This window comes from Micromonospora olivasterospora, assembly GCF_007830265.1.
Lineage (GTDB): Bacteria > Actinomycetota > Actinomycetes > Mycobacteriales > Micromonosporaceae > Micromonospora > Micromonospora olivasterospora.
The window spans coordinates 5,847,500-5,962,842 of sequence record NZ_VLKE01000001.1; the positions used below are offsets into that span (position 1 = coordinate 5,847,500).

At 72.7% G+C, this 115,343-nt stretch carries 87 protein-coding genes and 9 pseudogenes (2 of these 96 running past the window's edge); 55 read left to right on the top strand and 41 right to left on the bottom strand.

All coding sequences use genetic code 11. From position 1 onward, the window contains the following. Positions 1–2,741, top strand: partial view of a hypothetical protein gene (locus tag JD77_RS26845; RefSeq protein ID WP_145776694.1) — the end only. 3,238 nt of this gene lie to the left of the window's left edge; the window shows 2,741 of its 5,979 coding nt (coding positions 3,239–5,979); the start codon falls outside the window, past its left edge; it ends in the stop codon at positions 2,739–2,741. Between the two features lie 28 nt (positions 2,742–2,769). Here the strand turns inward: JD77_RS26845 and JD77_RS35685 are convergent. Beyond that, positions 2,770–3,079 (bottom strand): annotated as a pseudogene (locus JD77_RS35685) (IS1634 family transposase); the annotation flags it as partial. Between the two features lie 353 nt (positions 3,080–3,432). Here JD77_RS35685 and JD77_RS26855 point away from each other — a divergent pair. Then, the gene (locus tag JD77_RS26855; RefSeq protein WP_145776696.1) at positions 3,433–3,855 is read left to right on the top strand and encodes a hypothetical protein; all 423 of its coding nucleotides are present in this window, start codon (positions 3,433–3,435) and stop codon (positions 3,853–3,855) included. 105 nt (positions 3,856–3,960) lie between these two features. On the opposite strand, the gene JD77_RS26860 is transcribed toward JD77_RS26855, so the two are convergent. Beyond that, complete coding sequence (locus JD77_RS26860) at positions 3,961–6,516, bottom strand: 3-keto-alpha-glucoside-1,2-lyase-like domain-containing protein (RefSeq protein WP_246140977.1); 2,556 nt, start codon at positions 6,514–6,516, stop codon at positions 3,961–3,963. 148 nt (positions 6,517–6,664) lie between these two features. Continuing rightward, complete coding sequence (locus JD77_RS26865; protein WP_145773799.1) at positions 6,665–7,987, bottom strand: IS110 family RNA-guided transposase; 1,323 nt, start codon at positions 7,985–7,987, stop codon at positions 6,665–6,667. 464 nt (positions 7,988–8,451) lie between these two features. Between JD77_RS26865 and JD77_RS34855 the strand changes: the two genes are divergently transcribed. The 4 genes and pseudogenes from JD77_RS34855 (at position 8,452) to JD77_RS26885 (ending at position 13,211) form a co-directional block, all read left to right on the top strand. Next, positions 8,452–8,574 carry a hypothetical protein gene (locus tag JD77_RS34855; RefSeq protein ID WP_281292129.1) on the top strand — a complete coding sequence of 41 codons (123 nt, stop codon included), beginning with the start codon at positions 8,452–8,454 and terminating at the stop codon, positions 8,572–8,574. Next, positions 8,568–9,713 carry a cyanophycinase gene (locus JD77_RS26875; protein ID WP_145776698.1) on the top strand — a complete coding sequence of 382 codons (1,146 nt, stop codon included), beginning with the start codon at positions 8,568–8,570 and terminating at the stop codon, positions 9,711–9,713. Before JD77_RS34855 ends, JD77_RS26875 begins: the two co-directional genes overlap by 7 nt. Before the next feature lie 146 nt (positions 9,714–9,859). Beyond that, positions 9,860–11,155: pseudogene (locus JD77_RS26880) on the top strand (ABC transporter transmembrane domain-containing protein); the annotation flags it as partial. Positions 11,156–11,477: 322 nt separating this feature from the next. After that, entirely contained in the window at positions 11,478–13,211 is a 1,734-nt protein-coding gene (locus JD77_RS26885; protein WP_145776699.1) for an ABC transporter ATP-binding protein, read from the top strand. Between the two features lie 76 nt (positions 13,212–13,287). Here JD77_RS26885 and JD77_RS26890 read toward each other — a convergent pair whose 3' ends face one another. Further along, a complete protein-coding gene (locus JD77_RS26890; RefSeq protein ID WP_145777800.1) occupies positions 13,288–14,331 on the bottom strand; it encodes a nitronate monooxygenase in 1,044 nt (347 codons plus the stop codon). 211 nt (positions 14,332–14,542) lie between these two features. Here JD77_RS26890 and JD77_RS26895 point away from each other — a divergent pair, with 211 nt between their 5' ends. The 6 genes from JD77_RS26895 to JD77_RS26920 all read left to right on the top strand — a co-directional run bounded on the left by JD77_RS26895 (position 14,543) and on the right by JD77_RS26920 (position 21,057). Beyond that, complete coding sequence (locus JD77_RS26895) at positions 14,543–15,541, top strand: hypothetical protein (RefSeq protein WP_145776700.1); 999 nt, start codon at positions 14,543–14,545, stop codon at positions 15,539–15,541. A gap of 329 nt (positions 15,542–15,870) precedes the next feature. Beyond that, positions 15,871–16,584, top strand: coding sequence for a hypothetical protein (locus tag JD77_RS26900; protein WP_145776701.1), 714 nt, complete (start codon positions 15,871–15,873; stop codon positions 16,582–16,584). A gap of 325 nt (positions 16,585–16,909) precedes the next feature. Then, positions 16,910–17,356, top strand: a complete 447-nt coding sequence (locus JD77_RS26905; protein ID WP_145776702.1) for a hypothetical protein — start codon at positions 16,910–16,912, stop codon at positions 17,354–17,356. Next, positions 17,353–17,796, top strand: coding sequence for a hypothetical protein (locus JD77_RS26910; protein WP_211372686.1), 444 nt, complete (start codon positions 17,353–17,355; stop codon positions 17,794–17,796). Before JD77_RS26905 ends, JD77_RS26910 begins: the two co-directional genes overlap by 4 nt. A 464-nt stretch (positions 17,797–18,260) precedes the next feature. Further along, the gene (locus tag JD77_RS26915; RefSeq protein ID WP_145776703.1) at positions 18,261–19,460 is read left to right on the top strand and encodes a cytochrome P450; all 1,200 of its coding nucleotides are present in this window, start codon (positions 18,261–18,263) and stop codon (positions 19,458–19,460) included. A 100-nt stretch (positions 19,461–19,560) separates the two neighbouring features. Continuing rightward, positions 19,561–21,057 carry a M28 family peptidase gene (locus JD77_RS26920; protein WP_211372687.1) on the top strand — a complete coding sequence of 499 codons (1,497 nt, stop codon included), beginning with the start codon at positions 19,561–19,563 and terminating at the stop codon, positions 21,055–21,057. Between the two features lie 57 nt (positions 21,058–21,114). Here the strand turns inward: JD77_RS26920 and JD77_RS26925 are convergent, their stop codons facing one another. Beyond that, a complete protein-coding gene (locus tag JD77_RS26925; protein ID WP_246140979.1) occupies positions 21,115–22,068 on the bottom strand; it encodes a family 43 glycosylhydrolase in 954 nt (317 codons plus the stop codon). Positions 22,069–22,230: 162 nt separating this feature from the next. On the opposite strand from JD77_RS26925, the gene JD77_RS26930 reads away from it, so the two are divergent. The 6 genes from JD77_RS26930 to JD77_RS26955 all read left to right on the top strand — a co-directional run bounded on the left by JD77_RS26930 (position 22,231) and on the right by JD77_RS26955 (position 26,585). Further along, a complete protein-coding gene (locus JD77_RS26930) occupies positions 22,231–23,001 on the top strand; it encodes an FkbM family methyltransferase (RefSeq protein WP_246140980.1) in 771 nt (256 codons plus the stop codon). 19 nt (positions 23,002–23,020) lie between these two features. Then, positions 23,021–24,127, top strand: coding sequence for a hypothetical protein (locus JD77_RS26935; protein ID WP_211372688.1), 1,107 nt, complete (start codon positions 23,021–23,023; stop codon positions 24,125–24,127). 121 nt (positions 24,128–24,248) lie between these two features. Further along, the gene (locus JD77_RS26940; protein ID WP_145776704.1) at positions 24,249–24,680 is read left to right on the top strand and encodes a hypothetical protein; all 432 of its coding nucleotides are present in this window, start codon (positions 24,249–24,251) and stop codon (positions 24,678–24,680) included. A gap of 22 nt (positions 24,681–24,702) precedes the next feature. Next, on the top strand, positions 24,703–25,935 hold the full coding sequence (locus JD77_RS26945) for an NRAMP family divalent metal transporter (RefSeq protein WP_145776705.1): 1,233 nt from the start codon (positions 24,703–24,705) through the stop codon (positions 25,933–25,935). A gap of 1 nt (position 25,936) precedes the next feature. Then, on the top strand, positions 25,937–26,308 hold the full coding sequence (locus JD77_RS26950; RefSeq protein ID WP_145777804.1) for a hypothetical protein: 372 nt from the start codon (positions 25,937–25,939) through the stop codon (positions 26,306–26,308). Further along, positions 26,298–26,585: a PRC-barrel domain-containing protein gene (locus tag JD77_RS26955; protein ID WP_145776706.1), complete on the top strand. Its 288-nt coding sequence runs from the start codon at positions 26,298–26,300 to the stop codon at positions 26,583–26,585. The genes JD77_RS26950 and JD77_RS26955 overlap by 11 nt, the downstream gene beginning before the upstream one ends. A gap of 3 nt (positions 26,586–26,588) precedes the next feature. Here the strand turns inward: JD77_RS26955 and JD77_RS26960 are convergent. From JD77_RS26960 to JD77_RS26970, 3 genes and pseudogenes are all read right to left on the bottom strand, one after another. Then, positions 26,589–27,160 (bottom strand): annotated as a pseudogene (locus tag JD77_RS26960) (NUDIX hydrolase). Positions 27,161–27,231: 71 nt separating this feature from the next. Continuing rightward, on the bottom strand, positions 27,232–28,011 hold the full coding sequence (locus tag JD77_RS26965) for an SAM-dependent methyltransferase (RefSeq protein WP_246141354.1): 780 nt from the start codon (positions 28,009–28,011) through the stop codon (positions 27,232–27,234). A 136-nt stretch (positions 28,012–28,147) separates the two neighbouring features. Next, positions 28,148–28,459 carry a hypothetical protein gene (locus JD77_RS26970; RefSeq protein WP_145776708.1) on the bottom strand — a complete coding sequence of 104 codons (312 nt, stop codon included), beginning with the start codon at positions 28,457–28,459 and terminating at the stop codon, positions 28,148–28,150. Positions 28,460–28,510: 51 nt separating this feature from the next. On the opposite strand from JD77_RS26970, the gene JD77_RS26975 reads away from it, so the two are divergent. Then, positions 28,511–29,467 carry an NADP-dependent oxidoreductase gene (locus tag JD77_RS26975; protein ID WP_145776709.1) on the top strand — a complete coding sequence of 319 codons (957 nt, stop codon included), beginning with the start codon at positions 28,511–28,513 and terminating at the stop codon, positions 29,465–29,467. Positions 29,468–29,639: 172 nt separating this feature from the next. Here the strand turns inward: JD77_RS26975 and JD77_RS26980 are convergent, their stop codons facing one another. From JD77_RS26980 to JD77_RS35690, 3 genes and pseudogenes are all read right to left on the bottom strand, one after another. After that, on the bottom strand, positions 29,640–30,137 hold the full coding sequence (locus tag JD77_RS26980; RefSeq protein WP_145776710.1) for a hypothetical protein: 498 nt from the start codon (positions 30,135–30,137) through the stop codon (positions 29,640–29,642). 2 nt (positions 30,138–30,139) lie between these two features. Beyond that, positions 30,140–30,592, bottom strand: a complete 453-nt coding sequence (locus tag JD77_RS34230; protein ID WP_246140983.1) for an MBL fold metallo-hydrolase — start codon at positions 30,590–30,592, stop codon at positions 30,140–30,142. Positions 30,593–30,692: 100 nt separating this feature from the next. Continuing rightward, a pseudogene (locus tag JD77_RS35690) lies at positions 30,693–30,824 on the bottom strand (FHA domain-containing protein); the annotation flags it as partial. Positions 30,825–31,068: 244 nt separating this feature from the next. On the opposite strand from JD77_RS35690, the gene JD77_RS26990 reads away from it, so the two are divergent. From JD77_RS26990 to JD77_RS34235, 8 genes and pseudogenes are all read left to right on the top strand, one after another. Continuing rightward, positions 31,069–32,421 carry an IS110 family RNA-guided transposase gene (locus tag JD77_RS26990; RefSeq protein WP_145777805.1) on the top strand — a complete coding sequence of 451 codons (1,353 nt, stop codon included), beginning with the start codon at positions 31,069–31,071 and terminating at the stop codon, positions 32,419–32,421. A 240-nt stretch (positions 32,422–32,661) separates the two neighbouring features. Then, positions 32,662–33,891, top strand: a complete 1,230-nt coding sequence (locus tag JD77_RS26995) for an IS110 family RNA-guided transposase (protein WP_145776712.1) — start codon at positions 32,662–32,664, stop codon at positions 33,889–33,891. A 563-nt stretch (positions 33,892–34,454) separates the two neighbouring features. Further along, on the top strand, positions 34,455–43,979 hold the full coding sequence (locus JD77_RS27000) for a hypothetical protein (protein ID WP_145776713.1): 9,525 nt from the start codon (positions 34,455–34,457) through the stop codon (positions 43,977–43,979). After that, complete coding sequence (locus JD77_RS27005) at positions 43,976–45,364, top strand: MarR family transcriptional regulator (protein ID WP_145776714.1); 1,389 nt, start codon at positions 43,976–43,978, stop codon at positions 45,362–45,364. Before JD77_RS27000 ends, JD77_RS27005 begins: the two co-directional genes overlap by 4 nt. A 1,261-nt stretch (positions 45,365–46,625) precedes the next feature. Next, positions 46,626–48,848, top strand: a complete 2,223-nt coding sequence (locus JD77_RS27010; RefSeq protein ID WP_170286556.1) for a helix-turn-helix domain-containing protein — start codon at positions 46,626–46,628, stop codon at positions 48,846–48,848. Between the two features lie 59 nt (positions 48,849–48,907). Next, complete coding sequence (locus JD77_RS27015) at positions 48,908–49,183, top strand: MarR family transcriptional regulator (protein WP_145776716.1); 276 nt, start codon at positions 48,908–48,910, stop codon at positions 49,181–49,183. Next, a complete protein-coding gene (locus JD77_RS27020; RefSeq protein ID WP_145776717.1) occupies positions 49,153–49,809 on the top strand; it encodes a hypothetical protein in 657 nt (218 codons plus the stop codon). Before JD77_RS27015 ends, JD77_RS27020 begins: the two co-directional genes overlap by 31 nt. 166 nt (positions 49,810–49,975) lie before the next feature. After that, positions 49,976–50,254 (top strand): annotated as a pseudogene (locus JD77_RS34235) (M23 family metallopeptidase); the annotation flags it as partial. A gap of 307 nt (positions 50,255–50,561) precedes the next feature. Here the strand turns inward: JD77_RS34235 and JD77_RS27030 are convergent. The 5 genes from JD77_RS27030 to JD77_RS27050 all read right to left on the bottom strand — a co-directional run bounded on the left by JD77_RS27030 (position 50,562) and on the right by JD77_RS27050 (position 59,753). Further along, positions 50,562–51,857, bottom strand: coding sequence for a phosphotransferase family protein (locus JD77_RS27030; RefSeq protein ID WP_145776718.1), 1,296 nt, complete (start codon positions 51,855–51,857; stop codon positions 50,562–50,564). Then, the gene (locus JD77_RS27035; protein WP_145776719.1) at positions 51,854–54,892 is read right to left on the bottom strand and encodes an MFS transporter; all 3,039 of its coding nucleotides are present in this window, start codon (positions 54,890–54,892) and stop codon (positions 51,854–51,856) included. Before JD77_RS27035 ends, JD77_RS27030 begins: the two co-directional genes overlap by 4 nt. A 182-nt stretch (positions 54,893–55,074) precedes the next feature. Beyond that, positions 55,075–56,184 (bottom strand): glycoside hydrolase family 26 protein, encoded by a 1,110-nt coding sequence (locus JD77_RS27040; RefSeq protein ID WP_145776720.1) that lies wholly within the window; start codon positions 56,182–56,184, stop codon positions 55,075–55,077. Further along, positions 56,181–58,025 carry a glycosyltransferase family 2 protein gene (locus JD77_RS27045; protein ID WP_145776721.1) on the bottom strand — a complete coding sequence of 615 codons (1,845 nt, stop codon included), beginning with the start codon at positions 58,023–58,025 and terminating at the stop codon, positions 56,181–56,183. The genes JD77_RS27040 and JD77_RS27045 overlap by 4 nt, the downstream gene beginning before the upstream one ends. 186 nt (positions 58,026–58,211) lie before the next feature. Continuing rightward, positions 58,212–59,753: a glycosyltransferase family 39 protein gene (locus JD77_RS27050; RefSeq protein ID WP_246140986.1), complete on the bottom strand. Its 1,542-nt coding sequence runs from the start codon at positions 59,751–59,753 to the stop codon at positions 58,212–58,214. A gap of 290 nt (positions 59,754–60,043) precedes the next feature. On the opposite strand from JD77_RS27050, the gene JD77_RS27055 reads away from it, so the two are divergent. Next, entirely contained in the window at positions 60,044–60,667 is a 624-nt protein-coding gene (locus JD77_RS27055; protein ID WP_145776722.1) for a CG0192-related protein, read from the top strand. A 75-nt stretch (positions 60,668–60,742) separates the two neighbouring features. On the opposite strand, the gene JD77_RS27060 is transcribed toward JD77_RS27055, so the two are convergent. Then, positions 60,743–61,003, bottom strand: a complete 261-nt coding sequence (locus JD77_RS27060; RefSeq protein ID WP_145776723.1) for a hypothetical protein — start codon at positions 61,001–61,003, stop codon at positions 60,743–60,745. Positions 61,004–61,220: 217 nt separating this feature from the next. Between JD77_RS27060 and JD77_RS27065 the strand changes: the two genes are divergently transcribed. Then, positions 61,221–61,547 carry a hypothetical protein gene (locus JD77_RS27065; protein ID WP_145776724.1) on the top strand — a complete coding sequence of 109 codons (327 nt, stop codon included), beginning with the start codon at positions 61,221–61,223 and terminating at the stop codon, positions 61,545–61,547. A 129-nt stretch (positions 61,548–61,676) separates the two neighbouring features. Here the strand turns inward: JD77_RS27065 and JD77_RS27070 are convergent, their stop codons facing one another. The 5 genes and pseudogenes from JD77_RS27070 to JD77_RS35695 form a co-directional block, all read right to left on the bottom strand. After that, positions 61,677–61,973, bottom strand: a complete 297-nt coding sequence (locus JD77_RS27070; RefSeq protein ID WP_145776725.1) for a MoaD/ThiS family protein — start codon at positions 61,971–61,973, stop codon at positions 61,677–61,679. After that, positions 61,970–63,085, bottom strand: a complete 1,116-nt coding sequence (locus JD77_RS27075; protein ID WP_145776726.1) for a WD40/YVTN/BNR-like repeat-containing protein — start codon at positions 63,083–63,085, stop codon at positions 61,970–61,972. The genes JD77_RS27070 and JD77_RS27075 overlap by 4 nt, the downstream gene beginning before the upstream one ends. Before the next feature lie 139 nt (positions 63,086–63,224). After that, positions 63,225–63,842, bottom strand: coding sequence for a dihydrofolate reductase family protein (locus tag JD77_RS27080; protein WP_145776727.1), 618 nt, complete (start codon positions 63,840–63,842; stop codon positions 63,225–63,227). 184 nt (positions 63,843–64,026) lie between these two features. Then, entirely contained in the window at positions 64,027–65,124 is a 1,098-nt protein-coding gene (locus tag JD77_RS27085) for an alkaline phosphatase D family protein (protein ID WP_211372689.1), read from the bottom strand. After that, positions 65,124–65,417, bottom strand: a pseudogene (locus JD77_RS35695) (PhoD-like phosphatase N-terminal domain-containing protein); the annotation flags it as partial. The gene JD77_RS27085 and the pseudogene JD77_RS35695, both read right to left, overlap by 1 nt. Before the next feature lie 235 nt (positions 65,418–65,652). Between JD77_RS35695 and JD77_RS27090 the strand changes: the two are divergent. The 11 genes and pseudogenes from JD77_RS27090 (at position 65,653) to JD77_RS27140 (ending at position 79,960) form a co-directional block, all read left to right on the top strand. Next, entirely contained in the window at positions 65,653–65,853 is a 201-nt protein-coding gene (locus JD77_RS27090) for a helix-turn-helix transcriptional regulator (protein WP_145776728.1), read from the top strand. Between the two features lie 527 nt (positions 65,854–66,380). Beyond that, the gene (locus tag JD77_RS27100; protein WP_145776729.1) at positions 66,381–66,716 is read left to right on the top strand and encodes a nucleotide pyrophosphohydrolase; all 336 of its coding nucleotides are present in this window, start codon (positions 66,381–66,383) and stop codon (positions 66,714–66,716) included. Between the two features lie 143 nt (positions 66,717–66,859). After that, a complete protein-coding gene (locus tag JD77_RS27105) occupies positions 66,860–68,758 on the top strand; it encodes a DUF2075 domain-containing protein (RefSeq protein WP_145776730.1) in 1,899 nt (632 codons plus the stop codon). A gap of 291 nt (positions 68,759–69,049) precedes the next feature. Next, positions 69,050–69,889: a hypothetical protein gene (locus tag JD77_RS27110; protein WP_145776731.1), complete on the top strand. Its 840-nt coding sequence runs from the start codon at positions 69,050–69,052 to the stop codon at positions 69,887–69,889. Next, positions 69,870–70,142 carry a hypothetical protein gene (locus JD77_RS27115; RefSeq protein ID WP_145776732.1) on the top strand — a complete coding sequence of 91 codons (273 nt, stop codon included), beginning with the start codon at positions 69,870–69,872 and terminating at the stop codon, positions 70,140–70,142. The genes JD77_RS27110 and JD77_RS27115 overlap by 20 nt, the downstream gene beginning before the upstream one ends. Before the next feature lie 63 nt (positions 70,143–70,205). Further along, positions 70,206–71,840 carry a TIGR02677 family protein gene (locus JD77_RS27120; protein WP_145776733.1) on the top strand — a complete coding sequence of 545 codons (1,635 nt, stop codon included), beginning with the start codon at positions 70,206–70,208 and terminating at the stop codon, positions 71,838–71,840. Further along, positions 71,837–72,199 (top strand): annotated as a pseudogene (locus JD77_RS35885) (DUF2398 family protein); the annotation flags it as partial. The gene JD77_RS27120 and the pseudogene JD77_RS35885, both read left to right, overlap by 4 nt. 56 nt (positions 72,200–72,255) lie before the next feature. Further along, entirely contained in the window at positions 72,256–73,083 is an 828-nt protein-coding gene (locus JD77_RS27125) for a TIGR02678 family protein (RefSeq protein WP_484213898.1), read from the top strand. Beyond that, a complete protein-coding gene (locus JD77_RS27130; RefSeq protein ID WP_145776734.1) occupies positions 73,080–77,216 on the top strand; it encodes a TIGR02680 family protein in 4,137 nt (1,378 codons plus the stop codon). Before JD77_RS27125 ends, JD77_RS27130 begins: the two co-directional genes overlap by 4 nt. Continuing rightward, complete coding sequence (locus JD77_RS27135) at positions 77,213–78,481, top strand: TIGR02679 family protein (RefSeq protein WP_211372691.1); 1,269 nt, start codon at positions 77,213–77,215, stop codon at positions 78,479–78,481. Before JD77_RS27130 ends, JD77_RS27135 begins: the two co-directional genes overlap by 4 nt. Before the next feature lie 114 nt (positions 78,482–78,595). Further along, a complete protein-coding gene (locus JD77_RS27140; RefSeq protein WP_145776736.1) occupies positions 78,596–79,960 on the top strand; it encodes a serine hydrolase domain-containing protein in 1,365 nt (454 codons plus the stop codon). A gap of 40 nt (positions 79,961–80,000) precedes the next feature. Here JD77_RS27140 and JD77_RS27145 read toward each other — a convergent pair whose 3' ends face one another. Next, complete coding sequence (locus JD77_RS27145; RefSeq protein WP_342799666.1) at positions 80,001–81,629, bottom strand: CoA-acylating methylmalonate-semialdehyde dehydrogenase; 1,629 nt, start codon at positions 81,627–81,629, stop codon at positions 80,001–80,003. Between the two features lie 127 nt (positions 81,630–81,756). Here JD77_RS27145 and JD77_RS27150 point away from each other — a divergent pair, with 127 nt between their 5' ends. From JD77_RS27150 to JD77_RS32530, 6 genes are all read left to right on the top strand, one after another. After that, entirely contained in the window at positions 81,757–82,749 is a 993-nt protein-coding gene (locus JD77_RS27150; protein ID WP_145776737.1) for a PucR family transcriptional regulator ligand-binding domain-containing protein, read from the top strand. A 248-nt stretch (positions 82,750–82,997) separates the two neighbouring features. Next, positions 82,998–83,252, top strand: a complete 255-nt coding sequence (locus JD77_RS34245) for a hypothetical protein (protein WP_246140988.1) — start codon at positions 82,998–83,000, stop codon at positions 83,250–83,252. Further along, on the top strand, positions 83,218–83,568 hold the full coding sequence (locus JD77_RS34250; protein ID WP_246140990.1) for an amidohydrolase family protein: 351 nt from the start codon (positions 83,218–83,220) through the stop codon (positions 83,566–83,568). The genes JD77_RS34245 and JD77_RS34250 overlap by 35 nt, the downstream gene beginning before the upstream one ends. Before the next feature lie 13 nt (positions 83,569–83,581). Then, positions 83,582–84,574: a TIGR03842 family LLM class F420-dependent oxidoreductase gene (locus JD77_RS27160; RefSeq protein ID WP_145776738.1), complete on the top strand. Its 993-nt coding sequence runs from the start codon at positions 83,582–83,584 to the stop codon at positions 84,572–84,574. Positions 84,575–85,021: 447 nt separating this feature from the next. Further along, positions 85,022–85,684 carry a hypothetical protein gene (locus JD77_RS27165; RefSeq protein WP_211372692.1) on the top strand — a complete coding sequence of 221 codons (663 nt, stop codon included), beginning with the start codon at positions 85,022–85,024 and terminating at the stop codon, positions 85,682–85,684. A gap of 340 nt (positions 85,685–86,024) precedes the next feature. After that, on the top strand, positions 86,025–88,136 hold the full coding sequence (locus tag JD77_RS32530; RefSeq protein ID WP_170286557.1) for a zinc metalloprotease: 2,112 nt from the start codon (positions 86,025–86,027) through the stop codon (positions 88,134–88,136). 79 nt (positions 88,137–88,215) lie between these two features. Here the strand turns inward: JD77_RS32530 and JD77_RS27175 are convergent, their stop codons facing one another. Next, positions 88,216–91,206 carry a S8 family peptidase gene (locus tag JD77_RS27175; RefSeq protein ID WP_246140992.1) on the bottom strand — a complete coding sequence of 997 codons (2,991 nt, stop codon included), beginning with the start codon at positions 91,204–91,206 and terminating at the stop codon, positions 88,216–88,218. 270 nt (positions 91,207–91,476) lie between these two features. Continuing rightward, positions 91,477–91,659 carry a hypothetical protein gene (locus tag JD77_RS27180; protein WP_145776739.1) on the bottom strand — a complete coding sequence of 61 codons (183 nt, stop codon included), beginning with the start codon at positions 91,657–91,659 and terminating at the stop codon, positions 91,477–91,479. A 260-nt stretch (positions 91,660–91,919) separates the two neighbouring features. On the opposite strand from JD77_RS27180, the gene JD77_RS27185 reads away from it, so the two are divergent. Further along, positions 91,920–92,870, top strand: coding sequence for an alpha/beta fold hydrolase (locus tag JD77_RS27185; RefSeq protein ID WP_145776740.1), 951 nt, complete (start codon positions 91,920–91,922; stop codon positions 92,868–92,870). Here the strand turns inward: JD77_RS27185 and fxsT are convergent. The 10 genes and pseudogenes from fxsT to JD77_RS34285 form a co-directional block, all read right to left on the bottom strand. Beyond that, positions 92,864–95,479, bottom strand: a complete 2,616-nt coding sequence (fxsT, locus tag JD77_RS35255) for an FxSxx-COOH system tetratricopeptide repeat protein (RefSeq protein WP_425463600.1) — start codon at positions 95,477–95,479, stop codon at positions 92,864–92,866. The genes JD77_RS27185 and fxsT overlap by 7 nt on opposite strands. Then, positions 95,479–96,773, bottom strand: a pseudogene (locus JD77_RS35700) (KGGVGR-motif variant AAA ATPase); the annotation flags it as partial. The pseudogene JD77_RS35700 and the gene fxsT, both read right to left, overlap by 1 nt. Beyond that, positions 96,770–97,936, bottom strand: a complete 1,167-nt coding sequence (locus JD77_RS27195) for a TIR-like protein FxsC (RefSeq protein WP_145776741.1) — start codon at positions 97,934–97,936, stop codon at positions 96,770–96,772. The pseudogene JD77_RS35700 and the gene JD77_RS27195, both read right to left, overlap by 4 nt. Continuing rightward, positions 97,923–98,603: a TIR-like protein FxsC gene (locus tag JD77_RS27200; RefSeq protein WP_145776742.1), complete on the bottom strand. Its 681-nt coding sequence runs from the start codon at positions 98,601–98,603 to the stop codon at positions 97,923–97,925. The genes JD77_RS27195 and JD77_RS27200 overlap by 14 nt, the downstream gene beginning before the upstream one ends. Positions 98,604–98,693: 90 nt before the next feature. Then, a complete protein-coding gene (locus JD77_RS34270; RefSeq protein ID WP_246140999.1) occupies positions 98,694–99,338 on the bottom strand; it encodes an aKG-HExxH-type peptide beta-hydroxylase in 645 nt (214 codons plus the stop codon). A 496-nt stretch (positions 99,339–99,834) separates the two neighbouring features. Then, entirely contained in the window at positions 99,835–101,019 is a 1,185-nt protein-coding gene (locus JD77_RS34275) for an FxsB family cyclophane-forming radical SAM/SPASM peptide maturase (protein ID WP_145776744.1), read from the bottom strand. Beyond that, on the bottom strand, positions 100,991–101,170 hold the full coding sequence (locus JD77_RS27215; protein ID WP_246141001.1) for a hypothetical protein: 180 nt from the start codon (positions 101,168–101,170) through the stop codon (positions 100,991–100,993). Before JD77_RS27215 ends, JD77_RS34275 begins: the two co-directional genes overlap by 29 nt. An 81-nt stretch (positions 101,171–101,251) precedes the next feature. Next, positions 101,252–102,151, bottom strand: a complete 900-nt coding sequence (locus JD77_RS27220) for a DUF4231 domain-containing protein (protein WP_246141003.1) — start codon at positions 102,149–102,151, stop codon at positions 101,252–101,254. Between the two features lie 69 nt (positions 102,152–102,220). Beyond that, on the bottom strand, positions 102,221–103,138 hold the full coding sequence (locus JD77_RS34280; RefSeq protein WP_246141006.1) for a transketolase family protein: 918 nt from the start codon (positions 103,136–103,138) through the stop codon (positions 102,221–102,223). 232 nt (positions 103,139–103,370) lie between these two features. Beyond that, positions 103,371–104,093, bottom strand: a pseudogene (locus JD77_RS34285) (thiamine pyrophosphate-dependent enzyme); the annotation flags it as partial. Between the two features lie 149 nt (positions 104,094–104,242). Between JD77_RS34285 and JD77_RS27230 the strand changes: the two are divergent. Continuing rightward, positions 104,243–104,644 carry a DUF2267 domain-containing protein gene (locus tag JD77_RS27230; protein ID WP_145776745.1) on the top strand — a complete coding sequence of 134 codons (402 nt, stop codon included), beginning with the start codon at positions 104,243–104,245 and terminating at the stop codon, positions 104,642–104,644. Between the two features lie 7 nt (positions 104,645–104,651). Beyond that, entirely contained in the window at positions 104,652–105,347 is a 696-nt protein-coding gene (locus tag JD77_RS27235) for a TIGR03668 family PPOX class F420-dependent oxidoreductase (RefSeq protein ID WP_145776746.1), read from the top strand. A 69-nt stretch (positions 105,348–105,416) separates the two neighbouring features. Here the strand turns inward: JD77_RS27235 and JD77_RS27240 are convergent, their stop codons facing one another. Next, entirely contained in the window at positions 105,417–105,821 is a 405-nt protein-coding gene (locus tag JD77_RS27240; RefSeq protein WP_145776747.1) for a zinc ribbon domain-containing protein, read from the bottom strand. A gap of 26 nt (positions 105,822–105,847) precedes the next feature. Further along, on the bottom strand, positions 105,848–106,321 hold the full coding sequence (locus JD77_RS27245) for a molybdenum cofactor biosysynthesis protein (protein WP_145776748.1): 474 nt from the start codon (positions 106,319–106,321) through the stop codon (positions 105,848–105,850). Positions 106,322–106,580: 259 nt separating this feature from the next. Between JD77_RS27245 and JD77_RS27250 the strand changes: the two genes are divergently transcribed. Next, positions 106,581–107,201 carry a class I SAM-dependent methyltransferase gene (locus tag JD77_RS27250; RefSeq protein ID WP_246141008.1) on the top strand — a complete coding sequence of 207 codons (621 nt, stop codon included), beginning with the start codon at positions 106,581–106,583 and terminating at the stop codon, positions 107,199–107,201. Between the two features lie 24 nt (positions 107,202–107,225). On the opposite strand, the gene JD77_RS27255 is transcribed toward JD77_RS27250, so the two are convergent. The 3 genes from JD77_RS27255 to JD77_RS27270 all read right to left on the bottom strand — a co-directional run bounded on the left by JD77_RS27255 (position 107,226) and on the right by JD77_RS27270 (position 108,915). Further along, complete coding sequence (locus JD77_RS27255) at positions 107,226–107,588, bottom strand: FtsX-like permease family protein (RefSeq protein WP_342799696.1); 363 nt, start codon at positions 107,586–107,588, stop codon at positions 107,226–107,228. Positions 107,589–107,778: 190 nt separating this feature from the next. Next, on the bottom strand, positions 107,779–108,303 hold the full coding sequence (locus JD77_RS27265) for a PadR family transcriptional regulator (RefSeq protein WP_145776749.1): 525 nt from the start codon (positions 108,301–108,303) through the stop codon (positions 107,779–107,781). 81 nt (positions 108,304–108,384) lie between these two features. Next, positions 108,385–108,915 carry an AAA family ATPase gene (locus JD77_RS27270; protein ID WP_145776750.1) on the bottom strand — a complete coding sequence of 177 codons (531 nt, stop codon included), beginning with the start codon at positions 108,913–108,915 and terminating at the stop codon, positions 108,385–108,387. 141 nt (positions 108,916–109,056) lie between these two features. On the opposite strand from JD77_RS27270, the gene JD77_RS27275 reads away from it, so the two are divergent. Further along, a complete protein-coding gene (locus JD77_RS27275; RefSeq protein ID WP_211372694.1) occupies positions 109,057–109,242 on the top strand; it encodes a hypothetical protein in 186 nt (61 codons plus the stop codon). Positions 109,243–109,391: 149 nt separating this feature from the next. Next, positions 109,392–110,063, top strand: a complete 672-nt coding sequence (locus tag JD77_RS27280; protein ID WP_246141010.1) for an acetoacetate decarboxylase family protein — start codon at positions 109,392–109,394, stop codon at positions 110,061–110,063. Positions 110,064–110,140: 77 nt separating this feature from the next. Here JD77_RS27280 and JD77_RS27285 read toward each other — a convergent pair whose 3' ends face one another. After that, a complete protein-coding gene (locus tag JD77_RS27285; RefSeq protein WP_145776752.1) occupies positions 110,141–111,508 on the bottom strand; it encodes a glycoside hydrolase family protein in 1,368 nt (455 codons plus the stop codon). Between the two features lie 466 nt (positions 111,509–111,974). On the opposite strand from JD77_RS27285, the gene JD77_RS27290 reads away from it, so the two are divergent. The 3 genes in view from JD77_RS27290 to JD77_RS27300 are tightly spaced (at most 39 nt apart) and all read left to right on the top strand, a layout consistent with a single transcriptional unit that may run on beyond the window. Then, complete coding sequence (locus JD77_RS27290) at positions 111,975–113,021, top strand: LacI family DNA-binding transcriptional regulator (protein WP_145776753.1); 1,047 nt, start codon at positions 111,975–111,977, stop codon at positions 113,019–113,021. Positions 113,022–113,060: 39 nt separating this feature from the next. Continuing rightward, a complete protein-coding gene (locus JD77_RS27295; RefSeq protein WP_145776754.1) occupies positions 113,061–114,656 on the top strand; it encodes an FAD-dependent oxidoreductase in 1,596 nt (531 codons plus the stop codon). Positions 114,657–114,679: 23 nt separating this feature from the next. Next, positions 114,680–115,343, top strand: the 5' portion of a protein-coding gene (locus JD77_RS27300; protein ID WP_145776755.1) for an ABC transporter substrate-binding protein. 617 nt of this gene lie beyond the right edge of the window; the window shows 664 of its 1,281 coding nt (coding positions 1–664); it begins with the start codon at positions 114,680–114,682; its stop codon lies beyond the right edge, outside the window.

Below are 115,343 nucleotides of genomic sequence, written 5' to 3' on the forward strand. Positions count from 1 at the left end.
GGGTGAACGAGTTGTTGCAGGCCCATGTCCTGTCGTACCTGGACACCCGTTTCGGGTGGTTGCCGGCCGATGTGGTGATGCAGCGGCGGCATCTGCCGCAGGGGGAGCCGTGGCGGCAGGTGCGGGAGCTCAGCGATGGGCAGGTGTTGGCGCGGCTGAGTGATCGTCTCGGCGACCAGGGTGTCTCGGCGGGCCGTGTTGTCACCGAGGCGGCTTTCCTGGATGCGGGGCGGATCGGGCAGCGGTATGAGGAGGCGCGTGCGGAGTTGATCGGGTTAAAGCAAAATCCAGGCCCGGTGACGGATGTGCCGCAGGAGCAGTTGGACTTCGTCAACGGGCGCGGCCGGGGTTTTCACGTGGCGTTGTTGGCGCCGGAGCCGGCCCGTGACTATCTGGTCCATGTGCTGAGCACGTCTGACGGGCCGCTCGAGGCGGACGAGTTTGCCGAGGTCGTCGACACGGTGGCCAACTGGGACCGTCGGTGGGGCGGGCCGGGCGGGGAGTTCCTGCTGCCGTTGCTGGCCCACGCCACCGGTAGCCGGATCACCGTTTGGCAGCGCACCGGGCGGGGGGCGAGCCCGGTGGCGGTGTTCGGGCCGCTGGACGGCCAGCGGGTCACCCTGTACTACGTCGCGGCCGACCCGGCGAACCCCACCCACTACAACCACTACAACGCCGCTGTTCCCGCTCCTGTCCCGTCGCAGTCGGTGCCGGGCGGGCTGCTGCGGTCAGACGAGTGGGACCGGTTGTTCGCGCGTTTCTTCGGCGTGATGGGGTTTGGGGTCGCGGCGGATGAGCGGACCCTGATGCCAGGAGCTGAGCAGGTGCGCCATCGTCTGCAAGTGGAGTTCGACCACATCATCGACAGAACCAACTTCGCTGAGGAGAACGGCCTGTCCCCGGCGGACGTGGCGACGCTGCGGCAGGCCCTGGACACGCGCGGGACGTCCGTTCCTCACCTCAGGGGGGCACTGCTACGCCTGATGTCCGAGGTGTATCAAGTCAACATCACCCTGGCCTCGGCCGCATCGGGATTCCACGACAACTATGGTTTCGCACCCAGGTATCCCAGGATCGTCGCACTGGACCTCTCCGACACTCAGGTCACGCCCGCCCCGGCATCTCTGCACACGACGGCATCCACACCGGTCCCCGCATCCCGACCGGAAAGCCCGCACCCCTCACCCCAGCCACCCCCACCCACATCCACAACCGCGGCACCGCTACCCCCACCGCCAGATCACGTGGTCACTTGGCAGCCCGGCAAGGATGGGCCACAAACCTTCCGCGCGTACCTGGCGGAGCTGGCAGAAAAGGGTGAACTCCCCGAAGGGGTATCCCTGCCCAAAGAGGAAAAGGGGAGGTTGGAGCCGGGGATGACCGAATGGGTGAAAGCCTGGGCACAGGGACTGCAGGATGAGGTCGACCCCGACGGCCACCCCTACACCCACCTGACGGTAGCCGAACTGTCCGGCAAGCTGACCACCAGGGAATCGGTCGGGAGATGGTGGCGGGATGCGCCGCCGCTACCCGCACCGCCAGATCACGTGGTCACTTGGCGGCCCCGTAAGGGTGGGCCCGCCACCCTCCACGCATACCTGGAAACGCTGAAACTCCCCGCCCGGGTATCCCTGAACCGCCACAGATTCGGGAGGCTGAGGCCGGGGATGATGGCATGGGTGAAAGCCTGGGCACAGGCAATGAAGGATGAGCCCGCCCCCGACGGCCACTCCTACACCAAGCGGGCGGTAGCCAAACTGTCCGGCAACCTGATCACCGAGGGCACGGTCGGGACATGGTGGCGGGAGGTGGCGCCACCGCCAGATCACGTGGTCGCTTGGCGGCCCCGTGCGGGTGGGCCCGCCACCCTCCACGCATACCTGAAAACGCTGAAACTCCCCGCCCGGGTATCCCTGCCCACCGACGAACAGGGGAAGCTGGGGCCGGGAATGAACGCATGGGTGAAAGCCTGGGCACGGGCAATGAAGGATGAGCCCGCCTACACTCCGGGTGAGGTAGCCAAACTGTCCGGCAAACTGACCACCAAGCGATATGTCGAGAGATGGTGGCAAGAGGCGGCGTCGCCGCTACCCCCACCGGAAGATCACGTGGTCACTTGGCGGCCCGGTGCGGGTGGGCCCGCCACCCTCCGCGCATATCTGAAAACGCTGGAACTCCCCGAAGGGGTATCCCTGCCCAAAGAGGAAAAGGGGAAGCTGGGGCCGGGAATGAACGCATGGGTGAAAGCCTGGGCACAGGGACTGCAGGATGAGGTCGACCCCGACGGCTACCTCTACACAGCGATGGAGGTAGCCGAACTGTCCGGCAACCTGATCGTTCATCAAGCGGTTTCGAAATGGTGGCAAGAGGCGGCGTCGCCGCTACCCCCACCGGAAGATCACGTGGTCACTTGGCGGCCCCGTGCGGGTGGGCCCGCCACCCTCCGCGCATATCTGAAAACGCTGGAACTCCCCCACCGGGTATCCCTGCACACCGACAGACAGGGGAGGCTGGGGCGGGGAATGCACGCATGGGTGAAAGCCTGGGCAGAGAGACTGAAGGATGAGCCCGGCCCCGACGGCAAGCGCTACAGCCTGAGGGCGGTAGCCAAACTGTCCGGCAACCTGATCAGCCAGGCCACGGTCGGGCAATATTGGAAAGCGGCGCCGCCGCCCCCTCCACCGCCACCCGGAACGGGTCAAGGTCCTGAGCTGCCGTTTGATTTACACCTTCTGCTTTAGTTTTGGTTCTTGGGCGTTGCCCCCTGGTCCTGGACATCGGCGCGACCGCACGGTTGGCGGCCAGCGCGAACAGCACCCGTTCCATGGTCGTGATGAACCGGCGTCCGTCGGTGGCGGCGCGCACCGCCGCGGCGACCTCCAAGCGCCGCCACAGCCCGTCCAGCAGCCACGTCACCCCGAGCGGGCGGGCGTACGACCTTGATGGGCGCCGCGCCCGCGGCAAGGCTGGCCTCGGCGGTGTCGCCGAGCATGTCGACGTCGCCGAAGTGCTTGTTGATTGACGCGGCCAGCCTGCGCAGCCCTTCGACGTCGAGGCGGTCGACGCTGCCGAGTTTCAACCAGCACAAACCCGAGACGGGACAAACTCGTGTGTCTACGAACTGCGGAACCCGGGCGAACCAGAAGTGGCGCAGGGGCTGAGCCGGCCCTCGGCCTGTCGTCGCCTGCCGCCAACGGCCCCTGTGGAGCTGATCCGCCCGCGACATCACCGGGGCGCTCCGGCGAATCGTCCACGCCATCAGCTCCACAGGTGGGCACTCAAGCCACGAGGGCGGGTCCCTCCGACCGGGAGTTTGCCCGTCGAGGTCGGGGGAAAACCCCCGCCGAGCGGTTCGGCCGGCCCGAGGCCGCCGGCTGCGGCCGACGGCCGTGCGGCGGGCGCCGCTGGCGAGACGGGCGAGGAGGAGTGAGGATGACCGCAGGCAGGAGTACCGTCCCGGCGGGCAGGGCCCGGAAGTCCACCGGGGCGAAGAAGGCTCCCGCGAACCGGACGGCGGCGGCGAAGAAGGTCGCGGCGGCCACGAAGCGGGCGACCGGCGCGAGCCTGGCCAAGACCCCCGGCGGGAAACCGAAGCCGACCACCACCCGCGTCGCGCGGAAAAAGGACACCTCCGCCACCACCACGACGCCCACCCGCAGGCCGACGGCGAAGGCGGCCGCCGCCAAGAACGCCCCGCCGAAGAGCCCGACCGCCACCCGGGCCGGCGCGCGGAAGGTGGCCGCGAAGAGGGCCGCGCCCGCCCGAGCCCGCACCACGTCGGCGACGCCGGCCCCGGCGCGGAAGGCGACGACCATGGAGTCGTTCGGCAATCGGCGTACGGCCCGCAAGTCCTGACGGCTCAGCGGAAGCGCCCGCTGGGCAACGTGGTTGCGCGGCTGGCGCACGGACGTGCCGGGTACGGAGACAGGCGTCCCCGTACCCGGCGTCCGGTGGTGGTGCCTACAGGCTGCGGACCCGAACGTTACGGAACTCGATCAGGTCGTTGGTGCCGTGGTTCTGCAACCCGACGAACCCGCTGAGGAACTGCCGCAGGTCCGTGGGCGGGTCGCTTGCCCGGGACGACGACTTGCCCGGGGTGTTGTCGAACTCGTTGATCACCACGCCGTTGCGGATGATCGTGTAGCGCTGCCCGACGGCGCGGATCTCGTAGTCGTTCCACTGGCCCTTCGGGGTCGCCCCGGCCTGGTCCAGGGAGTTCGGGTCGAAGTTGTAGACCGAGCCGGTCTTCTGCGGCTCGCCCGTGGGACCGTCGTAGATCTGGATCTCGTGGCCGCAGTAGATCGCCACCCACGCCTGCGAGCTACGCGCCGAGCCGACCGTCCCGCAACTGCCGGCCGGCCGGTCGGCCAGCGGCGTGCGCGGGTCGGGGAACCGGATGAACGCGCCGCTGTTGGCGTAGGTGCCATCCGCCGAGACGTCCCGGAACTGCATCCGCAGGGAGAAGTCGGCGAACTCCTGCTTGGCGTACCAGAGCATGCCCAGCCCGCCCGAGCTGCGGATGGTCCCGTCGGGCCGCAGCGCGAACGACCCGCCCGGCGCCTGCCGCCAGTCGGCGAGCGGGCCGGCCGTCCCGTCGAAGATGGCCCGGTAGCCGGCGGCCTTGCCCATCTCCGACTGGGCCGCCGCCTTCTGCAGCGTCTGCGCCTCGCCCCTGTCGAGCACGCCGTCGGCCCGCAGTTCGTTGACGACCTGGGCGACGTGGCTGACGAACTGGCCGTGGTTGGACCACGAGCGCTCGTCGTCGATCAGGTCGTTCACGGTGCAGTTGCCGCCGGCGACGTGGTTGGCCACGCCGGTGTCGGTGTCGAGCAGCCGCACCGTCCGCCGGGTGTCCGGGGCAGCGCATCCGACGACGACCTGCACCTTGCCGGTGGCGACCTCGCCGTCGGCGTACGTGACCTTCACCGTCGCCTGGTAGGTGCCGTAGTCGGCGTACGTGTGGGTGGGGTTGGCCTCCCGCGACGGCGCGCTGCCGTCACCGAAGTTCCACTCCCACGCCACGCCGCCGGCCTTCGCGCTGGAGAACGCGATCGTCTTCGGGCTGCTCTGCGCCACCGCGCGGGCGGCGGCGTCGTTCGGGTTCGGCGTCGCCGGCCCGCCGGTGTACGCCACCCGGACCAGCTTCTGGTTGGCGTGCAGGCTGAAGAACCCACCGGCGTAGTCGAGCAGGTACAGCGCCCCGTCCGGGCCGAACTTGGCGTCCATCCACGACTGGAGCTGGGTGGCGCCGTTGCCGGAGCGGATGATGCTGCGCAGGTCCTCGGCGAAGGCCGGGGGCCCGCTGCTGGGAACCCTGCTCTTGTCGACGGTCACGGCGATGCGGTTGTTGGCGTTGGACTGGTCGCCGATGAACCACTTGTCGTCCCAGTACTCCGGCCACGCCACGCCGCTGTCGACGTCGACGTTCTCCCGCTGGTAGGTGGGGCCGTCCATGATGGCCTGGCCGCCGCCCTTGAGGTACCGCTGGGTGAACGTCTCGTCGCCGAGCTGGTACGTCGGCAGGTTGCTGCCGTCGGTGCGCTTCGGGAAGACGGGCCCGCCGCCCTGGGGCGAGTACCAGATCATGTTGTCCCGGGCGGGCGGGATGTCCACCAGGCCGGTGTTGCGCGGCGAGGTGTTCCTCAGGTTGTCGCAGTCGTACCAGCCGGTGAGCACGGTGGCGTCGGTGTTGCTGCGGTCCCGGTAGGGCTGCCGGTTGCCCATGCAGTACGGCCAGCCCTGGTTGCCGGCGGAGGTGATGATCGTCGCCGTCTCGTACTTCGCCGGGCCGAGGTCCGGGCTGGGGGCGCCGGCGTCCGGGCCGACCCACGCGGCGGTGAGCCAGTCGTTGACCGGGTCCCAGGCGATGCGCGCGATGTTGCGTACGCCCATCACGTAGATCTCCGGGCGGGTCTTGCCCCCGCCCTCCTCACGCCCGGTGAACAGGTTGCCCTGCGGGATCGTGTACGTGCCGTCGGGCTCCGGGTGGATGCGCAGGATCTTGCCGTTGAGGTCGTTGGTGTTGCCGGAGGTGCGCCGGGCGTCCTGGAACGAGACGCCCTTGTAGTCCTGCGTCCAGTTGTTGCCGGAGTACCCGTTCGAGCCGCCGGAGGAGTTGCTGTCACCGCTGCCGATGTACAGGCTGCCGGACTCGTCGAACGTCATGCCGCCGCCGGCGTGGCAACAGCTGTGGATCTGGGTGTCCCAGTGCAGCAGGTCCCTGCGCGTGCCCTGGTCGATCGTCTGCCGCACCGCGTCGTAGGTGAAGCGCGAGACGGTCCGCTGGCCGATGCGCCGGTCCCGGTCGATCGACTCGTGCGGCATCCAGTAGACGTAGACCCGGCCGTTCTGCGCGAACTTCGGGTCGAGGGTGATGCCGACCAGGCCCTCCTCGTTCTTGACCAGCTCGCTGCCGCTGCCCCGGTTGCCCATCACGGCGAGGGTGGTGAGCAGCTTGACCTGCTTGGTCTTCGGGTCCCCTGCCAGACTTTTATCCGAGACGACGAAAGTCCCCACCCTCCACCCCGACCGCTACACGCCCCGCACACCCCCTGCCCCCTCTCCCCCGCGATCTGACCGGTAAATGACCTGTACCACGACGGGTTTTGGGCGCGGTGGGCTGGCCCGGTGTTGATGGCCAGCCCGGGCGGGGTGGGGGTGTGGGTCAGGTTGTCGGTTGCAGGGTGACGGTGTGGCCGAGGGCTTCGAGTTGCCGGACCAGGCTGTTGATCTTCCGGGTGGTGTTGATACGGCGTTCGTGGAAGTCGGCGCCGAGATCGTGGTAACGGGCGGTTGGGTCGTTGAGCAGGTGCCAGATGATCACGAGGATGGAGCGGGCGACGGCGACCTTGGCCTTGCCTCTGCCTCGACGTGTGACCAGACGCCGGTAGCGTTCGGACAGGAACGTTCCCTTGCCGCGGGCGACGGTGGCTGCGGCCATACCGAGGGCGCCTTTGAGGTACGGATTGCCTTTGCCTGTCTTGCCCGCGGTGAGGCTGGTACCGGACTGGATGGTGCGCGGACACAGCTTCGCCCAGGACACCAGGTGCGCCGCGGTGGGGAACCGTGTCATGTCCAGACCGATCTCGGCGATGATCAGTTGCGCGGACTCGGTGCTGATGCCCGGGATCTCGGCCAGGCGCCGCCGGGCGTCTGGCGCCGGGGTGTCGCCGTCGCCGCCGCCCGGCTGGGACGGTGGGTCGATGTCGTCGAGTATCTGCCCGATCCGTGTGGTGAGTTTCGCGATCTCGGTGTCGAGGCGGTCGATCTGGTCGAGCAGGATCCGGGCCAACTCGCCGTGATGGTCGTCGAAGCGGCCGGTGAGTGCCTCGATGAGGGCGTTGCGTTTGCGGCGCAGCGCTCCGTGGGCCAGCGAGGCGAGGGTCGCCGGATCACGTTGACCGGCGATCAACGCCTCAACCATGTCCCGCGTCGACACCGTCCGCAGGGTGGAGGCCACCGACGACACCTTGATCAGGGCGTCTTCAAGCAGTTTCTCCAACCTCGACCAGTAGCGGGTCCGGTCCCGGACCAGATCCACCCGCATCCGGGTGTAGTCACGCAACACCCGCACCGGAGCCGCAGGCACGAACGAGGGCCGCAACAGGCCCTTCTCGGTGAGCTTGGCCAACCACACCGCGTCCAGCTTGTCGGTCTTCGGCCGCCCGGGCACGTTCTTGACGTCACGGGCGTTGACCAACTGCACGTCCAACCCGGCTGCCTCGAACAGGTAGAACCAGATCCGCCAGTAGTCCGACGTGCTTTCCACGGTGACCTTCTCCACCCCCGCCGCCACCAGATCGGCGGCAAGGTCACTGACCGCGTTCGTGGTCGCCGTCACCTGCCACACCCGGCTCACCCGCCGCCCACCCGCGGCGGGTAGCCGGGTACACACCATCCCCGACTCCTTGGCCACATCGACCGCACACACCCGCTCCCAGACCTTCTCGCTGTCAGCGTCCGGGATCTCTTCGGGTAACCCGCGCATCCGCCCGCGTCCCTCCTCACCGTGATCGACCAGTGGGTAGGTCGCCCGGGGGCCTCGGTCGGGAACCGAAAATCTGACCGGCGTGCTCGAAGCAACAGTGCGTGACCCACAAGAGTCCGGGCCCCGGCGCCAGACTTGCAGACGGCCTCAACTAGACCAAGATCGATCGGCGTCGGCGGGCGACCTGTCCACCATTTTCACGCCTGCGAGGCGTCCCGAAAAGACCGGGTGACTTGCAGTTTTGGCCCCGACAAATCCGGCATGGGGCCCATAACGAGGGCCGAATGTGCAAGATCGCGGGGAGAGGGGTGGGGGCGGGGGCGGGAGGGGCGGGCGGGAGGGGGCGGGGGGACGGGGGCGGGGGCGGGGGCGGGGCGGGGCGGGGCGGGGCGGGGGCGGGGGCGGGGGCGTGGTGTATGGGCATGTATTGACGTTTGGGAGCGCGCTACCTAGCGTCGGGGGGCATGACCAGGCGCAGACTGTTGTCGCTGCTGACCGCGTTGGTCGTCGCCGCCGCCCCGGCCGGGGCGCCCGCCCCGCGACGGCCGCGACGCCCGGCGCGACGAGCGGCGGCCCGGGCGTGCTGATGCTGGTCGGCGGGGCGCTCGACGACGGCAACGCCGCCGTGTACGGCGAGTTCGTCCGCCAGGCCGGCGGCGCTCAGGCACGCATCGGCGTGCTGAGCGCGTCGTCGGCCGTGCCCCACTCGAGCGCGAACGCCGTCGCCAAGGTCCTCAAGGCGTACGGGGCCGGGGAGGTCACCTGGATCCCCCCGGTGACCGCCAAGCGCGACGGCAGCGGCGACGACCCCTCGAACGCGGCGCTGGCCGCGTCCATGACCGGGTTCTTCCTCACCGGCGGGGACCAGTTCCGCTACGTCCAGTCGATGGTTCACGCCGACGGCACGGACGGCGCCGTGCTGCGCGCCGTCCGGCAGCGGTTCCTCGCCGGCGCGCCGGTCGCCGGCACCAGCGCCGGAATGCAGATCCTCGCCGGCCGGGACATGGTCACCGGCGGGACGAGCTACCCCGGCGTCCGCGACGGCGCCCAGCCGGGCGTCTTCGACACCGACGACGTCCTCGGCTACTGGCCGGCGGGCGGCTTCGGCTTCTTCACCTCCGGCCTCGTCGACACCCACTTCGACGCCCGCGGCCGCAACAGCCGCTCGATCCGGCTCGCCGCCGACACCGGCCACGACCGGGTGTACGGCGTCGGCGAGGACACCGCGCTGGTCGTCACCGGGGCGGGCACCGCGGGCGAGTCCCTCCGGGTGGTCGGCACGACCGGGGTGTCCGTCCTGGACCTGCGCTCGGCGCGGGTGGGTCTGGCCGGCGGCCACTGGTCGATCGACGGGGTGCGGTGGAGCTACCTCACCGACGGTGACTCCTACGACCCCGCCCGCTGGCGGGTCGCCAAGGGCGCGGGCAGCTCCCCGGCGGTGCCGCGGAGCCGGCCGGCGGGCCGCCGAGCGTGGACGCGTTCGGCTCGTACGCGCTGCGGGACGCCGCGCTCGACCTGGCCGCGGCCGGACTGTCCACCTCGACCACCGCGGCGACCGCGGAGACCCGCCCCGGTTCGTCGTGGGGCTCACCAAGGGTCCGGGGTTCGCCGCGTACACCGTGGATGGTGTGGGTCCCTCGTCCTTCACCGGGCTGGCCGTGTCGGTCCAGGCCGGCTGAGTCGGCCCGCCCGCCGGGCGTCGCACGGGCCGTACGGCCGAAGTTGATCGCCTAGCCTGGGCGGATGCCCCCGCAGCTTCCCCACCCCGACCCCGGCGTTCCCGACACGCGAGGCCCGCTGCGGTACATCTGGTGGCTGGTCCGTTGCCAGCCGTGGCGGGTGCTGCGCGGCAGCCTGTTCGGCACGGCGTGGATGATCGGGCTGGCGGCCCGGCCGTACCTGGTCGCCCGCGCGGTCGACGACGGGCTGCGGGCGCACGACACCGGGGCCCTGCTGCGCTGGGTCGCCGCGATCGTCGCCGCCGGCATCGCGCTGGCCTGGCTGGGCATCATGCGGCACCGCACGATGACGTTCGTCCGGGAGGACGCCACGGCCCGCTCCGCCGGGGTCCTCGTGCGGCACCTGTCCCGGCTCGGCGCGGTGCTGCCGCGCAAGCTCGCCGCCGGGGAGGTCGCCACGGTCGGCGGCGCCGACATCGGGCACACCTCGGCGGTGCTGACGATGACCGGGCCCGGGGTCGGCGCGGTCGTCGCGTACGCGGTCATCGCCGTCGTGCTGTGGTCGATCTCGCCGCTGCTCGCGGCGTGCGTGCTGCTGGGCGTGCCCGCCATCGCGGTGCTGATCGGGCCGCTGCTGCGCCGACTGGAGCGGGCCGAGTCGGTCTACCGGCAGCGGCAGGGCGACCTGACGACCCGGGCCGGGGACATCGTGGCCGGGCTGCGCGTGCTGGCCGGGGTCGGTGGGCGCGGACTGTTCGCCCGCCGGTACGCGGCCCGATCGCGGGACCTGCTGCGCGAGGGCTACCGGGTCGGCGCCGTCAACAGCTGGATCGAGGCCCTGACGAGCGTCATCCCCGGCCTGTTCCTCGCGGCCGTGGTGTGGATCTCGGCGCGGATGGTGGCCGCCGGCGACATCACCGTCGGGCAACTGGTGGCCGTCTACGGATACGTGGCGACCCTCATCGTGCCGGTCTGGTTCCTGCTGGAGGGCGGATACCAGCTGATCCGCGGCCGGGTGGCCGCCCGACGGATCATCGCCCTGCTCACCATCGCCCCGGACGACACGGGCGGTCCGGACGACCGGCCCGCCCCGGCCGGTCCCGCCGACCTGCACGACCCGGCCAGCGGGCTGACGGTGCCCGCCGGCGGGCTGCTCGGCGTCGCCAGCGACGACCCGGCCGAGGCCGTCGCGCTGGCCGACCGGCTCGGGCGGTACACCGCCGGCGAGGTCACCTGGGGCGGCGTGCCGCTGACCCGGATCGCGCTCGACGAGGTGCGCGCCCGGATCCTGGTCGCCGACCACGACTCGTACCTCTTCGGCGGGACGCTGCGGGAGATCCTGCGCGTCCGGCCCGGCGTCGGCGACCCCGAGATCCGGGCCGCCCTGCGCGCGGCCTCGGCCGAGGACGTCGCCGACGCGCTGCCCGAGGGGCTGGGCACGCCGATCGGCACCCGCGCCCGAACGCTCTCCGGCGGGCAGCGGCAGCGCGTACGGCTGGCGCGGGCCCTGCTCGCCGAGCCGGAGGTGCTGATCCTGATCGACCCGACGTCGGCGGTGGACGCCCACACCGAGGAGCGCATCGCCCGGCGGCTGGCCACGGCGCGGGCCGGACGGACCACGGTCGTGCTGGCCACGTCGCCGTTGCTGCTCGGGCGCGTCGACGCGGTCGCGTACCTGAGCGGGGGCCGGGTGGTCGCCACCGGCGGCCACGCGGAGCTGCTCGCCCGGGAGCCGGGCTACCGGGCGCTGGTGGCCCGGGGCGGCGACCGGCCGACAGCGACTCCTCGGCCGGGGTGGGGGGTGCGCGGCGATGAGTGGACTTCCCGTCGCGGACCGGGCGGCCGTCCGCCGGGCCACGGTGGACCTGATCGCCCGGGACCGGTGGGCGGTCGCCCGCCTGCTGGCGCTGCACGTCGCCGCCGCGGTCGCCGCGCTCGCCGCGCCCTGGCTGCTCGGCCGCATCGTGGACTCCGTCGGTTCCGGCGCGGGCGTGGCCACCGTGGACCGCCTGGCGCTGGCGATCGGCGGCGGCGTGCTGGCGCACGGGCTGCTCGCCCGGTACGCCCAGTACGCCGGTCACCGGTTCGGCGAGCGCGCGGTGGCACGGCTGCGGGAGGAGTTCGTCGCGCGGACGCTGGCCCTGCCCGTCTCCGTCGTCGAGCGCGCCGGCACCGGCGACCTGGCCGTGCGCAGCTCGGTCGACGTGACGACCGTCGGGGCGACCGTCCGCGACGTGCTGCCGGTCGTCGTGATCGCCTCGGCGCAGCTGTCGCTGCTGCTCGGGGCGGTGTTCCTGCTGCATCCGCTGCTCGGCGTCGTCGCGCTGGCCGGGCTGCCCCCGATCTGGGCGGTGACCCGCTGGTACCTGCGCCGCGCCGGCGCCGCGTACCTGGCCGAGGGGGCCGCGGCGGCCGAGCTGACCGACGCGCTGACCACGACGGCGGAGGGCGCGCGTACGGTCGAGGCGCTGCGGCTGGCCGACGAGCGCGTGCGGCACGGCGTCGGGCGCATCCGGCGGGTGTGGGAGACCCGGCGGGCGACGCTGGCGCTGCGGTCGGTGTACTTCCCCGGGGTCGAGGCGAGCTATCCGCTGCCGATCGCCGCGGTGCTGCTCGTCGGCGGGTTCTTCCTGTCCCGGGGCGCGGTCACCCTCGGCGAGGTGGTCGCCGCCGCGCTCTACCTCCAGCAGGCGATCGAGCCGCTGGACCGGCTGCTGCAGTGGATGGAGCAGGCGCAGCGGGGCTTCGCCTCGTTCGCCCGCGTGCTCGGGGTGGGCCAGGTGCCGCCGGAGCCGCGCGGCGCGGCGTCCGCACCGGCCGGGCAGGGGCTCGTGGTCCGCGGCGCGCGGTTCGCGTACGCCGACGGCCCCGACGTGCTGCACGGCATCGACCTGGCGGTACGTCCCGGCGAGCGGCTCGCCGTCGTCGGCCCGTCGGGGGCCGGGAAGTCCACCCTGGCCCGGCTGCTCGCCGGGATCGACGCGCCGCGCGAGGGGGTGGTGAGCCTCGGCGGCTGCCCGGTGACCGACCTCGACCCGGCCGAGCGCCGCCGCGGGATCGCCCTGGTCACCCAGGAGCACCACGTCTTCATCGGCTCGCTGCGGGACAATCTGGCCTTCGCCGCCCCCGGGGCGGCGTCCGACGAGCGGATGCGCGCCGCGCTGGCCGCCGTGGGCGCCGACTGGTACGCCGACCTGCCCGACGGCCTCGACACGCAGCTCGGCGACGGTGCCCGCGAGTTGGGTGCCGCCGAGGCCCAGCAGCTCGCACTGGCGCGGCTGGTGCTCGCCGACCCGCACACGCTGATCCTCGACGAGGCGACCGCCGCGCTCGACCCGACGACCGCCCGGCGCACCGAGCGGGCGCTGGCCGCCGTGCTCGCCGGGCGTACCGTCATCGCCATCGCCCACCGGCTCAACACCGCGCACGACGCCGACCGGGTGGCCGTGCTGGAGGACGGCCGGATCACCGAGCTGGGCAGCCACGACGAGCTGGTCCGCGCCGGGGGCGCGTACGCGGCCCTCTGGCGCTCCTGGCACGGCTGACGGGCTGTCCCCGCACGGGCGGGCCCGATGGACGCTACTGGGCCGGCGGGCGTGCGAGCGCCGCGCGACGGATCGGTCAGCGCCAGCGGGCCGCGCGGTCGGCCGACGTCGCCAGCGCGGACCGGGCGCCCGCCGTCAGCTCCGCCACCAGCTGGGCGGCCGGCACCTCCCGGGCCAGCGGGTGCGCCTGGCCGGCCCACAGGTTCGCGGTCTCGGCATCGGAGTCGCGGCGGGCGGCGGCCAGCAGCGGCCGGGTCAGGTGCAGCACCTGTGGATAGCCGGCCGGCGCCGACCGGTCGTGCCGCCGGAGGAAGTCGTTGACGACGCCGCGCGCCCGTTTGCCGGTGAACGCCCGGGTCAGCGCGGTGGGCGCGGCGCTGGCGACGGCCGCCCGGTGCATCGGCGAGGTGCCCGCCTCGGGGCAGCGCAGGAACGCCGTGCCGAGTTGCGCGGCGGCGGCGCCGGCGGCCAGCACGGCGGCGAGCCCGGCGCCGTCCGCGATGCCGCCGGCGGCCACGAGCGGGCGGTCGCAGGCGGCGGCGACCAGCCGCAGCAGCGGCAGGAGCGCGTAGTCGTCGTCGTCCGGCGCGCCGCCGCGGTGCGCGCCGGCCTCCGTGCCCTGCACCACGACGGCGTCCACGCCCAGCCGGGCGGCCGCCACGGCCGCGTCCGGTCGGTTGACCGTGGCCCAGACCTCCGTGCCCCGCTCGCGCAGGGCGGCCACCGCGGCGGCGTCCGGCAGCCCGAATGCGAAGGACACCACCGGCACCGGGTCGGCGAGCAGGGCGGCCAGCTTCTCCGGGTACGCGTCGTCGCCGCCGGTCGGCTCGCCGAGCGTCACCCCGCGCCGCCGGGCCTCCGGGCCGAGCCGATCGGCGTACGCCCGGATGCCGGCCTCGTCGACGGCGTCGGCCGGGGGCAGGAAGACGTTGACCCCGAACGGCCGGTCGGTGCGCGCCCGGACCTCGGCGATGTCGGCGAGCAGCCGCTCGGTGGCGAGCATCCCGGCGGCGAGGAAGCCCAGTCCGCCGGCGGCGGAGACGGCCGCGGCGAGGGCCGGGGTGGACGGGCCGCCGGCCATCGGGGCGGCGACGATCGGGCAACGCAACGCGGACAGCATGGACACGCTGCCCATCCTGCCTGATGCAGGAAGGGCCCCACGTCAACGCCTGCCGTGGAGAACGGCGTCCCCGCTCGCCGTGCGGCGGGCTTCCCCGCCCGCCGTGCGGCGACAGCGGCACGCGGGTCCGTGGGGCTTCCGCAGCGAGCCGAACACGGTAGAGTGTCCATCTCGATACTGGGCGTGACCGTCGGGAGAGGCGGGGCGTGGGATGAGTCGACGGCGGGGGCGGTTGGCGCGGGCAGCGCTGCGCCTCGGGCTCGTTCTCGGTGGCGTCCTCTGCGCGTGGGGCGTCCACGAGGCGGCCGCCGCCGGCATCGCGCGCGCCGCCGAGACGCCACCGGCGACCGCCGTCGACGCGGCCGCCGAGGTGGTCAGCGCGCCGCCACCCGCCTCCCCGGCCGCCGTCCCCACCGCCGTTCCGGGCTCGCCAGCACCGCGGGCCGACCGGCCCGGCCCGGCGGGCGGCGACGGCGAGGCGGGGCTGAGCCGGGCTGCCGGCCCCGACTCCTCGCGCACCTCCCAGACGGCGGGGTGCGGCGACCGGGCCGAGGCGACACCGGCGCGCCCGCCGAAGCCGGCCCGTACGCCCACCCGGGCCGGGGCGCCGATCCTGCCCGCCCTGGCGGGGGTGGTCGCGCCGGCGACCGACCCGCTCCGCGACGGGGTGGTCGCCCCGGTGGCCGCCGCCGTGCAACCCGTGACCGATCCGCTCCTCGGCACCGTCGGCCGCGTCCTCGATCCGGTGTCGCCCGTCCTCGACCCCGTCCTGTCCGGCCTCGACCCGGTCCGGCAGGGCCTCGACCCGGTGCTGCGGCCGCTCGACCCCGCGCTCGACGTGCTCGATCCGGTCCTGACCCCGCCGGCCCCCGCGCCGGCCGGGCCCGACGCGCCACCGGGCCCGGCACCGACCGACCCGACGCCACCGGGTTCACCGGCCGCGCCGGGCTCCCCGACCGCGCCGTCGCTTCCCGCCTCGCCCACGGCGCCGAACACGCCGACCGCGCCCGCCCCGGCGGCGCCCGGCGGCCCGCCCTCGCTGCCGCCACCACCGATGACGCCGCCGTCCGGATCCCCGGGGCGGCGAGCCTCGCACGCGGCGCCGCGACCGACCGGGACAGCGCCGCCGACCGGGGGCCGCACCTCACCCGGCCGGGCGTCGACCCCCGCCTTGCTCCGGTCGCGCCGGCAGCCGACGGCACCGGCGTGAAGTTCCCCGGCGCCGCCCACTGGTCGGCCGCCGCCACGTCGCCCACGTCCTGGACGCCGCCCATGCTGGCGGGGCAGATGAGCCGCGAGGGCCGTTCCGGCCACCCGCCGTCCCGGTCACCCCGGCCAGGGAGCAGACCGGCCTGACCCCGGGCAGCCGGACCAGCAGGCCCCCAGCCGGGGCAGCACCGACCACCCGGCGAGCCGATGCCTGACCGGCCGCCCACGCCGCCGACCGGCACCGACCACAGTGGCCCACGCCCAGTCGGTCCGCCGCGTCGCCGTCGCTCCAGGCCCCCGTTGGACCCTCTCCTGACCAGGAGTTCCGCCATGAGCCTCACCCTGCCCGTCGACCGCGCCCGATGGTGCGACATCGACCTGATCGTCAGCCTCGTGACCGCCACCGTCTCCGCCACCCCGCTCGGCGCCTGGCTCGTCCCCGACGAGCGGCAGCGGCCCGTCGTCCTCGCCGGCGTGGCCCGCATCTGGACGGAGCACGCGCTGTTGTTCGGTGACGCGTTCCTGCTGCGCAACCGCACCGCCGCCACCGTCTGGATCCACCGCTACCGGCCGATCCCCGCCCCGCCCCGGTACGCTGGGCGCCTCGCCGAGGCCTGCGGTGAGCACACGCCGCGGTTCCTCCGGCTCGACCGGGCCCTCGCCGCGCACCGCCCGGGCGAGGCCCACAACCACCTGGCGTTCCTCGCCGTGCCGCCCGGGCCGGGTGGCACCGAGCGGGCCGAGGCCGTCCTGGCCATGAGTCAGCGGTGGATGGACAACCTCGGCCTGCCGACGTACGCGGAGACCTGCGCCGGAACGCACGGTGACCTCTACCGCCGGCACGGCTACGCCGACCGGGGCGAGTTCCCCCTCCCGGACGGGGCGACCGCCCGCTCCCTCTGGCGGCTCCCGTCGCCTCGGGCCACTCCCCGCAACGCGCCCCTGCTGGCCCAGCGCTGTACGCGACGACGGCGCCCCGGGCGGGACGACGGGGTGACCGGGTGGACGTCGGGGCGGCCGGCCCCCGACGGCCCCGCGGCCTGACGGCAAGGGATACGGGCGGTCGGCGGACGATCGGCAACTGTCGGGTGCGCGACAACGCGCTCCGGCCGCGCCCCATCGATCGACCCGCCTACCGCCCGCCCCTTTCCAGGCCACTGAACTGGGAATATGTTGGACTCACGCGGGCTCGGACCCGGGCGGGGGCGGCGAGATGCACTGCGGCGGCGAGCCGTCGCCGCCTCGGCCGAACGCCTCCTTCCGCGCTGCGGCTCGCGCCGTTCCGGCGAGCGGCGTTGCGACGTGGCGGCCCCCGGCTCGCCGGCTTCCCGCGCGTCGGCACGGCGCGCGCGCAGGAGAGGAGCCGGCCGTGGGAGGCTTCCGGGACCGGACGAGCAACCGGGCGTACGAGTTCGCCGTCCTCGCCGTCGCGCCCGTGTGCGGCGTCCTGCTGGCCGCGGGCGACATCCGGCCCCACTCGGTGGAGGTGGCGATGCCCGAGGCCATGAGGATCTGCTGGGAGTTCGGCCTCGTCGCGGTCGGCGTCGCGGGCCTGCTCGGCATGTTCTGGCCGGGGCAGCTCGGCACCGGCCTCGGCATCGAGCTCGCCGCGGTGCTGATGCTGGGCGCGATCGCCGCGATGTACGTCGTCTCCGTCCTGGTGGTCGCCGGTGCGCAGGGGGTCGTGGCGGTGTCGTTCGTCGGCGCGGTGACGGTCGGCTCGTGGCTGCGCGCGGCCGAGATCGCGCGGTCCCTGCGCTGGCTCGTCCGCATGCACCAGGCGGGGGCGGACCCGTGCCGGAGGGTGCAGACGTGATCGCCGCGGAGGTGCCCAGCTCGCCGGAGTGGGCGCAGGTCCTGATCTCCGCGCTCGGGCTGTTCGGCGGGGCCAGCGGCCTCGGGGTGATCGCCACGATCACGGTGCAACGGCGGAAGTTGAAGGCCGACACGGCGGGTGCGTTGACCGACGCGGCACTGACCCTGGTGCAGCCACTGCGGAACCGGGTCAGCGAGCTGGAGGCCGAGGCACTGGCCGTCCGGGCACAACTGGCGGCGTCCCAGCGCGAACTGCAGGAGTTGCGGGCGACGGTGTGGGAGCTGACCCGGACGTTGGAACGGTGGCGGGAAGCGATCATGGCGCCGGGCGCGACACTGCGTCGGGTACAGACGCTCGTGGCCGACGACACCCGTCGCGCACCCGTACGGCGCCAGCGCCCGGCCCAGCGGCATCGCGACGACGACCGCCCGGACCGGTAGCGGGGACGCCCCGGCGCGCTCCTTTCGGAGGACGACGTCACGGCGTCCCCTGTGAAGCCCGCGAGCCCGTCCGGCAAATCACCTTCGACTATGCCTTGCCCGCCGTAGCAAACTTCACCATATGAAGCCCGCAGCATTATCCGGTGCTGGAAGTTGACACCCGCAAGCCACTGTGGCAGGTTGGCGAATGGCACGGGGAAAGCCGCCGCTGAAGCTTTGTTTCAGCGATCTCTTGCGCTTCGGAGGCGCGGCACTCCGAGCCCCGCCTCACCCGCATCACGGAATTATGCCGGCCGTCGTCCGCATTTCCCGACGAGCCGAGCACCGAGTGGAAGGGGAACCGCCGTGCGTTACCTCCACTGACACCTGAGCCCGTCGAGCCCGTCGCCGGGGCCGTCCGGTCAGTTCGGACGGCCCCGGCGGCACCTGCCCAACATCTCCCCACCTCGGAAGGGACGTGTCCTGTGGCGGACGAGGCCACCGCGGCGGTACGCGAGTCGAGCTACGAACCGCTCGCCCCGCCCGTGATCGCCGACCCGTACCCGTTCTACCGGAAGCTCAGGGAGACGAATACCGTCCAGTGGCACGGGGTGTTGGATTCCTGGGTGGTCACCGGATATGCGGAGTGCCGGCAGGTACTCGGCGACACGACCGACTTCGGCTCCGACTTCCGCCGCGTGGGCGTCGATATCCCGGACACCCAGTTGAGCGTCCAATCGCTCGATCCGCCCGAGCACGGCGCCATTCGCCACCTGCTCGTTTCGGCGTTGCACGAGCAGCCGCTGGACACCGTACGACAGCAGGTGGCGACGATCGCCACGCGCCAACTCGCCGAACTGGCGGGGCAGGCCGGGACGGTCGACCTGGTGAGCCACTTCGCGCGCCCGGTCGCGCTGCGCACGATCACCGCCTTCCTGGGCGTGCCACCGCCCGACGGCGCCCAGTTCGAGCAGTGGTCCAACGCGATCGTGCGGAGCATGGACGCCGGCCTCGAACCCGCGCGTGCCGAGCCGGGCAACCACGCGCGGGCGGAGCTGAGCCGGCTCGTCGCCGGGTGGCTGTCCGACGCCGACGAGCGGGGCTTCCTCGGGGCGGCCCGGCGGGCCGCTCGCACCCAGGACGTACCGGCGGCGGTGCTGGCGAACTCGCTGCGGGCGGTGCTGCACGCCGGCTACGAGTCGGTGAGCCGGCTGCTGGGCGCCGTCCTCGCCCGGCTCGTCCGGCACCCCGAACTGCTGACCGGTCCGGCGGACCCACACGCCACCGATGCCCTGCTCGACGAGCTGATCCGGCTCGACGGCCCGGTGCAGGCCGACGCCCGGGTGTGCGTGCGCGACAGCACGGTCGGCGACCAGGTGGTACGGCGGGGCGACGTGCTGGTGCTCTTCCTCGCCGCGGCCAATCGGGACCCGGCGGTCTTCCCCGACCCCGACGCCGTGCGCCTCGACCGGCGCCGGGGCCTGCACCTGGCCTTCGGGCGGGGTGCGCACGCCTGCCTCGGCGCCGGCCTGGCGACTCTCCAACTGCGCGAGGTGCTGGTGGCGCTGCGCGCCGGCGGCCAGCGGCTCACGCCGGCCGGCCCGGCCACGTACGAGCCCACGGCCACCCTGCGGGGACTGGCCGAGCTTCCCGTCTCGGTGCGCCGGCCGGACCAGCCGGGCTGACCGGACCGGCAGCCTCAGCCGCACTTCCCCGCGGACGTGCCGCTGGGGGCGTCGCCGCCGGCGCGTACCCCCGAAATCCCGACCGACGACCGGAGGTGTCGTGCGTAGCCTGACCCCGCTCCACAAGCGAATGGCCGGCGTGGCCGGCGTGCTGCTGCTGGCCGGCGCCGCCCTGCCGCCGGGCGCCGCGCAGGCCGCGCCGGGCCGCGCCGGACAGCAGGCCGCGCGGCAGCGCGCCGCCGATCCCCTGGCCGACCGGCTGGCGGCCGCCGTGACGGGCGCCGACGTCCACCGTCACCTCGCGGCGCTGCAGCTCATCGCCGACGCCAGCGGCGGCGACCGGGCCTACAACCGCATCGGGTTCACCCGGTCGGCGGAGTACGTGAGCACGCTGCTGCGGGCCGCCGGGTACCGGGTCGTGGAGCAGCCCGTCCCCTACACCGACTTCGACGTCACCACCGAGCGGCTGCGGGTCGACGGCACCGCCGTCACGGACGTGCCCGTGCTGATGACCCGCTTCACGCCGTCGACGCCCGCCGAGGGCATCGACGCGCCCGTGGTGGCACCCATCGCCGGACGTACGGGATGCGACCCGGCCGACTACGACGGCGTCGGGGCCGCCGGGGCGGTCGTGGTGGTCGCGCGGGCGGCCTGCGGCTACACCCGGCAGCAGCAGGTGGCGGCCGGCGTCGGGGCGCGCGCCGTGCTGCTGTACTACGTCACCCCGTCGCCGGCGAACAACTACCGCTTCCATGCCTTCGCCCCCGAGGCGTTCACGGTCCCGGTCGCCTCGGTGTCCCAGCGCGACGGCGAGGAGTTGGCGCGGGCGTCGCGGGCCGGCGGCGCACGCGCGCACCTGACGCTGCGGGCCCAGGCCGTCGAGCGGACCACGGTGAACCTGCTCGCCGAGACCGCCGGCGGCGATCCGGACAACGTGGTGCTGCTCGGCGCGCACCTCGACAGCGTCACCGAGGCGCCCGGCATCAACGACAACGGCGCGATGGCCGCCACCGTCCTCCAGGTGGCCCTGGCGCTGGCCGGACGCCAGCACGCCGTGACCAACAAGGTGCGGTTCGCCTGGTGGGGGGCGGAGGAGATGGTCAACGTCGGCTCCGAACACTACGTGTCCACCCTCTCCGCCGACGAGCGGCGGCGGGTCGCGGCCGTGCTCAACGGGGAGCTGATCGCCTCCCCCAACTACGCCCGCTTCGTCTGGGACCGGGGCTCCGGCGGGGGGCACGTGCTCGCCGGCCTCTTCGCCGGGTACTTCGACCGGCGTGGGCTGCCGTACGAGCGGACGGCTCCGGAGTCCGTCGGGTCCGACCACCTGGCGTTCGAGGCCGTCGGCATCCCGACCGGCGGGATCGACGGCGGCAACCTGGGCGTCAAGACACCGGCGCAGCAGGCCCGCTTCGGCGGCCAGGCCGGGCAGATGTTCGACCACTGCTACCACCAGCCCTGCGACCGGCTCGGCAGCCTCAACCGGCAGGCGCTCGACACCGACGTCCCCGCCGTGGCCTGGGTGCTCGGGCGGCTCGCCGAGAACGTGACGGACGTACGGGGGGCGGCGGCCGGGCCGGGCGGCAGCCCGGCGTAGCGGCCGTTCTCCGGTGCCCGGGGTCGCCGCCGTCCCGGCGGCGGCCCCGCGCCGTCCCTAGGCGATCTCGACGAAGTCGAGCTCGGCCCAGCGGTCCCGGTGGGTGAGCCGCAGGGTGTTCCACCCGGCGTTCAGGGTGATGTCGGCGCGGACCTGCCGCCAGGTCTCCCACCCGGTGTTCGGGTAGCTGACGACCTGGGCGGCGCCGCCGTTGACGGTCAGTGTGTGCGTGGCGTCGCCGGACCCGGCGGCGTAGGCGATGTGGGCGGTGTAGCCGCCGGCGCGGGGGGCGAAGACGGTGGCGTCGACGTCCGCACCGCCCGGGCCCCGCACGGCGCCGTCCACGCTGGCCGTGGTCAGCAGCGACCGGTACGCCTTCGCGTACGGCCCGGTGAGCGAGGTCGAGGTGGCGTAGCTGGTCTGGTAGCCGTCGCCGCCGTACCCGCCGAGGGAGTAGAACAGCACGTAGCGGGCCCCGACCCTGGTCAGTACCGGGGCCTCGATGACGCCGGCCTCCTCCGGGCGGTCGTTGCGCAGCAGCTCGACGCGGGCGCCCTGGCGCGTCACGCCGTCGGCGGCGACCTGCTGGAGCCAGAGGCTCGTCGGCTGGCCGATGGCGTTGCCGTCGTCCTTGTAGAGCAGGTATCGCAGTCCGGTGCCGTCGACGAAGCTGGACGCGTCGATGTCGCCGCCCTCGCCGCCGTTGCACACCAGCGGCCCGGTGCCGACGGGGGCGAACGGGCCGAGGGTCGGCAGGGCATCCGGCCGCCGGGTCCACGGGCCGGTCAGCGAGGTGACCGTGGCGACGGGCACGTTACCGTTGCCGTTGTTGGTCGAGTAGGCGTAGTACGTGCCCCCGACCTTGATCACGTCCGGGTCGGGGAAGTCGCTGCCGATGACGAGCGCCGCGGGGGTGGTCGCGGCGGAGGCCGCCTGGGCGACCATGACGACGGGGCTGGCCACGAGCGCGGCGGCCAGGCAGGCGAGGACTCGACGCACAACCACGGCCATCGATACGCAGACCGTGCTGACCAGCGCAGTACCAGTAGGTCCAGCGCATCGATCACGGGCCCGGTGTCGACCCGCGCGGCCTCGTACACTCTCGTGCTCTCGGCGGGGGCCGGTTTCGACGAACCGGGCATAATCCGGCACGGGCGGGGCTACGGTCTTCGCGTGGACGCCCGCACGAGAGCGATCCAGACGCTCAGGAACGATCCGGAGCTGTCCCCGCTGCGCCGTTCACTCGACTCCTACTACGGGCATCCCGAGCGCGACACCGCGATGGACGAGTTGTACGCACAGTTCGTCCGCGCCGGTGACCTCGTCTTCGACGTCGGGGCCCACGTGGGCGACCGGGTCGGCAGCTTCCGTCGCCTCGGCGCCCGGGTCGTGGCCGTGGAGCCCCAGCCGCTGTGCGTCCGCGCCCTGCGCGCCCTGTACGTCGACGACGACCGGGTCACGGCGGTCGAGGCGGCGTGCGGCGCGCGGTCCGGGGTCGTCGAGCTGCACGTCAACTCCGCCAACCCCACCGTGTCCACGGCGTCGTCGCACTTTCTGCGGGCGGCCGACGGCGCGGGCGGGTGGGAGGGCGAGGTGTGGGACTCGACGATCGAGGTACGGTGCGTCAGCCTCGACGGCCTCATCGCCGAACACGGCGAGCCGGCCTTCGTCAAGATCGACGTCGAGGGTTTCGAGGACGCGGTGCTGACCGGGCTGAGCCGCGCCCTGCCCGCGCTCTCCTTCGAGTTCACCACGATCGAGCGTCCGTTGGCGCGGCGCTGCCTCGACCGGCTCGTGGCGCTCGGTTTCACCGGGTTCAACGTGGCGCTGGGCGACGACATGGCCCTGACCTTCCCCGGGTGGCTGTCGGCGGAGGCGGTCGCGGCGCACCTGGACGCGCTGCCGCACGCCGCCAACTCCGGCGACGTGTACTGCGTGTCCTGACCCGGCGAGGAGTCGCTGCATGCGGTGGGTCTCCGGGGTGCTCGGCCTGGCCGTCCTGGTGGTCACGGTGGGCAGCGTCCTGCGCAACCTGGTGGTTCCGCGCGGCCTGGGGTCGTTGCTGGTACGGGTGCTGTGGCGGTCGGCGCGCCGGCTGCTGCGCGGGGCGGCGGCGCCCTTCCGCGGCTACGACGCACGCGACCGGCTCCTCGTCTGGCTGCCGCCGATCGTGCTGCTCGCGATGCTGTGGTCCTGGCTGGCCGGGCTGCTGGTCGCGTACGGGCTGCTCATTCACTCCGTCTCGGGGCTGTCGTTGCCGGACTCGTTCCGGGAGGCCGGGTCCAGCCTGTTCACCCTCGGTTTCGCCTCCGGCGCCCGCAGTCGGCTCACCCCGCTGGACTTCGTGGCCGCAGCGAGCGGGCCGCTGGTCATCGCGCTGCAGATCGCCTACCTGCCGACGCTGTACGGCGCGTACAACCGGCGGGAGCTGGAGGTCACCCTGCTGCAGTCCCGCGTCTCCCAGCCCGCGTGGGGACCGGAGCTGCTGGCCAGACAGGCCCTCGTCGGCACGGTGGACGAGCTGCGCGGGCTGTACGAGGACTGGGAGCGGCTGGCCGCCGACATCGGCGAGACCCACACCAACTATCCCGTGCTGCTGTCGTTCCGCTCGCCGCGCCCGTACCGCAGCTGGGTGATCGCCCTGGTCGCGGTGATGGACGCCGCCGCCATGCACATCTCCCTGGCCCCGTCGTCGGCGCCGGTCCCCGCCGCGCGGCTGATGCTGCGCTCGGGCTTCACCGCGCTGCGCGACGTCGCCCGGCTCGTCCGCATCCCGTTCGATTCGGACCCCCGGCCGGACGGGCCGCTCCAGCTCACGTTCGAGGAGTACGCCGAGGCGGTGGCGCACGTGCAGCGGGCGGGCTTCGTGCTGGAACGCTCGGCCGAGGAGTCCTGGCCGCACTTCCGCGGCTGGCGGGTCAACTACGAGGGCATCGCGTACGAGTTGGCCCGCAGCCTGGACGCGGTGCCAGCGCTGTGGAGCGGCGGCCGCGACTTCCCCGGCGGGCCGGTCGCGCCCCGCCGGCCGACGGACCGCCGGCCGGGGCACCCGCGCGGCGACCGGCCCTGACCCGACGCGGCCGGTCACGCCGCCGGCCGGACGGGGTCGCGTGACACGGAAACACCTCGCGTACGGGGTTGGCGGGCCGCAGCGGGTGGGTAGGTACGACCGGGTGAGAAGGACGCACCGCTTGACGGTCACGGCCCTGGCCGTGCTGGGGCTCTGGGCGGGGCTGGCATACCAGGCGACGCGCCCGCAGGACGCGTCCGGCTACCTGCGCACCGCGTTGCAGGTGGCGACCTCGGCGCACGACGCCGCGGCCACCGGTGCGCTGGTCGGCCGCCAGCAGCTGCGTGGCCACCTCTTCGGCCCCGCCGCCGCCACCGCCTACGACGACGCCGTACGGGCCGTGGCCGGCGCGCAGAAGAAATTCGGGAGCGCGCTCGCTCCCGACGGCGCCCCGGCCGCGCTGCGCGACCGGCTCGCCCCGCTGGTGCAGGCCACCGCCCGCGAGTTGTCCCGGGCCGCGACCGCCGCCGACGACCGGACGCTCCGCGACGCCGTCGCCGCCCTCGATGACACCGCCCGGCGGCTGGACGACCTCATCGAGGCCAACCGGTGAGCCGGGTGCGCGGGGCGTCGTCGTGAAACGGGTCGTCGCCGTCGCCCTGGGCATCCTGACCGCCATCGGCGGATTCGTCGACATCGGCGACATCGTCGCCAACGCCGAGGCCGGTGCCCGGTTCGGTCTCGCCCACGCCTGGGTTCTGCTGGTCGGCGTGGTCGGCATCTGCGCGTACGCCGAAATGAGCGGCCGGGTCACCGCGGTCAGCGGCCGGCCGGTCTTCGACCTCGTCCGCGAGCGCCTCGGGCCACGGGTGGCGCTGGCCAACCTCGCCGGTTCCCTGTTCGTCACGGTGCTGACCCTCGGCGCGGAGATCGGCGGCGTCGGGCTGGCGCTGCAACTGGCCACCAGCGTCGACTACCTGCTGTGGGTGCCCGTCGTCGCGGTCGTGCTCTGGGTCGCGCTGTGGCGGGCGAAGTTCTCGCTGTTGGAGAACGTCTTCGGGCTCACCGGCCTGGCCCTGGTCGTGTTCATCATCGCGCTGTTCCGCCTGCACCCGGACGCCGGGCAGCTGTGGCAGCAGGCCAGTCACCCCGGGCCGCCCGCCGGCGAAGACTGGGGCACCTACTGGTTCTTCGCCGTCGCGCTGTTCGCCTCGGCGATGACCCCGTACGAGGTGTTCTTCTTCTCCTCCGGCGGGGTGGAGGAACGCTGGCGCACGAAGGACCTGCTCACCTCGCGGGTCAACGTGTTCGTCGGGTTCCCGCTCGGTGGCCTGCTCGCGTTCGCGCTGATGGTCGCCTCCGCCACCGTGTTCCAGCCCCTGGGGATGTCCGTCGACGCGCTGTCCCAGGTCGCCCTGCCGGCCGCGATCGCGCTCGGGAAGCTGGGCCTGGCCGCGGCGATCCTCGGCTTCTTCGCCGCCACCTTCGGCGCCGCCATGGAGACGGGGTTGTCCAGCGCGTACACCGTCGCCCAGTACTTCGGCTGGGCCTGGGGGAAGCTGCGCCGCCCCCGGGAGGCGGCCCGCTTCCACACCGTACTCATGATCGCGATCCTCGTCGGCGTGGCGGTGCTCATGACCACCATCGACCCGATCCAGCTGACCGAGTACACCCTGGTGTTCAGTGCGGTGGCGCTGCCGCTGACGTACCTGCCGATCCTCGTCGTCGCCAACGACCGCGGCTACCTCGGCGGGCGCGTCAACGGCCGACTCGCCAACGCCGTCGGCCTGTTCTACCTGGTCGTGGTCCTCGCCGCCGCGACCGCCGCGATCCCCCTGATGATCATCACCCGGATGGGAGGTGGCTGACATGCTCATCGGCTTCGACCTGCTCGACCGGCAGATCCTCGACTCCGACGGCGAACCGGTCGGGAAGGTCGACGACGTGGAGCTGGCGCTGGCCGAGGACGGCACGCCGTACGGGGCCGCGCTGCTCGTCGGCCAGCAGGCGCTCGGCGAACGCGTCCGCGGCATCCTCGGCCGCTGGCTGGCCGGTACGGCCCGACAGTTGGCGCCCGAGCGCGACCGTGGCCCCATCCGCATCCCGTACGACCTGGTGGCCGAGGTCACCAGCGCGGTCACCCTCTCCGTGCGTCGGGAGATCCTGCCCGACCCGCCCCTGGAGACCTGGCTGCGCGACACCCTGGTCGCCCGCATCCCCGGAGCCACCGATGCGGGCTGACCGGTCCGGGGACACGCTGCGGGCCGGCGCCCTGCTGCGGCGCCCCGTCCGGGACGCGGACGGCCGCGTCCTCGGCCGGGTCGCCGACATCGAGACCGCCCGCGACGGCGACGGCCGTGAGCGGGTCACCGCCCTGATCGTCACCGCCGGGCGATGGGGACGGCTCCTCGGCTACGAGCGCCACGAGACGGCGGGGCCGTGGCTGCTCGAACGTCTCGCCCACCTCGTGCTGCGCCGCCACCTCACCCGCGTGCCGTGGCGGGACGTTCGGTTCTGAGCCCTACCCGGCGGGGCGGGCGCCGTCGAGCAGGCGCCGCACCCGGGACAGGCTCTCCCGCAGGTTGTCCTCGCTGGTCGCCGCGCGGGCCCCGCCGGGGTGAACCAGCGCAGCGGCGCGTCGGGCGTCTCGGGGCGGGCCGCCCCGGGCTCGGCCGTGGCCAGGACGAACCGCAGGTCGGCGTGCTCGTGGGCCGGTTCGTCGCCCCTGGCGTTCACCGGCACGATCACCAGGTGCAGCAGCGCCGCGTCCGGCCACGGGGCCAGGTCGGTCAGGCCGGTCTCCTCGCGGCCCTCGCGCAGCGCGACGTCGACCGGGTCGGTCTCCCCCGGGTCACCGTGCCCGCCGACCTGCAGCCACGCCCGCTGCCGCTGGTGCCAGCGCAGCAGGACCCTCCCGCTGTCGGGATGCACGACGAGCGCGGACGCGGTGAGGTGCAGGGGCGTCGACCGCAGCCACGGATCCTCGGCGGTCGCCAGCAGTTCGCGTACGCGGGCCACGTCGGCGGCCTCGGTCGGGCCCTGCGGGCGGTAGCCGGACAGAAGGTCGACGATCGGTCGGGCGACGGCGGGCATGCCGGCGAGCATAGCCGCCACGCGTGGGGTCCCCGCCGCGTGACGCACCCTGCCGGCCGCCGCCGCCCCGGTCAGGGCTTGCGGGCGAGGCCGGCCCAGTAGTAGGCGGACTTCGGGTCGGCCGGGTCCCCGTCGTCCGGCCGCCACGCCCTGACGGGTACGACGCCCGGCTCGACCAGTTTCCATCCGTCGAAGAACCGCTCCACCTCGGCGCGGGTGCGCGGCACCAGCGTCATGCCGCCCCGGGTCGCGGCGGCGACCGCGGCGTTCATCTCCGCCGGGTTGAACTCCTGGGTCGGGTGGGTGATCGCCAGGTAGCTGCCGGAGGGCAGGGCGCGCATCAGGGTGGCGAGCCTGCCCATGGGGTCGTCCTCGTCGCTCAGCAGCATGAGCACCGCGATGAGCGTGAGCGCCACGGGCCGGCCCAGGTCGAGGGTGTCGGTGAGGCGGGCGTCGGCGAGGATCTGCTCGGGCCGGCGCAGGTCGGCGTGGATGTACTCGCTGCGCCCCTGCTCGCTGCTGATCATCAGCGCCCGGGCGTGCGCCAGGACGATGGGGTCGTTGTCGACGTAGACCACGCGCGTCTCGGGGGCGATCGCCTGGGCCACCTCGTGCAGGTTGGGCCTGGTGGGGATCCCGGTGCCGATGTCGATGAACTGGCGGATTCCGGCCTCGGTGACGAGGTAGCGGGCGACCCGGTGGACGAAGCGCCGGTTCTCCTTCGCCATGGACGGGAGCGTGGGGATCGCCTCGATCATGGCGGCGCCCATCGCCCGGTCGGCCGCGAAGTTGTCCTTCCCGCCGAGCCACCAGTCGTAGACCCTGGCCGAGTGCGGGACGAAGACGTCCACGCCAGACGGTGGGGCATCCTCGGTACGGGCTTCGGCCCCATTGCGCGACACGGTCGTCTCCCTCCACACAGGCCGTCCTCGACGCGCAGCCTAAACGATGGCCCGCCCGCAGCACAGGCGCAGACTTCCGCTCGTCCTATGTGGGCAGCCACAACTCGTACCGGATCTGCGCCACGGGAGCGGGCAGCGGGGCGCCCGCCGGGCTGGTGGTGTGGGAAATGTGGACGAGCATTCCGCCTGCGTACCTGTGGCCGTACGTGAATTCCCAGCTACAGACGTTTCCGGCGAAGCACTGGCGGCCAAGTTCGTCGGAGTCGGTCGGCAGCCCGCCCCGGGGCTGCGGTCTGCCGAGCCAGTCCCAGGGGGAGTCGACCGGGGCGTCCTCCCAGTCCACCGGCGCGGCACCGACCGGCCCGAAGAAGCTCATCCGCCTTTGCCGGTGTTTCAACGGAGATATCCTGATCAGGCCGAATACTGAGTCCGGATGAGGTGATCTCGGGTGCGAGCCGTGGCGGTCGCGAACTACAGTGCGCAGCCGACGATCATGGAACTTCCCGACCCCCGGGCGGGGCACGGGGAGGTGCTGGTCGGGATCCGGGCGGCCGGCGTCAACCCGATCGACCTGTCCATCGCCAACGGAGAATGGGCGGCCCGCGGCGCGGACGCGAGGTTTCCCCTGATCATGGGCATCGACATGGCCGGGGTCGTCGAGGCCGCCGGCGAGCACGTGACCCGGTTCGCGCCCGGCGACGCGGTGTTCGGCCAACTGTTCCTCCCGCCCCTCGGATCGACCGGAACGTACGCCGAGCAGGTGGCGGTGCCCGAGGAGGCGAACCTTGCGCGGGTGCCGCCCGGCATGGACCTGGAGACCGCCGCGGCGCTGCCCACCGCCGGCGGCACGGCCCTGAACATCGCCGACGGTCTCGGGCCGCTGCCCGGCGAGACCGTGCTGGTCGTCGGCGCGGCCGGCGGGGTCGGCTCCTTCCTGACGCAACTCCTCGCCGCCTCCGGCGCCCGGGTCCTCACGGTCGCCCGGGCCGACGCCGCCGACCGGTTGCGCGCGTACGGCGCCGCGGAGAACTTCGACCGCGCCGCGGTGTCGGTCCCGGACGCGGTGGGCGCGGCATGCCCCGACGGGATCGGCGTCCTCGTCGACCTGGCCAGCGAGGCCCCGGCGTTCGCCGAGCTGGCGACGCTCGTGCGCGTCGGCGGTACGGCCCTGTCGACCCGCTACGCCGCCGACGTCGACGACCTGGCCGAGTACGGGATCAGCGGGATCAACTTCCGGGTCAACATGACGCCGGATCTGCTTGCGCGCCTGGCGGACGCCGTCGTGACGGGCCAGGTCGCGGGCCCGCCGATCCGGACGGTGCGGCTGGACGACGTACCGAGCCTGCTGGGCCGGCCCTCCGTCGGCGCGGCTGGGGACAAGATCGTCGTCCTCCCGGGTGGGTGACCGCCGGCGCAGCGCGCCACACCTCGCCAGACCCGCTGAAGCGCCCTCTTCTACCCGCCCCGTAGCTGGGACGTCCGACCGGGCGAGGCCCCCTTGATGAAGGGCGGTCCTGTCGCCCGGTCGGGCGTTCTTCTACGCAGCGCCCGGCCTCTCTGTCGAGGCGTCTTCTTGGTTAGTCGTCCGGGCCTTCCATGTCCCCGGCCCTTGGGTTGGGTCCCTGGGGATTCGGGCCGGGCCCTTCCGGGGGCAGCCCGAGCGACACCTTCACCTCGGAATTGTCGACCGAGCGCAATCCGTCCCGGTCGTACACCCACGCATCGAAGTAGTTTACGGGGGGCACGAGGGGAATGTTGAAGTCGTCGAGGACAGCCATCAACTTGGGCACCTCCTCCGCCTTGAAGGCGTAGGGCAGGCCGCCGAACAGGTCGAACCCGCCACGTGCTCCCAGGTGATGCGGCATGAGGTACTTGGGACGGAACGTCGGCACGATGACGCGGGCCTGGGTGACGAAGCGCGACTCGGGCCCCGGCTGCCATATCTCGAAGGTGTTCAGGTCGGCCGCCTGCATGGCCTTGCCCAGGTCACTCAGGGGTGCGCCGCGATTCTCGCCACTTACAATGTGCTCCTTGACCAGTTCAGGGCCACCGGCGCCACTGTCGGAGAGGTACATTGTCAAGACCTTGCCAGGGGCCTGAATCTTGAGCAGAAAGCCGAACGTTTCAGTGCCACCGTCGGCGGGAATCGACTCACCGACCCCACGCTGTGCACCCACTTCACTACGTGCATCTCCACATGGGGGGGGCTCAGCCGGAACGTTTCGCCACCCTCGACCGGGCGCAGCCTGTACGCGGGCACCCCGTAGGCCTCCGCTTCGGCACATGCGTTCGCCGAGGCAATCAGCGTTGCCCCCGCCTGCTTGACCCACTCGGGAGTGTCCACCGAGTGGTCTCCATGGAGGTGACCGAGCAGCACGTAGTCAATCGTGCCCTTCTTGAGCAGGGCCTCGCGGACCTTCTGCACGACTTCCGGATTCGGCTCCCTGGCGGGGAAACCCACGGCGCCATCGAGCAGGATGCCGAGTTCCCCGATCTGATAGTGCCAGTTGCTGATGCCGAACCACGTCATCCGCACCCCACGTGGCATTCCAGGACGGACCCCGGCCGGTGTCGACGTAGTCGTGCGGGGCGATGTCGTCGAACACCATCTGGTGGTGCCCGAACGAGAGGAGGTCGCCGTCGGAGAGCGCCGCCTGCTCGACCTGCCGCCCGTTGACGTACGTGCCGTTCGAGGAGGCCGCCAGGGCCGACGAGACTCTGTCGGGGTTGGCCCGCTCGACCAGCTGCTGCGGGAACTTCATCTCAGTCACCCTGACCCCCTGGGGACGCCACGATGGCGTGAAAAATGGGGCCGGGTTGCCCGTCGACGCCGACGCATCCTTGGTCGTTGAGGCCGTGTCTCAGTCTGGCGCCGGGGCTTTGACCAGAAGGGTCACACACTGTTGCTTCGAGCACGCCGAACAGAATTTCGGCTTCCCTACCGAGGCCCCCGGGCAGCCCACCCACCCTATCGGCAAGTTCAGTGAAGGAGCGCGTGTGCCGGTGATGGGAGTCCCCGAGCAGATCGAGGACGAGGAGCATGAGCAGCGACTGGAACGGGTCGCCGCGATCGATGTGGCCAAGGCATCCGGGAAGGTGTGCACCCGCGTGCCGCATGAGTCGAAGGCCGGCAGCCGGGTCACCCTGGTGTGGGATGTGGCGGCCACTACCAACGCGATCTGCGAGTTGGCCGCGCACCTGGTCGAGCAGCGCATCGAGCGGGTCGTCCTGGAGTCGACGTCGGATTATTGGCGGCCGTTCTTCTACCTGTTGGAGGCCGCCGGGCTGTGCGTGTGGCTGGTCAACGCCAGCGACGTCAAGCAGGTCTCCGGCCGGCCGAAAACGGACAAGCTGGACGCGGTGTGGCTGGCGAAGCTCAACGAGCGGGGCATGCTGCGCCCCTCGTTCGTGCCCCCGGCGGACATCCGTCGGCTGCGGGACTACACCCGGCTGCGGCTGGACCTGACCCGCGACCGGACCCGCAACAAGCAGCGCATGGAAAAACTCCTGGAGGACGCGCTGATCAAACTGTCGACGGTGGCCACCGACATCTTCGGCAAGTCGGGCCGGGACATGATCGAGGCGTTGATCGCCGGGAACAACGACCCGAAGCAGTTGGCCGCGCTGGCCCGGGGCCGGATGCGGGTCAAACACGCAGCTCTGCTCCAGGCCTTGGACGGCCGCTTCGACGCCCACCACGCCGACCTGGCCCGGATCCTGCTCGACCAGGTCGACAGGCTCGACACCCAGATCCAGCGGCTGACCACCACCATCGATGAACTGATCGCGGCGATGCCCACCGCCGCAGCAAGCGACCAGGCACCCACCGACACCGGCGGTGGCGGATCCGAGCAGCAGCCCACCACCACCCTGCCGGTGATCGCGCGGCTGGACGAGGTACCCGGCATCGCCAAGCACACCGCCCAGGTCATCATCGCCGAACTCGGCCTGGACATGGCCCAGTTCCCCACCGCGGGGCACCTGGTGTCCTGGGCAAAACTGTCCCCGCGCACGATCCAGTCCGGGGCCAGACAGCGCGGCGGGAAGACCGGCAAGGGCAACCCGTATCTCAAAGGAATCCTCGGGGAGGCCGCCGCCGCGGCCGCGAAAACCGACACATTCCTCGGTGAGCGGTACCGGCGCCTGGTCAAACGCCGAGGAAAACTCAAAGCCCTGGTCGCCGTCGCCAGATCCATCCTGGTCATCGTCTGGCACCTGCTGGCCGACCCCACCATCCGGTTCCGTGACCTGGGCCCGGACTTCCACACCCGTCGCGTCAACACCGACCGCAAAATCCGAAGCCTGGTCCACCAACTCGAAATCCTCGGCCACACCGTCAGCCTGCAACCCGCCGCCTAATGGGAGCTGTCGGGTGAGCCGTTGGCAGACTCGACATCCGGTAGCCGCGGGCGGGTGAGCACTCCCGCCGCCTGGACATGTTCAGTCCTGAGGTCAGAACGTGCCCCCGCTCGTGGTCGGAAGAGGAACGGCTGATGGGGTGTCGTGCCCGCCGATGCGCGTGAGCACTGGTCCATTAGGCCGCCGGGCTCTTCCGCAGGCTGCCGACAGTGGGGCCCCTTGGGTGGAGCGGAGGCAAGTGTGCTGTTTGTCGGCGATGACTGGGCGGAAGATCATCACGATGTGGAGGTACAGGACGAGCACGGCCGGGCATTGCGTACCGCCCGGCTGCCGGAGGGCGTGGAGGGTATGGCCCGCTTCCATGAACTGGTCGCCGGGTTCCTGCCCGACGACGCCACGCCGTCGCAGGTGCTGGTGTGTATCGAGACCGACCGCGGGCCGTGGGTACGGGCGTTGATCGCGGCCGGCTACCAGGTTTACGGGGTCAACCCGAAGCAAGCCGCCCGGCATCGGGAGCTGATGTCGGTCTCGGGTGCCAAGAGCGACAAGGCCGACGCGCACGCCCTGGCCGACATGGTCCGCACCCGCCGCCACCAGTTGCGGCAGGTCGCTGCGGACTCCGACATCGCTGAGGCGGTCAAGGTCGTCGCCAGGGCGCACCAGACGCTGATCTGGGAACGCACTCGGCACACCCTGCGGCTACGGGCCGCGCTACGCGAGTACTTCCCCGCCGCGCTGCACGCCTACCAGCCGCTGACGCTCACCGGCGCAGACACCCTGGAGCTGCTGGCCAAGGCCCCGACACCGGCGGCTGCCGCGAAGCTGAGCGTGGCGCAGATCAGCGCCGCGCTCAAGCGAGCCCGCCGGCGTGACATCGCGGCCAAAGCGACCGCGATCCAGCAGGCCCTGCGCACCGCGCACCTGGGCCAGCCCGAGATCGTCACCGGCGCGTACGCGGCGACCGTGCGCGCCACGGTGGCGGTCCTGACCACCCTCAACGCCGAGATCCGCACCATGGAAGGCCAGGTCGAGGCGCATTTTGGCCAGCACCCGGACGCTGAGGTGTACCTCAGCCAGCCCGGCATCGGCACAGTCCTCGGCGCCCGGGTGCTCGCAGAATTCGGTGACGCTGCTGGCCGCTACACCGACGCCAAATCGCGCAAGAACTACGCCGGCACCGCCCCCATCACCCGCCAATCCGGCAAGACCAAAACCGTGCACGCCCGATTCGTCCACAACGACCGGCTCGTCGACGCCCTGCACGTCCAAGCCGGCGCCGCGATCCTGCACGACACCGCCGTGCGCGCCTACTACGACGAACTCCGCGCCCGCGACGTCAGCCACAACGCCGCCCTACGCCAGATCGGCAACCGCCTCGTCGGCATCCTGCACGGCTGCCTCAAAACCAAAACCCGCTACAACCAGGCCACCGCGTGGTCACACCGAGCCACCACACCCATCGCCGCTTGACATCTCAGCTCCTGGGGTGTCTGACCTCAAGGACCAACGCCCACAGCCCGGACCGATGACAGGGTCCCGGGTCGATGCCGCGCGGCCCTCACCCGACGTGGTCACCGTTTGTTTTCCGAACAGCCGCTGTCGGTTCAGGAAGCTGGACCGTCTTCTTCTTGGCTGCCCTGACGTGGTCCTTTCCGGGCAGGAGCACCGTCCTGTCCAACGAGCCACACCCAGGTCAGACAGGGAAATCTAGGCAGTCCCCCGGTGAACCCACTGCCGGGATTCAGTCGTGGGGTAACAGGGGGGGGTGATGGAGTGGTCGCGTTGGGTGATGGTGGGGGTTGTTGGTCGAGGTGTGTGTGGTCGTGGATGTCGGGGCGAGGTGGTGGGCGTTTGTGGCGGTGGCCGGGGTGGGCATGGTCGCCGCTGGTACTGCGGGTTGGTTGCGGGCATGAGCGGTGGTGTGTGGGGCTGGTCCGGGTGGGTGGGGTGGTCGGGGGTGGGGTGGTGGTCTGAGGTTGTGGGGTGGTTCGTGGTGAGTGCCCCTGGTGGGGGTGGGGAGGGGGCGTTGCGCGATGGGTGAGGCTCCCGTTCCTTCCGTTGGTCTCAGTGAGTCGTCGAAGCGGGCCCTGGAGGCGTTCACCGGGATGCGGTTGCACCGGGCGGATCTGCCGGTGTTGGCGTATGACCTGAACGCGTTGGAGGTGTTGGCGGATCGGGTGCGGACCTTGTTGGTTCCGGAGCTGGTCCAGGCGATCAGGGCGGTTCGGGCGGCGGGGGAGGGTGAGGTCTATGACCGGTTCGTGGCGCAGACGGCTCCGTTCGTGGAAATGCTGGACCGGGTTGCCGATCTGAAGGTGAACCTGGCGCAGGCGATGCGGGGCTTCCTGAACCAGATGGAGCTGACGGATCGTCAGGCGCTGGTCATGTTCGTGTTCATGATGACGGAGTTGGCGGTCGCGTTCGCGATGGCGTTCTTCCTGCCGGTGGAGGCGGCGGCGCACATCGTGAAGGTGCGGACGATCATTCAGACGATCCTGCGGTCGTCGATGGTGCGGGCGGCGGCGAGTAGCACGGCGATTCAGATGTTGTTCGTGCCGGGGTCGTCGTTGTTGGCGCAGATCAGCATGTTGGCTGATGGTCTGATGTCGGGGGTCGACTGGGGGCAGGTTGGTAAGCAGGCGTTGTACGGGTTGGCGGTGGCGGGTGTCAGCACGGCGGCCGGGCCGGCGTTGGCGCGGTTCGCCGGTGCGGTGGGTGGTGGTTTGTCGCATCTCGGGGTGTCGGGTTCCACGCGTGATCTGTTGACCAGCCTGTCGATGGTGCCGGTGTCGGAGGTCGGCGTGGAGGTGGTCGGCGGTATCGCCGCCAGCTACCTCGTTGACGGGCATTACGACACGGGCAGTCTCGGGCCGGATGCGCTTTCTGGGGCGTTGTCGGGGTCGGGTGAGTTGGCCGCGACCGGGGCCGGGATGGGTGCGCGTCGTGGCGCGGTGGGTCTGGGGTTCAACCCGACCCGGCCCCGGTGGCGGATGCCGGATGGTGTCGGTTTCACCGCCGACGGTAGGCCGGTCGCGCCGCTGCCGCCGCCCCCGCCGGTCACTGCGGACCCGTCGGCGTATCTGCCGGAGGTCGGCGATCCGGCGGGCTCCGGCGGGCAGGCCCTGGCGCCGGCAGCGCCGGTGCCGGCACCGGCGCTGCCGGCGCCGGCGCCGGCGTCGGGGGTGTCTGAACCGGTGCCGCCGGTACCGGTGTGGTCGGCGCCGGCCCTGTCCGTGCCGTCGTGGTCGATGCCGGAGCTGCCGGTGCCGTCGTGGTCCGTGCCGAACTTCTCGGTGCCGGCGGTGCCGGTGGTGCCGGTGGTGCCGGTGGTGCCGGTGCCGGAGTGGGTGGCGGTCGCTGGTGCGCTGGTGGTGGAGCAGTGGCAGCGGTTCCAGCGGGAACTGGTGGACCACTATGGTGGGTTGCTTGCCGGGACGGGGCAGGCGCGGCGGTTCCTTGCCGCGCTTGCCGTGCCGGTGGAGCAGGTCTTCACCGAGTGGGTCGACGCCCGGCAGAACGACCCGACCGTCCCGGTTTTCCTGTCCCGGATCGGCCTGCCGGCCGCCGCGCTCACCGAGCGGTACCTGTTCGGTGTCCGGGACCAGGCCGTGGCCCGGATCACCGAGACTCTCGCGCGGTCGGTCACCACCGGCGGGCAGATCCCGGCGGCGGTACGGCCGGAGCAGGTGATCGCCGCGCTGCCGGCGGAGTTCGACCGGCAGGCGTTGCGTTCGGCCGCGCACCTGGCCGCCCAACACCACATCGACCAGTACCTCACCACCGGCCTACCCACAGACACAGGCATCCCGACGGACACACACACCCGGGCAGATACACACCCGCCGGCAGGCGCGGGCACGCCGGCGGGTGTGGGTGTGTCGGGGGTGTGGTCGGCTGGCGTGTTCGGGGCGGTCGAGGGCGGTGTGTGGAGTCAGGTGGAGCGGGGGGTCGATGCGGTCCTTGGTGTCTCTGCCGTGCTGCCGGCTGTGGTGGCTGGTCCGGACGCTGGGCAGGTCAGTGCGGTGGCGAGGGTGGTCCGGCAGGTGGTTGCCGATCTGCCCGCTCGTTTCTCGGCGGCGGCTGTTCCTGGTGTCACCGCAGTGGCTGCTGGTGTGGTTACCGTCGATGGTGGAGAAGGCGGGGGTGTCGGCGGGTCGATGGTGCCGGTGATGTCCGAGCGGCACACCGCGGTGGCGGCCGGTCTGGCGCAGGCTCAGTTCACCGTGTTGGCCCGCCGTTACGGTGTCGACCCGGCCGGTCATGCGGCGCTGGTCGCCTCGTTTCAGCGGGAGTGGCTGCACGGGTATCACCAGGTGCTCGCGTCGGCCGGTGGCAGCGCGATGTCCGGGACGGTGGATGTGGTCGGGGCCCGCGGTCCGCTGCCGGGCGGCGCCGGTTCCCGTGTCGGTGGCATGTCGATCGTCGGCGTCGTCAGCGCCGGTGACCCGACGCCGGTCAGTGACGTGTCTGCCGCGATCGGTGCGGTGTTCAGCCCCGATCCCGGCTCCAGGAACACGGATTCCAGCGGTTTCAGGGACACGGGTTCGATCAGTGGGGTGTCGGTGCTGGACGAACCGGTCGGTGCCGGCTCTGGGGGTCTCGGTGAGCCGGCCGTCGCGGCTACCGGGTCGGCCGCGCAACGAATTCATGATCTCGCCAGCGGTGGCCACGGCCGTGCCAGCGAGGTTCAGCTGCACCGGCTCGCCGCGGACATCGGTATCCAGGCGGCGTCGCCGGACGGGGTCCTGCCCCGACTGTTCGAGGTGTCCAGGGACATCGTCATGGCGGACACGTTCAGCGGGGTGTACTTCGCAGACCCGGCGGCGGCGGATCCGGACGCGGCGGCGGCGGATCGCACGGCGGCGCGGGCGCTGCCGCGGGTGCGGGGATGGTTCACCATCGCCGGGCACCGGAACCTGGCCGAGCGGCTGGCCGACGATCCCGTGCGTCAGGCCTTGTTCCTCCGGATGCTCACCGCCTCGCCCGCCTGGCGACACGCCGTCGCGCAGGCGCGGCAGCGCGGCGGCGACACACCCGACATCTTGCTGGTCTGGTGCGACGCGGCATGGCAGGCACCGGGACAGGCCACCTCCTTCGGTGAATGGCTGCGCACCCGGCTACGCGCCCGACGCCTGATGTCCTCCACACACCAGGTGGACCAGATACCCGGCGAGCTGCGGCCACACGTCAACGAGCCGGTACGGTCGGTGTTGTTCTCGGACGCCTCGGTGGAGTTGTTCGGGCCGGACCTGGTGGAGGCGGTACGAACCGCGGACATCGTGCAGAACGGTCAGGAACCCGGCGTCCGCTGGCCGGACCAGGAGGACTTCGCCGCCGCTGGCGGCCGGCACCGGTGGGCCGGCAACACCTCACACGGGCAGTCCCCGGACCCAGCGGAAGGCCCCGACCCGTCCAGCCCCGCCCCGGTGTCCGCTACCCAGTGGATGTGGGACGCGACACGGAACCCAGCAGCCCAGTCGCCGCTGCCACACCCTGCCCTGGAAGCGGACCACCCACCCGGTGAGGACCTGTCCTGGCTGAACGACGGGAACACGTTACCGATACCCGGGCCGGCACCCGCCTCGCCGACGGGCACGAGCCTGCCACAACTGCCCGGGCCGTGGGACGACCCGGACGCCCCCACCACGCCGGCCTGGCCGACAGGGCGGGCAGAGTGGGCGGAACCAGCAGGGTGGGCGGAACCGGGATGGCCGGTTCCCGGCACGGCTGCGACCGACGAGTACGGTGCGGCGATCTCCACCGACTTCGGCCAGCCCAGCATCGACGATCAGGCCGACGACGGCAGCAGGAACCTCGACGACTGGGCCGACGACGGCGGAATCCTCGGCGACTGGGCCATCGGGCAGGGGCCGGACATGGACTGGCAACCATCCCTCACGCCACCCCCAGCGGTGACCCACACCGACGCCGGCACCATCCACACCGGCGACACCCCCCACCACCCCACCGCCGAGCCACCCACCACACCCGCCCCACTGCACCCCGACCAACCCCAACCCACCGCCGGCAGCCGACAGGTACGCCACCCGGACGAGGCCCGGGCCCTGTTCGACCAACACGCCAACCACATCGCCACCACAGCGCAGCGGGAACCGCTGCGGCAGTTGTGGCACGCCCTGATCGACCGGATGGACGACAACGGAACCATCACCGCCAGCGTGTCAGACCTCGCCGCGGCGACCTCCACACCGCGGCGGACGGTGCATGACCGGATCGGGGTATTGCGCGACCGTGGTCTGCTGCAGCGGGTCCAAGAAGCACACCGTGGCGGGGCGGCGCGGTACGGGGTGAGCGACCCGGGCCGGCCCCGGCAAGCACCGCTGCCCGCCCCTCCCGAGGGCAGCCAGTGGCTGCGCGACCCGGACGAGGCCCGGGCCCTGTTCGACCAACACGCCGACCACATCGCCACCACCACAGCGCAGCGAGACCAACTGCGGCAGTTGTGGCACGCCCTGATCGACCGGATGGACGACAACGGAACCATCACCGCCACCGAGTCAGACCTCGCCGAGGCGACAGCCACACCGCAGCCGACGGTGCATCGCCGGATAGGGGTATTGCGCGACCGTGGTCTGCTGCAGCGGGTCCAGGAAGGCCATGGTCGTGTGGGGGCGCGGTACGGGGTGACCGATCCGGGCCGGCCCCGGCAAGCACCGGTGCCCGGCCCTGCCCTCGGACCGCACCGCCCACAAGGTGAAAATCTGTCCTGGCTGGACCACGGAGCTACGGCGCCGATACCCGGGCCGGCACCCGCCTCGCCGACGGACACGGACCTGCCACAGCTGCCCGGGCCGTGGGACGACCCGGACGCCCCCACCACGCCGGCCTGGCCGACAGGGTGGGCAGAACCGGCGGAGCCGATGGAGTGGACGGAACCGGGATGGCTGGTTCCCGGCACGGCTGCGACCGACGAGCACGGTGCGGCGATGTCCACCGACTTCGGCCAGCCCAGCATCGACGATCAGGCCGACTACGGCAGCAGGAACTTCGACGACTGGGCCGACGACGGCGGGAACCCCGGCGACTGGGCCATCGGGCAGGGGCCGGACATGGACTGGCAACCACCCCTCACGGTGGCCCGCACCGACGCCGGCACCATCCACACCGGCGACACCCCCCACCACCCCACCGACGAGCCACCCACCACACCCGCCCCACTGCACCCCGACCAACCCCAACCCACCGCCAGCAGCCGACAGGTACGCCACCCGGACGAGGCCCGGGCCCTGTTCGACCAACACGCCGACCACATCGCCACCACCACAGCGCAGCGAGACCAACTGCGGCAGTTGTGGCACGCCCTGATCGACCGGATGGACGACAACGGAACCATCACCGCCACCGAGTCAGACCTCGCCAAGGCGACATCCACACTGCAGTCGACGGTGCATCGCCGGATCGGGGTATTGCGCGGCCGTGGTCTGCTGCAGCGGGTCCAGGAAGCACACCGTGGCGGGGCGGCGCGGTACGGGGTGAATGATCCCGGTCAGCTCCGGCAAGCACCGCTGCCGGCCCCTCCCGAGGGCAGCCGGTGGGTGTGCGACCCGGACGAGGCCCGAGTCCTGTTCGACCTGCACGCCGGCCACATCGCCGCCACCACAGCGCAGCGGGACGGGCTGCGGCAGTTGTGGCACGCCCTGATCGACCGGATGGACGACAACGGAACCATCACCGCCAGCCTGTCAGACCTCGCCGAGGCGACATCCACACCGCGGCCGACGGTGCAGGCCCGGATCAGGGTATTGCGCGACCGTGGTCTGCTGCAGCTGGTCCAGGAAGCACACGGTCACGGGGCGGCGCGGTACGGGGTGAGCGACCCGGGCCGGCCCCGGCAAGCACCGCTGCCCGCCCCTCCCGAGGGCAGCCGGTGGGTGCACAACCCGGACGAGGCCCGAGCCCTGATCGACCAACACGCCGACCACATCGCCACCACCACAGCGCAGCGAGACCAACTGCGGCAGTTGTGGCACGCCCTGATCGACCGGATGGACGACAACGGAACCATCACCGCCAGCGAGCCAGACCTCGCCGAGGCGACATCCACACCGCGACCGACGGTGCGTGACCGGATCGGGGTATTGCGCGACCGTGGTCTGCTGCAGCGGGTCCAAGAAGCACACGGTCGTGTGGCGGCGCGGTACGGGGTGAGCGACCCGGGCCGGCCCCGGCAAGCACCGGTGCCCGGCCCTGCCCTCGGACCGCACCGCCCACAGGGTGGTGAAGACCTGTCCTGGCTGGACCACGGAGCTACGGCGCCGATACCCGGCCCGGCACCCGCCTCGCCGACGGGCACGGACCTGCCACAGCTGCCCGGGCCGTGGGACGACCCGGACGCCCCCACCACGCCGGCCCGGCCGACGGAGTGGGCAGAACAGGCGGAGCCGATGGAGTGGACGGAACCGGGATGGCCGGTTCCCGGCACGGGTGTGACCCACGAGATGGACCCAGCCGTTTTACTCGATGTGGACCCGGCCGATCTGCTCTACCTGCTTGAGGCCGTGGGCACGGAACCCGACCCCGAACCGCAACCGATGCATCCGCCCCGGCCGCAGACCCCGCCCCGCCCGACATCGTGGCCGCAACCCAACGGCGACCAGCCCAGCCAGTCCCCCGGGACTCAGTCGATCCCGCCCGGACCAGGCACGCAGAATCCGGCACCTCAATCGCCGACGCCCGAGCCGGTTCCCGGCATGGATGTGACCCACGAGCACGATGCGGCGATCTCCACCGACTTCGGCCAGCCCAGCATCGACGATCAGGCCGACTACGGCAGCAGGAACCTCGACGACTGGGCCGACGACGGCGGGAACCTCGACGACTGGGCCGGCGACGGCGGAAACCTCGGCGACTGGGCCATCGGGCAGGGGCCGGACATGGACTGGCAACCATCCCTCACGCCACCCCCAGCGGTGACCCACACCGACGCCGGCACCATCCACACCGGCGATACCCCCCACCACCCCATCGACGAGCCACCCACCACACCCGCCCCACTGCACCCCGACGAACACCAACCCACCGCCGGCAGCCGACAGGTACGCCACCCGGACGAGGCCCGGGCCCTGTTCGACCTGCACGCCGACCACATCGCCGCCACCACAGCGCAGCGGGAACCGCTGCGGCAGTTGTGGCACGCCCTGATCAACCACATGGACGACAACGGAACCATCACCGCCAGCGAGTCAGACCTCGCCAAGGCGACATCCACACCGCCGAGGACGGTGCATCACCGGATCGGGGTATTGCGCGACCGTGGTCTGCTGCAGCGGGTCCAGGAAGCACACGGTCGCGGGGCGGCGCGGTACGGGGTGAGCGACCCGGGCCGGCCCCGGCAAGCACCGCTGCCCGCCCCTCCCGAGGGCAGCCGGTGGGTGCACAACCCGGACGAGGCCCGAGCCCTGATCGACCAACACGCCGACCACATCGCCACCACCACAGCGCAGCGAGACCAGCTGCGGCAGTTGTGGCACGCCCTGATCGACCGGATGGACGACAACGGAACCATCACCGCCAGCGTGTCAGACCTCGCCAAGGCGACATCCACACCGCGACCGACGGTGCGTGACCGGATGGGGGTATTGCGCGGCCGTGGTCTGCTGCAGCGGGTCCAAGAAGCACACGGTCGCGGGGCGGCGCGGTACGGGGTGAATGATCCCGGTCAGCCCCGGCAAGCACCGCTGCCCGCCCCTCCCGAGGGCAGCCGGTGGGTGCGCGACCCGGACGAGGCCCGGGCCCTGTTCGGCCAGCACGCCGACCACATCGCCACCACAGCGCAGCGGGAACCGCTGCGGCAGTTGTGGCACGCCCTGATCGACCGGATGGACGACAACGGAACCATCACCGCCAGCGAGCCAGACCTCGCCAAGGCGACAGCCACACTGCAGCCGACGGTGCATCGCTGGATGGGGGTATTGCGCGACCGTGGTCTGCTGCAGCGGGTCCAGGAAGCACACGGTCGCGTGGCGGCGCGGTACGGGGTGAGCGACCCGGGCCGGCCCCGGCAAGCACCGGTGCCCGGCCCTGCCCTCGGACCGCACCGCCCACAAGGTGAAAATCTGTCCTGGCTGGACCACGGAGCTACGGCGCCGATACCCGGGCCGGCACCCGCCTCGCCGACGGGCACGGACCTGCCACAACTGCCCGGGCCGTGGGACGACCCGGACGCCCCCACCACACCGGCCTGGCCGACAGGGCGGGCAGAACCGGCGGAGCCGATGGGGTGGACGGAACCGGGATGGCCGGTTCCCGGCACGGCTGCGACCCACGAGCACGGTGCGGCGATCTCCACCGACCCCGGCCAGCCCAGCAATCAGGCCGGCCAGGGCAGCGACAACCTCGACGACTGGGCCACCCACGAGATGGACCCAGCCGATTTACTCGATGTGGACCCGGCCGACCTGCTCTACCTGCTTGAGGCCGTGGGCACGGAACCCGACCCCGAACCGCAACCGATGCATCCGCCCCGGCCGCAGACCCCGCCCCGCCCGACATCGTGGCCGCAACCCAACGGCGACCAGCCCAGCCAGTCCCCCGGGACTCAGTCGATCCCGCCCGGACCAGGCACGCAGAATCCGGCACCTCAATCGCCGACGCCCGAGCCGGTTCCCGGCATGGATGTGACCCACGAGCACGATGCGGCGATCTCCACCGACTTCGGCCAGCCCAGCATCGACGATCAGGCCGACTACGGCAGCAGGAACCTCGACGACTGGGCCGACGACGGCGGGAACCTCGACGACTGGGCCATCGGGCAGGGGCCGGACATGGACTGGCAACCATCCCTCACGCCACCCCCAGCGGTGACCCACACCGACGCCGGCACCATCCACACCGGCGACACCCCCCACCACCCCACCGACGAGCCACCCACCACACCCGCCCCACTGCACCCCCACCAACCCCAACCCACCGCCAGCAGCCGACAGGTACGCCACCCGGACGAGGCCCGGGCCCTGTTCGACCAACACGCCGACTACATCGCCACCACCACAGCGCAGCGGGAACCGCTGCGGCAGTTGTGGCACGCCCTGATCAACCACATGGACGACAACGGAACCATCACCGCCAGCGGGTCAGACCTCGCCAAGGCGACATCCACACCGCGACCGACGGTGCGTGACCGGATCGGGGTATTGCGCGACCGTGGTCTGCTGCAGCGGGTCCAAGAAGCACACCGTGGCGGGGCGGCGCGGTACGGGGTAAGCGACCCGGGCCGGCCCCGGCAAGCACCGCTGCCCGCCCCTCCCGAGGGCAGCCGGTGGGTGCACAACCCGGACGAGGCCCGAGCCCTGATCGACCAACACGCCGACCACATCGCCACCACCACAGCGCAGCGAGACCAACTGCGGCAGTTGTGGCACGCCCTGATCGACCGGATGGACGACAACGGAACCATCACCGCCAGCGAGCCAGACCTCGCCAAGGCGACAGCCACACCGCGACCGACGGTGCGTCACCGGATCGGGGTATTGCGCGACCGTAATCTGCTGCAGCGGGTCCAAGAAGCACACCGTGGCGGGCGGCACGGTACGGGGTGAGCGACCCGGGCCGGCCCCGGCAAGCACCGCTGCCCGCCCCTCCCGAGGGCAGCCGGTGGGTGCGCGACCCGGACGAGGCCCAGGCCCTGTTCGACCAACACGCCGACCACATCGCCACCACCACAGCGCAGCGAGACCAGCTGCGGCAGTTGTGGCACGCCCTGATCGACCGGATGGACGACAACGGAACCATCACCGCCAGCGAGCCAGACCTCGCCACGGCGACATCCACACCGCAGCCGACGGTGCATTACCGGATCGGGGTATTGCGCGACCGTGGTCTGCTGCAGCGGGTCCAGGAAGCACACGGTCGCGGGGCGGCGCGGTACGGGGTGAGCGACCCGGGCCGGCCCCGGCAAGCACCGGTGCCCGGCCCTGCCCTCGGACCGCACCGCCCACAAGGTGAAAATCTGTCCTGGCTGGACCACGGAGCTACGGCGCCGATACCCGGGCCGGCACCCGCCTCGCCGACGGGCACGGACCTGCCACAACTGCCCGGGCCGTGGGACGACCCGGACGCCCCCACCACACCGGCCTGGCCGACAGGGCGGGCAGAACCGGCGGAGCCGATGGGGTGGACGGAACCGGGATGGCCGGTTCCCGGCACGGCTGCGACCCACGAGCACGGTGCGGCGATCTCCACCGACCCCGGCCAGCCCAGCAATCAGGCCGGCCAGGGCAGCGACAACCTCGACGACTGGGCCACCCACGAGATGGACCCAGCCGATTTACTCGATGTGGACCCGGCCGACCTGCTCTACCTGCTTGAGGCCGTGGGCACGGAACCCGACCCCGAACCGCAACCGATGCATCCGCCCCGGCCGCAGACCCCGCCCCGCCCGACATCGTGGCCGCAACCCAACGGCGACCAGCCCAGCCAGTCCCCCGGGACTCAGTCGATCCCGCCCGGACCAGGCACGCAGAATCCGGCACCTCAATCGCCGACGCCCGAGCCGGTTCCCGGCATGGATGTGACCCACGAGCACGATGCGGCGATCTCCACCGACTTCGGCCAGCCCAGCATCGACGATCAGGCCGACTACGGCAGCAGGAACCTCGACGACTGGGCCGACGACGGCGGGAACCTCGGCGACTGGGCCATCGGGCAGGGGCCGGACATGGACTGGCAACCATCCCTCACGCCACCCCCAGCGGTGACCCACACCGACGCCGGCACCATCCACACCGGCGACACCCCCACCACCCCACCGACGAGCCACCCACCACACCCGCCCCACTGCACCCCCACCAACCCCAACCCACCGCCAGCAGCCGACAGGTACGCCACCCGGACGAGGCCCGGGCCCTGTTCGACCAACACGCCGACCACATCGCCACCACCACAGCGCAGCGAGACCAGCTGCGGCAGTTGTGGCACGCCCTGATCAACCACATGGACGACAACGGAACCATCACCGCCAGCGTGTCAGACCTCGCCAAGGCGACATCCACACCGCGACCGACGGTGCGTGACCGGATCGGGGTATTGCGCGGCCGTGGTCTGCTGCAGCGGGTCCAAGAAGCACACGGTCGCGGGGCGGCGCGGTACGGGGTGAATGATCCCGGTCAGCCCCGGCAAGCACCGCTGCCCGCCCCTCCCGAGGGCAGCCGGTGGGTGCGCGACCCGGACGAGGCTCGGGCCCTGTTCGACCAGCACGCCGACCACATCGCCACCACAGCGCAGCGGGAACCGCTGCGGCAGTTGTGGCACGCCCTGATCGACCGGATGGACGACAACGGAACCATCACCGCCAGCGCGTCAGACCTCGCCAAGGCGACAGCCACACTGCCGCAGACGGTGCATCACCGGATCGGGGTATTGCGCGACCGTGGTCTGCTGCAGCGGGTCCAAGAAGCACACCGTGGCGGGGCGGCGCGGTACGGGGTAAGCGACCCGGGCCGGCCCCGGCAAGCACCGCTGCCCGCCCCTCCCGAGGGCAGCCGGTGGGTGCACAACCCGGACGAGGCCCGAGCCCTGATCGACCTGCACGCCAACCACATCGCCACCACCACAGCGCAGCGAGACCAACTGCGGCAGTTGTGGCACGCCCTGATCGACCGGATGGACGACAACGGAACCATCACCGCCAGCGAGCCAGACCTCGCCACGGCGACATCCACACTGCAGCCGACGGTGCATGACCGGATGGGGGTATTGCGCGACCGTGGTCTGCTGCAGCGGGTCCAGGAAGCACACGGTCGCGTGGCGGCGCGGTACGGGGTGAGCGACCCGGGCCGGCCCGGCAAGCACCGCTGCCCGGCCCTGCCCTCGGACCAAACCGCCCACAAGGTGAAAATCTGTCCTGGCTGGACCACGGAGCTACCGCGCCGATACCCGGGCCGGCACCCGCCTCGCCGACGGACACGGACCTGCCACAGCTGCCCGGGCCGTGGGACGACCCGGACGCCCCCACCACGCCGGCCTGGCCGACAGGGTGGGCAGAACCGGCGGAGCCGATGGAGTGGACGGAACCGGGATGGCCGGTTCCCGGCACGGCTGCGACCGACGAGCACGGTGCGGCGATATCCACCGACTTCGGCCAGCCCAGCATCGACGATCAGGCCGACGACGGCAGCAGGAACCTCGACGACTGGGCCGACGACGGCGGGAACCTCGGCGACTGGGCCATCGGGCAGGGGCCGGACATGGACTGGCAACCACCCCTCACGGTGGCCCGCACCGACGCCGGCACCATCCACACCGGCGACACCCCCCACCACCCCACCGACGAGCCACCCACCACACCCGCCCCACTGCACCCCCACCAACCCCAACCCACCGCCAGCAGCCGACAGGTACGCCACCCGGACGAGGCCCGGGCCCTGTTCGACCAACACGCCGACCACATCGCCACCACCACAGCGCAGCGAGACCAACTGCGGCAGTTGTGGCACGCCCTGATCGACCGGATGGACGACAACGGAACCATCACCGCCACCGAGTCAGACCTCGCCAAGGCGACAGCCACACCGCAGCAGACGGTGCATGACCGGATCGGGATATTGCGCGACCGTGGTCTGCTGCAGCGGGTCCAAGAAGCACACCGTGGCGGGGCGGCGCGGTACGGGGTGAGCGACCCGGGCCGGCCCCGGCAAGCACCGCTGCCCGCCCCTGCCCTCGGACCAAACCGCCCACAAGGTGAAGATCTGTCCTGGCTGGACCACGGAGCTACGGCGCCGATACCCGGGCCGGCACCCGCCTCGCCGACGGACACGAGCCTGCCACAGCTGCCCGGGCCGTGGGACGACCCGGACGCCCCCACCACGCCGGCCTGGCCGACAGGGTGGGCAGAACCGGCGGAGCCGATGGGGTGGGCGGAACCGGGGTGGCCGGTTCCCGGCACGGCTGCGACCCACGAGCACGGTGCGGCGATCTCCACCGACCCCGGCCAGCCCAGCAATCAGGCCGGCCAGGGCAGCGACAACCTCGACGACTGGGCCACCCACGAGATGGACCCAGCCGATTTACTCGATGTGGACCCGGCCGACCTGCTCTACCTGCTTGAGGCCGTGGGCACGGAACCCGACCCCGAACGGCAACCGATGCATCCGCCCCGGCCGCAGACCCCGCCCCGCCCGACATCGTGGCCGCAACCCAACGGCGACCAGCCCAGCCAGTCCCCCGGGACTCAGTCGATCCCGCCCGGACCAGGCACGCAGAATCCGGCACCTCAATCGCCGACGCCCGAGCCGGTTCCCGGCATGGATGTGACCCACGAGCACGGTGCGGCGATCTCCACCGACTTCGGCCAGCCCAGCATCGACGATCAGGCCGACTACGGCAGCAGGAACCTCGACGACTGGGCCGACGACGGCGGGAACCTCGACGACTGGGCCGGCGACGGCGGGAACCTCGGCGACTGGGCCATCGGGCAGGGGCCGGACATGGACTGGCAACCATCCCTCACGCCACCCCCAGCGGTGACCCACACCGACGCCGGCACCATCCACACCGGCGACACCCCCCACCACCCCACCGACGAGCCACCCACCACACCCGCCCCACTGCATCCCGACCAACCCCAACCCACCGCCGGCAGCCGACAGGTACGCCACCCGGACGAGGCCCGGGCCCTGTTCGACCAACACGCCGACCACATCGCCACCACAACGTCCCGGCCGACGGGGCGGGCAGAACCGGCGGAGCCGGATCCCGGCATGGATGTGACCGACGAGCACGGTGCGGCGATCTCCACCCACCCCGGCCAGCCCAGCATCGACGATCAGGCCGACGACGGCGGCGGGAACCTCGGCGACTGGGCCATCGGGCAGGGGCCGGACATGGACTGGCAACCATCCCTCACGCCACCCCCAGCGGTGACCCACACCGACGCCGGCACCATCCACACCGGCGACACCCCCCACCACCCCACCGACGAGCCACCCACCACACCCGCCCCACTGCACCCCGACCAACCCCAACCCACCGCCACCAGCCGACAGGTACGCCACCCGGACGAGGCCCGGGCCCTGTTCGACCAACACGCCAACCACATCGCCACCACAACGTCCCGGCCGACGGGGCGGGCAGAACCGGCGGAGCCGGATCCCGGCACGGATGTGACCGACGAGCACGGTGCGGCGATCTCCACCCACCCCGGCCAGCCCAACATCGACGATCAGGCCGACGACGGCGGCGGGAACCTCGGCGACTGGGCCATCGGGCAGGGGCCGGACATGGACTGGCAACCACCCCTCACGCCACCCCCAGCGGTGACCCACACCGACGCCGGCACCATCCACACCGGCGATGCCCCCACCACCCCACCGACGAGCCACCCACCACACCCACCCCACTGCACCCCGACCAACACCAACCCGCCGCCACCAGCCGACAGGTACGCCACCCGGACGAGGCCCGGGCCCTGATCGACCAACACGCCGACCACATCGCCGCCACCACAGCGCAGCGAGACCAACTGCGGCAGTTGTGGCACGCCCTGATCAACCACATGGACGACAACGGAACCATCACCGCCAGCGAGTCAGACCTCGCCAAGGCGACATCCACACCGCAGCCGACGGTGCATGACCGGATCGGGGTATTGCGCGACCGTGGTCTGCTGCAGCGGGTCCAGGAAGCACACCGTGGCGGGGCGGCGCGGTACGGGGTGAGCGACCCGGGCCGGCCCGGCAAGCACCGCTGCCCGCCCCTCCCGAGGGCAGCCGGTGGGTGCACAACCCGGACGAGGCCCGGGCCCTGATCGACCTGCACGCCGACCACATCGCCACCACCACAGCGCAGCGGGACCAGCTGCGGCAGTTGTGGCACGCCCTGATCGACCGGATGGACGACAACGGAACCATCACCGCCAGCGAGTCAGACCTCACCGCGGCGACATCCATATGGCAGCAGAGGGTGCGTACCCGGATCGGGGTACTGCGCGACCGTGGTCTGCTGCAGCTGGTCCAGGAAGGCCATGGTCGTGTGGGGGCGCGGTACAGAGTGACCGACCCGGGTCAGCCCCGGCAAGCACCGCTGCCCGCCCCTCCCGAGGGCAGCCGGTGGGTGCACAACCCGGACGAGGCCCGAGCCCTGTTCGACCAACACGCCGACCACATCGCCACCACCACACCGCAGCGGGACCAGCTGCGGCAGTTGTGGCACGCCCTGATCGACCGCATGGACGACAACGGAACCATCACCGCCAGCGAGCCAGACCTCGCCAGGGCGACATCCGCAAAGCAGTCGACGGTGCATCGCCGCATCGCGGCATTACTGCGCGGCAGAGCTCTGCTGCAGCTGATCCAGAAAGGTCACGGCAGCGTGGCGGCGCGGTACCGGGTGAGCGATCCGGGTCAGCCCCGGCGGACCGTGTCAAGGGACTGAGGCCAGTGGGAGTCAAGCCTCGATCCGTGGACGAGCCCTCGGGTTGATCCCGCTTGCGAATTGGTGGATCTTGCTGATGAGGTGTGCTGATCCGATGCCCAGCGTGCTCGGTCCCGCTCGTTGGCAGGTGTGGATGCCGGGGTTGGCGGAGATTCGCGCCCTGTCCGCCGGCAACTACATCGTCATCGACAACGGTGGCGGCTGGGAGACGTACTACTTCCACCTCGCGGCCTACTCGGTCGCCAACGGCCAGGCGGTCCAGCAGGGACAACAGATCGGCACCACCGGCAGCACCGGCAACTCGTCCGGGGCGAACATCCACTACGAGCAGCTCTACAACGGCGTGGGGCAGACCATCGTGATCAACGGCGTCTCGCTCGCGCCGTACCCCGGCTCGTACAACCAGAAGTACCTGACCAGCGACAACGGCTGCGGCGGCGGCACCGCGTTCTGGACCTGGGGCTCGGGCGTGCGCGTCCGTTCCGACGCGTACCTGTCCTCCCCGACCGTGACCACCCTGGCCGGCCCGACGTTGGTCTACGTGCTGTGCCAGAAGCAGGGCGACTGGGTGAACGCCGAGGGCTACAGCAACAACTGGTGGTCCAAGCTGCGCGACCAGCGGGGCTTCATCACCAACATCTACATCGACCATCCGGCGTCGCAGCTACCGGGCGTACCCATCTGTTAGTCAACTCGGGCGCGAAGGGCGAGGGCCGGATTCGGCCCTCGCCCCTTCTTGTCGCGCCTGCGGGTCACTGGGGATCCGGCCAGCCCGTCAGGCCCGCGCCCCGGCCGGCGTGCGCGTCCTGCACCCGGCGGGCCCACAGGTACGCCATCGGCAGGTAGTCGAACTCGTACGCCGGCCCCATCCGCTCGGCCAGGTCGGCGAACTTGACCAACTCGAAGAGGGCGGCGACGGGCCGGGCGACCTGCCATGCCTCCAGCAGCACGCCGGGCGGCGCGACCTGCCGCCAGCCCTCCAGGTACGCCGCGACGTGCCGGCGGGCGTCCGGCTCACCGACGGCGTGCAGCCAGCCGCCCAGGTCGAGCAGCGGGTGGGACACGGTGGCGAAGCTCCAGTCGAACAGCAGCGGGCCCGCCGGCCGGTCGGCGGCATTGTGCTGGTGGAAGTCGCCGTGCACCAGGCTCAGTGGCAGGTCGAAGTCGTCCAGTTCGGCACACCGGTCCTGCAGCCACAGCCCGACCCGGGTCAGCCTGGCCCGATCCGGCGTCCCGGACGGCTGCCACAGCTCGGGGCGCCGCAGCAGCGCCGGCACCCGACCGGCCAGGTCGTCCAGGGTGCGGGTCGGGCAGCCCGCCTCGCGCAGCGGGGCGGGCCGCCCGACCGTGCCGACCTGGATCCGGGCCAGCATCCGCAGGGCGGCGGCCGCGTCCCGCACCGGCGGCTGGGCGCCGAAGTCCGCGCTCAGCCACCAGCCATCCTCCGGCGAGGCGGCCAGCACCTGCGGCACCGCGTCGAGCCAGGTGCGCGCGAGGTGGCCGATGAGCCGCGGCTCGTGCGCCAGGTGCGGCAGCCCGGCCTTGAGGAACACCCGGCCGGCGGAGGTCGGGGCGCACAGCACGCTCGACGTCGTCCAGTGCCGGATCTGCGCGACCGGCCCCGTCCGCCGCGCCCCCTGCGCGGCCAACGTGGCGTCGACCCAGTCGACGGCGCGGGCGTGCCAGCCGGGTCGGAACCACGCCGGCCGCGTCGCGGGCTCGGGCCGGTCGAGCCACTCGCGGACGGTGCCGGCGCCGAACGCGGCCGCGTCGAACCAGGCGTACCCGCCGGTCGGCTCGCCGCGCACCGGCTCCGCCGCGAACACGGTGGCGTCCAGCGGCTCCAGCAGCGCCACCGTCACACCGGTCTCGGCGGCCACCGCGCCCGGCACCTGGCTGCTCGGCGGCGGCCAGGTACCGGGCAGCCGCAGCCGGGGCGGGGCGGGGCCGTCGCCGTCGCGGCGGCCGAGGATCCGCTGCCGGTCGGCCGTGGCGACGATCACCTCGACCTCGACCGGCCCGGCGATCGAAGGGGCGGCGGCGGTCACGGCCGCCGCCCCGCGACGAGCTCGGACGCCCGGGGCCGGGACGCGACAACCGGCCCGGTCGCCGCCGGGTCCCGGCGGTGCTGCAACGACTGCACGCCGACGAGGTCGTCGGGAATGGCGTCGGGGGCCTCGGTGTCGAACCGCGCGATGGCCTTGATCCGGGACGACACCAGGACGAGGACGGCGATGGCGAGCCCCGCCAGCACGTAGACGAGCGCGATGCCCCGACCCTCGCCCACCCCGACCAGCCGGCCGGCGGTCGGGGCGAGCGCCCCGCCGGGCATCAGCTTCGGCCCGAAGAACGCCGTCGCGGCCGGTGCCAGCACGGCGAAGCCGACACGACGCGGGCGTTGAGCAGCCCCTCCCGGCCGCGGCAGGGTGGACCAGGAGATCATCTGGTTGAGGGCGGCGGCCCGCCCGTGGTACCGCTGGGGGATCTTCACCTGCACGATCGCCCGGTAGATGCCGGTGGTCATGGTCAGCCCGGCCGCGATCCCGCAGGCGCCGGCCGCCACCAGCGCCAGGTCGGGGCGCAGGCCGACGAGGACGCAGGACAGGGCGATGGCGAGGATGGCCAGCAGCACGCCGCGCATCGGCCGGCGGGCCGGGCCGCCCCAGACGGCCACCACGAGCCCGGCCAGGGTGGCGCCCAGCCCGGACAGGAACGACACCCGGGCCACGTCGCCGATGTCGCCGGAGGACAGCACCAGCGGGCTGGTCAGGATCAGCGGCGGGGCCAGGAAGACGTTCAGCACCAGGAAGAAGATCAGCATCGCCCGCAGGTGCCGGTGGCCCCAGGAGTACCGGAAGCCGTTGGCGATCTCGGCGGTGAGCGTCTCGCGCCGGTGCCAGCCCATCATCGCCGGCCAGCGGATCAGCGCGGTGACCCCGACGGCGACGGTGTAGCTGACGATGTCGAGCACCAGGATGCCGTCCAGCCCGATGGTGGCCAGCGCGCCGGCCGCGACCAGCGGCACGAACAGGGTGCCGAAGCCGTTGACCATCTCGACCACGCCGATGGCGTGCCGCAGGTACCGCTTGGGGACGAGTTGTGGCACGGACGCCACGTACGCCAGGCGTTGGAAGGCCGTCGCCACCGACAGCGCGACCATCAGGCTGTACAGGTGCCAGAGCTGGAGGGTGTCGGTCCAGAGCAGGAGGCCGAGCGTGAACTGGATGGCCAGGGCCGCGCCGGAGCCGCCGAGCAGCACCAGGCGGCGGTTGGAGCGGTCCACGACCGCGCCGGCCAGCGGCGCGACCACCAGGCCCGGGACGAGGCCGAGGGTGACGAAGAGCGCGAGCCGGGCGACCGAGCCGGTCTCCAGGTAGATCCAGATGGGGATGGCCCAGGCGGTGAAGGCCGAGCCGATCAGGGAGACCAGCTGGCCGCTGGCGACGCCGAGGAACCGGCGCATGCTCGGCTCGACCGGCCGGCGCCGCGGTGCCGCCGCCGGGGCGCCGCCGCGCTCCGCCGGGTCGGTCCGGTCGGCGGTTCCGGCCCGGCCGGCGCGGTGTACGTCGTGCAGCCACCAGTCGCTGTCCGCGCCCCGGCTGGCCAGGGTCAGTGCCGCGCCGTCGTCCTCCTCGATCGCCCGGTGCGTGGTGGTGACGATCTCGGCCAGCTCCGTGGCGCGGTACCGGTTGAAGTAGTGGCCGCCCTCGTCGAGCACCACGAGCACGCAGGTGTCGGAGAGGAACTCCCACTCGCGGAAGCGTTCCTCGTAGTAGTCCGTGGCCGGGTCCTGCTCCCCGATGACCGAGATGACCGGCGCGTTGATCTTGGTGACGCGGCTGTCCAGCAGCCCGCCGTAGTAGTCCTCCGCGCTGCGGGTGTCGTGCCGCATGTTGCGGATGATCCGGTTGGCCTCCTCGAGGCCCAGCTCCTCGATGTCGACGCCGCGGCCGATCAGCCGGTTGATGAAGGTGCGGTTGCTGAGCAGCGGCTCCATGTCGGCCACCCGGGACAGCCGGTTGAGGATCCCCCGGGGCCGGGCGAACGGGAAGATGCCGCCGACGTACACGGCGTCGAGTTCCCGGCCGGCGGCCTCCAGCTTGCGGGCCACCGCCACGACGAGGGCGCTGCCGATGCCGCAGTGCCCGTAGAGGACCAGCGGGCCCGTCACGTCCCGGAGGATCTCGGCCACGCAGCCGTCGACCAGGTCGGCGAACTCCATCGTGTCCTGCGACCCGCCGGCCTCCTCGCCGTGGATGGCCACCGAGTACAGCCGGTGGCCGGCCGGCATCGCCTCGGCCAGCGCCTGGTAGATCGCCGCGCTGCCGCCGCCGTAGGGCACGCAGACGTAGGACGACACCAGCTCGCCGGCCGGGATCGGCCGGGTCAGCTCGTGCAGCAGCCGGGCCGGCGCGGCCTCGCCGGCCGGCTCGTCGAGCAGCCGGGCGAGCTCGCGGACAGTCCGGCAGCGGAACAGGTCCATCAGGGACACCGAGCCGCTGCCGCCGGCCGCCTCGACGCCGCGACGGATCCGGGTGACGGCCTGGGTGGCGAGCAGCGAGTGCCCGCCGATGAGGAAGAAGTCGTCGTCGATGCCGACCCGCTCGGTCTTCAGCAGCTCCGCCCAGATCCCGGCGATGAGCCGCTCGTTCGCGGTGCGCGGCTCGGCGAACTCCTGCTCCGCCTGCTGGGTGACGTCCGGGTCCGGCAACGCGCGGTGGTCCAGCTTGCCGTTCGGGGTCAGCGGCAGCGCGTCGAGCAGCACGAACGCCGCCGGCACCATGTACTCGGCGAGGCTGTGCCCGACGTGGTCGCGCAGCTGCCCGGCGGTCGGCCGGTCGCCGTCGGGGGCCGGCACGACGTACGCCACCAGCCGCCGGTCGCCGCCCGCGTCCTCGTTGACCAGCACCGCCGCCGTGCGCACGGCCGGGTGGCTCTGCAGGGCCGCCTCGATCTCGCCGAGCTCGATCCGGTAGCCGCGGATCTTGACCTGCCGGTCCACCCGGCCCAGGTATTCCAGCGTCCCGTCGGGCAGCCAGCGGACCCGGTCCCCGGTGCGGTACATCGCCGGCGCCGTTGGCATCGGTATTCGACGATACTAGTGAGTTCAACCGGCCGGCCCTCTCCGTTAAACCTCCATTCACAACTGGCCGTTAGACCCCTTGCCGGTCCACAGTGGTCCATGACCACGGAACGCGGAGACGTCCGCCGGGATAATTCGCCGTACGGTCACGCCGCGTCGGGCGGGCGGGCGGGCGATGGCGCCTACTTCGGCAGGTCGGTGCGCGGGAGCGTGTGCGGCGACCAGCCGAAGTCGTACTGGGGTACGGCGATCGCGTCGGCGAAGGCCCTGGCCACGGCGGGTGAGCTGACGACGCGCCAGTCCCGCTCCTTGTTCACCTCGAACCAGATGACGCCGATGACCTCCCGGTGGCTCGGCAGATCCCGGAACGTCTCGGTGATCCACTCGGCCTTGCGTCCACCGGCGTCGGAGGCGCCGGTCTCGGTGATGACCAGCGGCCGGCCGCTGAAGCCGCGGATCTCGTCGATGCTCCGCTTGAAGATCGCGTCGAAGGACAGGTAGGCCGCGAAGGCCCCCGTGCCGTAGTAGCCGGAGAGGCCGACCCAGTCGACGTAGGCGTCGCCCGGGTAGAACGTCGACAGCTCCGGGGTCGAGTCGTCCCATCGCACGTTCGGGCTCCACACCCAGATGACGTTGGTCGCCCCCACCGACTCGAACAGGTCGTGGACGTGCCGCCACGCCCTGACGTAGTCGCCCGGCCGGTTGCCGTTGACCGACTCGCACCACGGGTACCAGTCGCCGTTCATCTCGTGGGCGAAGCGGATGGCGACCGGGTAGCCGAGCGACCTGATCCCCTCGGCCCAGGACCGCAGGTGGCCGTCGAGGCTCCCGTCGGCGATGCGGGACAGCCGGTACTCGGGCTGGTTGGCCCGGATCTTGTCGATGTCGCGGTTCTTCAGGCCCTTCTTCCGGTGCTCCTCGTCCACGCGTTGGTCCCACGGCTCCCAGCCCAGCATCGGCAGCATGCCGCGGCCGCTGATCCGGTCGAACAGGGCCCGGTCGAACGGGGTCGCGGTCCACCCCGCGCTGAAGAGCATCACCTGTGGCTGGCGCCGTGCGGCCGCGGTGAACGCGTCCACCGGCGCGAAGTCGTACGGTCCCTCGCGGGTCATGACGCCGATGAACGTCTTGCCGGCCGGCGGGAAGAGCGCCGGGGCGGGTCGGGCCGACGCGCTCGAGCCGACCGGCTCCCGTCCCCGCGGCGCGGCCCGCGGCGCGATGGCGAAGGCGTACGTCAGCAGCAGCGCGCAGACCAGGGCCATCATGACGCGCGGGACGCTCAGCCGCGTCACGGGGCACCCCGCTCGGCCGTCACCCGCGACCTCGGCGGGCGGCGCCCGCGCGTGGCGCGGGTGGCCGTGTCGGGGCGGTGCCGGCCGCGCCGGCGGGCGCCGCGCGGGTCGGGTGCGCGGCGGGCCGCCAGGCCCGACCCGATCGCGATCAGCGGCGGGAGCAGACCCGTCAGCAGGGTCAGGATCGGCCACACCCGGAGCAGGGCCACGTCGTGGTCCAGCGCGAAGCTCGCCCCGAGGAGGGCGGCGGCGAAGACCGCCCACGCGAAGTGCAGGCGGAACGTGCCGAGCGACTCGGTGGTGCGCAGCTTGCCCTTGGCGGTGACCACGAACGCGAGCTTGCGGCGCAGCAGCGCCCCGACGGCGGCGGCCACGTAGACGGGGCCGGTGAACAGCGCCAGCGCCATGCCGACCAGGCCGATCTCCTCCCGTTCGTGGGGGGCGATGTTGAAGCGGCGCAGCCAGAGCCACAGCGCGAACCAGGTGCCGATGGTCGAGCCCCACAGCGCCGACCAGACGGTCACGTCGAGTTGGGCGGTGCCCACGCCGGTGAGCAGGTACAGGGCGGTGGCGAGGTTGCCCAGCAGGAGGCTGACGGCCACGCTCGGGTAGTAGAACTGGAGCAGCCGGTACTGCCAGCGCCGCCGCGGGCGCAGTTGGCGCGGCGCGCGCAGGTCGGGGCGTACCAGGATCTCGCAGATGCCGGCCGCCCACCGCTTCTGCTGGTTGAAGTAGTCCGCCCACGAGGTGGGGCCCTCACCGATGGCCACCACGTCGGGGGTGTAGACGCCCTTCCACGGTCTGCCGGTCTCGGGGTTGGCGGCGGCGTGGACCCGGATGCTGGTCAGGTGGTCCTCGATGATGGAGTCCTGGTAGCCGCCGATGCTGCGCCACGCCGCCGGTCGGTAGAGGTGGCCGGTGCCGGTGAGCAGCGGGGCGTCCAGGCCGTTCCCGCCGCGCGCGATGAGCCCGTTGTAGAGGTACTGCTGCACCGAGGCGCCGTGGGCGACCCAGTTCTGGTGCATGTTGCCGTAGACCTGCGGGGTCACCACGAAGGCGACGTCCGGGTCGCGGAAGTAGCCGAGCGTACGTTCGAGGAAGCCCGGCAGCGGCACGTGGTCCGGGTCGACGTTGGCGACCACGTCGTAGCGGTGCTCGTGCTCGGCCCGCCAGGCGTTGTGGTTGCCCGACTTCGTCCTGGCCCGGAACTCCCCGCGCGGCTGGTTGTACCGCGGGCGGCCCTTGCGGCTGAAGTGGTGCACCCCGAGGCGCGTGGCCATCTCCTTCACCGCCGGGTCGTCGCCCTCGTCGAGGATCCACACGTCGACCCGGCCGCAGTACACGATCTGCCGCATCCGGCGCAGTGTCCGCTCGGCGACGTCGATGGGCTCCTTGCTGGGCACGATCGTGGTGAGCAGGGCGACCCGCAGGCCCACCGGCGGGTCCACCGGGACCGGGTCCCTGGCGTGGAACGCGAACACCCAGACCACCACGTTCTGCGCGAGGCGGATCAGCTCCACGCCGACGACCACGCAGAAGCCGAGCCGGGCCGCGATGGTCTGCCAGCTCCCGAGCCCGGTCACGCCCGGCCCGGGTACGTGCGCGGGCAGCAGCAGCCAGGCGATGAACAGCACGCCGGCGGCGCTGTTGACACCGACGAGCAGCGTCAGGACCAGCCGGGACGCGGGCGAGAGGACGTGGCGGAACCGGACCGCCGCGTCCGGGTGCGTCGGCGCGACCAGCGGTCCGGCGGTCGTCCCGCACGCCGCGTACGCGAGGCGGGCCCGGATGTTGCGCTGGCGGCGGTCGGGGCGCCGGCCGGACGGGGCGCGGGTCGACATGACGGCCGGAAGGCCGCCCGGAGTGCGCTCCTCCGCGGCTTGAGACAAGCGTGTATCGCTGGCGACGCCCACGTTCCCCCCATGACTGGCTGCTGTTCGCCACGAACTCGGCCTCGGCTGATCCTATGCGGGCAATTCGGGCAAAAGGCGTGGATCGGGCGAGCCGGCCTCGCGCCCGGGCCGCGCCTACACGGCCGCGTCCTCGTCGACCAGCAGGGCCAGCGTGAGCCCCGTCGGCCGCCAGACCTGCGCCACCCGGTACGTCGTGCGCAGCACCCGCTCCTTCTCGCCGGCGATCCCATGCAGCGGGTCCGCCCGCTCACCGACCCGGACCACCCACAGCCGCCGCGTGTCCCGCAGGCCGCCGGCGACGTCGGCGCGTTCGGTGGGCGGGCGCAGCCCCACGACGTCCCGTGACGCCTGCGCGAGCACGTCCGCCGGCCGTCGGTCGGCGGGAAGGTAGCGGGCCACGAGGTTCCGGCCGGCCCGGCCGCCGCCCGCGTCGCTCAGGCCGTAGACGACGCCGTCGCCGGGCCGCATCCCGCGTTCGATGATCGCGGCGAGCTGGCGGGTGCCCTGCTGGTGCCCGTCCGGTTCCCGCAGGGCCAGTTGCGCGGGCGCGCCCGTCACCGCGATCGCCGCCAGCACCACCACCTGGCACACGAGGTGCGCCCGGGCCAGGGCGACCGCGGCGAGCACCGCCCACGCCGGGAGCGTGAAGAGCAGGCCCTGTGGCAGCCAGACCGGCACCGCCTGCGCCAGGAGCAGCAGCGCCACCGGCGGCACCACCGCCCACGCGGTGAAGACGGCGGCGGAGGACCGCAACGGAAGACTGAACAACGCCAGGAGCAGCAGGACGGCCCCCAGCGCGGCGACGCCGAACAGCTCCCGGGGCGCCGCGGCCAGCGCCGCCAGGTCCGGAACCCGGACGGCCGGCGCGCCGGGCAGCCCGCCGAGCCGGACCAGAGCGGCCGCGGGGAGCACGCCGAGGACCGCGGCGACCAGCCAGCGGCCGGCCACGGTACGCCGGAAGGCGAGCACGGCCCAGCCGTGCCCGGCGAGCAGCAGCAGCCCGTGGACGTGGCACAGGCCCAGCACCAGCACGGCGGCTCCGTAGGCGGCGAAGCGCCCGAACGTCGGCCGGTCGACGGCCCGGCCGAGCAGCAGCGTGGCGAGCACGGCGGCGAGCACGGTCAGCGCGTACGGCTGCGCCTCCTGCGCGTACCGGGTCGACGTGGGCAGCAGCGCGAGGACCACCCCGGCCAGCAGGCCCACGCGCGGTGTGAACAGCCGGGCCCCCAACACCCCGACGAGGGCCGCCGCGGCGGTCATGGCCAGCATCGACGGTACGCGCAACGCCAGGTCGGACGTGCCGAAGAGCTCCACCCAGGCGCGCATCAGCAACTGGTAGGGCGCGGCGGCGACGTCGTCCCCGCGCAGCGTGGACCAGGCCTCGCGCCACGACGCCGTGGCCGCACGCCAGGTGGCGAGCTCGTCCCTGCCGAGGCCGGGCGCGCCGGCGCCGGCGAGGCTCAGCGCGGCCATCAGCAGCGCCGGTACGAGCCACGCGACGGCGGGCGGCCGGTGGGGCCCGGCGGGCCCGACGCCGGGGGCGGAGCGGTGGCCTTCGCCCCCGGGTGCCCCCCGGCCCTCGCCCCAGGGGTCCTCCGCGCCGACCTCGGCCGGCCGCAGCCTGGGCAGGACTATCGTGTCCGCGTCCTTCAACATGTCTCACGCATTCCTGTGGATCCGGCGATCGAGCCCACGGCCGAGCCGCCCCGCGCGGCGTCCGGCCGGCGCCCCGGCGCGCGGATCGGGCTGCGCGCCGGCGCCGGGAAGCCTGGGTTGTTACCGGGCGCCACCAGGAGCATAGTGAGACAAACTTGGACAAGTTACACGGTTGCCGCATAAGCGGTCCAACGGACTACGGCGCCCGCTGCCGACCCGAACGGGCGGGACCGGACAGGCGCGCGCCCCGCCCGCGTGGCCTCGCCCGGCCACTCTCTACGATTCGGCGTATGGCGCTGCTGCACCGGGCGACACTGCACCCGACTAAGCTCGAACTCCTGGCCGGGTGGCTGCCCGGCCGCCCGTGGTACGAGGGGCCGGCGGGCGACGTCGTACGGGTGGCGTCCTGCCGCTTCGACGACCCGGCGGGCGAGGTCGGGATCGAGACCCTCCTCGTGCGGGTCGGCGACGGACCGGTGCACCAGGTCCCGCTCACCTACCGGAGCGCGCCGCTCGACGGCGGCGACGACCGGCTGGTCGGCACCGCCGAGCACTCCACGCTCGGCCGCCGCTGGGTGTACGACGGGTGCGGCGACCCGGTCTACGCCGCCGCCCTGGCCAACGCCATCCTCGGCGGCCCCGGCCAGGCCGAGGAATACTTCGAGGTCGACGGCCAACGCCGGTTCCGCGAGCCCGACATGGCGGTGACCGGCAGCGGCGGCGGTGACGTTCCCGAGGTCGGCGCGCTGCGGCGCGTCGTGGACGGCGACCCCACAATCATCGTGACCGACGCCGTGGAACTCGCGGTCGTCCGCCGCCTCGACGGCACGGCCGCGCCGGCCGGCGCCCGGCTGACCGGCACCTGGGGCGGCCAACCGACGCCGGTGCCGCTGGCGTACGCCGCGCCGCGCTGAGCCGTACCCGTCCGTGCCGTCGGCGCGGCCCGGGGCGGCCCGGGGCGGCTCCCCCGATGCGCTTCTGCTGGCCGGTCAGCAGGACGCGGTCAGTGTGGCTTTCCAGGTGTGCGCGGAACCGGCCGGCGAAGAGGTGGTGCTGACCTCGACGCAGGACGAGCTGTACGCCCGCATCTGGGCCTCGGCGTCGGCGTGCGCGTCGGACGGGATGGCTCCGTACCCGACGAAGGTCCTCGTCTCGGCGGCGGCCGCGGGACCCGCGGCCAGCGCGACACCTGGTACCAGGGCGGCGGTCAGCGCGGCGCCGGCGACGGCCCTCGTCACTCTCCCGTTCATGCGACCTCCCGAACTGTCGTGGCCAACTGGCTGACAGTGACGCTCGTCGAAGGATGCGCCCCACCGGCAGCCTCGGCACGTTTCGCCCGCGCACACCGCCGACTCGCGGTTCGGTGGAGATCGGTGAAGTTCGGGGAGCACCCCGTCCGCCGCCTCGGCACCCTCCTCGGCGGCGGCCTCCGCCTCGGCACCGTCCCCGTCCGCCGCGGCGGCCGGCGTGAGCGACAAGGACCTCTGCGAGTCCGCGAAGAAGGCCAGCGACGAAATGAAGACGAAGCTGGTCGCTGCCGTGCAGGCCGGCAAGGAGTCGGACCCGGCCATGTTCAAGGAGATCCTGACCGGGCTGGAGCAGAAGTTCACCACGGCGGTCTCCTCCGGCGGCGACAGCAAGGTGGCCACCGCCATGAAGCAGTTCGCCACGGAGGCCGGCAAGGCCGCGTCGGCCGCGGACCCGGCCACCGCCGCCGACAACCCCGCCTTCGAGAAGGCCGGCGCGGACCTCACCGCCGCCCGCAAGACGGCCGGGGTCACCGTCAACCTCTGACGGCGCGCCGACCAGCCCAGACGAATCCCCCAGGGCCCGTTCGTGCTGGTCGGCGGCCGGCAGGACCTGCTCTGCCAGGCGGCGTGGGCACACGGTGAGCCGGCGCTCGCGGGCCCCCGCCGCGGTGAGCTATCCGCCGGCCATCGCTCCCAGGATGATGAACGGTTCCTCGCCTGCGGCGACCGGCTCGGGCAGCGGCGCGTCGGGCGACTCGTTGGACAGGTCCTCCTGGCACGCGTAGAAGCGGACGAACGCCCGGCGCTTGCCGCTGTGCCGGTCGCGGATCGTGCCGAGCAGCATCGGATACCGCGCCTCGAGGCTGTCCAGCACCAGGCGCTGGGTTGCCGGGCCGGTCACGTCCAGCCGTACCTCGCCGGTGACGTGCGCCAGGTTCTTCAGGTGGGCCGGGAGGACGACCCGGATCACGGCAGCGCCTGGACTTCCACAGAGAGCACCGCCGGCAGGTCCCGGACGATGGGCGCCCAACTGTCGCCGCCGTCGGCCGAGTGGTAGACCTGGCCACCGGTGGTGCCGAAGTAGATCCCGCACGGGTCGAGCGTGTCGACCGCCATCGCGTCGCGCAGGACGTTGACGTAGCAGTGGGACTGCGGCAGGCCCCTGGTCAACGGCTCCCACTCCTCGCCACCGGTGCGGCTGCGGTAGACGCGCAGCTTGCCCTCCGGCGGGTAGTGCTCGGAGTCGCTCTTGATCGGCACGACGTACACGGTCTCCGGCTCGTGCGCGTGCACCGCGATCGGGAACCCGAAGTCCGACGGCAGGTTGCCGCTGATCTCGCGCCAGCTCGCGCCGGCGTCGTCGGTGCGCATGACGTCCCAGTGCTTCTGCATGAACAGGGTGTCCGGCCGGGTGGGGTGCTGGGCGATGCGGTGCACGCAGTGGCCGACCTCGGAGTCCTGGTCGGGGATCTCGCCCGAGCGCAGGCCCTTGTTGATCGGCAGCCAGCTGGCGCCGGCGTCGTCGCTGCGGAAGGCGCCCGCCGCCGAGATGGCGACGTAGATCCGGTCCTTGTTCGCCGCGTCGAGGATGATCGTGTGCAGGCACATGCCGCCCGCGCCGGGCTGCCATTCCGGCCCGGTGCGGTGGGTACGCAGGGCCGTCAGCTCGGTCCACTTCTGGCCGCCGTCGGTGGTGACGTAGAGGGCGGCGTCCTCGGCGCCGGCGTAGACGGTGTCGGGGTCGTCGCGGGACGGCTCCAGGTGCCAGATGCGCTTGAACTCCCACGGGCGCGGCGTGCCGTCGTACCACAGGTGCTCGCCGACGTCGCCGGCATAGGCGAAGTCGTTACCGACCGTGGTCCAGCTCTTCCCGCCGTCGTCGGACCGCTGGATCAACTGGCCGAACCAGCCGCCGGACTGGGACGCGTAGAGCCGGTCCGGGTCGGCGGGCGACCCGGTGAGGTGGTAGATCTCCCAGCCGCCGAAGTGCGGCCCCTCGACCGTCCAGTCGTCGCGCCTGCCGTCCGACGTCAATACGAAGGCACCCTTGCGCGTGCCCACCAGCACCCTCACGCCGCTCATATCCTCATCCTTCTCCTCGTTTCCCCTGGGCAGGCCGTCCGCCACGCGGGACTCGCCGGTCTACGCCAGTCGTACCCCGGGGGTACGACGTGATTCGGCGCCTCGACCGAATCGGGAGCTGAGCAACGCCCGCCCGGTGTTACCGCTCGGGCGTCGACAGGTGAGCTTTCGCGTCCTCGTACGTGGCGTCGCCGACCGACTCGGCCGGGCCGTAGACGAGGTTCAGCACGCCGGTCCTGAATGCCTGGGACGAGACCAGGGTGAGCGGGAGCGGGGGAAGGCCCTCCTCGAACAGCCGCGTTCCCCTGCGTACGGCGATCGGATGCACCAGCAGGTGCAGCTCGTCCACCAACCCCGCGTCCAGCAACTGCCGGACGACGGAGACCGAGCCGCTCATGCCGATGGTTCCGGCACCGGGCTCGTTCTTCAACGCGATGACGGCCTCGACGAGGTCACCCCGCAGCTGTTCGGAGTTCCGCCAGCTGAACCGGAGCTGCTGGCGCGACACGACGATCTTGCGGGCGTCGCCGAGCTTCCTGGCGAAGGGGGCGTCCTGCCCGCCGGCCGCCTCCCGGTCGGGCCACGCCCCGGCGAAGCTGTCGTAGGTCCTGCGACCCAACAGCAGGGTGTCCGCCGCGCCGAGGGTGGCGTCCACGGCGGCGCCCATCTCGTCGTTGAAGTACGGGAAGTGCCACTGGTCGGGCGCCTCGACGACGCCGTCGAGCGCGACGAACAGACCTGCCTTGATCTTCTTCATGCCGGGTCCCCCACGTGGTCGGTGAGCGCCCGACATCCACCGGGACCGCGTGAGCGCGGTGACCTCGTCGGTCGCGTCCCCGCAACCCTAGGCCAGCGGCCCCGCGCCGCCCGCTCCGCGACCACCAGCCACCACCGTGTCCGAACCGCCGTCGGGAGGCCGGGCGGTGTGCGGACGGGCTGGCTCAGGCCGGTACGGCTCCCGGCCGTCCCGCCTCGACCTCCCAGCGGGCGGTGGTGGACGCGGGAGCGTCGGGCGAGTCGACGGAGGCGACCGAGCGCTCCTCGGTCAGCCAGCGCGACCGGTCGACGTCCATGCGCAGCCACCCGTGGGTGCGGCCGTTGAAGTACCGCACCCACGGGTTGAACGCCGGATTCGACCCCTCCACCACCGGCAGCAGCTCGGCCGGGAAGTCCGACGTGATCGAGGTGGACACGAACTCGGTGGCGACCACCGGCGAGGCCGGGTCGTCGAAGTTGAGCTTCAGGTCGCTCACCCAGGTCGAGTGGATGTCGCCGGCCAGCACGACCGGGTTCGTCGCGCCGCTGGCCCGTACCGCGGACAGCAGGCGGGCCCGCTGCGGCGAGTAGCCGTCCCACTGGTCGAGGTTGCCGACCGACGCCGGCGGCGGGTTGAGGAAGCGGGCCGCCGCCATCATCACCTGCTGGCCGAGCACGTTCCACAGCGCCGGCGACGCGCGCAGCCCGTCGAGCAGCCAGGACTCCTGCTCCGGGCCGGTCAGGGTGCCGGCCGCGTTCGCGGCGCCCAGCGCCAACGGGCCGAGGTCGCCCGGCGCGTCGCCGGGCTGGTTGGTGCGGTACTGGCGGGTGTCGAGCATGTTCAGCCGCAGCAGGGTGCCGAAGTCGAGGCGGCGGTAGATGCGCAGGCCCGGCGAGCCGGGCAGGTACGACGCCCGGATCGGGGTGTGCTCGTACCACGCCTGGTAGGCGTTCGCCCGCTGGACCGCGAACTCCTGCCGCGTCTGGTGGCGCTGGGCGTACGGCAGGTCGTCCTGGCTGTCGTCGAGGTCGGCGTAGTTGTCCTCGGCCTCGTGGTCGTCCCAGATCGCGACGAACGGGAACGCGCGGTGCGCGGCCTGGAGTTGGCCGTCCGTGCGGTAGAGCGCGTGCCGGTTGCGGAAGTCCGCGAGGGTCGACAGTTGCCCGGCATCCACGGCGGTCCCCGACGACGGATTGTGCTGCCGGACCGCCTCCGTTCTCGGGTCCCCCTCGTAGATGTAGTCACCGAGGTGGAGCACGAGATCCAGGTCGAACTCGGCCATGTCCCGGTAGGCAGCGGATCGCGGACCAGCCGGGTCCAGAGCACGACGCCGTCCGGCAGCGGATCGCCGCTCGCCACCCCCAGGCCGAACGGGTTCCAGGACGGCGGACCGGCGTACGCCAGACTCGCGTTCCCGGCGACGGCCGCGGTCCCGGCCAGGGCCGCGGCCCCGACGAGGAGCCTGCGCTGCCCGACACCTTGCTGCTCAGCCTGCTTGCCCACGGCCTTTCCTTCCTGACGACGGTCGAGGCGATCGGACTCGGCACGGTGGGGCTCGGGGGGCCGCGGGGCCACCGTACCAGTGCATCATGGCCTGCCGCGGCGACGCCGTCCACTATGGAGTCGATCCCCGGTCAGGGGCGAAGGCGGCGGGCGCAGGGGCCGTCCACCGCCTACCCATGGCCCTCCCGTCCTTACTGACCGCAAACTCCAGCGTGAACAGATGGACAGCCTACACGCACATAGGCAGATCAGGAGTGCGTCTGCACAGGGAGCAGGTGTTCAGTTCGCGTGCTCCTACCGTCGACACATGGGGAAGCTACGACTGGTGGCGAGCCAGGAGGTGCAGGAGATGCTCCGCGTCTCCCGTACGCGCGCCTACCAGATCACCAACTCGAAGACCTTCCCCGACCCCGTGGCCGTCCTGTCGGTCGGGCGGATCTGGCGGGCTGAGGACGTGGAGCGGTGGATCAGAGACCACCGACCGGATCTTCAGGACGCGGAAGAGTAGCCCCGATCCCTCTCCAACCCCACCCTCGCTGGTCAGCTCGATCAGCGGACTGGCTAACTCAGGTGCAGCGCACTCCTTCGGATCTGGCTCCGTAAAGACGGAGGACAAGACGCTGCTGGGTGTCGGGCGCGGTGTCGCGGGCCACCGCGTACCGGTACATGGTGAAGGACGTAGCGGTCCTCGCCGCCCAGTGCACCCGGCCTGCAGGAGGCGTTGCAGCGGGTCGCCGGCGACGGCTGGTCGTGCGTGACCCTGAACGGCAAGTTGTTCGACTGCGGCTTCCGAGGACGTGGACAGAGTGGTCAAACGCAACGAGTACGCCGCCGCCGGCATCGGGCAGTACTGGATGATCAGCCAAGATCCGGCCCAGACCGGCACCGTGCACCAAGAGCCAACAACGCGTTGATCTCGGCTGGCACGTCGCCCAGCCTCCCAGGTGGCGCTCAGGCAGCCAGGGGTCGCGGCTACATTCCACTCTGCTCGGTGTCCACACCGACCGCATTCACCCGCACGGAAGGGAACCCCAGATGGATCACCTCATGCGTGAGGTACGGGCTTTCGCAGAGGCGCGGGATTGGCAGCAGTTCCACACCCCGAAGAACCTCGCCATGGCCCTCGCCGGGGAGGTCGGAGAACTGCTGGCCGAGTTCCAATGGCTGACTCCCGAGCAATCTGCCCAGGTCATGTCCGACCTCGAAGCGGGCGTCCGCGTGAAGGCGGAGATCGGCGACGTCATGATCTACCTGACCAGGCTCGCCGACGTCCTGGGCATCGACCTGACCGATGCGGCGCTCACGAAGTTGAATGAGGTGGCCGTCCGCTACCCCGTTGACGAGGCAAGGGGATCGGCCGCGAAGCGGTAAGGCAGCCGACAGCAGGGGTCATGGCGAGGATTTGATCTCTTCGCTACAGTCCACGGCATCAGAGCGCGTAACGACGGGCTTCCGGCCGTGGCCGGACACGCCCCCCATGCGCACGATCACTTCGTGCTGCCCGGGGGCATTTGTTGTCCGAATTCCGCATTTCCGCCGATGGTCTACTCCGCCTGGCCACCAGCGGCATCCTCGCCGACCAGATCGCGGAGCAGATCGGCCACAGGGTGAGCCCCGCCGAGCACCGCTCATGGTCGCGCAGCCTGGCGGTGCTCGGGCAGGATCTCGTTGACGCCGGCCTGAGCCAGGTCGAGGTGCTGGTCGAGTACCAACTCCCGCTGACCAGCAAGCGCGTCGACGTGGTGCTCGCCGGGGTCCACCCGACGACGGCCGAGGACTCCTATGTCGTCGTCGAGCTCAAGCAGTGGTCCTACGCCGAAGCCTACGAGGACTCGGACCGGCTCGTCCTGGTGGAGCATGCCAAAGGTCCGCGGCTGCATCCGGGCGTGCAGGTCGGCGACTACTGCGAGTACCTCACCGACTTCCTCGGCGTCCTCGGTGACCGGCGAAACCCGGTGCGCGGCGCTGCGTACCTGCACAACGCCATGGACCGGGACGTCAACGACCTGTTCGCCCGCCGCCCCACGGAGCACAGCAGGATCTTCACCAAGCAACGGCGCGGCCAATTCCTCGACTACCTCCGTACCCATCTGGCACCCGCGCCGGGTGCAGCCGCCGCAGACCGCTTCCTCACCAGTTACGTCCGGCCCAGCAAGCACCTCCTGTCGTACGCCGCGCAGGAGCTGAAGGAACGGTCCCACTTCACACTGCTCGACGAGCAGCGCCTCGCATACGAGCTGGTGTTGCACGCGGTGGAGCGGGCCAGGTCGGCGGACCGGAAGTCGGTCGTGGTCGTCTCGGGCGGGCCCGGCAGCGGCAAGAGCGTGATCGCGCTGTCGGTGCTGGGGGAACTCGCCCGGCAGAACCGGGCCGTCATGCACGCCACCGGCTCCCGGTCGTTCACCCAGACCCTGCGCCGCTATGCCGGCCGCGGCTCCACTCGGCTGAAGAACCTGTTCGGCTACTTCAACAGCTTCATGTCCGCCGAACGCAACGGCTTCGATGTGCTGATCTGCGACGAGGCGCACCGGATCCGGGAGACTTCGGTCAACCGGTTCACCCCGAAGGCCAAGCGGGACAAGGCCCGGCCGCAGATCGACGAACTGATCGCCGCCGCGCGCGTACCCGTCTTCCTGCTTGACGAGCACCAGGTGGTGAAGCCAGGCGAGCTGGGCAGCGTGGAGGTCATCTCCCGGTACGCCGAGCAACTCGGCCTGGATGTCGAGGTCGTCTCGCTGCACGACCAGTTCCGCTGCGGTGGCAGCGAGGCGTACGAGCAATGGGTCCTCGACCTGCTCGGCCTCGACGGCGGGAAGCCGTCGGTCTGGCACGGCGACGGCCGGTTCGACCTGCGATTGGCGGAGTCGCCGAAGGAAATGGAGGCGTTTCTGGCGACAAAGCAGGCCGCGGGGGAAACTGCCCGCATGTCGGCGGGTTACTGCTGGCCGTGGAGCGAGCCGCGACCGGACGAGTCGCTGGTGCCGGACGTACAGATCGGCGGCTGGGCCCGGCCGTGGAACGTCAAGAGCGACCGTAGCGTGGGCGAGGCACCGGGCAGCGCCTACTGGGCCACGGACCCGAACGGCTTCGGCCAGGTGGGTTGCGTCTACACCGCGCAGGGCTTCGAGTACGAGTGGTCAGGCGTCATGATCGGCCCGGATCTGGTCGCTCGCGACGGCCGACTGGTCACCCAACGGTCCGAGTCGAAGGACCCGGCGTTCCGCAGCCGCAAGGCGCTCAGCGACGTCGAGGCGGACCGCCTGATCCGCAACACGTACAAGGTGCTGATGACGCGCGGCATGCGCGGCACGATGCTCTACTCGACCGACCCGGAGACGCGTGAATGGCTGGCGTCGCTGGTACGTGTTCGGCGCGGGCTGGAGACGGTGTATGAATCCGCAGGGAGTCACTAACCACGGGTCGTCCGGGTTTGCATCGCAAGAAGGCAATGGCTACAGTTTCGGAATCAGCAGGGCGGTCCGACAGGCTTTCGATCCTGAATATGCCTCCACCGCACGAGATCTTCGTGCTTTCGGGGGCGAGCAGCCTTGGCGCGCTACTTCTACGTCTACGTGGCCAGATATTCCAGGAACAATTTGGAGATCGGAAGATCTCTGGGGGTCTGGGGATGGCGGTCTGATGCGCTGAGCCTGCACAGCAAGCCCGATCCGCGGAGCAGCCGGGACGTAGCCCGAAGCATGGCGGTGGGCGACTTCTTCATTCTGGCGTCTGGTGGTTCCCCAGGCCCCCGGACGCCTCAAGAGAAGTTCGTCGCGGGCACTCTCTCGGAAATCATCATCACGCGTATCAGCAAACCTCTCTACAGATCGGACCGTCGCGTCTGGCCCGACGACGTCTACCCGGAGCGAGTGGGTCTCACGGTGGTCGACAGCGTGGGCCCGGTGAACGGGCAGAGGCTCGGCGTGGAGGCGATGCAAGCGCTGCAGCGATCCGGGAACACCCGAGGCGTCCCTGTTGCCGCAGAACCGGTCGCGCTTGAGTCTCTGATCCTCACCGAGGAGGAGCCATCGGAAGACCCGCTCGACCTTGACGGCGATCTGGACGCGCTCGTCGAGGTGAGGCGGCGTAGGGAGCAACGCCGTCTACGGCACCGGAAGTTCGGCCTGCGAGAGCAGATCACCTGCGACCTGTGCGGGCGGTCAATGCCGGTACGACTGGTCGCAGCGGCGCACATCAAGCGGCGCGCTGAGGCGTCCCGGGACGAGCGGTTGACTCTCGAAAACATCATGGCCGCCTGCCTGCTCGGTTGTGACGCCCTGTTTGAGCACGGCTATATCCATGTCGACTCGGCAGGGGTGATCAGGGCATCCCAGCGTGCTCATGGCAATGCCGACGAGGCCACCCGGTCGTTGACCGGACGCCGGTGCACGGCCTTCAGCGCCCGGTCGCGCCCATTCTTCGAGTATCACGCAGCCAGACATGGCCATCCGTGGACGGATGCAGCCGGCCACACTGACTACGCCTGGCTCACCGATGCGTGGACACTGATTCGCGACGCTGAAGATGCCGGAAGAGCACCTTGAGGCATGTAACGACGACGGTGCGCTCGGCGTCGACGCGCTCCAGATCATGGCGCGCCGGTACGTCGAGCGACGGGTCGCCCAACTGTCGGCCCGGCCCGAGGACGCCGACGCCCGCCTGCGCGGGCTGCTCGACATCTACGACGACCTCGCGGGCCGGGGCCACCCCGATCCGCTGGCGTTGCTCGCGAGCGTGCTGGGCATTCCGGTGGACACGCTCGTCATCTACCTGCGCGCCGCCGGCCGCGCGCCGTAGGTCAGCCGGCGACACGGTGAGTCACCCGCAGAGCCAGCTTTCGAGAATGCGAGGATGGGCGTCATGCCTCTCGGGACCGGGTCGCCCGCGCAACCGTTCGCCCATCTCCAGGCACAGAATTCGGCCCTGTACCGGCAGATCCTGGATGCCTTCGTCCGGGCGAAGCAGCGCTTCACCGTGCACCTGCGGCCGGAGGACGTGCTGATCGAGATCCTGACCGCGGTGCGGTCCACGACGGAGGAGGTCCCCACCGGGGCCGGGCCGTCGCTGGAGACCGTGCGCGCCGCCCTGGACCAGCTCGCCGGGTGGGGCAACCTGCGCGCCGACCCCGACACCGGCCGGGTGACAACGGTCGAGGACTTCCACCGGGCCCGATACCTCTACCAGCTCACCCGCGAGGGACACGCGGCGGAGGACGCGATCGCCAGGTACGAGGAGGCGATCGGGCGGCGGGGCGCCCTGCAGTCGGTGGCGCTGTCCGACATCGCGGAACAGCTGCGCGGGCTGCTGGCCGTCGCCGAAGCGGCCGCGGCCGGCGAGCCGCCGGACGCGGCGAAGACACACCTGCTGTTGCTGAGCCTCGTCGACCGGTTCACCGGCCTGGCCGACAACGCGCAGGCCTTCATGGCGTCACTGCGCCGGGCGATCGACTTCTCCGACGCCGACGTCGCGGCGTTCCTGGCGTACAAGGAGCAGTTGATCGCCTACCTGGAGCGGTTCATCGCCGACCTGGCCAACCGGGGCGCGGAGATCGCGGCGCTCGCCCGCCGGATCGAGGCGGTCGGCGTGACGCCGCTGCTGGAGGTGGCGGCGCGGCGCGAGGCCGCCGACGCCGCGCCTCGCGAGGAGCACGGCGGCGCGGACGGGCGGGACGGCCTGGACCGGGACGCCTGGGACGGGCACGACGCCGCCATGCGGCAGGCCCTGGACACCTGGCGCCTGCGTTGGGCGGGGCTGCGTGACTGGTTCATCAGCGGCGACAGCAGCCGCCCTGCCCAGGCGCGGCTGCTGCGTACGGCGGCGATCGGTGGGATCCGGCAGCTGCTGAGCACGGTCGCGGCGATCAACGAGCGGCGGGCCGGCCGGTCGGACCGCTCGGCCGACTTCCGCCGGCTGGCCCTCTGGTTCGCCGAGACACCGGACGACGAGGCGGCGCACCGGCTCTGGCACACCGCGTTCGGGCTCTCCCCCGCGCGGCACCTCACCACCACGGCGGCGACCCTCGCCGCCGCCGAGGAGCGCCCGGTGCCGGCCGCCACGCCGTGGGCGCGGGCGCCCCGGTTGGAGATCAGCCCTCGGCTGCGCCGCACCGGCTCGTACGAGCGGCGAGGCGCGCCGAACCGGGTGATCGACCGGTCGGAGCAGCGTCGCGTGCTCGCCGAGCGGATGCGCCGCGAGGCGGAACAGACCGCCCGCGCCCGGGCCGCGCTGGCCACCCCGGGTCCGATCCGCCTCTCCGAGCTGGCGGGGCTGGACTCGGCGGAGTTCCGGCTCTTCCTCCAGTTGCTCGGTGACGCCCTGGCCGCCCGCCGGCCGGACCAGTCGGAGGTGACGACCACGACGTCGGACGGCACGATGGCGGTCCGGCTGCGACGGGTCGACGGGGCACCGCCGGCGCGGGTCGTCACCCAGGACGGAGTGCTGACCGGGCCGGAGCACCTCATCGAGATCACCGATCTGGTCGGGGCCGACCGGTGAGGGGGCGCGCTGCGGCCGACGACGTTCCGGAGGCGCGGCGGCGCAGGGCCGCGCGGCTGCTGCTGGCCCGCCCGCTGCTGGTGGCCGGGCTCACCGACGCGGAGACCTTCCGGCTGGTCCGGGCGTACGCGACGGAGCTGCGGGAGTGGTTCGACCGGGAGGCCGGCTGGCAGGTGGTCGCCGACGCCCACACGGTACGGCTGGTGAAGCTGACCGCCGACCCGTACGACGGCACGCATCCGGCGCGGGATCCGCGGTCGCGGACCCCGTTCTCGCGGCAGCGGTACGTGCTGACCTGCCTGGCGCTGGCGGCCCTGGAGCGCGCCGACGGGCAGATCACGCTGGGCCGGCTGGCCGAGGAGGTCGTGACGGGGCCGCCGAGCCGGCGCTGGCGGCGGCCGGGTTCTCGTTCGCGCTGGACCGGCGGGAGCGGCGGGCCGACATGGTGGCCGTGGTCCGGTTGCTGCTGCACTGGGGGGTGCTGCGCCGGGTGGCCGGGGACGAGGAGGCGTACCTGGGCGCCGGCGGAGACGTCCTGTACGACGTGGACCGGCACGTGATCGCCGGCCTGCTCGCCGCGTCCCGGGGGCCGTCGATGATCGACGAGTCGACCGGGCCGGGCCGGCTCGCGGCGTTGACGCAGGAGGTCGTACCCGATGTGGAGGACGCCCGGAACCGGGCGCTGCGACAGCGGCTGACCCGGCTGCTACTGGAGCAGCCGGTGGTCTACCACGACGAGCTCACCGAGGCCGAGCGCGCCTACCTGACCAGCCAGCGGCACGCGCTGCTGACCCGAGTCACCCAGTTCACCGGCCTGGTCGCCGAGGTACGCGCGGAGGGGATCGCGATGGTCGATCCCGAGGACGAGCTCACCGACGTGCGGATGCCCGCCGAGGGGATGCAGAGCCACCTGACCCTGCTGTTGGCGGAGCACATCGCCGCCGGTGACGGCGGGGTACGGGTCAGCGAGCTGCACCGGCGCACCCGGGAGCTGGCCGTCGAGCACCGGTCGTACTGGCGCAAGCACGCCACCGACCCGGGCGCCGAGGTGGACCTGGTGGCCACGGCGCTGGAGGCGCTGCGCGCGCTGAAGCTGATCCGGGTCGAGCCGGGCGCGGACCCGCTCGTGCTGCCCCGGCCGGCAATCGCCCGGTACGCCCTGGCCGAGCCGACGATCCGCGAGCCGGCCGCCCGGGGGACGGCCACCGACAAGTCCGAACGATCGAGGGAACCCGTGCGATGACCGTACCGCTGGCCGACCAGCTGCCGCTTCCGGCGAAGGAGCGCTGGCAGCCGTTGCGCGCCGGGCTGGTCGACATCTTCTACTACGACCAGGAGGAGTTCCACTTCCACGGCGGGAGCCTGCTGCTGCGGGGCAACAACGGCACCGGCAAGTCGAAGGTGCTGGCGCTGATGCTGCCGTTCCTGCTCGACGGCGATCTGGCGCCGTACCGGGTGGAGCCGGACGGCGACCCGCACAAGCGGATGGAGTGGAACCTGCTGCTCGGCGGCCGGTACCCGCACCCGGAGCGGCTGGGCTACACCTGGTTGGAGTTCGGCCGCCGGGACCGCGACGGGGAGCGTTACCTCACCATCGGGTGCGGTCTGAAGGCGGTCGCCGGGCGGGGCATCGCCCGGCACTGGTTCTTCGTCACCAGCCAGCGGGTCGGCGTCGACCTGGCGCTGGTGAACGCGACCGGCACGGCGTTGACCCGGGAGCGGCTGCGCGACGCTCTCGGGTCCGCGGGGATGGTCCACGACCGGGCGGCGGACTACCGGCGGGCCGTGGACGAGGCGCTGTTCGGGCTCGGCAACCGGTACGACGCGCTGGTCTCCCTGCTGATCCGGCTGCGCCAGCCGCAGCTGTCGAAGCGGCCGGACGAGAAGAGCCTGTCCCGGGCGCTCACCGACGCGCTGCCGCCACTCGACGAGAACCTGATCACCCAGGTCGCGGAGGCGTTCCGCAGTCTGGACGACGAGCGGGTGACGCTGCGGGAGCTGGCCGAGACGAAACGGGCCGCCGACGACTTCCTCACCCGCTACCGGCAGTACGCGCGGGTCGCGACGCGCCGCCGGGCCGGGCTGCTGCGCCAGCAGCACAGCCGCTACGAACAGCTCGGGCGGGAGCTGGCCGAGGCGCAGCGGGCCTACGACCAGGCCGACGCCGACCTGACCGGGGCGTTGACGCGCATCGACGGGTTGACGGAGCGGTCCCGGGAGCTGGCCACGCGGCTGCAGGCGCTGCGGGACAGCCCGGAGGCGCGTACCGCCGAGCATCTGCGCCGGCTGCGGGGCATCGCCGACGAGCGGGACCAGTTCGCCGTCCGGCAGGAGGAGCGGCTGCACGACCTGGAAGCCGACGTGACCCGCGCCGGGCGGACCGCCGAGGACGCGGCCCGGGAGCTGCGGCAGGCGCAGGACGCCGAGGACGCGGCGCGCGGGCAGGTCGAGCGGGACGCCGCGGCGGCGCGGCTGGCCGACCGGCACGCGGCGCGGGTACTGGCCGCGCTGCCGGTCGGGCTGGCCGAGGCGACCCGGGCCTCGGACGAGCTGGTCGCCTCGCGGTCGGGTTCGCTGCGGACCCTGGACCGGCTCCGCGCCGCCGCCGACGCGGCCCAGGATCGGGCGGACCGGGCCCGCGACGAGGCGGACCGGCTCGACGCCGAGGTGGCCGCCGCGGACCTACGGGTCGCGGAGGCCGAGTCGGCCGCGACCGAGGCGGGTGAGCTGCTGGTCCAGCGGACCCGGGAGCACCTTGACGGCGTGGTCGAGCTGCCGGTCGGCGACCTCGACGGCGTCCTCGCGGAACTGGAGCAGTGGGTCGGCACGCTGGCCGGGGAGAACCCGGCGGCGCGGGAGACGGCGCGCGCCGCCACGGCCGCGACGGAGGCCCTCGCCCGCGCCGACGCCGCGTTGGAGGCCGAGGAACGCGAGGTCCGCGACGGTCTGCGACGGGCCGAGGCGGAGCTGCGCCGGCTTGAGGCGGGGACGCATCAGCCGCCGCCCGTGCCGCACACGCGCGCCGACGAGGTACGCCGGGACCGGCCGGGCGCGCCGCTGTGGCGGGTGGTGGACTTCGCCCCGGAGGTGCCGGCGGCGCAGCGGGCCGGCATCGAGGCTGCCCTGGAGGCGGCAGGGGTCCTCGATGCCTGGCTCGACCCCGACGGGGCACTGCGCGACCCGGTCAGCGGGGACACCGTGCTGCGGCCCGGCGGGGCGGTGGCGGCCAACCTGGGGCGGCTGCTCCGCCCGGCGGTCGACCGGGCGGACCCGGCCTGCGCGGCGCTGTCGGACGAGTCCGTGGCGGGCGTGCTCGCCGCGATCGGCCTGGGCGCCGGCTCGGCGGTGACGTGGGTCGACGCGACCGGCGCGTTCGGCAACGGTGTCGTCGCCGGACGCTGGGTCAAACCGGCGGCGGAACACATCGGCGACAGCGCCCGGGAGGCGTCCCGCCGGGCCCGGATCGACCAGCTGCGGCGGGAGGCCGCGGAGCTGTCGGCGCGGCTGGCCGCCGTCGCGGACCATCGCGGCGAGGTGCGCCGGCGGCGGGAGCAAGTCGCCGCCGAGGCGCGGGCGCTGCCGTCGGACCAGCCGCTGCGGGAGGCACACACCCGGGTACGCGGCGCGTACGAGGCCCGCCGCGACGTCGTCCAGCGGCGGGACGAGGCGACCGAGGCGCTCAGCCGGCGGCTCGCCGAGGCGGCGACCGCGCTGAACGAGGCGACCGAGTTCGCCGACGACGTCGGCCTGCCGTACGACGTCGAGGAGCTGGCCTCGGTGCGGGACGGGCTGCAGTCGTACCGGGTGGCCCTGGCCGCCTGGTGGCCGACCGTGACGGGCGTGCGTACGGCGCACGCCCGTCGGGACGAGGCGGCGTGGCTGCACTCCGAACGGCTGGAGCGGCTGGCGCCGGCGGCGGCCGAGGCAGCCGAGGCGCGGGACGCGGCGCGGGCGGCCCGGGTGGAGTTCGAGACGCTGGACGCCACCGCCGGCGCGTCCGTGGCGGACCTGCAGCGCCGCATCGCGGAGGCGACCGGGCTGCTGACGGGCTGCGAGCGCGACCGGGAGGAGGCCCGGGGGCAGGAGGCGGCGGCCCGGGACGCCCGGGGTGACGCCGGCGGGCGGCGCAGCCGGCTGCAGCAGGAGCTGCACGAGGCGACCGGGGCCCGGGACGACGCCGTCGAGGGACTGCGCGCCTTCGCCGGCACCGGCCTGGTCGACCTGGCCTGCCCGGGGCTGGAGGTGCCGGACGTGGCGCAGCCTTGGGCGGCGACCCCGGCGGTGGCGCTGGCCCGGGCCGTCGAGCGGGAGCTGGTCGACACGGACGACGACGATCGGCGGTGGGACCGGCTGCAGCAGCAGGTCAGCATGGACGTGAAGGCGCTGACCGACGGCCTCTCCCGGCAGGGTCACCAGGTGGTGACGACCATCCGGGAGGAGACGATGGTCGTCGAGGTCAGCTTCCAGGGGCGGACCCGCACCGTCGCCGATCTGTCCGCCGCGCTGGTCGACGAGATCGACGAGCGGCAGCGGATGCTCTCCGCGCACGAGCGGGAGGTGTTGGAGACGCACCTGGTCAACGAGGTGGCCGGGGCGCTCCAGGAGCTGATCGTCGGCGCCGAGCGGCAGGTCGCGGGGATGAACGAGGAACTCGAGGCCCGGCCCACCTCGACGGGGATGCGGCTGCGGCTGCTGTGGCGGCCGACCCGCGACGCCCCCGCCGGGCTCGCCGACCTGCGCGCCAAGCAGTTGCGGCAGACCACGGACGTCTGGAACGACGAGGACCGGCGCGCCGTGGGCGCCTTCCTGCAGGAGCAGATCAACCGGGAACGGTTGCGCGACGATGCGGCGACCTGGTCGGAGCAGCTGACCCGCGCGCTGGACTACCGGGCGTGGCACGAGTTCACGATCCAGCGGCACCAGGACGGGCAGTGGCGCCCGGCGACCGGGCCCGCGTCCGGCGGTGAGCGGGTGCTGGCGGCGAGCGTTCCGCTGTTCGCCGCCGCGTCGTCCTACTACGGCTCGGCCGGCAACCCGTACGCGCCTCGGCTGATCGCGCTGGACGAGGCGTTCGCGGGGGTGGACGACGACTCCCGCGCGAAGTGCCTGGGGCTGCTGGCCACCTTCGACCTCGACGTGGTACTGACCAGCGAGCGGGAGTGGGGCTGTTATCCGCAGGTGCCCGGCCTCGGGATCGCTCATCTGGCCCGGCACGACGGCATCGACGCGGTGCTGGTCACCCCGTGGCGCTGGGACGGACGTGAACGACACCTGTTGTCCGCGCCGGAGCGGCGGGCGCCGCGGCAACGGAACGCCCACCCGGACGATCATCAGCCCGAGCCGGTGACGGCACCGGGCCTGTGGGATGCGCCGTGACCGACGTAGAACGGTTGCGCCGGCAGCTCGGCGGGGCGGAGACCGAACGGCTGTTCCAGCGGTTACGCCGCCGCATCGCCCGGGGACAGCCGCTGACCGGCACCCTGACCCTGGACGGGCCCAGCCCGGACGAGCGGCGGGCGGTGGAGCGGGTCCTGGGCCGCCCGCCCGGTCGCGGCAGCACCCTGACAGTCAACCTCGACGAGCTGGATCGAATCATCCGGCGTAGTGGGATGCACCCCGACGGCCTGACCGGGGCGGTCGAGGCGCTGACCGGAAGCGTCGCGGTGCTCGCCGAGGTACGGGCCGCCGAGGCCGCCGCCTGGCGGGCCGCCCTGGCCCCGGTCGCCGCGCTCGGCGGCGTACGCGTCGAGCTGGCCGAATGGTGCGCCGCCTCGGGCACGGCCGCGCTGCTACGGCGACTGGCGGGCACGCCACCGGCGGCGGCGCGGCTCGTGACCGACCTGGTCGCCATCCTCGCCGCGCTGCCGGCGGACGGGGAGCCGCTGGCCCGGCTCGCGGCGCGCACCACCGGCGACGCGCACGCGCTCGACGCCGGCCGGGCGCTGGAGACAGCGGCCCGCTCGGCCATCCGGGCCACCTGGTGGGGGGACGCACCACTGCCCGAGTCGGCGGCCGAGCAACGCCGGATGCTCTGGTACGCCGCCGGGGTGTTCCTCGACGACCTCTCGTCGACCGTGCTCGCCGTCAACCTACCCACGGTTGCCGGATGCCGGCTGCACGACCTCGCCGCCCCCGCCGCCGCGCTCGGGGAGCCGGTCGTCGTGACCCTGCGCCAACTCGCTCGCGGGGAGCCGCGGTTCGCTGCCCGCACTGTCCACGTCTGCGAGAACCCCACCGTGCTCGCCGCTGCGGCCGACCGGCTCGGCCCGACGTGCCCGCCGTTGGTCTGCGTCGGCGGCCAGCCCAGCACCGCGGCGCTGCGCCTGCTGGCCGGCCTGGTGCAGTCCGGTGCCCGCCTTCGGTATCACGGCGACTTCGACTGGGGTGGTCTGCGGATCGCCAACCTGCTGCACGGCAGGGTGCCCTGGCAGCCATGGCGCTACGGGACTGCCGACTACCTGGCCTGGGTCGCGGCCCGTACCGCCCTGGCGGGTACTGGGGGGCCGCTGGGAGGCACGCCGACCGACGCGGCCTGGGATCCGGGCCTCGCTGCGGCGATGCTCACCGCCGGGGTCCGGGTCGAGGAGGAACTGGTGCTCGACGACCTGATCACCGACTTGTCGGCGGCGGAGGGGACCTGACTCTCACGCTGCTACGTGTGGTGTGATCTCCAGGCATGAGGGTCAGGGTCGTCGGTGCCGGTGTCGTGGGCCGACCGTGGACCTCCGCGGCCGGGACCTGCCATTATGACGCGCATGAGGCTGGAACGTCGTACCGTGCTGGCTGCGGGTCTCGCCGCCGCGACCGCCGCCCTGGCGGGTTGCCGTGACCGTGTCCGTACGGGGCAACCGACGCCGGAGGCGACGTCTCCGGCGGCGCGGGCAACCACCGGCGCGCCGAGGGCCGCGGTCGCCCCGTCGACGGCCGCGGCCCCCGCGCCCCAGGACAAGATCGGGCGGCGCGATCCGCAGGACGGGTCGGCACTGACCACCGTGCTCACCCGCTACCTCCAGCCCACCAGGGAGAACCCGGACCACCCCATGTACGCCGGCGCGGTTGCGCTCTGCCAGGTCGGCGGCGCGGTCGTCGCCCGGTCGGTGGTGGGCAAGGCGCTACGCTACGACGCCGGGCCCGTGCTGTTGCCGGAGTCGAAGCAGGTCGCGATGCGTCACGACTCGATCTTCGACCTCGCCTCGATCACGAAGGTCTACACCGCGATCCTCGCCCTGCAGCAGGTGGACCGGGGCCGCATCGACCTCGCCGGTCGGGTGGTGGACTACCTGCCGGAATTCAGTGGCACCGGCAAGGACGCGGTCACCGTGTCGATGCTGCTGACCCACACCAGCGGCCTGCCGGTCGGTGCCAAGGTCACCGGGCTGCCCGACGACGCCGCCCGCCGGGCCGCGGTGCTTGCCACGCCGCTGGTCGCCGGCGCCGTCCCCGGCACCGTCTTCCGTTACTCCAGCGTCGGCCTGATGGTCCTCGCCCAACTGGTCGAGAAGGTCACCGGTAGCCGGCTCGACCAGGTCCTCAAGAGCGAACTCACCGGTCCCCTCGGCCTGCGGGACACCGGGTTCAACCCCAAGACCTGGTTGTCCGCCACCGACCAGGCCAACCGCCTCGTCGCCACCGACGCCCGGTCCTCCCGCGGCCTGCTGCGCGGCGTCGTCCACGACGACGTCGCCAACCACCTCGGCGGCATCGCCGGCCACGCCGGCATCTTCAGCACGGCGGCCGACGTCGCCGTCATCGGTCAGCTGCTGCTCAACGGCGGCAGCTACAACGGCACGCGTATCCTCTCCGAGGAGATCACGCGGCGGATGCTCACCAACGCCAACACCGGTCTGCCCGCCGTCGACCCGGAGCGCCCCAACCGGACCTCCGCGCACGGCCTGGGCGTCGTGCTCGACCAGCCCTGGTTCATGGGCTGGCTCGCTTCGCCGCGCACGTTCGGCCACACCGGGTTCACCGGCACCTCGCTCGTGGTGAACCCGGCCCGGAAGATGGTTCTGGTCCTGCTCACGAACCGTGCCCACCCCAACTGGAGCTGGGCCGACCCCGACCCCGTCCGGGTCGCCGCCGCCAACGCCGTCGGGGGGCCGGTCAAACGAGCGGCATGACCGCGGTGCCGGCTCGGTGGCGCGGCCCCGTGGCCGGTGGTCAGGTGGCCTGCGGGAAGCCGAGGTTCACCCCGCCGTGCGACGGGTCGAGCCACCGGCTCGTGACCACCTTCGACCGGACGAAGAAGTCCACCCCCTCCGGCCCGTACGCGCGCGCGTCGCCGAACAGTGAGTCCTTCCACCCGCCGAACGAGTAGTACGACATCGGGACGGGGATCGGCACGTTCACCCCGATCATGCCGACCTCGGCCTCGTTCTGGTAGCGCCGGGCGGCGCCGCCGTCGTTGGTGAAGATCGCCGTGCCGTTGCCCCACGGGTTGGCGTTGACCAGTTCGACGGCGGCGTCGTAGCTGGGCACCCGCACCACCGACAGCACCGGGCCGAAGATCTCGTCGGTGTAGACGGACATGTCGGTGCCGACGTGGTCGAACAGGGTCGGCCCGAGCCAGAAGCCCGTCCGCTCGCCGTCGATCGGATGCTGGCGCCCGTCCACCACCAGCTTCGCGCCGGCGTCCCGGCCGGCGTCCAGGTAGGACGTCACCCGGTCGCGGTGGGCGCCGGTGACCAGCGGTCCCATCTCGCAGCCGGGGCGGCGGCCGTCGCCGACGCGCAGGCGGGCGATCCGCTCGCGGATCTTGTCGACCAGCTCGTCGCCGACCGGGTCGACGGCCACGACGACGGAGACGGCCATGCAGCGCTCGCCGGCCGAGCCGAAGCCGGCTGACACGGCGGCGTCGGCGGCGAGGTCGAGGTCGGCGTCGGGGAGTACGACCATGTGGTTCTTCGCCCCGCCGAGCGCCTGCACCCGCTTGCCGTTGCGGGTGCCGGTCTCGTAGACGTACCGGGCGACGGGGGTGGAGCCGACGAACGAGACCGCCTTGATCGTGGGGTGTTCGAGGATCCGGTCGACGGCCTCCCGGTCGCCGTGGACGACGTTGAGGACGCCCTCGGGCAGCCCGGCCTCCGCGAACAGCTCGGCGATGAGGTTCGACGCGGACGGGTCCTTCTCGCTGGGCTTGAGCACCACGGTGTTGCCGCAGGCGATGGCGTTCGGCACGAACCACAACGGCACCATGGCCGGGAAGTTGAACGGGGTGATCACGCCGACCACGCCGAGCGGCTGCCGCAGGGAGTACACGTCCACGTTCGTCGACGCGTTCTCGCTGAACCCGCCCTTGAGCAGCTGCGGGATCCCGCAGGCGAACTCGACGTTCTCCAGCCCGCGCTGGATCTCCCCCGCCGCGTCGGCCAGCACCTTGCCGTGCTCGGCGGTGAGGATCTCGGCGAGGTCGGACCGGCGGGCGTGCAGCAGTGCCCGGAACGTGAACATGACGTTCGTGCGCTGGGCGAGGGACGCCGTACGCCAGCGGGTGAACGCCGCGCCGGCGATCTTCTCGGCGAGCTCCACCTGCGACTCGATCAGGTACAGCGTGGACGAGTGCAGCACGCCGGTGTCGAGCTGCGCCCGGACCGCGTCGCTGATCTCGGCCACGTCGTAGCCGACGGCATTGGTGAGGATGCCGGCGAAGAAGTCGAGGTACGTGCGGCCCTCGCGGTCGGTCACCCGGCGCCCGGAGGCGCTGGCGAACTCGATGGGCTGCTCGTAGTACAGGGCCAACCATCGCGGCATCACGGACCGGTGCCTGGCCAGCAGCTCTCGGTGCGCCATCGCGTCCTCCTCATCTCGACACAGGCCGAGTGTGGCCGCATTCGTTGCCCGACCGCCATGGACAACCTGTACCGCTTTGGTGGCCCACGCATTACGTTGTGTGCATCCCGTCAGAGGGGAGGCGTCGATGTATCCCTCCGTCGCAGAGGCCCTCGCGCTGCCGGTGATCCGGCGCGCGAGGCCGCGGGTGGTGGCCGGTTCGGCCGGGATGCAGGGCCGGGTCCGCTGGGTGCACGCGGCGGAGGTCGCCGACATCGCGCACCTGCTGCGCGGCGGCGAGCTGGTGCTGACCACGGGGATCGCGCTGCCGGACGAGGCGGCGGCGCTGACCAGGTACGTGGACGACCTGGCCGAGGTGAGGGCGGCGGGCCTGGTGATCGAGCTGGTCCGGCGGTGGAGCGACCGGGTGCCGGAGCCGCTGGTGGCGGCGGCCGACCGGCACCGGCTGCCGCTGATCACGCTCGCGGAGGAGACGCGGTTCGTCTCCGTCACCGAGGCGGTGGTCGCGCTGATCGTGGACGCGCAGCTCGCCGAGCTGCGGGCGGCCGAGCAGGTGCACGAGACGTTCACGTCGCTGACCGTGGCGTGCGCGGAGCCGGCCGAGGTGCTGCGGGAGGTGGCCCGCATCTCGGGGCTGCCGGTGGTGCTGGAGACGCTGGGGCACGAGGTGCTCGCGTACGACGCGGCGGGGCAGGATCCGGCCGAGCTGCTGGCCGACTGGGCGCCGCGGTCCCGGTCGGTGGCCGCGCCGGAGCGGACCGCGTACGACGACGAGGCCGGTTGGTTGGTCACGATGGTCGGCGCGCAGGGCGCCGACTGGGGGCGGCTCGTGCTGCTGTCGCCGGCTCCCCCGCCGCACCGGCACGTGGTGGTCGCGGAGCGGGCGGCGTCGGCCCTGGCGGTGCACCGGCTGGTGGCGCGGAACCGGGAGAGCCTGGAGCGGCAGACGCACCGGATGCTGCTGGCGCAGCTGGTCGGCCAGGCGGTCCCCCCGGCGGACCTTCGAGACCGGGACGATCGCGGCGGCCTGGGGCGGCACGACGACCATCGTGGACTTCGCCGTGCAGGCCAAGGGGACCTCGCTGCTGGCCGCGCTGGAATCCTGGCACGGCAAGGCTGACGGGAACTGCGCGATCGACTACGCGTTCCACATGATCGTCTCGGACGTCAACGACACGTCGCTGAAGGAGATGGAGGCCTGCATCGACGCGGGCGTCAACACGTTCAAGATGTTCATGGCGTACCCGGGGGTCTTCTACGCCACCGACGGGCAGATCCTGCGGGCGATGCAGAAGGCCCGGGACACCGGGTCGATGATCCTCATGCACGCCGAGAACGGCATCGCGATCCCGCGACACCGGCCAGAACGTGTTCGCCGAGACCTGCCCGCAGTACCTGTTCCTGTCGCTGGACGACATGGCCGGGTCCGACTTCGAGGGCGCGAAGTACGTCGCCTTTCCCCCGCTGCGCCCGAAGGAGCACCAGGCGGAGCTGTGGCGGGGCCTGCGCACCAACGACCTGTCGCTGGTAGCTGGGTCGGGGCGACTTCTCCAAGATCCCGAACGGGATGCCGGGCGTGGAGCACCGGATGGACCTGCTCTACCAGGGCGTGGTGAAGGGTGAGATCAGCCTCGCGCGGTGGGTGGAGATCAGCTCGACGACGCCCGCCCGGATGTTCGGCCTGTATCCGCGCAAGGGGATCATCGCGCCGGGCGCGGACGCCGACATCACGGTGTACGACCCGACGGCCCGGCAGACGATCTCGGCCCGCACCCACCACATGAACGTCGACTACTCGGCGTACGAGGGTTGGGAGCTGACCGGGAAGGTCTCCACCGTGCTGTCGCACGGTCGGGTCGTGGTCGACGGCGACGCGTTCCACGGCGCCGCCGGGCACGGCCGGTTCCTGAAGCGCGACCTGTGCCAGTACCTGGTCTGACGGAGGAGGAGTCGTGGACTTCGGTGTCGTACTGCAGACCGACCCGCCCGGCCGCGACGTCGTGGCGGGCCTGGCCGCCGCCGAGGACAGCGGGTTCCGGTACGGGTGGACGTTCGACTCGTGTGTGCTGTGGCAGGAGCCGTTCGTCATCTACTCGCAGGTCCTCGCCGCGACGAAGCACCTGGTCGTCGGGCCGATGGTGACCAACCCGAGCACCCGCGACTGGTCGGTGACCGCGTCGCTGTTCGCCACGCTGAACGAGATGTTCGGCAACCGTACGGTGTGCGGGATCGGCCGGGGCGACTCCGCGCGGCGGGTCATCGGCCAGCGGCCGGCCGGCCTGGCCGAGCTGGGGCGGGCCATGCGGCTGATCAAGGAGCTGGCGGAGGGCCGCGAGGTCGAGCACCACGGCACGCCGGTGCGCATCCCGTGGGTACGCGACGGCCGGCTGGAGATCTGGATGGCCGCGTACGGGCCGAAGGCGCTCAGGCTGGTCGGCGAGCAGGCCGACGGGTTCATCCTGCAGACAGCCGACCCCGACATCGCCCGCTGGACGATCGGCTCGGTCCGCGAGGCGGCCACCGCCGCCGGCCGCGACCCGGACGCGATCACCATGTGCGTGGCCGCGCCCGCGTACGTGGGCACGGACCTCGCCCACCAGCGGGAGCAGCTGCGCTGGTTCGGCGGCATGGTCGGCAACCACGTCGCCGACCTGGTCGCCCGCTACGGCGACTCGGGCGTGGTGCCGAGGGCGCTGACCGACTACATCAAGGGGCGCGAGGGCTACGACTACTCGCACCACGGCCGGGCCGGCAACCCGTCGACGGACTTCGTGCCGGACGAGATCGTCGACCGGTTCTGCCTGCTCGGGCCCGAGTCGGCGCACGTCGACCGGCTGCAGGAGCTGCGGGAGATCGGCGTCGACAACTTCGCCCTCTACCTGATGCACGACGACAGGGAGAAGACCCTCACCTCGTACGGCACGGGGGTGATCCCGCACGTCTGACGCGGGGGGCGGCGGAGCCCGGCGGGACCGGGCACCGCCACCTCGACCCTCACGCGGCGCCCGGTGACGGACCCTCCTGCGGGGACCGTCGGGCGTGCACGATCCGCAGGCCAGCCCACCCGGCACGGTGCAGCCGGTCACTCCGCGTGTCCTCTTCGGCGTCTATACGGTCCACGGCGTGCGACAGCACAGACGGGGCAGCTCCATAGGCGGCCGATCGGCTCCCCTCGACCGCCCGACACCCTCCGGCCGAGGTCCAACGGCGTTGACAGTCAGCCGCAACCCGGCCACGGCTCGGGTGCCTGCGGGTTTCAGCTCGGCGATCCGGGGCACGAGTGATCCCGCAAGTCGGTCGAGCGGAGCGGTGGTCGTCAGCGCGACACCGGGCCGTTCGGTCGTACGTCGTGACGAAAAGCGACGGCACCCGTGCCGGGAAATGGAGCTGACGTGAGCGCACCTGATCTGACGCCTCTGTCGATGGACGAGCTGGCCGCGGAGTCGGCGACCGCGCTGCCGACCAAGGAGGTCATCTCGCTGCTCGACCTGAACGTGAACCTCGACCTGGCGCTGGATCTCGCCGCGCCGATCGATCTGGCGGTCGCCGCCAACGCCAACATCGCGGCCCCGATCGACGCCGCGGTCGGCGCGAACGTCCTGTCGACCGGATCGGAGGCCGCCGCCCTGTCCGACCAGGGCGTCCTCATCGACCAGACGATCTCCGGCGACGCGATCGCCACCGCCCCGCAGGACAGCTCGATCGACCAGTCCGACGACGTGGTCGACCCGGGCACCGAGCCCGCGCCCACCGATCCCGCCCTGGGCGACGGCGACGTGACCGTGCCGACCGACCCGGCGTCGCTGCTCGACGGCGACCTGCTCAACGTCGACGTGAACGTCGCCCTCGACGCCGACCTGGCCGCCCCGGTCGCGGGTGCCGTCGCCGCCAACGCCAACGTGGCCGCCCCGATCGACGCCGCGGTCGCGGCGAACGTCGCGTCGGTGGACTCCAGCGCGACCGCGATCTCCCAGCAGGACGCCATCATCAACCAGCACCTCGACGACGTGACCGCGGAAGCCACGGCCGACCAGCAGGCCGAGATCGACCAGTAACGAGCATGAGTGTCATCTCGCCGATCGACGCGAATGCCTCCTCGGGACGGGGCGCCGCCGGGACCGCGCCCCGCCCCGGGGGCGGCCGGACCGGGCCGGTCCCGCCCCGGAGCGGGCCGAGACCTCCGGGCCGGACGCGGTACCGGCCCGCGCGCCGGGGCTGGAGCTGCTGGGTGAGCTGCCCGGGTCCGGCTACCGCCAGCCGCCCGGCCTCGTACGGCGCGCCGACGGGCAGACCTGCCAGCTCACCCGGCTGCTCTACCTGCTCCTCGAGGCGATCGACGGACGGCGGACCCACGAGGAGATCGCGGAGATCCTGACCCGCAGGACGTCGCGGCTGGTGACGGCGGAGAACGTCCGCGTGCTGGTCGAGTCGAAGCTGAGCCCGCTCGGCCTGCTCCGGCGGGCCGACGGGTCCGCGCCGGCGGCGCCGAGGTCCAACCCCCTGCTGGCGCTGCGGTTCCGGCTCGTGGTGTCGAACCCGCGGGTGACGCGACGGCTCACCGCCCCCTTCACTGTCCTGTTCCGGCCGTTCGTCGTCGCCGCAGTGCTCGCCGCGTTCCTGCTGACGACCGGGTGGGTCCTGTTCGACAAGGGGCTGGCCTCGGCCACCCACCAGGCGTTCCACGAACCCGGCCTGCTGCTGCTGGTCTTCGCGATCACGGTCGTCTCCGCCGGTTTCCACGAGTTCGGCCACGCCGCCGCCTGCCGCTACGGGGGCGCCACGCCCGGCACGATGGGCGTCGGTCTCTACCTGGTCTGGCCGGCCTTCTACACCAACGTCGACGACAGCTACCGGCTCGGCCGGGCCGGCCGGGTACGGGTCGACCTCGGCGGGCTGTACTTCAACGCGATCGTCGCCGTCGCGATGTTCGCCACCTGGGCGGTCGTCCGCTGGGACGCGCTGCTGCTCATCATCGCGGCCCAGGTGCTACAGATGCTGCGCCAGCTGGCGCCGTTCGTACGCTTCGACGGGTACCACATCCTGGCCGACCTGACCGGCGTGCCGGACCTGTACGCGCGCATCAAGCCGACGCTACTCGGGCTGCTGCCGACCCGGTGGGGCCGGGCCGAGTCCAGGGTGCTCCGGCCCTGGGCCCGGGTGGTGGTGACCCTCTGGGTGCTCACGGTCGTGCCGCTGCTGCTGTTGTCGCTGGTGCTCGTCGTGACCGCGCTGCCCCGTGTCGCCGCCACCGCGTGGCAGAGCCTGCACCAGCACGCCCTGCTCCTCGGCACCCACTGGGCGGCCGGTGACGCCGCCCGGGTCGGCGTCGGCCTGCTGTCGATCCTGGCGATCTGCCTGCCGCTGCTTGGCACGGCGTACCTGCTGGTCCGGCTCGTCCGGCGGACGGTGACCGCCGTGTGTCGCGGCACCGCCGGCCGGCCGGGACGCCGCGCCGCCGCGCTCGTCGCCGGCGCCGCTTTGGTGGCGGCACTGGCGTGGGTGTGGTGGCCGGACGGCACGAGGTACCAGCCGATCCAGCGGTACGAGCGTGGCACCGTGGCCGACGCCCTGCCGGCGGCGGACCGTCAGCCCGCCGTGCCGCCGACCCGGCCGCCGCAGGTCGGTGAGCGTCGCACGGTGACCACCGTCTGGCCGACGACGGCGTCGCGGCCCACCGGCGACCAGCGCCTGGCGCTCGTCCTGGTGCCCCGGGAGCCGGACCGGTCCGGCGGCGCGCCGGCGCCCGCCTGGGTCTTCCCGTTCAACCCGCCGGCGGCGCCGGGGGCCGGTGACAACCAGGCCCTCGCGGTCAACACCCGGGACGGCTCCACCCTGTACGACGTCGTGTTCGCCCTGGTCTGGGCCACCGACGACACCGTCGACAACCGCAACGAGGCGTGGGCCCTCGCGAACTGCCGGGACTGTCAGACCGTCGCGGTCGCGTTCCAGGTGGTGCTCGTCGTCGGCCGCGCCGACGTGGTCGTGCCCGAGAACATCTCCGCGGCGGTCAACTACTCGTGCCAGGACTGCCTGACGTACGCGCTGGCCTCGCAGTTGGTCGTCACCCTGCCGGAGGGGTTGAGCGACGAGGCCCGGGCCAGGCTGACCGCGCTGTGGGCGGAGATCGAGCGGTTCGGCCAACGCGTCCGGGGGCTGTCCCCGCAGGAGATCCAGGCACAGCTGGAGAGGTACAAGGAGCAGATCCTCGCGATCATCAGGGCGGACGCCCCGGCCGGCCCGGCCCCGAGCGGCACGCCCACCACGGCCGCTCCGGGAAGCCCGTCGGCGACGGCCAGTCCTGCCGGCACCCCCACCGGCAGCGCGTCCGCCAGCCCCTCCCCGGCCACGGGTCCGACCACCGTCCCGGCGCCACCGGCGGCGCCCGGCGGCACGCCGACGACGCCGGGAACCGCCGCACCGGACCCGACCCCGGCGGGGACGTCGCCGGAACCGACCGGCGAGCCGGGGCCGTCGTCGGCCGCCCCGGAGCAGTCACCGACCCCGTGACCCGCCGCCGCCCCTGAAAGAAGGCCTGGCCGGCAGCCTCCGTGTCGAGGCTGCCGGCCAGGTTCGTGCGGGGACGGGGTCAGGGCCGCAGCGAGACGACGGTCCGGGCGATCTCCCCGGTGCCGTCGCCGAGCGCGACCAGTCCCAGGTAGCGGGCGCCGGCGGTGAGGCCGGTCCAGCCGAGCGTCACCGTCGCGTCGACGCCCGTCGTCGCCGACTGGCTCGCCGGGGTGGCGGTCAGGTTGCCGCTGGCCGGGCCGAGCACCCAGTCGTGGTGCTTGACCGTCGCCTGGGTCCGCCCCGCCGGCAGCGCGAACTGCACCACGTACACCGAGTACGTGCCGGCCGCGGTGAGCGTGATCGACTCCTCGGCGGTGCCGCCGGCGCTGGACCCGACCAGCCGGCCCGCCGAGTCGTACGCGAACAGGTCGACGTCCATCCCGGCCGCGTAGTCCGCATCGAAGGTGGCGAAGCGGACCAGCTTGCTGCCGGTCGGCACGGTCACGTCGACCCTGCCGACCGCCGGCCCGGTGGCCGGGGCGGCCGAGTTGAACGAGGTGTTCGTGCCGACCAGGTCGAGCGCGGTGACGTTCGCCGGGACGGCGCCGCTGACGTCCGCGGTCAGCGTGCCGGTGAAGCCGGGACGCAGCTTCACCGCCGCCGTGCCGGCGCTGCCGGTGCCGGTCACGGAGGTCGGGGCGGAGATGGCCGTGGCGCGGACCGCGATCGGGCTGCGGACGTCGGTGAACTCGTCGCGGTCCTGCGGCACCCAGGTCAGCGAGCCGAACGACCACTGCCCCAGCGCCGCGCTGGTGCGGGTGATGGTCACCGTGAAGGTGGCCGACCTCCCCTTCTTGACCTTGATTCGGGACGGCGAGACCGCCACGGTGTAGCCGGCGGGAACCTCCACCTTCGCGGTGTAGTCGCCGTCCTCCTTGGCGATGTTGGTCACGGTACGGGTCACCGTCTGCTTGCCCGGCAGGGCGCCGACGCTGATCGACGGGTAGTTCAGGTCGCTCGGGTCGACCGTGCCGTACGTGGCGCAGGCCTGCCCGGTGACCTGCCCGGTCCCGCAGAGGAACCGGACCCAGTCGGCGTAGCCGCTGTCGTACACCAGGCCCGGCTTGAACGAGGCCGCCGGCTGTACGTGCCCGGCGCCGAAGTCCAGCGGGTTCGCGTCGCGGCCGGCGCGCTGGATCGGCGCGCCGCTGTTGTCCTTCTGCCCGGCGGTGGTCATCAGGGCCGACTTCACCCAGATCGGCGACCAGGACGGGTTCTTGCCGATCAGCAGCGCGGCCAGGCCGGCGATGTGCGGGCTGGACATCGACGTGCCGGAGAGCGCGTCCCACCGGTTGTTGTTGCCCGGCGGGGCGACCGCCGCGACGACGTCGACACCCGGGGCGGTGATGTCCGGCTTGAGCAGGTTGCCGTTGCCCGCCCGAGCCGGACCGGCCGACGAGAACGCCGCCATCTCCGGGGCGCGGGCGGTCACCGCGACGCTGGCGGACAGGGACGCGGTGGCGCCGGCCGTCGCCGCGTACGCCTTGATCGCCAGGCCGGCGGCCCGGTCCACGTGCACCGACGGTACGAAGTGGAAGTCGCCGTTGAGCGAGTTGTCGGGGTCGTTGTACTGGATCATGCCGACGCCGCCCGCGTCGCGGACCGTCAGGCTCTTCTCCGTACGGGCGTTGACGCCGCGCTTGCACAGCACGATCTTGCCGGTCACCCTGGCCGGGTCCAGGGAGTTGAGCAGGCACAGCTCCGCGTCGGCGACGGGTACCCCCGCCTTGCCGGCGGCGGTGGCGTCGACCAGGCCGGTGGCGGCGACCGCGCCGCCGACACCGACGCCGGTGTAGCTCGCGCCGTTGCCCAGGGCCGCGGTCTTGGTGGACGAGCGGTCGTGGGTGCTCGCGGCGACGGTGGTGATCCACGGCGAGTTGTGGGCGACGGTGCTCGCCCCCGGGCCGGTGTTGCCGGCCGACGCGGCGACGAAGACGCCGGCGTCGGCGGCGCTCAGGAACGCCAACTCCACCGGGTCGACGAAGGAGGTCTGCGAGCCGGAGACGGAGTAGTTGATGACGTCGACGCCGTCGGCGACCGCGTCGTTGATCGCGGCGACCAGGTCGACGGTGCCGCCACTCGCGCCGCCGCCCGGCTGGTGCCACAGCGCCTTGTAGGCGGCGATCCGGGCGGCCGGCGCCATGCCGGACACCTCGCCGACCGACAGCCCGTTGATGGTGGCGGCCACGCCGTGGTTGCCGGCGGAGGTGGACGCGGTGTGCGAGCCGTGGCCGTTGTAGTCACGCGGCGACTGGAACTCACCGGGGAACCGGTTGCCGAGCCCGCTGGCGTTGTACCAGCGGGCACCGATCAGCTTGTTGTTGCAGCTGACGGTGGCGGTGACGCCCGCGTCGCAGGCGCCCCGCCACTTGCCTGCGATGGTCGCGGCGTCCGGGCGCGGCTCGGGCAGCGCGGCGAAGCTCGGGTTGTCCGGCCAGATGCCGCTGTCGATGACGCCGACGATGACGCCCTCACCGGCGCGCTCGTCGCCCTTGAACTGCTTCTCCCAGACGCCCTTGCGGCCCTCGAGGCCGAGCATCCGCGGCGTGCCGACGGTGTCCGCCTGGCGGGTCTCGTTCTTCCACACGTTGAGCACGCCGGCGGTGTGCCGCAGCTTGCCGGCCTGCGCCTCGGTGAGGTCGGCCGCGAAGCCGTTGAAGGCCACGTCGTAGTCGCGGACGGTCTGCGCCGCGCCCACGCCGCCCTTGCGCCGGACGTCGCCCTTCTTCGCCGCGAGGTGCCCGCGGTAGGCGCGCGCCGACGACGAGTTCAGATCCACCTTGCCGCCGCGGGCCGGCTTCGTGGCCGCCAGCCCGGCGACGCCGCCGTCGTACGAGGCGACCGGCGCGTCGGCGAGCTGCACCAGGTACAGGTCCGTGCTGGTCGGCTCGGGGGCGGCCTGCGCGGCGCCCGAGCCGGGGACGGTGGCCACCGCCAGCACCGCCAGCACCGTCGCGGTGAACAGTTTCCTCGCCGGGCGCGAACGCCCAGCTCTTCCTTGTAACGACACGAGCGGTTGCCTCCTGTGCCCGACGAGTGGCCGAGGCAGTCGGCGCGCCGGCGCCGAGGCGGGCTACAGCTCGGCGGCGACGGGGCGGACCTGCTCGGCCGCCGCAGGTCGATCCGACCAACGGTGGCCGAGAGCCTATTCGCGAAGATCTTGCTATGGAAGGGGGCAACCCGTCATTCGTACGGCGCGAAGCGCCTCCCGACCCTGGCTGGTCGGTCCATTGCCGACGGACGCGGAGCGTGGGCCGGGGTGGTGCGGAACGATGCCGCTTCAGCCACCCGCCAGGAGGGCCTGCGACAACGCCTCGCCCCAGGCGGACTCCGGTCGGTCCCGACAAGGCTCGGTCTCGACCAGTTCGACGGCCTCGTCCGGCGTGACCCGTGCCGGCAGCTCACCGAAACGGGCATGGCGCAGGAAGGCGAACTCCGCATCGGTGAACCGCTGGTCGGCCATAGGTGGATTGTTCCACGGCCGGCCGCTTCCTCGAAGACAGGAAATTGCCACTATCGTGAACCCGGGCCGGTGGAAGTTGCGCCTTCACCGGCGCGGCCGGTGTCGTTTCCGACAGGATCGGCCGTTGTCCGGGCGCTCCATAGCGGCGCCCGGCCCGGACCGTTAGGCTCGAAACATCGGGCGGAGCCACCGCACCATCACCTCCGCTCGATCCCGGGTTACGAGTATTGGCTGGTTACGGCACCGGAAGGCAGGCTGGAGTGACCCGAGACGGAGAGCCAGGGCCGCGATTCGCCCCCCGTGCGGACGGCAACCGGGTGGCGTACGAGGTGACCGGCGCTCCCGACGGGTTCCCCGTCTTCCTGCTGCACGGCACGCCCGGCAGCCGCCGGGGGCCGAAGCCGCGCGGCATCGTGCTCTACCGGATGGGCGTGCGGCTCGTCGCCTACGACCGTCCGGGGTACGGCGACTCCGACCGCTTCGAGGGGCGGGACGTGGCCGACGCCGCCCGGGACGTCGAGGCGATCGCCGACCAGCTGGAGCTGGACCGGTTCGCCGTGGTCGGCCGCTCCGGCGGCGGCCCGCACGCGCTGGCCTGCGCGGCCGACGAGCGGCTGCGGAGCCGGGTCACGCGGGTGGCCGTGCTCGTCAGCCTCGCCCCGTCGGACGCCATGGAGCTGGAGTGGTTCGACGGCATGAACGGCGACAACACGCGCGGGTTCGGCGCTGGCGTCCCCGACACCGAGACGGTGGTCGAGGAGATCCGCCGGCGGGCCGCCCGCGCCGCCGAGGACCCGCGGTTCCTGCTGCGCGACCTGATGACCCACATGGGCCCGCCGGACCGCCGGGCCATCAACGACGCGGCGCTGCGCGGGATCATCTTCGACACCTACCAGGAGGCGCTGCGCACCGGGCCGTACGGGTGGATCGACGACGTGCTGGCGCTGCGGCGCAGCTGGAAGTTCGACCTCGGCGCGATCGACACCCGGGTGACGCCGGTGCGCCTCTGGCACGGCGCGGAGGACACGTTCGCCCCGGTGAGCCACGGCCGGTGGCTCGCCGCCCGCATCCCCGGCGCCGAGATCGAGGTGCAGCCCGGCGCGGCCCACTTCGACGCCATGCAGCAGCTGCCGCGCATCCTGCGCTGGCTCACCGGCGCCGAGGCGCCGGTCAGCGGGGACGTGCTGATCGGCGCCCGGCCCGGTCAGTAGGGGTGCGGGTCGAGGACCCGGCGCACGTACCGCCCGTCGCGCAGCAGGACGACGCTCGGGTGCTCCTGCCCGACCCGGTCCGCGAGCCGGTCGGCGATGCGCGCCCACCCGATGCTGACGGCGCCCCCGGACACCGCCTGGGTGGCGATCTCCAGGTTGCCCAGGCTGCGCATCGTGTCCGGGTGGTCCGGGCCGAACACCTCGGTGAGCCCGTCGACGACGAGCTGCAGCTGGTCCCGCCCGGCGGCGGGGTCGCCGCCGAGGGCGGTGAAGACCGCGACGTTGTTGGCCGCGCCGAGCGTGAACGGGTGACGGTCGCCGAGGACCGCCCGCAGCGCGGCGGCGGCTGCCGTGGTCAGTTCACGGGCCGGGCCGGTGTCCCCGGCGTCCCACCACGCCACGCCCATGTTGATCCGACACACCAGCGTGTACGGGTGGTCGGGGCCGAACACCTGGACGAACGTCCGCTCGAGATCGGTGAGCTCCGCCCGTGCCTGGTCCCCCCGCCCCTGCAACATCAGGTTGGCGGTGCGGCTCAGCCAGCCGAACAGGCTCTCCGGGTTCGTCGGGCCGACGCTCGCGCGTAGCCGCTCGTACGCGTCGTCGAGCAGGCGGCCCGCCTCGGCGATCCGCCCGAGGCTGCGCAGCGACGCCGCGAGGTTGGCCTGCACCGGCAGGACGGCCGCCGACTGCTCGCCGAACAGCCGCCGGTACGCCTCGACCGTGTCCTCCAGCAGCGCCGCAGAGGCCGGGTAGTCGCCGGTCTCGCGCAGGTCGCGGGCGAGATTGTTGGCCGACAGGAGGGTGCGCGGGTGGTGCGGGCCGAGGACGACCCGCAGCCTCCGGTAGGTCGCCTCGTCGCCGTCGAGGGCCTTGTCGAACTGGCCCATCAGGCGGTAGGAGGCGGCGAGGTTGTTGGCCGCGATCAGCGTGCGCCGGTGCTCCTCGCCGAACACCTCCACCGACGCCGCGTACGTCCGCAGGTCCCGCTCCAGCGCCTCCCGGTACCGGCCGAGGGCGCGCAGGTCCGCGGCGTACCCGCCGGCGGTCATCAGCGCGTACGGGTGGTTCCCGCCGATCAGCTCCTCCTGCTGGCGCAGGGTGTCGGCGTCCAGTTGCCGGGCGGCCTCGAACCGGCCCAGGCTCCGCAGCAGGTTCGCCCAGTTGAACCGCAGGTACAGCAGCTGCACACGCAGCGCCCGGTGGGCCGCCGTGTCCGGGGAGAGCCCGTCGAGGACGGCCGACCAGATCTTGTCGGCCTGCCGGGCGTACTGCTCGCCCTGCTCGTAGCCGCCGTTGAGGTAGATGTACCGGATCCGGTCGATGACCAGTTGCCGGACCGTGTCGTCGGAGCAGGAGACGGCGTCCGAGCCGTCCAGGTGCGGCCAGAGGATGCGGAACGCGGACTTGAGGCCCGGGTCGTCCACCTCGCCCGAGGGACGGGAGCCGGCGAGGATCCGGTGCACGTCGTGCTTGACCTCGGCCAGCTCGCTCTCGGACATCCGGGCGCGCAGGGCCGCCTGCAGGAGGCGGTGGACCTGCACCCGATGGGCGTGCAGGTCCACCTTGATCAACGCCAGCCGGTTGATCCGCTGCACCAGCGCCGCGGCGATGTCGCGCTCGGAGACCCGGTCGGTGACCTGCGCGGCGACCCGCGGGTCGTGCGGGGCCACGACCTTCGCCACCTGGTCGCCGTAGAGCAGGTCGAGCGCGATGTCCGGGGCGAGCACCGAGGCGAGCTGGAGCAGCCGGTACGCGCCCGGCGACTGCTCCTGCAACCGCTCCAGGGACTGCTTCCACACCTCGCGTTCCGGGCCGGTGCGTTGCAGCCCGGCCAGGTAGCCGGCGACGGACTCGACGCTGTCGGCCAGCCAGGCGCCGGCCAGGGCGACCAGGATCGGCACGTCCTCCACCGCCTCGGCCACCTGCTCTGCCTCGGCCACCGTCATACCCCGCTGCCGGGTGCGGCCCAGCAGGTGGGCGATGCTCTCGGCCCGCTGGAATGCCTCCACGTCGACGGCGCGGGCCAGGTCGCCCCAGTCCGGGTTGCGGGTGGTGACCAGCACGTGCCCGTCGCCCTGGGGCAGGTAGTCCTTGACGTGCTCGTACTGGTCGACGTTGTCGAAGACGACCAGCCAGCGCAGCGGCGGCTCGTCCTCGCCCCGCCCGCCGCCGTGGCCGAGCCACTGCCGCACCGCCCGGGTGTTCTCCGGCACCGTCGGCTGCTCCGGCAGGCCGAGTCGCCGGCCCAGGTCGGCGAAGCGCACGTCGACGAACTGCGCGGGGTCGGCGTCGACCCACCAGACCACGTCGTACGCGCCACGGAAGCGGTAGGCGTACTCGGCGGCCAGCTGCGTCTTGCCGATGCCGGCGCCGCCGCGCAGGGCCACCGGCACCCGGTCGTGCGCCGCCGCCTTCAGTTCCTCCCGCAGCGTGTGCAACAGCCGCTCCCGGCCCGTGAAGCGGACGTTGCGCGCCGGGGCGTAGAACACCAACGGCTCGGCCGCCGGGAAGCGGGTGGCAGGAACCGGGTGGTGGCGACCGTCCGCCGCCCGCCCGACGAGCTCCCACACCTGCTCGGCGGCGGCGGTCGCGCCGCGCTCGTACACCGTCGCCCAACTGCCCGGCGGCGTGTCCACCGACGGCGTGGTGTCGTCGAGGTGCAGGGCGAGCGGGGGCGAGCCGAACTGGCGGCGCCGCCCGGGCCGCCGAGCTCCCGCCGGGCCGCCACGTACGCCCGGGAGACCAGGTGCAGCTCCCGGGACGCGGCGCCGACCGGCACCGCGGCCGGAGCGTCCAGCGGGGCGACCAGCACCCGCAGGTCGACGGCGGTGAGCACGGCCTGGACCCACTCCGCCCAGGCCTGGTCCTCGGGCACGTACCGCAACACGATCAGCTCTTCGACGATCACCGGCTTGCGCTCGAAGCGCTGCACCGTCTGCCGCCGCAGCCCCTCGTCCATGCGGGGCAGCGCGGTGACCCGCCCGCCGGTGATGTGCCGGGTCAGCGACTCGTACGCCGACAGCAGGCCGCGGCTGCCCGGCACGTCGCCGAAGGTCGCCAGGGTCTCCTCGTAGGCGTAGTACGCCCGGTAGGGCACCTCGACGGTCAGCCAGTAGTCCTGCCGTTCCGCGTCGGTCATGCCGGCGGGCAGCCCGCGAAGCGTCGCATCGCCAGCGCCCGGCCCGCGTCGGTCTTGCCCTTCTCCCCCTCGTCCACGCGCATCGGCACCGGCAGCACCCGCCGCGCGCGCCGGCCCTCGTAGCCGCGGACCCGGGCGGCCACCGTGGCGGCGCCGTCGATGCCCTGGTCGCTGAGGGTGAAACAGTCGACGAGGACGTCCGGCAGGTGGATCGTGCAGATCTCCGCGACGTCGCTGATGCCGGTGCGGCTGTCGATCAACGTGTAGTCGTAGTGCCGTTTCATGTCCGCGCGCAGCGCGTCGAAGAACTGCGCGCCGCCGAGTCGGTTGTAGAAGTTGTCCCAGTTGAGGCCGGTGACGCTGGTGGCGTAGTCGGGGTTGTGCCGGCCGGCCAGCAGCAGGTCCGGGGTGCCCCCGCCGGGGAATTCCCAACTGACCGAGAACGCGTACGTGTGCACCCGGGCGTACTCGCGGTGCCAGTCGCCGGGCCGGGCGTCGCCGGTCTCCCGGCGGCGGGCGTTCTCCCACTCGTACTCGAGGATCAGGTCCATCACGCCGCCGGTGGTGGCGACCTGCTCCGGGTCGAGGAACGGGGCGAAGAACCGGTGCAGGCCGGGGGATTCCAGGTCCCAGTCGGCGACGAGCACCCGCTGGCCGTTCGCGGCGAGGATCCACGCGGTGTTGGCCAGCGCCATGGTGCGGCCGGTGCCGCCCTTGTAGGAGTAAAAGGTGACGACCTGACCGTCACGGGTTGGCGTCATAGCTCGTCCTTCCCTCGCCCTACGTCGGACGCCCGGACCGGCCCCAGGCTCGGCTTCGGGGTGTGCGGGCCGTCCGGCGGGTCGACCGGACCGTGCCTGAGGAACTGCTTGCGCGCCTCGGTCACCAGCAGCGGCGCGCAGCGCTCGAACTCGTCGATGCTGCGCACCGGCAGCACCCGCGGGAACCGGGCGTCCTGCAACGTACCGGCGATCGCCTCGGGCGTGGGCTCGGCGCGCCCGTGGTCGACCGCGATCACGAGCGGGACCACCCACTGCGGCAGGCCGGCGAGGGCCGCGTGGGCGGCTTCGGCGCCGACGGCGGCGTCCACCAGCACGACCACCGGGCTGCGCGGCGCCCGGGCGCGGGCCTCGGGCAGGTCGACCACCCTGGTCGGCAGGCCCAGCCGCTCGGCGGTGGCGGCGACGTAGTCGGCGACGGCCAGCTCGTGCTGGTCGACGTACGGCCGCCAGGGGGCACGGGCCGCGGTGAGCGTGGTGACCAGGAGCGCGGGCGCCCCGGTGTCGGTGACCGGGCCGGTGGTCAGGGTCGCCGCCCGGGACCGGGCGAGCGGCTCGGTCTCGGTGACCGTGACGATCCGGTCGGCGAGCGCCGCGAGGACGCTGCCGTACTGCCGGTGGTACGCGCTGAGCTTGCACAGCGCCCGCAGCCCGTTCTCGGCGTAGTCGGCGCGCTCGTCCGCGTCCGCGACCAGCTCCAGCGCCCGCGCCGTCTCCGGGTGCTCCCCCCAGGAGGGCAGGGGCATCCAGAGCACGGGCAGCAGGTGTCGCTCGGCCCGGCCGGGCGCCAGCCGGGCGAGGCGGCTGCGGAAGGACTCGCGTTCGCCGAGGGCCCAGGCGTTGCGGAAGTAGTTCGGCGAGTAGAGCGGAACGAAGACATGCGCGAGGCTGAGCGCGTCGGTGAGCGCCTGCTTGAGGTCGGCGCCGGGACTGACCTGCGCGTCGAAGAAACCGGCGTCGATCTCGCCGGCCCGGCTGGCGCGGGCGCGGACGGCGGTGGCCAGGTCCTGGAAGAACCGGCTGACCCAGTAGTCGGTGTCCGGCCGGGCGGCGGCCGACAGGGGCACGGAGTGGGCGTAGCTGAGGAAGAAGTACGTCTCGCGCCCGGCCGGCCGGCGCGCCAGGGAGGTGTCAGACCAGGTCATGCCGGCCCTCCTCGAAGCTGTCCCGCAGCTGGCGCATGTCGGTCGGCACCCCGGCCTCGACCCAGTGGGTCCGGTACGCGCGGGCGACCCGCTGCGCCAGCCGCCAGACGACCGCGTCGTAGGCGTCCTTGCCGTTGCGGCCGAGACTCAGCAGGCCGTAGATGCCCTCGTCGTGGTATTGCGGGGCGATGTCCGAGGGAAGCCGGGTGGGGCTGAACATCTGCCGCCGCGACACGGCCTCGGGCACGTGCCGCCGATCCACCACCGACCAGTTGACCGGGATGACCGGGGTGTCCCCCGCCGACGGTTCGGCGCCGGGACGGGGCAGCGTACGACGGCGGGTGAACGCGTCCCACTCCCGGGCGCACCACGGGCTGCGCAGGTACTGCGGGGAGATCAACGGGATGAACACCTGGCAGTGGCCGGCGGCGAACGCGAGGTCCTCGGTCCACAGCTGCCCCCCGTCGAGCATCCGGTCCATGAAGCCCGCCGTCCGCCCCGGGCCGAGGCCGAGCAGCTCGACGACGTGGTCGGAGAGGTCGACGAAGAGCTGGAAGACCTTCTGGTTGGTGTCCCGGGGCGGCGCCGACACGCGGTTGCGGGTGCGGGCGTAGCTGAGGAAGAACACGGGGGCGCTCTCGTCCTCCCAGAACTGTTCCTCCGCCACCTGCCGCTCCCGCCCGGCGCCGCCGCCTCAGGACGACCACAGTATCGATCCGAACCAACTCTGTGCTGCCCCGTGCGCGGCCGCCGCGACTCATCCGGTCGACCAGCCGTCCACTGTGGCTCCCATGCGCCGTACGAACCGCTCGCCCGCCAGGGTCAGCGCGCCGAGGTCGAGCAGCGCGTCGATCGCACCGGCCGTCCAGTCCCGGTAGCGGCGGAAGGCGGCCGCCGCGACCGGGTCGGTCCGCCGCCGCCACACGTCGGCGACCGCGAGGTGGGCGTAGACCCCGTGCAGGACGCCCTCCACGGGGCGCGGGTCGTCGCGCCAGGGCACCCGCAGCCTCCGGGGGTCCGCGGGGTCGAGCAGGTCGCAGACGTCGAGCACCGCGTCCAGCTTGAGGTGCTGCACCTCGTGGACGAGCAGCACCGCGAGCGTCGCGTCGTCGGTCGCCGGGGTGACGGCGACCGCGCCGAACGCGGACCGGGCGGCGGCGCTGCGCGAGCGGCCGCTGGGGTCGGGGCGCAGTGGCACCACGGCCCGCAGCAGCGTACGCACCCCGGGGGCGTAGTCCCCGGCCTCGGCGTCGACGCGCCGGACCGCCCGCCCCACCTGGTCGGCCCACCGCCCGGCCGCGCGCGGGGCGAGCCGGGCGGCCACCGGCAGGTCGAAGCAGTCCCGGTACGGGTCGACGTCCTCCAGCAGGACGTCCCGGTCGCCGGTCGGGGCCCGCCGCACCGGCCGCCACCCGTCCGGGTGCTCCGGCGCGGCCGGTCGGACCCGGAGCCGCCGTCCCCCGGCCCGCGCCTCGACCTCGCCCCCGAGACGGACAGCTCCGCGGTGCCCGCGTCGGCGTCGAGGGCGATCGCGCCGAGGGCCGGCAGGTGGACGAGGCCGTCGCGGACCGGGACGACGAGCTCGGCGTCGGCCCCGGCGTGGACCGCCGCGGCGGCCGCGACGCAGGCGAGGTGGGACAGGTCGGGCGTCCCGGCGAGGTGGCGGTGCGCCCAGCGCCGGACGAACGGGTGGCCGAGCACGGTGCGCACCGCGTCGGGGGCGGCGACGTCGAGGTCGACGAGGAGGTCCCAGCCGGCCGCCGCGAGAGGGTCGTCGGCCGCCGCGGGGCTGAGCGCGACCACCAGGGCCCGGGCCACGCCGAGGTGCACCGAGGCGAGGTGGCGCACGGACTCGCCGCTGCCGCCGCCCGCACCGAGGTCGTCGAGGACGGCGGGGCTCAGGGCGTCGGGCGGCGGGGACGGCGCCTCGGCGGCCGGGCCGGTGCCGTCGCGCGGACGAGGGCGGCGAGGTCGGCGCAGTACACGGAGGGGTTGTCGAAGCCGCTGCCCGAGCGGTACCGGTGGGGGTAGAGGCCGCCGCCGCAGCGCCGCACCACGGGGCAGGCCCGGCAGGTGTCGCAGAGGCCGGTCAGACCGGACTGCCGGACGGCGATGCCGGGATGGGCCGCGGCGTCGTCCACGCCGTGCCGGAAGACGTCCAGGCCGGTGGCGGCGGCGCCGTGGTAGGCCGACTTGAGGGAGTCGACCTGCTCGAAGCTGCCGTCGGTCTCGACGACGACCAGGTCGGCGGGGCCGAGCCCGACGGCCTCCGTCCCGCTGGCGCCGCCCGCCGCCGTGGCGAGCAGAGACTCCAGCAGGCGGATCGGCACCGGGCACCCGTCGGCCAGCCAGCGCCGGTGGATGGCGAGCAGCCAGTCGGCGTACGGCGTGTCGGCGCCGTGCGGGCGGGCCGGTGGCCGGTCCCAGTTGGCGTGCGGCAGGAGGAAGTCGACGCGCGGCGGCTGCTCGGCGAGCAGCGCCTCGTACACCCGGATCGGGTCGTTGGCGAGGTCGACGGTGCAGAGGATGCCGGCGTAGACGCCGCGGTAGGCGGGGCGCCGCAGCAGCGCCAGGGCGCGCTGCACCTGCTCGTGGCTGCTCCCGCCGTCGACGTGGCGGCGGTGCCGGTCGTTGGCGGCGCGGTCGCCGTCGAGGGAGATCCCGACCTTGACGTCGTGGGCGACCAGCACGTCGCAGATCGCCGGGGTGAGCAGCACGCCGTTGGACTGCATCCGCAGGTCGAGTCGGGTGACCGGGTCGATCGCCCGGCGCAGCGTGGCGGCGGTCCGGTCGAGCCGGGCGGCCCCGGCGAGCAGCGGCTCCCCGCCGTGCAGGACCACCCGGACCACGTCGAGCCGGTGCACGGCCGCGTGCTCCGCGATGCGCCGGGCGGCCGTCTCCACCGTGGCCGGCGCCATCACCCGGGGCTGGCGCCGCCACGACTGGTCGGGGTGCTCGTAGACGTAGCAGTGGTCGCAGGCGAGGTCGCACCGGCTGGTGAGCTTGAGGACGTACTGACTCAGCGGTGCGACGGGCGCGGCCGGCGCGGCGGGATCAGATCGACGAGCCGAAGGCTGCGACATCGAGCCGGGTCGGGTGCTCCACCCGCCGGTCGTCCACGCGGGCCACGGCGCGGGCCCGGTCGAGCGGGATGCGGCCGAGCGGCGTGTGCCGCAGGTCGCCGAGCGGAGCCGGGGACGGGGACGGATCGAGCTGCCGTGCGGTGTTGTTCACGTCGAGTCCTCCATGTCGGTCGAAGATGGACGGACGCATGCGACAGGCTATCGGCGATCCTATATTGCGCAGCGGGTGATGTCACGACTGCGCAGTGCCATCATCCTCGATCATCTTCGCCATCCAGCCCTCGTTGGACAGTGCGAGGATCCGTTCGGCCTCGGCCACGAACACGTCGTCGTCGGCCCAGCCCTGCCCGGCCTCCCGGGTGAGGCACAGCCGGGTCAACTGGTCCGCGGCGTGGGCGTACTCGATCTGCTGCTGCTCGTACCGCTGGGTGGCCGCGTAGCCCGTCAGCGCCGTGGTGACCGCCGCCGCCACACCCACCCACGCGGTCAGGCCGAGCCCGTCGCCGAGCACGCCGGCGGTCGCCGACAGCAGGGCCGCGACGACCGTCAGGGCGACCGCGGCGTACCCGATCCGCGCCGCCGCCCGGCCCGCCCGGCGGGCCGCCGGAAGGAGGTAGTCGTCGACCTGACGCCGCACCCGCTCGGCGCGGTAGCTGGCCACGTCGGAGACCGGCGGCAGGGGCCGCTCGGCCGGCGCCACGTCCAGCGTGTGCCCGGCCAGGTCGCCGGCGTCGTCCAGCAGCCGGTCGAACCGGCGCAGCAGGACGGCGTCCCGATCCGTCCCGGCGAACGGCGCGGTCCCGGCGAGATACCGGTACACCTCGGCCTTCAGCGCCTCGGACACGGAGCGCAGCCTGGTCCAGGCACGCACGGCGTCCCGGGAGGCCCACCGCGCCACCACCGGCGCCAGCAGCAGCGCGACGGCCGCGACGATCGCCAACGCGCGACCGGCGGCCGGTGCCACGCCGGCCAGCCGCGCCGCGGCGGTGCCGGCGACGGCCCCGATGACGGTGAGTACGGCCAGGCCGCGGCGCGCCCGGACGATCCGGCGCTTGGCGGCCTGGGCCGCCTCCGACCAGAGGCTCTGCCGCCGCCACACCCGGGACACGACCGACGCATCGAAGTCCGCCACGCCCCGCATGGTAGGCGGACGGCGCATCCCCGCGTGTGCCCGCACGGCCGGGCGGAACCAGGCCGGCCGTCACGCCAGGGTGCGCGCCGCGGCGACGATGTCGCCCACCCCGATCCCCGCCTGGTCCATCAGCTGGGTGGGCGTCCCGGAGGTCGGCAGCCCGCGTACCGCCAGGTGTCTCACCCGTACCGGCTCGGCGAGATCGGCCAGCGACTCCAGCACCGCCGACCCGAGCCCGCCCTCCGGGTAGTGGTCCTCGACGACCACCAGCCGGCCGCCGGTGTCACGGACGGCCTCGCGCACCCGGCCGGCGTCCAGCGGCTTGACCGAGTACGCGTCGATGACCCGGGCGGTGATCCCCTCCCCCGCCAACGCCTCGGCGGCCGCGAGGCAGTTGTGCACCGTCACTCCCGCACCGATCAGCGCCACCCGGTCGTCGGCCCCGCCCCGCAGCAGCTTGCTGCCCCCGACCGGGAAGGCCTCGTCGTTGTCGTACAGCACCGGGTGCCCGCCCCGGGTCGTGCGCAGGTAGTTGACGCCCCTGCGGTCGACCATCTCGACGACGAGCGCGGCGCAGGACACGGCGTCGCTGGGGTAGAGCACCGTCGACCCCTGGACGGCGCGCATGGCCGCCAGATCCTCCAGCCCCATCTGCGAGGGCCCGTCCGCACCGATCTCCACCCCGGCGTGCGACCCGGACAGGGCGATGTCGGCACCGGAGATCCCCGCCATGCGGACGAAGTCGTAGGCGCGGGAGAGGAACGCCGCGAACGTCGAGGCGAAGGGCCGGTACCCGCGCACCTGCAACCCGACCGCCGCGGCGACCAACTGCTGCTCCGAGATGAACATCTCGAAGTACCGGTCGGCGTGGGCCTCGGCGAACCGGTCGGCGCGGGTGGAGTCGCTGACCTCGCCGTCGAGGGCCACCACGTCCGGGCGTACGCCCAGCGCGCGCAGCGCGTCGCCGTACGCGTTGCGGGTGGCCACCTTCGCTCCCCTGTCGTACCGGGGCAGTTGGGGCCTCCGGCCCGCGGCCCGCTCGGGCGCGGGCGGGCCGGCTCGGGCCGGGGCCCGTCGACCCGGATCCGGCGCACCCCGCCGAGGGCCGCCACGGCCCGCTCGGCCGCGTCGGGCTTGAGCGGCTTGCCGTGCCAGCCCGGCTTGTTCTCGACCTCGGGCACCCCTTGCCCTTGACCGTCCGGGCCAGCACCACCGTCGGACCCGTCGCCCGGCGGGCCCGCGCGAACGCGTCGTCGATCGCGGCCAGGTCGTGCCCGTCGATCACGATCGCCTGGCAGCCGAACGCCTCGACCCGCCGCCGGTAGGTGTCCAGGTCCCACTCCAGCTCGGTCGGCCCCCGCTGCCCGAACCGGTTCACGTCGACGATCGCCGTGAGGTTGCGCAGCCCGTAGTGCCCGGCCTTGTCCAGCGCCTCCCAGATGGAGCCCTCCGCCGTCTCGCTGTCGCCGCACAGCACCCACACGTGGAACGGCAGGCGGTCGAGGTACTGGCCGGCCAGCGCGATCCCGACGCCGACCGGCAGGCCCTGGCCGAGCGACCCGGTGGCGACGTCGACCCAGGGCAGCGCCGGGGTGGGATGCCCCTGCAGGCGCGAGCCCAACTGCCGGTACGTGTCGACCAACTCCTGGTCGGTGATCGCGCCCACCGCCTTGAAGACCGAGTACAGCAGCGGCGAGGCGTGGCCCTTGGAGAAGACGAGGTGGTCGTTGCCCCGGTGGCAGGCGTCCGCCCAGTCGTAGCGCAGGTGCCGGGAGATCAGCACCGCGAGCAGGTCGGCGGCGGACAGGCTCGAGGTGGGATGCCCGGAGCCGGCCCGGGTGCTGCACCGGATCGCGTCCACCCGCAGCTGGGCGGCGAGCTCGCGGAGCTGGGTGAGCTGCTCCTCGCCGAGCGTCCGCTCTGCTTCCATCGTCACCGGCATCGCCTCCGTACCCACCGTAGCCAGGACGACCCCGGCCGTGTCCCGTAACCACCGATTGGCCCGGCCACGGGGGCTGCGGGCGTCGCCGTTTGGGGCGGCGGGGCGCGGGTAGACGGGCGCATCCAGCCCGATTAGGGAGGCCTCAGAAGGTGGACAGCGACGACTTCATCGGCTCGGTGGCGAAGCGGGCAAAGACGTCGGTGGGCCAGGCGGCGGACATCACCCGGGCCACCCTGACGACCCTGGCGGAACGGATCGACGGCGGCGAGGCGCGCGACCTGGCCGCGCAACTCCCCGAGGATCTGCGCGGCTACGCGTTCGCGGCCACCGAGACGGCCGAGAAGTTCAGCCGCGACGTGTTCGTGGCACGGGTCAGCGGACGCGCCGCGGTCGACGTGCCGCTGGCGGAGGCCGGCGTCCGGGCGGTGTTCGAGACCCTCCGCGAGGGCGTCACCCCGGGCCAGTACTCCGACGCCGTCGCCCAGCTCCCGTCGAAGCTCTGGGACCTGGTGAACCCGTCGGCGCCCTACGTGGAGCGCAGCAGCGGTTGACGCGGCGGTGCCCGGCGACGCGCCGCGGGACCGGTTCGCCTCGGCCCGGGTGGCGCGGCTGGCCACCGTCGGGGCCGACGGCTGCCCCCACCTGGTGGCGGTGTGCTTCGTCCTGCTCGGCGACGTCGCCTACCACGCCGTGGACCACAAGCCCAAGCGCCACCGCCGGCTGCGCCGGCTGGAGAACATCCGGGCGACGGGACGGGCGTGCCTGCTGGTCGACGGGTACGACGAGGACTGGTCGAAGCTGTGGTGGGTCCGGCTCGACGGACACGGCCGCGTGGTGGACGACCCGGCGGAGGAGGACGCGGCCCGCGCCGCGCTGGTCGCCAAGTACCCGCAGTACGCCGACCGGCCGCCGGACGGGCCGGTCGTCGCCGTCGCGGTGACCCGCTGGTCGGCGTGGTCGGCGGCCGAGGGCACGCCCGACCGGCCCGCGGGCTGCCCCGGCTCACCGGTACGGGCCGCGCCGCCACTCGGTCTCGCGGGCCTCGTGGGCGGCACGTTCCCGCCGGACGGCGCCGTGCAGCGCGTGCCGGGACGGGCGCAGGACGACGAGTTCGGCGAGCACGAGCGCCGCGCTGAGCGCGGTGAGCAGGACGGCGGCAGCCAGGGCCGGCAGGTGCAGCGCGACGGGGGTCAGGGCCAGCACCAGCACCACGGTGATCAGTCGGGTCCAGAGCAGCGTGCCGAGGACGCGTAGCTGGAAGCCGATGAGCCCGAGCAGTTGACTTCCTCTGCCCCCCTGAAGGGGGCAGATTCCTGGCGGTGCTCATGCGGCACGCCGGGTGGTTGACGCTTCGCAGCCCACAGGTGCGGGGCTCCACGTCCGTACACGACCAAGCCCGGCCGCGTTGAGAATGTTCAGGGCCGCGTTGGTGTCGGCGTGGTCGAGGTGCCCGCACGAGGTACAGGTGAACACGACGCCGGTACGGGAGCGGGGGTCACGGTGCCCGCAGGTTGAGCACGTTTGCGACGTGTACGCTGCTGGCACTTTCAGCAGTTGCCCGCCCCGCTCGGCCAGCTTGTACGCCAGCAGTTCAACGGTGCGTGCGTGGGCCTCGTTGAGCATGACCCGGTTCAGCCCGGCCTTCTGCCGCACGTTGCGGCCCGGCTCGGCGATGGCGCCTCTCGCAGAGCGGGTCATGTTTTCCACCCGCAGTTCCTCCACCGCCACGACGTAACGCCGCCTGGGGGACGACGTCAGCGGAGGACGGTGACCTCGACCGGGCCCACCCGCAGCGTGCCGTCGGTCAGCGGCGAGCAGCGGACGCCGCCACGGCGGCGCAGCGCCTTCCAGGTGCCCGGGCCGACGGTGGCGTCCAGCCAGGCACAGGGCGGGGCGGCCCGGTGGACCCGCAGTCGCACCGGGCCCTGCCCCGAGTCGAGCACCAGCACGGACCCGACCAGCTCGTCCACCGCGACGCCGGCGGTCAGGATGTTGCGCCGCAACTGCGTCAGGTCGGCGCCGGGTGGCAGGGACTCCCGCGCGATCACCGTGACGCTCGCGTCGCGGTGCGCCGGCCGACCGAAGTAGCGATCGCCGACGATGCCGAGCCCGGCGCGGATCTCGACCTGCTCGACGAGCTCGTCGGGCGGAGCCGGGGCCGGACCGTCGGCCGGCCGGCCCACGTAGCGGTGCACCGGCGAGGCCAGCAGCTGGACGATCTCGGGCACGGCCGCGATTCTACGGCCGGACCGCACGTCGACCGGCCCGCCGACGAGTACGACAGCACCGCTGAGCGTCCACGATCGGTACGCCGCAGGGGTACGGGCGGCGGTCTCCGGGTGCGCTTCCATTGCTGGCAAGCGCCGGGCCATACGGAAAAACCGTACGCCGTCGCGCCCGCGTGATCGAGGTCGGTCCACCGGTACGCGCCTGCAGGTGGCATGTGACGGGCATCATGGATGCGTTCCCGCCTCGGATGGAGGGTCATTGAGCACCGACGAGAGCCAACGCCGGTACTGGGACCGGCAGGCCCCCAGTTACGACCAGAGGATGAGCTTCTTCGAGCGTCGCCTCGTGCGTGACACCCGGGCCTGGATCTGCGGCCAGGCCAGCGGCGACACCCTCGAGGTCGCGATCGGCACGGGGCTGAACCTGCCCTGCTACCCGCACGACGTACGGCTCACCGGCGTCGAGCTCAGCCCCGCCATGCTCGGCCTCGCCCGGCGGCGGGCGGCCGCCCTCGGCCGGGACGCGGACCTGAGGCTCGGCACCGCCCACCACCTCGACTTCCCCGACGGCAGTTTCGGCAGCGTCGTCTGCACGCTGTCGCTGTGCGCGATCCCCGACGACCGGCGGGCGGTGGCGGAGATGATCCGCGTACTTCGGCCCGGCGGCCTGCTCCTGCTCGCCGACCACGTCGCCGGCGCCACCCTCCCCGTGCGCGCCCTCCAGCTGCTGGTCGACCTCGTCAGCGTCCCGCTGGCGGGGGAACACTTCCGGCGCCGCCCCATCCGGCACGTGCGGGCCGCCGGGATGGTCGTCGAACGACACGAGCGGTACGCCCGCGGGGTGATCGAACGCCTCGCCGCCCGCAAGCCCACGGAGTGATCGACAACGGGACTCCCCCGGCGCTCACCCGTTGCGGGCAGCCTCCGGTCCGGTGAGCCGGCGCAGCAACGGCAGCGTCGACGCGACGATGCCCAGCGACACCGCCAGCCCGCCGGCGACCATGAGGTAGAACGACCCGTCCGGCGGCAGCAGGGTGTAGCCGAGCTGCGCGCGCAGGAACAGGTGCGCGACCAGGAACCCCATCCCGAGGGCCACCACCGCCACCGCGAGCAACGGTACGACGGTCTCCAGCGCGACCACGCGGCGCAGCGTGCGCAGCCGTACCCCGGTGAGCCGCAGCATGCTGAACGGCCGCTTCCGGTCGCTCAGCCCGCCGGCCACACTCACCGCCAGGCTGCAGCCCGCGATCGGCAGGCTCGCCAGCATCACCACGTCGGCCAGCCGCTGGAACTACACCAGCGGGCGCGCCGAGTTCGCCTGCCACTCGGCAACACTCGACGGGAAGCGCCCCGACGGAAACGCGTCGATCAGCATCGTCCGGGCCCGGCCACGCTGGCCCCTCGCAGCGCCGGGGTCTCACCGAAGGACAGCACGACGTCCCGGGCCTCGACCGCCTTCACCGCCGTACCACCGTGCGCAGGGCGTCGAGCCGGGCGACCGTGGTGTCGATCCAGTGCAGGTCGGCCTCCAGGTGGAACAGGCCGTGGTCGGCCAGCATGGCGTCGACCAGGTCGCCGCCGCGCCTGATGTCGGTGAGTTCCTTCATCCGCCGCAGGTGCGCGGCGCGCTGCCGGTCGAGGTACTCCTCGGCGGGGCGGCCGAGCATCAGCGCCAGCACGACCTTGGTGAACAGCACCGTCTGCAGGTTGGGCTCGGCCTCGACCGGCTCGGTGAGCCAGGACTCGACTTCGGTGGCGCCACGGTCGGTGATGACGTAGCGCTTACGCTCGGGGCCGACGCCCGGCTCGACCTCGCCGATCACGATCTTGCCGTCGCGGGCGAGCCGGCCGAGGGTCGCGTAGACCTGGCCGAACGGCAGCGGCTTGCCGCGGCTGAAGAAGGTGTCGTAGTCGCGCTTGAGGTCGTAGCCGTGGCTGGGCTCGCGTTCGAGCAGGCCGAGGAGGGTCATGGGAACGCTCATGGCGACACCGCACCCCGAGCGTATACCTCGCGTATATACCTCGCGCGTGTACTCGGTCTCGGCGGCGATCCGCCGCGACGTTCACCAACCGTGCGGGCCGGCCAGCCAGCGGTCCAGGGCCTCCGGGGAGTCGAACAGCAGCACCGGCGGCCCGGACGGATCGCGCTGCCAGGCCCGCATCCGCCGCCGGGCCCGGCCGAACGCGGTGACGTGCCACACCAGGATCGAGTCCCGGGACAGCACGCTGCCCAGCGACTCACGGTTGCCGTTGCAGATCTCCTCGCCCGTCGCCAACCGGCGCAGCGTGCGGCGCAGCAGCCGCCGGAAGGAGCACCACCGCGGGTAGTCCAGGCCGATCACCAGGTCGGCGCGCGCCAGCGGCACGTCCCGCCAGCCGTGGTACGTCCCGTCGAGGATCCACCGGTCCCGTCGGCAGATCTCCTCGATCCGGCTGCGTTGCTGCGCGACCGGCACCTCCACCCAGCCCGGCTGCCAGAGCAGGTCGTCGACCGGATACCAGGGCACGCCCAGGCGCTCGGCCAGCCGCGCGGCGAGGGTGGACTTGCCCGCGCCGTGCACCCCGTCGACGAGGATGCGGGACGGTGCGCTCATCGGCGGCAGCGTACGTCGCCGACGCAACTGCCGCCTCTGTGGTCGGCACCCTACGACCATCCGAGCAGGGTGTCCACCCCCTAGACGCTCGGGAGTACGCGGGCCAGGGCCGCTCGGCGTTCGCCCTCAAGCACCGGCACCGTGCTCTTCGAGGTGCGCGGCCAGCAGGACGACCTGGGCCAGAAGCAGCACGGCATGCTCGTGCAGAGTGTGCAGACCGGCGTGGAGTCGCTGCTCAGCGGCCTGGCCGACGGCACCGTCGACCGGGTCGACGGCGACAACTTCTTCGACCTGCCCGACTACGGCTGGGACACCACGAACGACTGAGCACCGACGGGGCAGTTGCGGGGACAGCCTGTTCCCGCGGCTGCTTCGTTCCCGCCCCGGCCGCGTGTCGCCAATCCGTCGTTGTCCCCCCGCGGGCCCGGCCGTAGCGTCGCGACCACAGATCGATGCCGCGCGGAAGGGCTTCCCCCGTGACCGAACTCGTCGCTCCGCAGCTCGTCGTCAACAGCCGGATGATCTACTTCGGCTGGGTGCCGGCCGACCCCGACGCCGTGGCCGCCCTGGTGCCCGAAGGGCTCGAGCCGGCGCCGAACCGCCAGGTCTTCATGAACCAGTACGTCGTCGACGACGCGGGGCAGACCTCCGGCTTCGGCGCGTACTCCCTCACCTACATCGGGCCGGACCTGTCCGGGGTCGACGCCCCCGACGGGGTCACCCCCGGCCGCTGGTGGACGCACTACTTCAACTCCAGTCCGGTGGTTCGCGAGTACGCCCTCGCGCGGGGCGTGCCGGCCACCGTGGGAACCACCACCATCGAGGTGCGGGGTCACCGCCTGGTCGCCACCACCGAGGCGGACGGCGTACCCGTGATCAGGACGACGGCCCGCGTCGGCCGCACCGGCGACGCCGTCAACCGGGGGCAACTGCGGTACCTCACCAGGCTGGACGGCAGGCTGCTCAGCGGCAACTATCCGTTCGTGGCGGAGCCGGTCGACCCCTTCGAGGTCGAGTCGCTGGAGTTCCTGGCACCCGACCACCCGGTGTACGCGCTGCGCCCGGCCGCGCCGCTACAGGTCGCCTGGGGCTTCTACTCGCCGCGTTCGTCGTTCGCCTACCCCGGTGGCGAGTCGGTCCTCGACTGATTCCGTCCCGGCGAAACCCGCCGGAACCTGGCCTTCTCGTGGACTGCCAGGCCCCGGCGGGCCCCCGGAGCCAGCGGTCACGCGTTGTTGCCGCCCTGGTCGTGCGGGACGGTGACGGTGACCGTGCAGCCGACCGGTCGGCCGATCTCGTCGTGGCCGCCGTACGTCAGGCGGTACACCCGGTCCCCGCCGTTCCCGGCCCGTTCGGCCCGCAGCTTGCCGCTGGTGTCGGGGGTGCCGGTGGCGAAGCCGCTGGCGTCGGTGGCGTCCCCGCCGGTCACGCCGGTCAGGGCGAACGCGTTCGGGCCGAGGACGCCGTCGCGCAGGTCCACGGTCACGGTGACGTCGACCAGTTCGTGGTTCGGCGGCCACAGGACCGGCCGGTCCACCGCGCAGTCCAGCTGGCGTACCGGAAGCGGCTCGGCCAGGGTGGCGGTGGCGTGCCCGATGGTCGCGGTGAGCCGGCCGCCGGCCTCGTAGTACATGTGGGCGGTGCGCCCGTCGAAGTAGAACGTCGGCGCGGCCGAGCGGCCGAGGTCGGGAGCGGCGGTCATCGAGTCGTGCACGACGCCGAGGTGGATCTCCTGATCGAAGTTCTCCCCGACGTCCACCGCGTGCATGTTGCCGTCGGCGGCGTGGTAGATCACCAGGTTGCGGTCCTGCCAGCGGAGAAAGAACGGCCCGGAGGCGTTCGGGCCCTCGTCGCCCTGCGGGGTGACGATCGGTTCGGGTTGCATGGCCCAGGTCCGCGCGTCGTTGGAGACGGCCCAGCGGATCCGCCGGGACACCGGCCCGGTCGGTCCCGGCAGCGCCGCGGTGGGATTGTCCATGAAGACCATCAGGTAGCGCGTGCCCAGGCGGGGCACGGACTGCTCGAACACCCGGGCGTAGGAGGTCTCCCCGCCGGTGGTCTCGTTCCGGCTGACGGCGGTGCCGCCGTAGCTGAAGTGGATGCCGTCGTCGGAGGTCGCGTACCGTGTGATCGAGTTCTCGCCGTGGAAGTAGAGGAACAGCTTGCGCTCGCCCTCGATCCACACCGCGTGCGGCGACGAGATGTGGCTGACCGTCGAGTAGTGCGGCAGCCAGGTGTTGCTGATCAGCGGGTTGGCGTTGTATTCGGTCCAGGGGCCGTCGATCGAGTCGGAGTAGGCGAGGGCGATCCCGCCGGGACGCTCGTGCGGCGCGTAGTACAGGTAGTAGGTGCCGAGCGGGTTCGAGAAGTAGTCGGCGGCCCGGATGACGCTCGGGAAGATGAACTCGTTCGTCGGGTTGTAGGCGAGGGTGCGCTTGTCGAACGCGGTGCCCACGTAGCTGAACTGGGGAAAGTCGAGGTCAGAGCCGGCGGCGGCGGCTGGCGCGGCGCCGGTCGCGGCGGCGACGAGCAGGCTGGCGCCGGCGGCCGCCGCGACGGCGAGTCGGGATGAGGTGGTGGGTGGTCTCGTCATGTGTCTTCCTCTTCTGTCGGGCCCGTCGGACGCTGGGCCGTCCGCGACAAAGGGGTGCTGAGCCCGCGGCATCGGCCGGGGGAGCACGCCGGGGCGGCGCCCGGGCGGGTGCTGCCCCCGGCGAACCGACGACGTCCAGCGGCAGCGATAACTCTCAGTAAGACCGCGTGGGTCGTCGAAGTCGGCGATCCGTGCGGCGCCGCTGTACTAATACGTATTAGCATCCACGTTTCTCGAATGTTGCGTGCCCGGGAGGGCTCTTGTCAAGAGGGCCCGCCGGCTTCTCGGGCACCGGGCGCACCCTTCGCGCCCGCCGTCGGGGACCGGTCCTGCTAATGCGCATTACTTCAGGCAGTTCATCTAGCCGAAATCTCCGTTCATCCTCTTGACACAAGCCGCCGCAGCCGCCAAGCTCCTTCCCAACGCCGAGCGCTAATACGCATTAGCCGCACCGGAAGGATCCGTCGTGACCGCTCCCTCCAGACGCGTCACTCAACGTGACATCGCGCGGTTGGCCGGTGTCAGTCAGGCAACCGTGTCGCTGGTGCTGAACAACAGGGCCGATGCCGATATCCGCATCGCCCCGGAGACCCGGGACCGGGTGCTGCGGGCCATCGCCGAGACCGGATACGCGGCCGACCCCGTGGCCCGCCGCCTCGCCTCGCGGTTCAACCGGATCATCGGCGTCTTCACGTACGAGCCCGCGTTCCCCAGCGGCAGCCGCGACTTCTTCCACCCGTTCCTGCTCGGCATCGAGGAGTACGCCGAGCGGGTCGGCTGCGACCTGCTGCTGTTCACCAGCGCACCGGTGGTGGACGGCCGGCGGCGCGTCTTCCACCACGACAACCGGCTGCGCCTGGCCGACGGGTGCATCCTGCTCGGCCGCGAGATCGACGGCGCGGAACTGCACCGGCTCAACCGCGACGGATATCCGTACGTCGCGGTGGGGCGCCGCGACGACGCCGGTGGACCGGTCCCCTACGTCGGCGCCGACTACGCCACCGGGGTGGCCCGGCTCGTCGAGCTGGCGCTGCGGCGCGGTCACCGACGCCTGGCGTACGTGGGCATGGGCATGTCCGCCGAGTCCTCGGCGGACCGCCGCCGCGGCTACCTGGCCGCCGCGGCGCCCGCGGAGAGCGCCCGCCAACTGGCCGCGGTCGCCGAGAACGCCGACCCGGGTCTCGACGAACTGCTGGCCGACGGGGCCACCGTCGCCTTCGTGGAGGACTTCGCCACGGCGGTGGCGATGGAGGCCGCCGCCCGGCGGCGCGGGCTGACCGTGCCCGGCGACCTGTCGATCGTGACCCTCGGCGACCCGACGCTCGCGGTCCCCACCGACATCACGTTCACCGGGATCCGCATCCCGCGCGAGGAGATGGGTCGGCAGGCGGTCGAGGTGTTGACCGGCGTGATCGACGGCAGCGCGGCCGGCCTTCAGCAGCGCCTTCTCCCCTGCGAATTCGTCGAGGGCGACACCCTCGGCACCCCTGGTCCGGCGGTCGACCGCCGCTGAGCGGTCGACCGCACAACTGGAAGGAAGCAAGTGGTACAGATGCGTGCGGACGTCCTCGTCGTCGGGGGCGGACTGGGCGGGGTCGCCGCGGCGCTCGCCGCGGCCCGGGCCGGCCGGTCCGTCATCCTGACCGAGGAGTTCGACTGGCTCGGCGGGCAGCTCACCAGCCAGGCCGTACCGCCGGACGAGCACTCCTGGATCGAACAGTTCGGCGCCACCGCCAGCTACCGGGCCCTGCGCAACGGCATCCGCGACTACTACCGTCGCCACTACCCGCTGACCGAGCGCTCCCGGGCGTGGACCGACCTCAACCCGGGTGCCGGCTGGGTGAGCCGGCTCTGCCACGAGCCCCGGGTGGCCGTCGCCGTCCTCGAGGGGATACTCGCGCCGTACCGGGGGGCGGGGCGGCTGACCGTGCTGCAGCCGTACCGGCCGGTCGCCGCCGAGACCGATGGGGACCGGGTCACCGGGGTCACCCTCGCGCACCGGGACCGGGACGACCGCATCGACGTCGTCGCACCCTACATCCTGGACGCCACCGAGACCGGGGAGCTGCTGCCGCTGACCGGCACCGAGTACGTCACCGGGTTCGAGTCGCAGGCCGAGACCGGCGAGCCGAGCGCGCCGGCCGAGGCGCAGCCGCTGAACATGCAGGCCGTGTCGGTCTGCTTCGCCCTCGACCACGCCGACGGCGACCACACCATCGACCGGCCCGCCGGGTACGACTTCTGGCGCGACTACAAGCCGGACTTCTGGGGCGACCGGCTGCTGTCCTGGCGGTCGCCGCACCCGCGCACGCTGGAGATCGTCGAGCGCAGCTTCACCCCCAACCCGGACGACGACCCGTTGAGCGTCAACGCCGACCAGCGGGTCAACCCCGGTGACGGCAACCTGTGGACGTTCCGGCGGATCGCCGCGCGGCGCAACTTCACCGACGGGGCGTACGGCAGCGACATCACGCTGGTCAACTGGCCGATGATCGACTACTTCGAGGGGCCGGTCATCGACGTGCCCAACGCGTCGTGGCACCTGACCAAGGCCCGCGAGTTGTCGTACTCGGTGCTGTACTGGCTGCAGACTGAGGCGCCCCGGCCGGACGGCGGGACCGGTTTTCCCGGCCTGCGGCTGCGCGGCGACGTCACCGGCAGCCCGGACGGGCTGGCGCAGGCCCCCTACATCCGGGAGTCCCGCCGCATCCGGGCCGAGTACACGGTGGTGGAGCAGGATCTCTCCCTCGCGGTACGGGGTGAGCACGGCGCGGTGCACTACCCCGACTCGGTCGGCGTGGGGATGTACCGCATCGACCTGCACCCGTCCACCGGCGGCGACAACTACATCGACGTCGGCTCCTGCCCCTTCGAGATCCCGCTCGGTGCGCTGATCCCGCAGCGGATGGAGAACCTGCTGCCGGCCGGCAAGAACATCGGCACCACGCACATCACCAACGGCAGCTACCGGCTGCACCCCGTCGAGTGGAACGTCGGCGAGGTCGCCGGCCTGCTCGCCGACTTCTGTCTGACGCGGGGCGAGTCCCCGCGTGCGGTCCGCGGCACCCCCCGCCTGCTGGCCGAGTTCACCGACCACATCTCGGCCGCCGGCGTGGAACGCCGCTGGCCGCAGATCGTGGGCTACTGAAACCCCCCGGTGAGGAGAAGATAGTGAAAACAGGAAAGGGTCTGGCCGTCGTCGCCGCGGCGCTGGCCGGCGTCGTCGCCCTGTCCGCCTGCGGCGGCGGCGAGGCGAAGGACACGGGCCCGGCCAGTCTGCGGATGACCGTCTGGTCGGCCAACGAGGCGCACCTGAAGCTGTTCAACGAGATCGCCGACGAGTACCGCAAGAGCCACCCGAACGTCGCCGAGATCAAGTTCGACCCCATCCCGTTCGAGACCTACACCACCACCCTGACCACCCAGATCGCCGGCGGGAACGCACCCGACCTGGCGTGGGTGTTGGAGAACTCCGCGCCCGACTTCGTGGCCTCGGGAGCGCTGCTGCCGCTCGACGACACGATCAAGAAGGCCGAGGGCTACCGGTACGACGACCTCTCCCCGGCCACCCTCAAGCTCTGGCAGAACGACGGCAAGCTGTACGCCTACCCGTTCTCCACCTCGCCCTTCGGCGTGTTCGTCAACACCGACCTGATCAAGAAGGCCGGGCAGAAGACCCCGGCCGAGCTGATGGCGGCCGGGCAGTGGAACTGGGAGAACGCGCTGGCGACCGCCAGCGCCACGCAGCAGGCCACCGGCAAGGCCGGCCTGGTGATCCGGGACTTCGACTACAAGACCTGGGACAACCTGGCGAGCTTCTGGACGGGCTGGGGCG

Excerpts from the sequence above, each read along its gene's own strand:
- JD77_RS26955 (WP_145776706.1), top strand. The coding sequence starts at position 26,298 with ATGCGGGCTGACCGGTCCGGGGACACGCTGCGGGCCGGCGCCCTGCTG.
- JD77_RS26900 (WP_145776701.1), top strand. The coding sequence starts at position 15,871 with ATGAGCCTCACCCTGCCCGTCGACCGCGCCCGATGGTGCGACATCGAC.
- JD77_RS27060 (WP_145776723.1), bottom strand. The coding sequence starts at position 61,003 with ATGAACGGGAGAGTGACGAGGGCCGTCGCCGGCGCCGCGCTGACCGCC.
- JD77_RS27145 (WP_342799666.1), bottom strand. The coding sequence starts at position 81,629 with ATGGCGCACCGAGAGCTGCTGGCCAGGCACCGGTCCGTGATGCCGCGA.
- JD77_RS34855 (WP_281292129.1), top strand. The coding sequence starts at position 8,452 with ATGACCAGGCGCAGACTGTTGTCGCTGCTGACCGCGTTGGTCGTCGCC.
- JD77_RS27180 (WP_145776739.1), bottom strand. The coding sequence starts at position 91,659 with ATGGCCGACCAGCGGTTCACCGATGCGGAGTTCGCCTTCCTGCGCCAT.
- JD77_RS26935 (WP_211372688.1), top strand. The coding sequence starts at position 23,021 with ATGCGGTGGGTCTCCGGGGTGCTCGGCCTGGCCGTCCTGGTGGTCACG.
- JD77_RS27050 (WP_246140986.1), bottom strand. The coding sequence starts at position 59,753 with ATGTTGAAGGACGCGGACACGATAGTCCTGCCCAGGCTGCGGCCGGCC.
- JD77_RS27265 (WP_145776749.1), bottom strand. The coding sequence starts at position 108,303 with ATGAGCGTTCCCATGACCCTCCTCGGCCTGCTCGAACGCGAGCCCAGC.
- JD77_RS26925 (WP_246140979.1), bottom strand. The coding sequence starts at position 22,068 with ATGGCCGTGGTTGTGCGTCGAGTCCTCGCCTGCCTGGCCGCCGCGCTC.
- JD77_RS27295 (WP_145776754.1), top strand. The coding sequence starts at position 113,061 with ATGCGTGCGGACGTCCTCGTCGTCGGGGGCGGACTGGGCGGGGTCGCC.
- JD77_RS27140 (WP_145776736.1), top strand. The coding sequence starts at position 78,596 with ATGAGGCTGGAACGTCGTACCGTGCTGGCTGCGGGTCTCGCCGCCGCG.
- JD77_RS27115 (WP_145776732.1), top strand. The coding sequence starts at position 69,870 with ATGCCGGAAGAGCACCTTGAGGCATGTAACGACGACGGTGCGCTCGGC.
- JD77_RS27150 (WP_145776737.1), top strand. The coding sequence starts at position 81,757 with ATGTATCCCTCCGTCGCAGAGGCCCTCGCGCTGCCGGTGATCCGGCGC.
- JD77_RS26980 (WP_145776710.1), bottom strand. The coding sequence starts at position 30,137 with ATGTACCTCTCCGACAGTGGCGCCGGTGGCCCTGAACTGGTCAAGGAG.
- JD77_RS27255 (WP_342799696.1), bottom strand. The coding sequence starts at position 107,588 with ATGCTGGCGAGCCTGCCGATCGCGGGCTGCAGCCTGGCGGTGAGTGTG.
- JD77_RS26855 (WP_145776696.1), top strand. The coding sequence starts at position 3,433 with ATGACCGCAGGCAGGAGTACCGTCCCGGCGGGCAGGGCCCGGAAGTCC.
- JD77_RS26885 (WP_145776699.1), top strand. The coding sequence starts at position 11,478 with ATGAGTGGACTTCCCGTCGCGGACCGGGCGGCCGTCCGCCGGGCCACG.
- JD77_RS27100 (WP_145776729.1), top strand. The coding sequence starts at position 66,381 with ATGGATCACCTCATGCGTGAGGTACGGGCTTTCGCAGAGGCGCGGGAT.
- JD77_RS34250 (WP_246140990.1), top strand. The coding sequence starts at position 83,218 with ATGGACCTGCTCTACCAGGGCGTGGTGAAGGGTGAGATCAGCCTCGCG.
- JD77_RS27090 (WP_145776728.1), top strand. The coding sequence starts at position 65,653 with ATGGGGAAGCTACGACTGGTGGCGAGCCAGGAGGTGCAGGAGATGCTC.
- JD77_RS27075 (WP_145776726.1), bottom strand. The coding sequence starts at position 63,085 with ATGAGCGGCGTGAGGGTGCTGGTGGGCACGCGCAAGGGTGCCTTCGTA.
- JD77_RS27035 (WP_145776719.1), bottom strand. The coding sequence starts at position 54,892 with ATGCCAACGGCGCCGGCGATGTACCGCACCGGGGACCGGGTCCGCTGG.
- JD77_RS26865 (WP_145773799.1), bottom strand. The coding sequence starts at position 7,987 with ATGCGCGGGTTACCCGAAGAGATCCCGGACGCTGACAGCGAGAAGGTC.
- JD77_RS27045 (WP_145776721.1), bottom strand. The coding sequence starts at position 58,025 with ATGTCGACCCGCGCCCCGTCCGGCCGGCGCCCCGACCGCCGCCAGCGC.
- JD77_RS27080 (WP_145776727.1), bottom strand. The coding sequence starts at position 63,842 with ATGAAGAAGATCAAGGCAGGTCTGTTCGTCGCGCTCGACGGCGTCGTC.
- JD77_RS27010 (WP_170286556.1), top strand. The coding sequence starts at position 46,626 with ATGGACTGGCAACCACCCCTCACGGTGGCCCGCACCGACGCCGGCACC.
- JD77_RS34275 (WP_145776744.1), bottom strand. The coding sequence starts at position 101,019 with ATGTCGCAGCCTTCGGCTCGTCGATCTGATCCCGCCGCGCCGGCCGCG.
- JD77_RS27195 (WP_145776741.1), bottom strand. The coding sequence starts at position 97,936 with ATGACCTGGTCTGACACCTCCCTGGCGCGCCGGCCGGCCGGGCGCGAG.
- JD77_RS27270 (WP_145776750.1), bottom strand. The coding sequence starts at position 108,915 with ATGAGCGCACCGTCCCGCATCCTCGTCGACGGGGTGCACGGCGCGGGC.
- JD77_RS27055 (WP_145776722.1), top strand. The coding sequence starts at position 60,044 with ATGGCGCTGCTGCACCGGGCGACACTGCACCCGACTAAGCTCGAACTC.
- JD77_RS27085 (WP_211372689.1), bottom strand. The coding sequence starts at position 65,124 with ATGGCCGAGTTCGACCTGGATCTCGTGCTCCACCTCGGTGACTACATC.
- JD77_RS26990 (WP_145777805.1), top strand. The coding sequence starts at position 31,069 with ATGGGAGTCCCCGAGCAGATCGAGGACGAGGAGCATGAGCAGCGACTG.
- JD77_RS27000 (WP_145776713.1), top strand. The coding sequence starts at position 34,455 with ATGGGTGAGGCTCCCGTTCCTTCCGTTGGTCTCAGTGAGTCGTCGAAG.
- JD77_RS26950 (WP_145777804.1), top strand. The coding sequence starts at position 25,937 with ATGCTCATCGGCTTCGACCTGCTCGACCGGCAGATCCTCGACTCCGAC.
- JD77_RS34230 (WP_246140983.1), bottom strand. The coding sequence starts at position 30,592 with ATGACGTGGTTCGGCATCAGCAACTGGCACTATCAGATCGGGGAACTC.
- JD77_RS27285 (WP_145776752.1), bottom strand. The coding sequence starts at position 111,508 with ATGACGAGACCACCCACCACCTCATCCCGACTCGCCGTCGCGGCGGCC.
- JD77_RS26895 (WP_145776700.1), top strand. The coding sequence starts at position 14,543 with ATGAGTCGACGGCGGGGGCGGTTGGCGCGGGCAGCGCTGCGCCTCGGG.
- JD77_RS27130 (WP_145776734.1), top strand. The coding sequence starts at position 73,080 with ATGACCGTACCGCTGGCCGACCAGCTGCCGCTTCCGGCGAAGGAGCGC.
- JD77_RS26890 (WP_145777800.1), bottom strand. The coding sequence starts at position 14,331 with ATGCTGTCCGCGTTGCGTTGCCCGATCGTCGCCGCCCCGATGGCCGGC.
- JD77_RS27120 (WP_145776733.1), top strand. The coding sequence starts at position 70,206 with ATGCCTCTCGGGACCGGGTCGCCCGCGCAACCGTTCGCCCATCTCCAG.